Source organism: Methanocalculus chunghsingensis, assembly GCF_018132105.1.
Classification (GTDB): Archaea; Halobacteriota; Methanomicrobia; order Methanomicrobiales; family Methanocorpusculaceae; genus Methanocalculus; species Methanocalculus chunghsingensis.
The window spans coordinates 56428-168083 of sequence record NZ_JWHL01000002.1 but is presented as its reverse complement, the minus strand read 5'-3'; the positions used below and the strand labels follow the sequence as shown (position 1 = coordinate 168083).

The window sequence follows — 111656 nt, the reverse complement described above, 5'->3', positions numbered from 1 at the left end:
CGATATGCGGACCGGGGCGGCCGGGGCTGTGGCGGCGAAGTACCTGGTGGCAAAAAAGCCCCTCACCGTCGGCCTCGTTGGGAGTGGGCGGCAGGCATATGCCCAGCTTGCCGCCATCGCAGCCGAATGCATTATTTCGGAGGTCTTCGTCTGGAGCAGGAGCATGGCACGGGCAGAGGCGTTTGCAGCCGCCCATCCCGAGTATGCGATCACCCCGGTCGCGGAGATTCAGGATGCCTGTGCCTGCGATCTCCTCGTCACCACCACCCCCTCCCGCGAGCCGCTCATCAGATCAGAGTGGGTCGGCCCCGGCACCCATATCAATGCCATCGGTGCCGACGCCCCCGGCAAGCAGGAGCTTGATCCCGCCCTCCTTCGCCGGGCAGAGGTCTTTATCGATGATTATGAGCAGGCAACCCACTCGGGCGAGGTGAACGTTCCTATCAGCCAGGGGGTATATGAAGCCTCGGCGATCACCGGCACCCTCGGCGAGGTGGTGCTCGGAGCGAAGGGGCGGTCCTCGCCGGATGCGATCACCATCTTCGACTCGACCGGACTTGCGGTGCAGGATCTGGCGATTGCGAGGATTGCGGTTCTGCGGGTCGATGGGATGGAGCTTCCGTTTCCGTGAGGAGATGAAAAAAGAAAATCAGGGCTCGGATGCCGGAGCCGGGATCGCCCCACCCTCAGATGGCACCGGAACCTTCACCTCTATTGTATAGGAGCTGATCAGCCGGGTCTCGATGAGCAGGTAGTAGCTCCGCCCGCCTTCGAGGAAGCTCTCCTTCCATGGGCGAGGATCGTTGGTACTCCAGAGCCGTTCGTCGATGATCCCACCCCCGACCGGATCAATTATCCTGACGACCCGGTTTGGATCTTCCGCATCCATCACCGTGATCGTGAACCGGGGATAGCCGACCGACTGTGATGTCCCGGTCGGGAGCATCGATGGGGTGACGGTATACCAAAGCTCCCACCGGGGGAATGGGATCTCAAACACCTGGGATACCCCGCTCCACTGTCCTTCAATCGTTGCGAATGTCTGGAGGGTTACCTCCCGGCCATCCGTCTCGATGGGGCGCCGTGCCGGGATCGAGCCATCCGGCTGCGTCAGATGATAGGTGCCGGGATCGACATACCCAAGCCGGATCGGCTGGCCGTCCCAGACCTGTGCCATTACCCCCCCGGCACTCCCCGCCTGCATCGTCGACGGGTGCGGGATGCTTATCTGCCCAAGCGGCACCGCAGTCGGCGGGGGCGTCACCACCGCCTGCGGGCCACGCTCCCCCGCGCCCGGCATCGGCGGTATGCTGAAATCAGGGCTCTCCCCGGTGACCATCGGGTTAATAACAACCGCAATAATGACCACGAAGACGAGCCCGGCGATGAATGTCATAATATCCTGTTTATCCATGATTGAGCAATCCTCCTGCTGTATACACAGCTTTACAGATCGTACAAAAAGTACTATCGGGTTGAGAAAAGCTATCGTCCCGATTCATGCAATTCCATATGATGAATATCTATATATATTATTGCACCTACAAAGATGAGTAAGAATGTTGGGAAGACCCAGCGTTCATGATTATAAGAAGGTGATTTTTAGATGAAGTTACAAAGAGAAGAGGATGCCTTCACTGGCCTTGAGGCCGCAATCGTCCTGATTGCGTTCATCGTGGTCGCTGCGGTCTTCTCGTATGTGATGCTCGGAGCCGGGTTCTTCACGACACAGAAGAGCCAGGAGACGGTCTATTCTGCGATAGGACAGGCCGCCACGAACCTCGAGGTCTCGGGACCGGTGGTTCTGAAGACTAGTGGTGGGAGTGTGGAACAAGCGAACTTCACATTGATCCTCGCAGCAGGCGGTGTGCCGGTTGATCTGAAGAAGGTGACCTATACACTCTCCACTCAGGACCAAGTTGTTGATTTTGGCTATTATAATGTGTCTATAAGGAAATTCAACGTCGGTGTGGAGAACCAGCTTCTGGAACGGGGAGAGATCGCTGAAGTCGGATTAGTACTTGATGATACGGGTAGGCAGCACATTCAGGCAAACCAGCCATTCACCATCGAGGTGAAGCCCTCAACCGGTGCATCGCTCCCGATCACCCGCTATGCCCCGCTCTCCTTTAAGAGCACTGGAACAGCCTATTATGAGGTCTACTGAAGGTGGTTATCATGAAGAAGAATGAAAATGCATTTACCGGCCTTGAAGCGGCAATCGTCCTGATCGCCTTCGTCGTCGTGGCGGCGGTCTTCTCGTATGTGATGCTCGGAGCCGGGTTCTTCACGGCACAGAAGAGCCAGGAGGTCGTCCACACAGGTATCGGCCAGGCAGCATCCAGTATTGAGGTTGTTGGTGATGTGATTGGGGAAGGCGTACCAGCTCACCTGAACACGACTCGATTCGCCATCCACCTGACATCAGGGATGAACGAGATGAATATCTCGGCGATGCGGGTGACTTATTCGGATCCCGGAACAAGGCAGGATCTGACCTTTGATTCTACAAATTCCGTTGCAACAGGTGGGGCTCCAACAGAGGGTCCAGCAGATCCAAATACATGGATCATCCGCAGGGTCGAGAACCGGGACTTCGCTGTCATTCCAGGTAATGACAGAGTCCTCCGGCCCGGCGAGAAGTTCCTGCTGGAGATGGCTGTACCAACCACATCAACACCGAACACCCGTTTCGTCATCTCCATGCAGCCTGAGGTCGGGGCACTGACAACCGTTGTGCGGACAGTTCCGGCATCGATCTACCCGGTGAACATCCTCCGGTGAACGAAGTATGGCAAGGTGAATCTACTATGAAGGAAAACAGAAGAGAAATGAATGAGAGAGCCTTCACCGGCCTTGAGGCGGCAATCGTTCTGATTGCATTCATCGTGGTCGCTGCGGTCTTCTCATATGTGATGCTCGGAGCCGGGTTCTTCACAACCCAGAAGAGCCAGGAGACGGTCTATTCCGCGATCGGTCAGGCCGCTACGAACATGGAGGTTTCCGGACCGATCATTTTAATGACAGATAATAGTGGAACTATAACAAATGCCACTTTCACCCTGATCCTTGCGGCCGGTGGCTCACCGGTGGATATGAACAAGGTGACCTACACTGTCATGACCCGGCAAGGAATATTTGAGCTTGCAGATTCTGCTAGCGATGTGACACGATCCTGGTATAACGCTGGTGATGAGAACAACCTTCTTGAGCGTGGTGAGATCCTGACGGTGAAGATCGAAGGTGCATCTCATATAGGCACAATCAATGCAAATGAGCCATTTTCAATCGAGGTGAAGCCATCAACCGGTGCCGCTCTCCCGATTGCCCGAACAGCACCGCTGAGTCTGACGAAGAACAGTGTCTATCAGGTGTACTGAGGTGAATGATTATGAAGAAAAATGAAAACGCATTTACCGGTCTCGAAGCGGCAATCGTCCTGATCGCCTTCGTCGTCGTCGCAGCGGTCTTCTCGTATGTGATGCTCGGGGCAGGATTCTTTACCGCCCAGAAGGCACAGGATGTCGTCCATTCCGGTATCGGCCAGGCAGCATCCAGCATCGAGGTTGTCGGTGATGTCTATGGAGAGGCAAGCGAGGATAATGCAGACAACCTGACGCATGTCCGCTTCCGCGTCCAGCTGACATCAGGAATGTCCAATATGAACCTCGGCCATATGCGGGTTACGTATGCGGACAGTGGAGCGATCCAGCAGTTGAGCTTTAACAATACCCATTCATATGGTAACCCGGGGGATCCACACATTGGCGGAGAGCCTAACCGTACGCAGTGGCGTATCATGGAGGTGTACAACAGGGAAGGATATATTCTGAACAATAACACCGTCATCAGACCCGGAGAGCAGTTCCTCCTCCAGCTTGGCGTCCCTGAGTCCGCAACACCGAATACCAGGTTCACCATCTCGATGCAGCCTGAAATGGGTGCTCTCACAACCATAGTCCGATCCGTTCCGGCATCGATCTACAAAGGAAATGTCCTCCGCTGAAGGAAATCGATGTAGGTGATAAATCATGAAGAGAAACAGAAAAGAACAAAGGGAGGAAGCCTTCACCGGCCTCGAGGCAGCGATCGTCCTGATTGCATTCATCGTGGTCGCTGCGGTCTTCTCATATGTAATGCTCGGCGCCGGGTTCTTCACAACCCAGAAGAGCCAGGAGACGGTCTACTCCGCGATTGGTCAGGCCGCCACGAATATGGAGGTCTCCGGGCCGGTTATACTCCAGACCAATGATACAGGATTTGTTAAATGGGCTAACTTTACCCTGATCCTTGCGGCAGGAGGATTGCCAGTGGATGTGAACCGGGTGACATACACCCTCTCAACACAGGAAGCAATCAGACAGCTCAATTCGACCGAAGTGAATTATAACTGGCATAACGCCGGAACCACTCCAAATAACCTGCTTGAACGTGGCGAGATCCTTGAGATTGGGATCAACAATACGTATGGCTCGGCGTTAATCGAGGAGAACAACCCATTTACCATCGAAGTGAAGCCATCAACCGGCGCAACACTCCCGATAAGCCGGTATGCCCCGCTCACGTTTGATTTGAATGCCGTCTATGAGGTCTATTGAAGGTGATGTGGATGAAGAAGAATGAAAATGCATTTACCGGTCTTGAAGCGGCAATCGTCCTGATCGCCTTCGTCGTCGTGGCGGCGGTATTCTCGTACGTCATGCTCGGGGCAGGATTCTTTACCGCCCAGAAGGCACAGGATGTCGTCCACAGCGGCATCGGACAGGCAGCATCCAGCATCGAAGTCATTGGTGATGTGTATGGGTTTGAAAACACCACTAGTGGCAATGGACTTGGCACAGTCCAGTTCACCATCGCACTCACCTCAGGGATGTCCCCGATGAACATCTCTGCAATGCGGGTGACGTATGCGGATGCCACAACGAGGACCACACCCCAGTATCTGGCTGATAGAGCAGCCCTTACTGGAGTTCAATGGAATATCACAGAGATCTTCGATGAGGTCACTGAGGATACCATCCTTGAACCCGGGGAGAAATTCCTCCTGACCGTCAAGGTTCCGGATACACCCCCCAACATGAGGTTCACCATCTCGATGCAACCTGAAGTTGGCGCACTCCTCACCGTTGTGCGGACCGCTCCAGCATCTATCTACCCGGTGAACATTCTCAGGTAAACCAACCAAACACTTTTTTTCTTCTCCTCAGAGCAACTGGGGAGCACGCTCTGCCCACCCCGGCACCCATCGGGATCCATTCAATCCATGCCAATCTTCCGGATGCCGTATGAACAACGCCATCACCCTACTTTTCTGAAAAGGTACGCTATTCTGGAACAATACCAATCCAAATATTTAATTACCCATACGAAACAATGATATATCTATGGCAGTAGATCAGTCTCAGGTCGACAGCATCCTGGCGAGCGCCTCCGCCGATGATCCCGAGGTGAAGCTGCAAAATCTGGAGCGTGAGGTGGAGCTCCTCAAAAAGTCGATCAAGAAGCTGTTGATCGATATCAGGGAGCGGCTGAACGAGGGGGACAACCCCCTGACCGTCCTTGCACAGGGAGGAGGCGAGGTGATCGCCGGCCTCACTCCTGACGATGCCGCCCGCCTTGAAGAGCTTGAGGCGAGGGTGGCTGAGCTCTTTGAGTTCCGCGAGATGGTGGAGCTTGAGGAGGAGGAAGAGGAGGAGAAGCCGAAGCGATCGAAGAAGAAGGCTGAGACCGACAATTATCCTGAGACTGATAATTACCCTGAGGCACAGCCTGCCCCTCCCCTCCCCCAGCTGCCCAATCCAATGGGGCAGATGCCCCCGTCCACCGGACAGAAGAAGAGTGATACCGGTGATGAAAAGCTCTGCCTCCAGAAGGTCTATCACCTCTTCAACTGGACGAAGGCCGCCATCACCAAGTACGGCCATGATCGGCTGGATATCATGCTCGACAGTTACCGCTCCATCGGGTACATCACCAAGGAGGCGGCAGACGAGGTGAAAGAGATCGCACGTATCATGCCCGCCTCCCTCGGCGAGGAGCATGAGGTCGGGGCAGACGAGTTCGTCTCAGAGCTCTATATCCTCAACCGGATCATGGATCCCGACGACACCTCCCTTGATCGCGACATGATCGCCGTGATGATGGAGCGGGACACAAAGAAGGGTTTTTCCAAGAGGTCCGGAATATCGAAGAGAGAAGAGATCGGGGAGGAATGGGCGCACCTGATCGACAAGATATAACCGTGTCCGGGTAACCGGCACCAGAGAGATATGAGACACCATGACCTCGGAGACATTTGTCACTGCGATATTTCTGGTCACCGCAATCATAGCGGCAGGTGTCCTCGTCAATGCAATCTTTCCTTCAATCTACCAGGCATCAGAGACCTTCGTCGCCGGATCACATGAGATGGACGATCGGATGCGGACCGATATCAGAGTTATCAATACTGCCCTCCATTCAAGTGATGATACCGCCTATATCTGGATTAAGAACACCGGCGTCAATCCAATCCAGGAGAACCTCATCTCCGGATTTGATATCTTTCTTGGTGAGACCGGGCAGTACCAGCGGCTGACATATGTGGAAGGGGGAGTACCGGATGCCGGGGAATGGCGATTCATACTATATGACGACAACGGAAACGACCTCTGGGATCGGGGAGAGACGCTTGAGATCATCGCCAAAGCCGGAGTTGTCAGCTCAGGAGACAGGATCGTCTTTCAGGTCGTCCTTCAAAATGGTGTCAGAAGGAGCACTGAATTTACAGCGGTCTGAGGGGCACATATGGCGGTTGCAAATTTGATCGGGGCAGTCGTTGGAGTCTTCCTCCTGCTCCTTGTGGCATATCTCCTCGTCGGGGCGACACTTGTCACTGCCGAGACCGTGATGTCGGCACAGAGGGAGATGACAGATGTACAGGTGACCACCGTTCGGACATCCATCGTCATCGAAGACTATACGCTGACTGAGGATCAGCTCTATCTCCTCATCACAAATGACGGAGCAACCATCATCGATCCGGAGCCCGAAAGTATGGATGTCTATCTCGCAAATGATCTGTTCACACAGATGGTCCGGGCATCATGGACACAGGAGGGGGCAATCACCCCCGACGGCATCAACCCCGGTCTCCTCGATCCCGGGGAGTCCCTGAATATGAGTATAAATATCTCCGGTGTTGCCAACGCCTCATGGGTGAAGGTGGCAACACCCAACGGGATCACAGCATCGAGCTATCTCTGAAGGAGGAAGAATGAAGAATATCTACGACGACGACGAGGAAGAAGAGGTCCTTGATGAGGATCTCCATCTGGATACAGGAAAAGAGATCCTCTCCACCGGGAACCCCGAGATCGACAAGAAGATAGCAGACGGCCTCCCCCTCTACTCGATGACCCTCATCGAAGGGGAGAATGACACCGGCAAGAGCGTCATCACCCAGCAGATCACCTGGGGTGCGATGAAGAACTCCTTCCAGGTCGATCTCTTCACCACCGAGAATACCGTCAAGAGTTTTTTGAACCAGATGGAGTCGATGAGCCTTGACATCTCCCAGTACTATGCCTGGGGGTATCTTCGCGTCTTCCCCCTCCATGTCGTCGGCTTCGACTGGGATGAGAAGGATATGCAGGGGATCCTCGGGAGGCTCATCAGGCATATCGAGCGGAGCAAGGCTGACGTTATCATCATCGACTCCCTCACCCTCTTCTCAGAGTATGCATCGACCGACATGGTCCTCACCTTCTTCACCAACTGCAAGACCCTCGTCGACAACGGCAAGACCATCCTGATCACACTCCACACCTATGCCTTCGACGAAGATTCACTGGTACGGATCCGCTCGACCTGCGATGCCCACCTTGTGATGAAGAAGGCGCTCATCGGCGACAAGTATGTGATGGTGATGGAGGTCGGCAAAGTCCGGGGTGCACGAAAAACGACCGGAAACCTGGTATCATTTGAGGTGCATCCGGGGTACGGCATGAAGATCATTCCGATGTCCTTTGCACGGGTATAACGTATGGTATCATCACTCTCAATCGACGTAACCCTCCCCTTTCAGCCCCAGACAACAGATGTCGAAGGGATCTATGAAGGTGATCTCGAATCATCCGCACTGTATCGGATGCTTCCTGAGAACGCCCGGGAGTACGTCCGCGAGAGTCCGCACCTCCTTGAATATCTCCTCATCTTCCCGGTTGATATCTACGGCATCCCCCTTTTCCTCTCAGAACTGAAAGGGGATCTCAAAGGGATGGAGAGCCCGAATGTCATCTATCCGGTCGGGAAGGGAATCTTCGTCCATATCCTCCCGGATCCCGATGATGTCCGCCAGTACTATATCCCGATTGAACCGTCCTTTCTGCACAGTGTCAACTATCTGATGCCTGCAATCGAATGCAAGCTCATCGACCTCCTTGATGCCCTTGATTATGATCCCGTGACCGAAAAGGAACGGGGTGATATCTTAAAGAAGCTTTTAAAAGAGATAACCTCGGTGAAAAGTTCGGGGGAGAGCACCCTCATCACTGCAAAAGCAGCCGAAGCAGCCACGTCAATCAAAGATAAGATCATGGATTTTCTTCAGAAGGATATCGGGGATGCAAAGAAAGAATCCTCGAAGATGAAGTTCCCTGAAATTCCACAGACGGGTGACGGAAGGGTGATCGTTACCCCGGCGCAGTACACGGCACTTGAGTACCTGCTCATCCGCGACAAGGTCGATATGGGGATCCTCAAGCCATTCCTTTCCGACGGGTACATCGAGGATATCTCCTGCAACGGGGTCGGCCCCATCTTCATCGAACATAAGATCTTCAAAGGGTTGAAGTCGGTCATCGAGTTCAAGAAATCAGATGAACTTGACCTCTTCGTCCTGAAGATGGCTGAGCGAATCAAGCACCCGATCACCTACCGTTCACCCATCGTCGATGCCACACTCCCGGACGGATCCCGTATCAACATCGTCTATGGAACCGAGATCAGCAGGCACGGGAGCAACTTCACCATCCGTAAGGCGATGGGAGAACCCCTCTCGATCTTAAACATCATCGCCGGTGGCGGTTGCGACTATATGGTCGCCGCCTATCTCTGGATTCTGGTTGAGTACGGAATGTCCCTCTTTGTCTCAGGGGAGACGGCATCCGGGAAAACAACCACCCTCAATGCCATCACTGCGTTCCTGCCACCTGAGAATAAGATCGTCACCATCGAGGATACCCCTGAACTGAACATCCCGCACCGGAACTGGACCCGGGAGGTCGCAAAAGGGAAGGGGAAGGGAGAGGGTGAAGGAGCCGAAGTGACGATGTTTGACCTCCTGCGTGCGGCACTCCGTCAGCGCCCGAACCAGATCCTCGTCGGAGAGATTCGTGGTGTCGAAGGTGCTATCGCCTTTGGTGCGATGCAGACCGGCCACCCGGTGATGAGTACCTTCCACGCAGCGACGGTCGAGAAGCTGATACAGCGTCTTACAGGAGATCCGATCCTGATCCCAAAGACCTTCGTCGATAACCTCAATGTCGTTGTTATCCAGAGTGCGGTGAAACGGCCAAGCGGGGAGACCGTCAGGCGTATCCTCTCCGTATCAGAGCTCGTCGGCTATGATCCGGAGACACAGGGCTTCTCATTCATTGAGGCGTTCTCCTGGGAACCGGTGACGGATACCTTCACCTTCAATGCAAAAGGGATCAGCTTCCTTCTTGAGTACAAAATAGCAACGATGCTTGGGATCCCGGAACGTAGGAAGGCCGATATCTATCTTGAGATCGATAAGAGGGCGAAGATCCTTGAGAGACTTCACCAGTCGGGATACGTCAGGTATTATGATCTCTTTCATATGCTGACAAAGGTCCGGAAGCAGGGTCTGCTGAAGATTGAGGTGGGGAAGGATTAGAATGTTTGAGAATGTCGTTGACCGCCTTCGGGAGAGCAATAATGGCAAACTCCCATTCGAGGATCAGTTTGGGAAGGTCTATGACAGGATCAACCGGGTCTTTGAAGAGCGGCGGATGGTCACGGATATCCTCTTCATGGTCACCTACATGAACTCACTTGCCATCGCCCGTGCCTCGCGTCCCGAGATCTTTGCGGCTACCGCCGAGCGGAAGGAGTATGCCCCCGCCAGAGCCATCAGGAAGGTGGAGTTCTTCGTTAAGCGCTGGGGGTACAGCTATGTTCAGTCACTATCGATTGTTGCAGAGAGGACTGAGAACGAGATCCTTCGAACACTCCTCAACAGGTTTGCTAACTCGATGGAGTCGGGAGTACCGGATGAGGACTTCCTTGATGGGGAGATCTCCTCATCGATGGAGATCTTCCGAAACAGCCAGGACAGTGGATTTGAGCTCCTGAAGAAATGGGGGGACGCCTATATCGCGATGCTCCTTTCAGCTGTCGTTATTGCAGTCACCATCATGATCTCGGTTGCGATCTATTCACCGGGCGATGTGAAGGAGACGCTCTCGATCACCTACTGGATCATCATCCTCATCTCCCTCTTCGGAATAGGAACGATGTTTCAGACTGTACCAACTGACGAGCGTGTGTATAAGTCTATGGAATGGCTGTCAAAAGAGCAGGGGATGATCGCCCGGATGGAGAAGATCATCCTCCCGGCAACGGTGGCAGCATGGCTCCTTACATGGGCAGCAGGGGTTCCGGCAGGGATCATCTTCATGCTCGTCGGCATCATGCTCGCTCCGCTTGGTATTCTTGCCTATATCGATAATAAGAATGTTATCGCACGGGATGAGGAGTTCCCAAATTTCATACGCGGAGTTGGATCGATCATGGGGGGAAAAGGTGGAACGATGTCCCAGGCACTTGCAGAGATCGACAAAAAGTCGATGGCACATCTGTCGCCGCATATGCTCTCGGTCTTCTCAAAGCTCAATCTTGGCCTCAACGAGGAGCTCTCATGGAGAAAATTCGTCGGCGAATGTGGGAGCAACTTCATCTACAAGTACTTAAATATCTTCCGCGATACCGTCAATATGGGTGGGGACTCAAAGAAGATCGGGACAGTCGTCGCTGATTCCATGCTTGAGCAGGTGCTGATGAGAAAGAAGCGTGAGATGATCAGCATGGGATTCATCGTTCTGCTGATTCCAATGCATGCGGCGATGGCCGGTATCTTCATCGCACTCTATCATATCCTGGTCACCCTCTCCCGTGCCATCACCGAGGTAATGGGAAACTTTGATGCGGCATCTGCTGCGCTCTCCGAGTCAACGGTTGCACCTCTGGGCGGGGTGGGAGGAGGAGCCCTTGGGATATTCGTCGACTTCCCCGAGGCCGTCGTCGGGGCGTACGTCGTCAATATTCTCATCATCATCTGCATATCAAATGTTATCGTCGCAAAACTTGCTGTCGGAGGAGACAGGAGTATCGCATATCCATTTGCAGCCATAATGGTCTTCGTCACCGGGGTGCTCTTCATGGTGATTCCCCCGGTTATTGAAGTCTTCTTCAGCATGGAAGGACTTGTTTCAACAGGAGGAGGGGTAATATAATGAGAGATTCAGTACGGAGGATAATCCTCTTCTTGGGAACGGTCAGTATCGGAACATTCTTCATCTTTGTCCAGCTTCCGGTCATCTACATCCTTCTTGTCACATTTGTGCTGGGAGTCTTCCTCCTCTTCCTGACAGGGGCTCTCACATTCTCTGATCTTCGCCTGAGGAGGGCGGAGGCAGAAGAAAAGGTGGACGAGCCGGAGGTGCCGGCCGGTCCGGGATGGCGGGAGAAGTTTGAAGAGAAGATGCCATCCTTTTACCGGGGGTTCCAGAAGATCGAGGCGGCACTTGCACCCCTTGGCAGAGCCGCAGGTGGCGTGAAAGCCCGGTTCAGGCGTTCAAAGAAAGAGGAGGCGCCGGTGGCGGCAGCTCCCACCACAGAGAAGAAGCGCCTCTTTGGAGGATTGAGGGATCGCCTCGCCCGGATACGGGCAGGTAGGCAGGGGAATTCGCCGCAAACACCTGAAAATCCCGGATCTGATGGGAGAACAACGAGATCATCCCCTCGTGACGAGGCGATGGCGGCGGCCGGTGCAATCGCCGCATCGGGGGTGACACAGGGATCTGGTGGCAGCACTGACGATGTATTCGGGGATATCTCCCTTGACGGACTTGAGGATGACGTATTTGCCGAACTTGACGGGGAGATGGGGATGGACGGCCCACTCCTCGATCCCGACGGAGGCGAGGAGATATCAGTCGATCTTGATGCGGAATCCGGGTCATTCATGGATGATGCAGCTGCCATTCTCGCCCAGGAAGGCGGACTGGATGATGAGGCATTCGATGCAGATGAACTCTCGTCCGGGATGGATCTCGATACCCTCGAACTCGATGAGGACCTCGATGCTCTTGAGATCGATGAGATCGACGATATCGATGATGAGCCTGAGACAAGCTCTGTTACAACTCCTGATTCTGATGAAGAGGAGGAAGAGGACGCTGAGGAGGAACAACCTTCGACGGTTGTCGCCGCTAACGAGGGATATCAGTTTACGCCTGATCAGGAACAGAAAGTCCCGGACTTTGGAGCACTCGGAGGGGGCAGCGATATGGATATCCTCAGTGCCCTCAAAGGTGACGTCAAGACAATTAAAAAGGAGCTTGATCTCAGCCTCGTCCGGGACCTCAGGAATGTCGATGTACGCGCCGATGAGCTTGAGGACGAGCTTGAGATGGTCTTCAAAAAACTTGGCGGCAGACGGGAAGAGGAATCTGCTCAGGAATCAGAGAGATAACGACGAGGATGGTGAAGGAGAATGGTAGAAGCACCTGTGAAGGTCCGACATAATGAAGGATGGATCAATTGTAAAATATCAATAGAGGATGAACAGATTATTATTCCCGCTCCTGTGAGCCAGACGATCGTTTTAAAGAACATTGTTGATCTCCAGGAGAAGAAGAACACGCTCACCATCTATCTGAAGGATAAAACCGAGATCCGGCTTGTATCTGTTGAGAAGGTCCTCTTTGTCATCAAACACAGGATACTGATGAAGTGCAGTGCCTACCGGCTGATGGCATTCTTCATGTCCCCTGCGATTCGTGGCGGCGTCCTGATAACCAACGCCGCCTGGGAGAAGGGCGCAATCGTGGTTCTGAAGAGCGATATCTGGTTTGTGACCCCGGGTAAACAGATCTGTATCCCGCTCACCGATGTCTCAGGGATCGAGATGACGAAGCGGGAGGTCGACGGGAAGAAACAGGATGTCGTCAGGATCGACCACCTTGAGGATCAGGGGCTTGTATCGAGCTTCGTCCTCACCCAGCTTTCGACACTCCAGATCCTCTATAACTTCCTCTCAGAGATAACCGCCGGCCTCTCGGTTGAAGGAGCAGACCTCGACTCGATGGATCAGCAGATTGCAATGCTCGTCTATTCCGGGATGGATTCATCCACGATTCAGAACATGCTTCAGCTGACATTCAAGGATATCGATCGGATCTATGATAAACTGATCAATCTGAATATGGCGGAGGTTAAAGAGATCCGGCGTGAGATCCACCTGACTGCAAAAGGTGTCAGATACATCACAGATGCCACAAAATCCGGTACGAATTGATTGCGGTGATATAAGAAAGAAGATATCTCTATATATAGTTGAACACAAATAATTGGATGGATGCTGAATGGGTAGAATTTTAATCGTCGATGATACGATGTTTATGAGAACGCTTCTCAAAAACATCCTCTTCTCCGGGGGCCATGAGATCGTCGGAGAGGCCGCAGATGGTACCGAAGCAGTAGCAAAATACCAGGATCTGAAGCCGGATCTCGTTACGATGGACGTTGTTATGCCGAAGATGAACGGTATTGAGGCTCTCAAGGAGATCAAGAAGATGGACCCCGGTGCCAGGGTTGTGATGTGCACCGCAGTCGGCCAGGAGCAGATGGTGAAGCTCGCTATTAAAAGTGGAGCACGGGGCTATGTTGTCAAGCCTTTCCAGGCCCCGAAGGTTCTTGATGAAGTAAAGAATGTGCTTGCGTCGTGAGACATGATATCTCTCCTGATCGTCGATGACTCCGTCTTTATGCGGACGATTCTGAAGGATATCATCGGCAGGGATCCCGAGATCGAGATCGTTGGCACAGCCGTCGATGGGATAGATGCACTGAGCAAGATCGAACGACTCAACCCTGATATTGTCACCCTCGATATTGAGATGCCGCGGATGGACGGGATCGAAGTCCTCAAAAAGTTGAGACGATTCCATCCGGATAAGCAACCAAAGGTGATCATGCTCAGCTCCCTTACATCCGAAGGAGCCGATATGACATTGAAGGCTATCCGGCTTGGTGCTGCAGATTTTCTCTTAAAGCCGACCGATATCCGGAAAGTACGCGAGATCGGCCAGGAGATCAGATCCAAGATCAAACATCTCGCCACCCTCCCACAGGAGATCCCAAAAGCCCAGGCAAAAACAACTCCGGGTGCCACCGGCCGGTCGGAGGGCTCAGACACCCTCGTTCTGATTGGATCATCCGCCGGGGGACCACAGATGCTGGATACTCTCCTCTCGATGTTCCCCGCAGATCTTGGTGCAGGGGTGATCGTCACCCAGCATATGCCGGTGGGGTTCACTGCTGCGCTTGCAGAGAGGTTCAACAGAATCTGCCCATTGCCGGTGAAAGAGACGGAGAACGGGGATCTGATCGATATAAACCGGATCCTCCTCTCAAAAGCAGGGTACCATACCATAGTGACAAGTGCCCCCTCCACTCCTGGAAAGATCACCGGGAAGGTCGTTCATGCAAGCGGCCCGCTGATCCATGGTGTCAAACCGGCTGTGGACAAAACATTTGTCTCTGCAACGCAGGTCTATCGAAAACGTATCGTCGCAGTCATCCTTTCAGGTATGGGGAGTGATGGCGGGGTTGGTATGCTTGCGGTGAAAGAAGCGGGTGGCAGGACATTCGTCGTTCGCGAGGATGAATGCCTCGTCTACGGCATGGCACGCTCAGCACTGGAGCATCACGCGGTGGATGAGACCATTCCCCTGAGGCGGATGGCGGCTGAAATCCACCGTGCGGTCAGGGAGATAGGAGGATAAGATGGTCGAATCAGAGTTTGAACAGTACCGGGGTCTCTTCGTGGCAGAGTCACGGGAAAACCATGAGGTGATTGTACGTAACATCCTCATCCTTGAAGGAGGAGATGATCCCGGTGCGATCGACGAGATATTCCGGGCGGCACATACCCTCAAAGGAGCTTCAGCCTCAATGGGATTTGATACAATGGAGCACCTCTGCCATGCAATGGAGGATGTTTTCCAGGCGATCAGGAACAGGGAGGTCGAAGTCACCCAGGAGTTGATGGATCTCCTCCTGAGAACGGTTGATCTCATTGAGGAGATGATCGATGAAATCGAGGAAGGCGGAGACAGCTCATCGGCTGACGTCGATGAGCTGGTCGATGCACTCAAAGCCTCAGGGATACCGACCGGGAAGAAAGAGGATCCATCCCCACAGATTCAGGAAATACTCTTCTCTGCATCAGCCGGGGAGAGCGAACTTCCCCGGTACAGGATCAGGATCGTTGTTGATGACGCATCCCAGATGAAGGATGTCAGGGCATTGATCGCTATTGGCAACCTTGAGCAGTTCGGCACCATCATCAGGACTCACCCGCCGCTTGCAGATCTTGAAGGGGATGCCGATACATTTGACGGGACGATCATCATCGAGATTGAGAGCGATGCAGGGGGAGAGGCACTCATCTCAGCGGCTGAAGGATCCGAGATCACCTCTGTCACCATCGAAGAAGAAGGGGAGGATCCCGACCTTCCGGTCTACCGTATCCTCATATCGGTAGATGAGGAATCGGCGATGCGTGGTCTCCGTGCCTGCATCGCGATCGAGCGGCTCGAGGAGATGGGGACGATCATCTCCTCTGATCCACCCCGTGAGGCTATCGAGGATGGAAACTTCGACTCGGTCTTCCATCTGAAGATCAAAACGGGGAGTGAACCCGATGCCCTCAGAAGAGCGGCACTGGTTCCTGAGATCAGATCTGTCGAGGTGATCCCCGAGGACGCAGCCACACCCGGAACGCCGGTAAAAAAGAATGCGACCGGACCAGCCCTGGATGAGAAGGCACCAAAGAAGACTGAGACGAAGAACCGCGAGATCAAGAATCTCAGGGTTGATATCCAGCAGCTTGACCGGATGATGAACCTGATCGAGGACCTCGTCATCAACCGTGGCAGGCTGAAACAGATAGCAGAGAAGAACAGGATGAAGGAGATGGAGGAGGCGATCGGGATGATCGACCGATCCGTCTCCGATCTCCAGATCCTGATGATGGATATCAGGATGATCCCCTTAAATCATATATTCAACCGCCTCCCCCGTGTCGTGAGGGATACAGCCCATTACGATGGGAAGGAGGTTGAGTTTGTGATGTATGGAGGAGAGACTGAACTTGACAGAAGTGTCATGGACGGCCTCAATGACCCCCTCCTTCACCTCATCCGGAATGCCGTTAACCATGGTATCGAGCATCCGGAGAAGAGGGTCGCCGCGGGTAAACCTGCCAAGGGGCTCGTCCATCTCTCTGCACGCCGTGACCGCGACAATGTTATCATTGAGCTCCGGGATGATGGCGCCGGCATTAACGTCGAAAAAGTGAAGGCAAAGGCGATCGAGAAGGGGATCCTCACCCAGGATCAGGCTGAACAGCTGACGAAAGAAGAGGCGATCAACCTCCTCTTCCATGCCGGCTTCAGCACAGCAGATGCCATCACCGATATCAGTGGACGGGGTGTCGGCCTCGACGTTGTGAAAGGTGCTATCGAGTCGCTGAAGGGAACGATACGGGTCACATCACATGAAGGGAAGGGATCGACCTTTGAACTCCTCCTTCCTCCGACAATGGCGATCGTCGAGGTGATGATCGTCAGGCTCAACAACAGAAGGATCGCAATTCCGATCAGTGCCATCGTTGAGGTGGCGAGTATGAAAAGAGAGAATATCCACCGTATCGGAACACAGGAATCCATCCTCCTCAGGGATGAGGTTCTCCCCCTCCATATGCTTGAGGATATGTTCGGCTTCTCAGAAGAGACCGAGATCCTTGTCGTGGTGCAGTATGACAACAAAAAGAGCTGCATCGCGGTAGACCTTGTCGAAGGTCAGCAGGAGGTGGTGGTCAAACCACTCAGTTCCATCATCGGGGTAACCCGTGGAATCTCCGGTATTACCATCCTTGGAGATGGATATGTCGTTCCGGTACTAGATGTAAATACAATGGTGTAATAGTATGACAGCCCTGACACCCGCACAGTTGGACGCGCTAAGCGAACTTGGAAACATTGGAGCCTCTCATGCAGCAACATCACTTTCACAGATGTTGATGGGGCAGATTGAGATGACGGTACCATCGGTTGAGATCGTCGATCTTGCAGATATTTACAAACATGTCACCGATGAGGTCTCGGCACTCGCAATCTTTGAGATGCAGGGGGAGATAGAGAAGGGAGGGTATGTCATATTCCTCATGCCTCTCCACTCTGCCATCCGGATGACGAACACAATGCTCGGGATGACCGATGAGGATCGTGAGATCAACGAGATGGATGAGAGTGCCCTCAATGAGATCGGCAATATCATGGTCTCTGCGTTTCTCGATGCCACAGCCGAACTCCTCGGTATCGTGATGCTCCCCTCTCCGCCGGTTCTCGTCGTCGATATGGGGCATGCCGCAATCCAGCAGCTTCTTGTCGAAGTTGCCTGTGATGTCAACGAGGTTGTCTTCTTCCACACCAAACTTGTCTGTGACCAGTATGCGATCAACGGAGATCTCCTGATGCTCCCGGAGATAAACACCCTCTCCCAGATCCTTGAAATGATGGATAAGCTGCTCAATGCTCATTGCTAAAAGCCCTGGGAGCCTCCGAATGGATAGTAACCACCCCCGAACTGATCCCCGAGCGATCGTCATCGGTATTGGAGATTATCATGTTGGAACAGAGCCGATGACCTCAATCGGCCTTGGCTCCTGCATCGGCCTGATTCTCCATGATACCAGGCTTGGCATTGGCGGCATGGCACATATTATGCTCCCTGAGAGCGGAGGCAAACGTGATCGTCCGGGGAAGTATGCCGATACAGCAGTTGAAATCCTTTTAAAGGATCTCTTAAAGAAAGGCTGTACACCAAAGACCCTGCAGGCAAAGCTGGTTGGCGGAGCCCAGATGTTTGCGAACTTCAGTGGAAACCTCTCGATCGGCCTTCGGAACGTCGAAGCAATCAAGGAGCTTCTGAAGAAGAGCGGGATCTCGATTAAAGGAGAGGATATCGGCGGGTCTAAAGGTCGGACGGTCTATTACTGCCCGGCAGAAGGCTTTAAGGTCAGAATCCGGCGTGCGGATGGGAACTGCTTGGACCTATAAAAAAATTATTCATTATCAGGGGTTGAGTAATAATACTCGCCCCGTGATTTCTGATCCCGGTCAAGGAAGGATCCTACTTTATTAATTCTCGGCCTTCCGCTCTTATCTCTTCTGAATGTGATTCCAAGATTGCCAAGGAACCTGTTCATTCCATCCTGCATCCCAAACGGCCCATATGCAGCACCCCGGTTTCCGGGCTCTCCTTCAAAGACGAGAAGACGCTCAGAGAGCATATCGATGATATACATATCATGGTCGATGACCAGAACACCGACCTCTTTTCCTTCCGCAAAGTGCTTGATGACCCGCACGGACTTCATCCTCTGCTCCACATCAAGGTGGGCACTCGGTTCATCAAGGATATAGAGATCCGCATCCTGGGAGAGGCAGAGGGCGATGGCAAGACGTTGAAGCTCTCCTCCCGAGAGTGTGTCAGCAGGAGACTGGAGGATCGGTGCGAGCATCAGCGGCTCAATGATCTCATGCTGATAATACGAGGTATCAAACCGTCTGGTCGCAGCCCGGAGGAGCTCCTCGACGGTGGCATCAGATCCCGCCTTGATGTACTGGGGTTTATAGGCGACCTTCAGTGTCCGCTCCATCTTCCCGGATCCGGCATCCGGCTCATAGACACCTGCAAGGAGGTTTGCAAAGGTACTCTTTCCGATACCATTTGCCCCGACAACACCGAGGACCTCCCCACGCCTGATGTCACCACCGTCGATCGTGAGCGTAAAGCCCGGGAAGCTCTTTGTCATTGAGGGTATGGAGAGGAGCGTCTCGCGTTCAACGGTCTTATTGTGGGATCGCGTCTCAAAGACAACCTGGTGATCGCGGAACCGGACATTCTCTTCATGAAGGAATCCTTCGAGGTATTGATTGATCCCGACACGGACGCCTTTTGGACGGGTGATGATACCAAAGACGGCAGGTTTTCCATACCCGATATGAACGGTATCGGCGAGGAGATCAAGGATCGCAAGATCATGCTCAACGATCATAACCGGCCGGGATGCGGCAAGTTCACGGATCAGCCGGGCAGCCGCCATCCTCTGGTAGATATCGAGAAATGGAGTGACCTCGTCAAGGAAGTAGAAGTCGGCCTCACGGGAGAGGCAGGCAGTGAATGCGATTCGCTGAAGCTCTCCTCCTGAGAGGGTATCAACATTCTTTTCAAGAACATTCTCCAGAGAAAGTTCCCTGACATAATGATCAAGCCGACCTGTCTCATCAGTCCTTCGGAGGAGATCCTCGACCTTTCCTTTGAATACCTTCGGAATACCGTCGATATACTGTGGCTTGACGGCGACTTTGACACCTTTTTCAGAGACCGCTTTGATGTAATCGAAGAGCTCTGTTCCGGCATACTGTCTTAAGATGAGATCCCATGACTCTGCATCCCCGGTCTCCCCGCCAAGGTTGGGCTGAAGCTGACCGGAGAGGATGGCCACAGAAGTACTCTTTCCGATCCCGTTAGGACCAAGGATACCGGAGACCTTCCCTTCAACAGGGATCGGCAATCCATAGAGGGCAAACCCGTTCTTTCCATACCGATGGGTTGGAAACTCCTGCTCTACGGGGAGCGTGATGATATCAATCGCATCAAACGGACATTTCTTGATGCAGATACCACACCCGACACAGAGTTCTTCAGAGATTTCAGCCTTATCATCCTCGCCGATGACGATCGTCTCATCGCCGGTTCGGACGCGCGGGCAATAAATGATACATTCGGTTCCACACTTCTTTGAGTGGCACCGATCCCTATGAACGACTGCAATACGCATGGTAAATCAGAGGATGCTTGTGGTCAGGAGGATCGTCCAGGTGATAAGCCAGAGAGCAAATGTCATGAAACCCTGGTAAAACCAGTCTTTCTTCCCGAGCTCTGTAAGATCAATTCCGATCAGCATGAAAATATGCTTCTGGAAGACGATACCTGCCATCAGAAGCAGCACGGCAAGAAAGGTATTTGGCTGTATACCGGTGGCATCCGGTACTCCGCCAAGAAGAAACGAAAGGCCACCTGCAAAGAAACCCATAATACAGGCGATGAGCGTCCTCTTCACCCGCTTGATATGCTGCTCCTTCTTCTCAAGTCGCTTCTGTTGTGGATCCTTCTTTACTGCCTTCTTTTCTGCAGGTTCTTTCGACTCTGGAAGCTCCTCCTGTGAATCCTCGCTATTGACACGCAGATTCTGAGGATCCTTCATCTCTCCGGGAGTTTCCTTTGGATCCCTCTTTATCTGACGTTTCTCCTTTGGACCTTTACTCATATTGCACCAGTGGAGTATTTTTTAGTCTTCGCATCTTATGTATCTTGGTATTAACATGGCGACAAAACAGGGGATGAGCGGACTTGATCTCACCGCATTGACCGCGGAGATGAAGAGCCTTCTTCCTCTCTGGATCGGAAAGATCTATCAATATGACACCATGAACTTTGGGTTTCGCCTCAATGGCGAAAATAAGGCACGTCATCTCTTCTTTGTGGAGATAGGAAGGCGTGCCCACACGGTTCCCCAGCTTCCACCAGCCCCGAAGAATCCATCCGGGTACTCGATGTACCTCCGGAAGTATATCGAGGGGGGAAAAGTCCTCTCGGTGACGCAGAAGAGCATTGAACGGGTGGTCATCTTTGAGATCGGGAAAGGGGATGGAATTCTGAAGATGATCATCGAGCTCTTCGATGAAGGGAATATCATCCTCACCGATGAGAATAATGTCATCCAGAATGCCCTGAAGAGACGGCGCTTCCGTGAGCGGGAGATCGTTTCTGGCGAGGTATATGAGATGAGCGGGCCGGATCTGGCCGCCCTTTCATTTGAGGCCTTCAGTGAGATCCTCAGAGCATCAGATCGTGATCTCGTCAGAACCATCGCCACAAGCCTGATGTTTGGGGGTGTGATGAGCGAGGAGCTCTGTGCACGTGCAGGTGTTGAGAAAGAATTTCCAACGAAATACCTCGATGATCGGATCCTTCAGAGCCTCTATACAGCATACAGAGGCATCCTGAGCGATGCGGAATCCATAACCGGACCTGTCATCGATGGGCGGGGGTGCTGGCCTTTTCCACTCACCGGATCCGTCCCGGTGTCGGAACATCCGACTTTCTCCGAAGCGCTATCGCAGTTCTATCCGCTCCCAAAGATCGAGGAGAAGGAGGCAGCAAAAAAGGAGGTACTCTCCCGTGAGGAACGTATCCGGCGCCAGCAGGAAGCTGCAATCATAAAGTTCGAGGCGAAGATCAGCGAGTCAGAACGAGCAGCCGAGCTCATTTACGAGCACTATTCGGTTGTTCAGAATGTGATCACCACCCTTGCTGCTGCTGCGGAGAAGATGTCATGGCAGGAGATTGCGGATGTCCTGAAGAATGCTGATCACCCGGCTGCAGAGAAGATCATCTCGGTCAATCCCGCTGAGGCTTCCGTCATTCTGGATCTTGGGATGAAGGTGACCATCTCGATCAAGAAGAGTGTCGAAGGGAATGTAGGGGTCTATTATGATCAGATGAAGAAGTTCCGATCCAAGAAGGAAGGAGCCATCCGGGCGATGAGCCGCCCACCTGCCCCGAAGAAGGAGGCAAAGCCGATCCAGAAGCGGCAGAAGCCGAAATGGTACCACCGGTTCCGCTGGTTTGAGACGAGTGACGGGGTACTTGTCATCGGAGGAAGGGATGCCGATCAGAACGAGGAGCTCGTCAGAAAGTACATGGAGGGGGGCGACACCTTCGTCCATGCCGATGTTCATGGAGGAAGTGTCGTCATTGTAAAAGGAAAAACCGAACGGATGGATGAAGTGACCGCCTTTGCCGCGTCATTCTCAAACTTCTGGAAGAGCGGGTATGGATCCGGCGATGTCTATGCTGTCCGCCCCGATCAGGTCAGCAAGACACCGGAGTCCGGCGAATACATCGCGAAAGGTGCATTTGTGATCAGGGGAGAGCGGAAGTATTACCACTCGGTACCCCTTGGTGTCGCCATCGGGGTCGTGACGGAGCCGACCCTCGCCGTCATCGGAGGTCCGGAGAGTGCCATCGCAGAGAGGGCAAAAGAGATGGTGAGGCTCACTCCGGGCACGTTTGAGCCAAATGATATCGCAAAGAAGGCTGTTCGGATTCTTCGGGAGAGTATCTCGGCGACTGATGCGAAACTGCTCAGGAGCGTCCTCTCAACCGAGGCGGTCGCCGCCTTCGTTCCGGCCGGGGGATCTGATATCCGGGAAGATGCATGAAAGCGGTATACTGTGATCTGAAGCGGAACGTCGGTGAGATCAAGCTTCACCCTGAGTCTCTCGATGATCTCTGGCATCTCTCCCACCTTATCGAGGCAGGGGATCGTGTCTATGCAACAACCCTCAGAACGGTTGAGCAGTCCTCTGATAAGATCCGTCCTGACAAGGTTGAGAAGCGGCCGGTCCGGCTCGGTATTGAGGTCGAGAGAGTTGAGTTCGTCCCTGAATCAAGGAGACTCCGGGTGGCGGGCATCATCCGTGACGGCCCTGATCCCGGACTCCATCACAGCTTCAGTATCGAGACCGGATATGAGATCTCAGTCATCAGGAGATGGAGGGGGACCGATCTCGAGCGGATCGACCGTGCGGTGAAGGCATCGCTGTATGATGCGGTTCATATCATTGCAGTCGAGGAAGGGGAGGCAGAGATCTGCCGGGTCCGCCAGTACGGGCCTGAACGGATCACCACCATCACCGGGGGGAGCGGAAAGACGCGGGGAGAAAACACCCGCCAGACACTTTTCAAGGAGATTTTGCATTTCCTCACCTCGGTGACAGGGCCTATCGTCATAGCAGGCCCCGGCTTCATCAAAGAGGAGTGTGTAGCGTATATCCGATCCAATGCTCCTGACCTGGCATCGAGGATCATGGTCGTCGATACACAGCGGAGCGGATATGGTGCAATCCAGCAGGCGATAGGCGACGGGGTTCTTGAGAAGGTGGCAGAGGATCTCCAGCTCGCCGCTGAAGTTCGGGCGGTTGATGAGATCTTCAAGCGGGTAGCCCGCAGTGATCCCGTCACCTATGGAATTGATGATGTGAAGCGGGCTGTCTCATTTGGAGCGGCTGAACAATTGATCGTTTCTGATACAGCAGTCCGGACTCCCGAAGTAGCCCGTATTATGGAGGAAGCGGAGTCGATGCAGGCATCAATCATCGTCCTCTCGACGGAATTTGAGCCTGGAAAAAGAGTTGAGGGGCTTGGCGGTATCGCCGCACTCCTCAGATATGCGATTGACTGAAGACCGGTTCAGGCCTCTGGTTCTTCTTCTGTCTCAGGTTCGGCTGCCGGTGGCTCGGGCCGTCTGAAGGTCTCCATAAAGACGATCTCAGAGACCGACTCGCTGACCTTGAAGATCTCCTGGACGATGGTGCCACGCCACATAAACCACCGCTGATCATAGTTGATCCCGGGAGGGAGATGCATGGTTACCTTCCCATCTGCGAACTCGATATCGATATCACGACCAGAGAAGAGCCGGATCATGCCCTGCATCTTCTCTACGTCATCTGTCACGATCTCTTCAACGGTGAAGGTATACTCGAGTTCTTTCCCTGCAAGCGGGTGGTTGAAATCGACGAGTGCCCGCTGGCCGATGATATCGACGACGACACCCTCCTTCTTATCCTGGGAGATCCTGGTTCCGATCGTCGGCTTCTTTTCAAATGCCTTGAACGGATATGCCTTCACCTGCTCCCTGTCATGGGGGCCAAAACCCTTCTCCGGGGTGACGGAGACAGTCTGCTCGACACCGATCCCGGCACCAGTAAGAGCCTCATCAAGACCAGGGATGACATGTCCGCTTCCGACACGGATGACCATCGGGCCGTACCGTGATTTCTCATTGAATATACCTGATGCCTTTGCGGTCTCTTCACTGGTCGTATCAAAGGGGATACCTTCGATGGATCCAGTGTAGGAGAGACGGATAAAAACGCCATTCTCGATAGCCATAATGATACCCTGTCTTATTAAATGGTGCTGAATAATACTTAAAGAAGTGGTTTCGCATGCTTGAGATTGAGATAAAGGTCAGGGTCAGTGATCTGGCACCGATACGAGAACGACTCCGTGCATCCGGGGCAGAACTTCTTGGCGAAGGGATGGAGTATGATGCCTACTACCAGGGGCCGCTTCGGAACTTTGCAGAGACTGATGAGGCGCTCCGCCTCAGGGAAGCAGGAGAGACGGCGGTCCTCACCTACAAAGGGCCGAAGGTGGGGTGCGGCACACTGAAGGCACGTGAAGAGTTAAACATCCGTGTCGAGTCACGTGAGACGATGGATGCAATCCTCAACCGGATCGGGTATCAGAAGACGGCTGCTGTGCAGAAATACCGGGAGTCATATCGCGTCGGGAGGGCGACGGTAACCCTCGACCAGGTGGACGGGCTTGGAACCTTCGCAGAGGTTGAGGCGGCAGGGGATCTCACCCCGGAGGAAGCGGAAAAAGAGATAGAGAGGATTGCTACTGAATATGGGATTATCGGGGAACGGTTCTGCCTCAGCTATCTTGAGCTTTATCTTGAGAAAGAGCAATCAGCTCAATCCTGATATCGCCGCTCTCATCACCGATGTAAATGAGGGCACCATAGCCCTCAGATGCGGGCCCCGGGTTGACAACCCAGGTCTCTCCAACTTTTACAACGCCTCTCTGCTCATGAATATGAGCACAACAGACGATATCGAAGGCTTTGAGATACTTCGCTATACTCGTTGAGCCGACATGGACACCGGGGGAGACCTCATCGAGCGCTCCATACGGGGGTGCATGGGAGATGAGGATATTCGTCTGATTCTTCTCCATTCTCTGGACCATCCCGGCCATCGTCTCATCGATCTCCTCTTCTGAACATTCAAACGCGGTATTGAACGGTGTCGGGTTCGATCCCCCGATACCTGCGATGGTGATGGTATTGAAGGATATGGAGGATCCATGCAGGCAGACCGCCCCTGAATCCTCGAGGAAGGAGAGCGAGTCACGGGGATCACAGTTCCCGGGAACAGCAAGGACGGGGAGATCAAGCCGGTCGATGAGTGCCGATATCTCCTCGACGGGTCCGAATTGCGTCAGATCACCTGCGATAAAGAGGCAGTCAGGGTCGGTCGTGAGGAGATCGTCGATATGATCATAGGTGCCATGAAGGTCGGCGAGCAGCAATGCTTTCATCATATCTCTTCTGTATCTCCTGTAGGATTCAAAAACCTTCGTTCCGGTTCCGTCCAGTACCCGGTAAGCCGCCCGCTCAGGGCGAGCGATCCGAAGATCTTCTCCGCTGAAGCGGGAAGTTGTACCGGGGTAGATGATGCAAGCGGAGTACCGGGGAGCGGCATGAAGTAATGGAGATGTACTTTTCCATATCTGGTGATCTGCCGGATGAGATCGATGGTCATCCCGAGATCCTCTTCAGACTCTCCCGGGAACCCGACGATCATATCGACGATGGGGAGGAGCCCATGGGACACTGCCCGATCAACAGCCACCTCCACATCAGAACGGGTATGGCCGCGCCTGATCATGGAGAGGATCCGATCACTCCCGGACTGACCACCGAAATGGATCTTCCGTCCGGCAGTGTACGTGCAGATGAGATCGAGTGCCTCATCAGTCACCCACTCCGGCCGGACCTCGGAGGGGAATGTCCCAAACCAGATCCGGTTCTTTTTGAGGCGGCGGAAGAGTGCCTCGACCTTGTCAAGCCGGGGTCTTCTCCCGTCAGACCCATATGCGAGGGCATTTGGGGTGACGAACCTCGCATCAGAGATATGCGCTGCCGATGCCGCGATCGCATCGATACCCCGGTGCCTCATGCGGTTGCCGAAGAGCCGGGGTGTCTGGCAGTATGCGCAGGCATGCGGACACCCCCGCGAGATCTCAAGATATCCTTTGATCCTGGAGAAGCATGGATACGCATCGAGGAGGACGGTGTGATCAACAGGGGTATAGCCGTCCTTTGTCGCCACACCCGGAATTCTCCCGGATGATCCGGTCCTTATCGCATCAAGGAGGCGGGGGAGAGTGCGCTCACCCTCCCCGACGATGACATAATCTGCATACTCTGCCACCTCGCGATAGCAGGCAGATGCATGAGGCCCCCCGACGATGGTGATACCGGGGGCGTCCCGGATCTCGGATCTGAGGCGGGGTTCATTGATGCTGTTTAGGCTGTAGCAGATGATCCCGCCGGTCGACGAGTCGGATGGGACAAGGTCATACCCCGCCACCTCGCATGCGGCTGAGAGAGCCGCATAGGTGTTCCGTGCAGCCCTGATATCCCGCCAGGTGACCTGCATCACGAATCAGCCGGATCTTCCAGCCGGAGTTCCCCGGCATCCCCATCAACTGTTGCGGCCATACCGGTCTGAAGCTGGGAGAAGCCCCCCTCCAGGTTGTCTATCATCGGGATCCCTGCCATGATTGCACCGACCGCGATGATCACCTCTGCCTCGGCGTTGATGAGGGCGGCGGGAGCGACGTTGTTCCTCCTGAGGGCATAGATGATGTAGGATCCGACGGTCGATCCCTTCCCGAAAGGAAATGCGAGGACAGTATCCTTGATACAGACACCCTGCAGGGGATGACCTTCCTCAATGATGATGCCGCTTGCCGGATCGACACCGGAGAGGAATGAGATGGGGGCTTCCGAGACGAGAAGCCTGCCGCTTCCGGTTCCTTTTGAGATTGATCTTGCTTTGATTATCACGATGACACCTAATAAATGGTGAGAGGATATACTATATTATAGACATGGACGAAACGCTCATCGACAATGTTGGAAAAGACTCAACGCTCCAGTCACAGCAGCTGAAAGAACTGTATGAATCACTCATCGAGCTCCGGGAGAAGGTTGAGACCCAGCAGAGAGATGTGGCAAAACTCCGGGAGGAGAATGCCCAGCTGAAGCGGGAGAACGCCCAGCTCAAACGACTCCCCCTCTTTGTCGCGGTGGTCATCGAGAAGCTGCCTGATGGTGAGGTGTACCTGCGCCAGCAGGGGAACAATCAGGAGTATATCACACAGGTATCTGATGATCTGTATCCACTCCTCAAAGCCGGAAGCAAGGTCGCAGTCAATAACGCGCTCTCAATCATCAAGGTCATCGGAACGACCTATGACGCCCGGGTCCGTGTGATGGAACTTGAAACATCTCCATCTGCGACATTTGAGCAGGTCGGAGGTCTCAAAGAGGAGATTGAAGAGGTGAGGGAAGCGGTCGAGTATCCGATCACCCGTCCTGAGGTCTATGCACGCCTCGGTGTCGAGCCACCAAAGGGCATCCTTCTGTATGGACCACCCGGAACAGGGAAGACCCTGATCGCGAAGGCTGTGGCACATAATGCAAGCGCCACCTTCATCAGGATGTCCGGAAGCGAGCTGGTTCATAAATTCATCGGTGAAGGGGCACAACTCGTACGGGAACTCTTCGAACTTGCCCGCGAAAGGGCGCCATCAATCGTCTTCATCGATGAGATCGATGCAGTCGGGAGTACCCGGACCCATGACGGCACCTCCGGATCTGCCGAGGTGCAGCGCACCCTGATGCAGCTCCTCGCTGAGATGGACGGGTTTGACAACCGTGGTGACATCAGGATCATGGCCGCAACAAACCGGCCAGATATGCTTGATCCGGCACTCCTCCGGCCGGGGCGGTTCGACAGAATCATCGAGATCCCCTTCCCGGATGCGGGATCACGGACCGAGATTCTCAAAATCCACACACGGAACCTCTCCCTCGGAGATATCAGGCTTCCATCGATCGTCTCCCGCACTGAAGGAGCAACCGGGGCCGAACTCGAGGCCATCTGTCGCGAGGCAGGGATGATCGCAGTCCGTGAGAGTGCAACCGCAATCGAAGAAGAACACTTTGATGCAGCCATCCGGAAGGTCAGGCATGAGATGCCTGAACAGGATGTCCGCATGTATCTCTGATATTCGACGGTCATGCTGGTTATCTTTATATCAAAACCCGGCATTGACCTGTACCGTACTTTTTTGGAGTCCGAGACGAGCAGGATGATCCTCCGGTTCTATCCCCCGCAGAGGCGGGCAGGGGGGGTCGTCGAAGTGGCTGTTGCGACACTTGGATCAGGGCTCTCGCTTGCTTCAGAACTCCGGTGGTACATCCGGAGATACACATCAGATCTCCTCTTCCAGACCGGGGATGGGGTACTTCTCTCCCAGAAGCTTGCCCGTGAGATCTATGAACGCCAGCTCGGCTATCCAGGTGCAGAATGGGAGCACAGATATCTCTGCACCATCTCAGATGATGAGACGAGCCATGATCTGACCGTCTTCTGTTCTCAGGATGAAATAAAAAAAGAAGCTTGATCAGGCAAACATCGTTCCGATGGATGCCATCTGTGAGACCTTATTGCGATCGAAGTCTGCAGAGATCTTCCTGATCGCTCTCTCAAAGTCCGACCTGGTAACGGAGGGCCTCTCATCACGAATTGCAAACATTCCGGCCTCCATACAGATTGCAGAGAGATCAGCACCGTTCTTTCCCTCAGTGACACGTGCAAGCGCAAGGAGATCAACGTCATCTGCAAGGGTGATCTTCTTTGTATGGATCCTGAGGATCGCGAGCCGTCCCTCGACATCAGGGAGTGGAATCTCAATGATCCGGTCAAACCTGCCAGGGCGAAGGAGAGCAGGATCCAGAATATCTATCCGGTTCGTTGCCCCGATGATCTTCACATCACCCCGGTTGTCAAACCCGTCCATCTCAGCGAGGAGCTGCATCAGGGTGCGGTGAACCTCACGATCGCCGGATGAGGTCTCCTGACCTCTCGATGCCCCGATTGCATCGATCTCATCGATGAATATGATAGAGGGGGCATTCTTCTTTGCACTCTCAAAGAGTTCACGGACGAGCCGCGCCCCTTCCCCGATATACTTCTGGACGAGTTCGGAGCCGACCACACGGAGGAAGGTAGCTTCCGTCTCATGCGCGACAGCCCGGGCAAGAAGGGTCTTCCCGGTACCCGGCGGGCCGTGGAGAAGAATACCCTTCGGGGGGAGGATCCCAATCTGTTCAAAGAGATGCGGCTTCTTCAAAGGCAGTTCGACTGCCTCCCGGACCTCAATGGTCTGCTCTTTCAGGCCACCGACATCGACATACGTCTCAGTCGGGCGGGTCTCCACCTCCATCCCGTAGATCTGGGAGTCAAAGGCGGAGGGGAGCACCTCGACGATGGCCAGGGTCTGCTGATTCATTGTGCACCGGACACCGGGCTTCAGATCATCGATATTAATGAACTGTGATGTTCGGACAAGGAATTTCGGTCCAGCACTACTCCTGACAACCGCACGGTTTGAGTCGACAACATCGATGATCGTCCCGACGATGAGTGGGGGACTTCTCATCTGCTCAATCTCAGACCTGAGTTTTCGGACTTCCCGTTCGTACCTGACCTTCTGGGTTTCAAGATACTGGCGATCCGTCTTCGACTGGCGAAGCTCCTCCCGCAACTCCTGATTCCGCGCTTCCAGTTCAGAAAGACGCTCAATCACCATCCGATACGTATCTTCAGAATGATGAGTATCCTCAGGTATGCGAGATTTCGTAACCATAATCCTTCAAATAGATATATAGGAGAAAAAAGGTATAAAGTTCTTTGGGATATTACATGAAATCCGAACAATGCGAAGCCTGTGGCCAGATTATTAAAGGACGATCGAAGACGGTGAGAATTGAAGGATCAACGCCGATGAAGGTCTGTGATCGGTGTGCCCGGCTCGGGACGGAGGTGCAGGTCCAGACAGGACCGAGGGGAACACCCGGGAGGATGACGCCAGGAGGATCTCCGAGCGCACCTCCGAGACGGAAACGCGACGTCTTCGACTTCATCGAAGGGGATATTGTTGAAGACTATGCGGATCGGATCCGTGAAGCCCGCCTTGAGCGGGGCATCTCCCAGAAGGAGCTTGCCCTTGAGATTAAGGAGAAGGAGCACCTTATCAGAAAGATTGAGAACGGAGACCTGACACCTGAAGACGCGGTCAGAAAGAAGATAGAAGCCGCCCTTGAGATACGCCTGATCGATTCTGACGGTATAGTCGCAGAGGGCACCGGTACAGAGAAGACCCAGACGACGCTTGGGGATGTCATCAGGGTGAAGAGGAAGTGAGATGACCTCCCCCTTCATCCTCATCAATTTCAAGACCTACCGGGAAGGAACCGGCCATTCCGCAGATCGGATAGCACGGGCGGCACAGGCGGTGATGGAGGATACCGGTGTTGAGATCGGAATCGCACCTTCCTTCACCGAACTTCGCCGTATGGCAAAGCACTATACGATACCGGTATTCGCCCAGCATATTGACGGGGTCGATGCCGGTGCCCACACAGGACGGATCCCTGCGTATATGCTGACGATGGCAGGTGCCTCAGGAACCCTCATCAACCATTCCGAACGGCGCCTCACCCTCGCTGAGATCGAAGCAGGCCTTGCCGCAGCGGAGTCTGCAAAGCTGCAAACGGTCATCTGCACGAATAATATACGGGCAACAGCAGGCGCGGCGGCACTCGGGCCGTCATATGTTGCAATTGAACCCCCGGAACTGATCGGATCAGGTATCTCTGTTGCAACAGCAGATCCCGGGATCATTGAGGGATCCGTCCGAGCCGCTGAAGAAAAGAACCCTTCCGTGAAGGTTCTGGCAGGTGCCGGGATACATTCGGGCAAATGTGTCAGAATTGCACTCGATCTCGGCTGTACCGGAGTGCTTCTGGCATCCGGTGTTGTCAAGGCAGATGATCCTGAGGCAGTTCTCAGGGATCTCGTCTCAAGGTGCTGATCCTACCGGGTAATGAGGGAGATCAGGTCATGTTTCGTGATGACCCCCTCGACCCGGCCTTCTGCCATGACGAGGACGGCATGATGTTGTTCAAGGATAGAGACGACCGTCTCGATCTCGATCTCGGGGGGTACGGTCGGGAAGCTCGCCTCCATAAAATCATGGACCTTCTGATGATGCCCGCGAGGATGCCGTTGTTCACCAATGGCAGTCAGAATCGCTGCTTCTGATATACAGCCGACGGGAACACCATTTTTGAGAACAGGCAGCTGCGAAAACGCCATCTGCTCCATCTTGTCAACGGCCGAGAGGATCGAGTCATCCGGTGAAACACTGACGACAGGGGAGTGCATCACACTTCCAGCGGTAACCGCCGGGATTTCTGCAGCGGTGAGGACATCAACGATGCGCCGGAGGGTGCTGACACGGGGATCGACGGAGCCACGCTCAATCCGTGCGATCATCGACTGACTGATCCCGGCCCTGTGTGCAAGATCGGCCTGTTTCAGCCCAATCCTCCGTCGGGCAGATCTCAGCTCCTCAGGTGATGGAACATGCATACTATTACTAGGAGTTATATGAGAAAAAGATCGTCTTCAACAGACTGATGGTGAGTGGGAGGAGTAAGCCCCCTTCTGTTCATTGCGGCATTCAGCTAAGCGCCGTACCCGGGCGGGATCCAGGCATCCCTTCTGCCCTGTTTGGCTTGCACCCGCAGGGATTCACCGTTCCATCGATCCCTGCCGTTACGCTCAACGAGTTAGGTATCGCACCACCATCAGTGATGGTGGGGCTCGGTCGTTTCATCGCTGGCGGCAGGACGTGTCGTTTCTGTGTCATTGCCATGACTCTCGCCATCCCCGCTTGCACGAGGCTGCGCGCCTGAAAGGTGGGGGGACTTTCCTCAGCGACCAGAACTGGTCACCGTCAGCCGCACTCTCCCTCTCACCGCTGGACCATGGTGCCAAAGCCCCAGGTACAGTATATAGTATATGATCTATCTCTTCATTAATCCTCGTTCATCCGGAGATAGCATCTTCTGCTCCTGCGATGATGATTATATATGCAGCTTCTCAATGAGGGGGACGGCAGGGCCGGGATTGCCCTCGCCCGTGAAGCCATGACGGCGGCCCTGAACCGGGAGGAGTATCAGCCCCCGCCTCTTCCGCCGATCTTTGACGAGAAGAGGGGAGTCTTTGTCACCCTCACACGGAACAGGGAACTTCGGGGCTGTATCGGTATTCCGATGCCGGTGATGCCGCTTGGCGAAGCCATTATCGAAGCAGCAACATCCGCTGCCCTGCAGGATCCCAGATTCCCACCGGTAAGAGTGCAGGAACTCCCCCTCATACGAATTGAGGTGACAGTACTCTCTCTGCCCGAAGAGATCCCCACCTCTCCCGAAGAGAGGGCAGACCAGGTGATCATCGGCCGCCATGGCCTGATCATCCAGGGACGGGGTCGATCCGGACTCCTTCTCCCGCAGGTAGCAACAGAATATGGATGGTCGGGTGCCGAGTTCCTCGATCAGACCTGTATGAAAGCAGGTCTTCCGCCGGGATGCTGGCGGGATGACCAGATAGCCGTCCTCAGATTCGAGGGCCAGATCTTCTCTGAATAACCATGTCAATACAGTTTGAAGTGATGCATAAGGACATCGCCGGACGAGTCGGACGACTCACCGTCGGTGATAAACGAATACGAACCCCGGCACTCCTCCCGGTCGTCAACCCGCATATCCAGATCGTTCCTCCAGGTGAGATGGCGGCAATGGGGATTGAAGGGCTGATCACAAACGCCTACATCTTCTCAAAGAGTGCTGATTTCCGCGAGGAAGCATTATCCCGCGGCCTCCACAACCTCCTCGGCTTTGATGGCCTGATTATGACCGATTCCGGATCGTTTCAGCTCTCGGTCTATGGATCGGTTGATACGACAAATGAGACGACACTGGCATTTCAGCGGGATATCGGAAGCGATATCTGGGTACCACTCGATATTCCAACCCATCCTGATGCACCACGTGAGACCGTCGAATCAGAGCTTGCCATCACGATGGAACGGCTCCGCGAGGCACGAGAGATCTTTGGTGACGATGCACCAATCGCCGGGCCGGTCCAGGGCGGTATCCACGCTGATCTGAGAGAGACAGCCGGGCGGGAGGTGAGCAATCTTGGGTTCTCATTCTGCCCGGTCGGCGCAGTCGTCCCGCTCCTTGAAGGCTACCGGTATCGTGAGCTTGTCCATTCGGTTCTCGCCGCGAAAAAGGGACTCTCCTCAGGGGCATGTGTCCACCTCTTTGGTGCAGGCCACCCCTCGATGTTCGCTCTTGCGGCTGCAATGGGCTGTGACATCTTCGATTCCGCGGCATATGCCCTCTATGCACGGGAGGGGCGCTACATCACCCCGTCCGGCACTCTCAAGCTCGCCGAGATGGCAGAGCTCCCCTGTCCCTGTGCTGTCTGCCGTTCACATACCGCAGATGAACTTCGCGCATCAGATCAGAAAGAACGGCTCCTTGCGACCCATAACCTTGCTGTGACACAGGCCGAGATCTCCCGTGTCCGCCTCTCCATCCAGGAAGGGACCCTCTGGGAGCTTGTGGATGAACGGTGCCGATCACACCCCAGACTCCTCGACGGGTATCGTGAACTCCTGAAAGCCGGCGACCTCCTCGAACGATCAGATCGTGCAACCAAACGGAGATTCTTCTACCGGGGAGACGAGTCCTGCCAGCGGACCGAGGTGATCCGGTTTCAGAGGATGATCCCAAGAATCGCCCTCTCATCAAAGGCGCTCATCCTCTGCGGCGGGCCTGAGCCGCAGGACTTTGAGGAGGTTCTTGAACTCCGCCCGCCATTTGGTGCAGTACCACGGGAACTCTCCGAGACCTTCCCGATAGGCCAGAACGAGGTCCCTGCCTGGGATGATGCGATGCTCGCATCTGCATTTACGGGAGTCGATGCGCTCCTCGCCGCCAACCCGGAGACAGAAGTAACGTTTTCTGCCTCTCCGGATCTTGTCCATCATATAAAAAAGCGGTTCCCTGACGCTGTGGTGATATCATGACGCAGTTTGAGGTCCGTAAGCGAGATGGGCTTGCCAGGCAGGGAATCTTCACCATCAACGATGAGCAGATCCAGACACCCGCCGTTATTAATCCGATAGAACTCTTTCCGGATCTGGCGTCCCGGCCTCTCTCGAATATACCACTCCAGGCAGATGCGGAGTTTGTACAGAGATATGCCGGTGAGGTTCTCGATCAACCGATCCCGGCACATCCACAGATGTCAGGAAATGTATCCTCGGGAGACGCGGCGATCATCGCAGGATGGCATACCGCCCTTGCAAACCCACGAACCTATGCGGACTGGGTAGAGACCTTCCTCAGCGCTCTGCCACCGGATGCCGCACGCTATGCACCGGCATCGGCACTCCCTTCAAATGTAGCGATGCTGATAGCAACCGGTCTCGATCTCTTCGATACCATCGCCGTCGATCTGAAGTCCGCAGAAGGACTCTTCTGCACCCCGGAAGGCATCTATCCCGGCTCATGGCTGGATGAGGGGATCTGCGGCTGCTCCGGGTGCCGGACGGGGGATCTCAGGGAGCATAACCGGCAGGCACTCCTCCACGAGATCCGGTTCGCAACCGCCCTCCTGCAGAGGGGTGAGCTGAGGGAACTGATCGAATCGCGTTGCCGCTCTGATGCATCGCTCGTTTCGATACTCCGTCACCTCGACAGAAAGAGCGATCTGATGGAGAAGGCAGCCCCCATCGCCCGGACAACGCCATTCCGGGCACATACCCAGGAATCGATGTACCGGGCCGAGATTGGGAGGTTTGAAGATCGTGTCATCAGACGATTCACCCAGAATACCTGGGATGTCTGTGTCCTTCTCCCCTGTTCTGCAAAGAAGCCGTATTCTCTCTCCCAAAGCCACCGAAAATTCCAGGATGCGATCGCCGGGAGGGCGCATGAGGTGATCATCACCTCCCCACTCGGTGTCGTCCCACGGGAGCTTGAGCTGATCTACCCGGCCGCCCATTACGATGTGCCGGTGACCGGCCACTGGGATCATGAAGAGCAGGCGATCCTTGCAGAATACCTGACAGAGTACCTCAGGACCCATCCATACAGGCGGGTCATCGCCCACCTGGAGGGGGGGGCGCTTGAGGTCGCCAGAAAGGCAGCAGCCTCTGCGGGAATTTCCCTTGAAGAGACCTGTACAGATGGACGTCCTGTCTCATGGGAATCTACCGGGGCACTACGTGACGCACTCGCCGGGGAGAGGAAGAGAGCCCCTGATATTGTCGGTGGAACGCTTGCCTGGCAGTTTGGGGTGAAGCCGGATACGAGGAAGATGATCATCAAAGGGCGGTTCCCTGAAAGGAAGGTCTTTGCAGGCCGCCAGCAGCTCTTCTCCTTCGATCCCGGAACCGGACTCCTTCGGCCGACGATCGAGGGGTGGGCACTGCTCCCTAACTGTTACCGGGTCACCATCGAGGGGTTCGTCCCCCAGGGTGACATCCTGGCTCCAGGTGTCCAGTCTGCTGATCCCGCCATCCGGGACGGCGATGAGGTCTTTGTCATAGGAGAAGGGGTGCGTGCAACTGGGAGAGCAATGATGTCCGCAGATGAGATGATCCGATCAACGCGCGGTATTGCTGTAAAAGTGCGTAAAGTAAAGAAGTCATAGGAACAATATATACGAGATTATTTCTGGGTATTTCGGAGATGTTAATTTGTACACGATAACAGCAGCATCCGCGCTTGCGGAGAATGTATATGAGGCATGGATATCGGCGCCCCATGTCAGCAGGCATGCAGAAGCAGGCCAGTTTCTTGTGCTCCGAATTGATGAGACAGGAGAGCGAATCCCGCTGACCATCTCCGGGGTGGATGGCGATCTCGTCAGGATCATCTTTATGACCGTCGGGACGACGACACGAAAGCTCGCTGCACTGAAGAAAGGAGATACCATCCTTGATGTCGTCGGCCCTCTCGGCCAGCCGACCGAGGTGAAGCGATATGGAACCTGCGTTCTCGTCGGCGGGGGCGTTGGTATCGCCTGCCTTCCGATCATCGCAAAGGCCCTGAAGACGGCGGGTAATACCGTCATCGGGATCATCGGTGCACGGAACAAGGATCTGCTTATCCTTGAAGATGAGATGCAATCGGTCTGTGACGAGTTGATCATCACAACAGATGATGGATCCTATGGAATCAAGGGGTTTGCAGCCGGTCCACTCAAGGAGATCTGCGAGACGAGGCCACCGGATGCTGTCTGGGTGATCGGCCCTGCCATCATGATGAAGGTCACCTCAGGCGTGACAAAACCATTCGGGATCAGGACATTTGTCTCGTTAAACCCGATTATGGTCGATGGTACCGGGATGTGCGGCTCCTGCCGGGTCGTCGTCGGTGGAGAGACACGGTTTGCCTGTGTTGACGGGCCTGAGTTTGATGCGCATGAGGTTAATTTCGATCTCCTGATGAGCCGCCAGCGGTTCTATACTGATGAAGAGAAGGAGTCCGCTGCCCACCATACAGGGGGTTGCGGCTGTGGGGGGCACCACTGATGTCAGATCGTCCGGCTGATCTCAGGGTACATGACTTTGAAGAGGTCGATAGCGGAATCCCGGCTGAAGAGGCGATAGCTGAGGCTGCACGATGCCTTCAGTGCAAAAAACCGGCATGCGTCGATGGCTGCCCGGTCGGTATCGATATTCCCGGATTCATCCGCTGTATCGAGGATGGAGATTTCCGTTCCGCAATAGGAATCATCAAGGAGAGCAATATGCTTCCCGCCGTCTGCGGCCGTGTCTGTCCTCAGGAGGTCCAGTGTGAAGGGGAATGTATCCTTGGTGTCAAGGATAAACCGATCGCGATCGGGTCGCTTGAGCGGTTCCTTGCGGACTGGGAGCGTGAGAACGGGATCGAGATCCCGGAGCTTGCTGAGAAGAGATCCGAGAGGATTGCGGTCGTCGGATCAGGGCCTGCCGGCCTCACCGCCGCAGCAGAGCTTGCCAGAAACGGCTTTTCGGTGACCATCTTCGAGGCGTTCCATGAGCCTGGCGGCGTCCTCACCTATGGCATCCCGGAGTTCCGGCTTCCAAAGGAGGTTGTCCAGGCTGAGATTTCTGAGGTGAAACGTCTTGGAGTTGAGATCAGGACGAATTATCTCGTCGGCAGAAGCCTGCCTGTGGAAGAACTCCTCAGTTATGACGCGATCATCCTTGCAACTGGCGCAGGCCTCCCTGCATTTATGGGGATCCCGGGGGAGAACCAGATCGGTGTCTACTCAGCCAACGAATTCCTGACACGGGTCAATCTTCTCCATGCAGATGCGTTCCCCCATCATGACACCCCGGTGAAGAAAGGGCGGTCGGTCGTCGTCATAGGTGGCGGAAACGTCGCGATGGATGCCGCCCGCGTCGCAAAGAGGATGGGGGCCGATGTCACCCTCGTCTACCGGCGGCGAAGGGAGGATATGCCGGCACGTCTGGTTGAGGCACACCATGCAGAAGAGGAGGGGATCAGATTCCTCTGCTGCACAAACCCGACCAGGATTCTTGGAGAAGGAACCGTTACCGGTGTTGAGGTCGTATCGATGGATATGTGCGAGCTTGATGACTCCGGGCGGCCTTCAGCAAAGCCGATTCCGGGCAGCGAGTACATCATCCCCGCCGACGTTGTCATCGAGGCCATCGGCCAGAGTCCGAATCCGCTCCTCATCAGGATGATCGAGGGGCTTGTCCGTGAGAAGAAAGGAAACCTGTTGGTTGATGAGTCGGGGAAGACGACTGTTCCGAAGATCTATGCCGCAGGCGATGTTGCAACAGGTGCTGCAACCGTCATTCTCGCAATGGGTGCGGCAAAGACGGCAGCTGATGCCGTCTGCCGGATGCTTACTGAGGAGTAAGCATCCCCTTTTTACGCGTTTTGATCACCCGAAAAGAGCCGGGGAGGGTAAATTCCTGCCTCCTGAAATGCTGTTTTTGTCCTTCGTGATATCTCTGCTTTGCATTCGAACTCATCGCGGAGATCCCAGACATATGCCCGTGCCCGGAGCCGGACACTGTACATTTTGTTTTCAGTAAGGATCGTATAAAAGCAGGCGTCTGTGATATACACATGCCGGGATGTGACGATGGCGTCCTTGAAGATCTCGATCGCCCTGGCGATATCCGCGGTATGATCGATAAAGACATCCACAACAACCTGCATCTCGGTCTTGCCGGCATTGGCACTTGCGACGCTCTGAGTGAAGATCTTGTGGTTTGGTATGGTGACGTAACTGTCATCAGGGGTAATGATCCGGGTATCGATGAGGCCAAGCTCCACCACCTCACCATAATACTCCCCCATTTTGATCCGATCTCCTATCCTGAATGGTTTCTGGAAGGCGATGATCACCCCCCCAATGACATTTGCAAAGGCATCCTTCAGGCCAAAACCGATCGCCGCACCGAAGAGACCGGAGAAGGCGACCAGCTCAATGGTCGAGAGCGTCAACACACGCTGGATCACGATCATGATGGCGACTGTGTAGATGAGGATGTTGAGTATCGGAACGATCATCCGGACACCAATCCGTGCGTGGCCGAAGAACTCCGAGGTACGGATGAGAATAAAACTGATCACTCTGGCAAGCAGATAAGCGATGATGAAGATGACGACGGCATCGATGAGAAGGGGGATGATCTCGTCATAAATCTCAGCAAGCTGTGTATCGACCATCATTCTCACTCCCAGAAGATCCGTAGTTTCAGAAGCATTTCATTCACAAGAAGGAGCGCTTCCGGATAGATCTGGTACCCTCCATTAACCTTCATAATGACCTCAAGAGAGAGGAGACGATAGAGGGTCGGGCAGATTGGATATTCCCCCCCTGCCGCCTCCTCCAGTTCCTCACGTGTAATACTGCCGGTCATAGCGATGATACCAAGGATGAAAGCATCATTTCGAAGGAGTGGATCAGGCATCCGCATGGGTGTATAGTCCTTGAGGTTCACGGTCGGATACTCAAAACTCTTCTTCCAGATGGCTTTTCCAACACCAGGGTTGCCACCTGCCATCTTTGTTATCTTCTGAAATACAAGCTCCTCATCTGAGAGATTCATCTCCTTCTTATGCCGTCTCAACGATACCCGATCGATATTGACCCTGGGAAGAGGCAGCTCGACAGGTTCGCTCTTCCATGGAAGCTTCACCGGATATGGGGTAAATCTGAGCAGGGACGGCAATTCAATATCCACATCTCCGATGAACTGGAGCTCGGCTTCAGTATAGTCTTTCAGAATACACTGCCGCATCTCGGTATCAGAGAGAGGAGGAAGTCTGATGATCTTTGGAAAGAAACGTTCCACCTCCCGAACCCGCCTGATATAGTTCCAGGCATACAGGTTCCAGGTCGTTATAAAGAGAGAGGAGGAGGAGGCGACCTCTTCGAGGAAATCATCGAGGACCGAGAAGCCACCGATCCGACGGGAGAAGAGATACTGGCACCCGTCTATAAAGACGATGGGTTGAGAGTAGCGGGATTCGAGCAGCTTACGTTTCTTTGTGATCCATGAACCGTATTCAACGAAGTACGAGGAGTCCTTATATTCTTCCCTGAGGGTTGTCAGAAGTGTGCTTCTGCCGGAGTATGGGAGACCGAGAATCGCAACATTTTGTTTTGTACCGGACCGGTGCATGCTGATAATCTCCTGAATCTTTTCAAATTCATTATGAAATCCGATACAGGGCGGATGGCTCTTCTCTTCTCTGGCTACGGTTTCATCGCTACTCATCTGATCTCATCTCTCTGTATCAGGGAAGGAGCGGGATAAAGATTCCTCTTCAAATCAGGCTATCCTCAGGGGAAAGAATATCACCGGAGAGTGAGAAGAGATCTACCAACCCTAAATATGGAGAGAGAAGGGAGCTTTCTATGAACAGTGTCTATGTTATCGGACATAAGAACCCGGATACGGATAGTATCTGCAGTGTTATCGGATATGCGGCATATCTGAACGAACTTGAACCTGGGAGATATATCCCTGCACGATGTGGTGATATGAACCCGGAGACGGAGTTTGTCCTCTCACACTTCGGGGTTGAACCACCAGCCTTTATAGAGTCGGTCGAGCCGACGGTGGCGGATATTCCATTCACCTACACATTGAATGCCGGGATGGATGTTCCGACGATCGATGTTGTCGAGATGATGGATGAACATGATCTGAGAAACATCCCGATCATCGATGAGGAGGGGCGCCTTGCCGGACTCGTCTCTGAACACGGCCTTTCCAAGGCGTATGTCAGGCGTACCCGGGTCGAGCATCTCTCTGTATCGCCAATACCTCTCGATACATTGGCACGGATTCTTGATGCAAATATCGTCGTCAGAAAGAAGGAGATCATTGAAGGGAATGTCTATATATCGATCGACGCACTCCATGTCACCCTCTCCCGCCTCACCGAAGATGATATCGCAATCGTCGGAGATAATGAACCCTCCCAGCTGGCACTTATCTCAGCAGGAATTGCAGTTCTGATCATCGCAGATGACGCCCCGCTTGGGGAGCGCGTGATCAATGCGGCGACACAACGGGGGGTATCACTCCTCTCAACGAAACTCGATGCATTCGGTGTTGCCAAGATGATCAATCTCTCTCTCCCTGCATCCCAGGTGATGGCCACCGATGTACCGGTGGTCCATACCGACGACGGTCTCGATTATGTCAAGCAGCTCGTCAGCAATTCACGATATCGTACGGCCTGTATTGTTGATGAGGAGAACAAACTCATCGGGATGATATCCCGCAACACCCTGATGGAGGAGATTCAGAAAGCGGTTATCCTCCTTGATCATAACGAATACAGTCAGGCGGTGGATGGAATCGAGCATGCCGAGATTTTGGAGATTATCGATCATCACCGGCTTGGAGCAATGACCACACTCAAGCCGATTCGTTTTGTGATGGAACCAGTCGGATCAACCTCAACGATCGTCGCATCTATCTATCGGGATTCCGGAATACAAATCCCCGAGAAGATTGCCGGGCTCCTCCTTGCCGGTGTCCTCTCAGACACACTCGGACTGAAGATGTCAACGACAACGACAAAAGATGAGGAGATGGTCTCATATCTCTCTGAGATAACAGGGATAGAACCGATTGATTTTGGGATGAAGCTCTTTCAGGAGGGGATGGAGCTCTCAGAATATTCGATCGAAGAACTTCTCAAGAAAGATACCAAGCGATATACACTCTTCTCCAAGGAGGTTGTCATCTCTCAGGTGATGGTTCCATCAGAGGATTTCTCGTCTATACATGCAGAAGAAATTCAGAAGATCCTCCCGGAGATTCGGGAACAGCTTGATGTGGACATCGTCGCCGTACTGATTACCTGTGTCTTTGAAAATGGGAGTGATCTCTTCGTCGCCGCAGATGATATGACTCTTCAGCGTCTGCATATCGATACACAACCCGTCCGGCTTGAGGGTGTGATGTCACGAAAGAAGGACTTCCTTCCGAGATTCGGGCAGATGATCAGGTCACTCTGATTCGTCCGGGCTTCGCATCATCGGAACCACCCCTGCCCCCTTCAGATTACCAAGGGCAAAGGCATATCTTCTCCTGATCGAGGGGGGTAGTTCTTCTTCCGGAATTTCCACAAACCCATACCGGCGATAGAACGCAACCAGAGCGATAGTTGAGTGCATGTAGAGATAATTATCCCTGCATGCCTCGATCAGGGCCCCGACTGCATGCCGGGCAAACCCATGCCCACGGTACCCCTCCGGGGTGAAGACGGCATCCACTTCATCACCATCAGGATGGCGGCGGCAACGGGCGACCGCAACGAGGATGCCCTCTGCAAAGGTCCCAAAGATGCGATCACTCGCCGGATCTCCGGTCTGTTGGTGATATCTTTTCCAGAGCTCTTCAGCATGAATAAACTCATCTGCATTCAGCTCTCTGGCATCAACCCTGAGATTGATCTCTGGATAACGGATATAGACCGGTATATCAGCTCTGGCTGCAACACCTGCAACAGTCTCTCCAATTATCGCCTTCTTCAGGTAATCGAGATGCCCAAACCGGGCGATGACAATTATGCTCATCGCATGGCTCTCAGCAACCGAGAGGATCGATTCGATCCGGTTGCCACGACGAAGGAGGACGGATACTGATGGTCCGCCCGCGTCACCCTTCAGGAGATCCGCTGCATCGTTGAGGCGATCCCTCGCATCATCAAGGAGAGCGGGATCATCGGATCGGACGACATGGAGAAGAAGGACATGACTGCTGAGACCGAGAGACCTGATGAAGGCGAGGATCTCATAGGATATTGTAGAGAGCTCAATGGGTACAAGGATACGGGAGAAGAGGCCGGGACGATCATCATGCATACGACCCCGGATATAGCGCATGATCAGGAGATCCCGGCTCACATGGAGGAGGAGATCATCTGATACAGAACCGAGGAAGTACTTCTCTATTCTTCCCCGCCCTCGTGCCCCGACGACGATGGTGTTGATCCGCTCCTCCTCGGCAACGGATCTGATCATGTCAGCTATCTTCCCCTGACTCCTCGCCACTATTCTGTATCGGGTGCGTATATCAGTGGATCGAAGGCGCCGACATCGCTCCTCAAGTTTTTCAGTGATAGCGGGCGTTATCTCCTCTTCCGGGATGTGGAGGAGGAGGATATCATCAACACCCGGAATCTCAGAAGCCATATCGAGACCGGCATCTGCATACTCAGAACAATCTGTTGGTATGAGTATCCGCATAGTACGTACTCAATGGAGAAAAGAGACAGGAAGGATGATAAACCTGTACGGTTCGATCCTCAGGCAGGAGGGATCACCTGCACACCCTGGTTATCAACGGCAGCATCAACTGCGATCTCAAGACCGAGGGGGGTGACGATAGAATCCATATCTTTCCTGCTCTTCTCAGTAATGATGGCGATTGCCGGACCAACCGAACTCATTGCAACAAACTCAAGGCCGGCTTCCCGGAGCCGGCTCATGTACTCATAGAGCGCGAAGCTGTGATGCTCCACCTCTGCCCGCTTTGATCCCCGGAACTCAATCTCCCACATGATGTCGCCAATTGTTTTAAGATCGCCCCGCTCAACGGCAGGAATCAGATCCATCATAATCATATAGACCTTTAGTTCACGATCCCGGTAGTCAAGGGTCCGGGCCCTCGTCATCAGGAGATCGAACTCGTGCTCTCCGGCACTTGAGACTCCGGTCGGGGGGATGACGATGAAGACGTTCTTTCCTTCTGCAAATGGATGCTGGTAGACGAGGGAGAGGGCATCACCCATCACCCCGATTCCACCGTGTGTTGATACGGCCGGACCGACACCGGTCTCAAATCCAAAGACGACATCGCCGCCTTCGGTCTCCTCGACATAGTTATTCCCAATAAGCATCCGGATCTGATCGCTTGTAAGTGGAGAGCCGAGTGCGGCATTTGTGGCGTTTCCAACAGCGGTGAGAAGGGTACTCGTTGATCCAAGACCAACATGCTCTTTTCCATGGTCAGTAGCCACGACATGGAAACCACCGGTATAGCCGACAGCCCGGCTCAGTGCAATAAGGAAATGACGGATAATGGATGCTCGCGGATGCTCCACCTCTATGCCTTCCGGTGTGCAGGAGACCTCGGCCTGGCAGTACAGCTGGATGGCAAATCCAAGTCCGCCACCGCCGGGATGGCCGGGGGCGAAACGGTTCATGTCAAAGACGCTCAGATGAATTCGTGCAGGCGCAACTGCAGAGAACGTCCCCTTCTGCGGATCTGCAGTTACTTTTCCAATTAATCCACATGTCCTGATCTCCTCTCCGGGTGAGAAGGCGACGAACTCGTACTCAACGAGATCGAGATCGCCACCACGAATCTTCATCGTCGGCATGGTATATCCCATAGCCATTTTCGATACCCGGTGATAGTCTTTCTGATCTGTATGTGCGGATGCGAAATATCAAAAGAGGCCGGATACAAGACAAACACTTGATATAGTCTATCACCTATCGATTTCCATCAACAGATATCTACCAGAGTGCAGAGTGATACAGTCTGGAAAATACCTTATACAAGAATTCATAGCCACCGGATGAGAAGAGAATAGGATAATATATATAGGTGTAGTGCAGTATTCAGTGTATGCTCTCGCCGGGAGAGATCAGGAAAGAGATCGAAGAGCGCCTCAGAGCGTACCTATCCAGAGACACATCAGGGATACGGAAAGAGTTGCTCAACCTCTTCATTCGTGTCCGTTCACTCACCATTGCAGAGATCCATGCACGGTTAAACGAACACTTCAGCATCGGTATCAAATCGGTTGCATCCATGGTTGGGATCATCGCATCCAAATTCGGCATCCTGCATATCCGTCGGAAAGCCGAAAGTACGACAAGTGTCTATGAGATGAAAGAACAATATCTCGATGTTGTGACAGATATTGTCGCATCAACATAAGACTCCTTTTTTTTTGATCGCCTGCATCAGTCAGAACTATTTTAATCATTCTCTCCCCATTAATCACGTACATGCGTAGACCGTTTGGAGAACCCACAGAGGTGCCGGATATCATCATTAACGAAGACGTACGGGCATATATTCATGAGCGCGGATGCGACTTCAGGGTCTGTACATCATGTGGAGGGCCAATCCTCCTCCCGACCTCAATCAAGCAGCCAAAATCAACTGACATACGCATAACGGTCGGGGACCATGATCTGTATGTCTCACGGTACCAGGTGAAATGGATCCAGACGATCGATATGAAGATGGTTCCACGGTACTTTGGGTATGGTCAATCCGATGAGTATTGAAGAGCTTCCGCATACCGCAGATGTGCGTCGACGAATCCGGGCAGAGAGCAGGGAGGAGCTCTTCTCCCTTGCTGCAAAGGCTATGTTTGCAGTCCTCTATCCCGGAAAATGTGATGTTTGGTCTGAAAAGACAATGACCATCGATGCAGACGATCCGGAGGATCTCCTCTGGGAATTCCTCTCTGATCTCCTCTATATCTCCGAGGTGGAATCATTCGTCGTCTGTGAGACGGTCATCAGATTCACAGGCAGCGGATTGATTGCGACTCTCAGAGGAGAGCCATTTCAAAGAGAGAAGCATGAAGGGGGGAGGGAGATTAAAGGCGTCTCGCTCTCAGGCCTTTCAATTCAGACCACCGGAGATATGATGAGCTGTGATATCATCTTTGATATTTGAGGTGTGATGATGCAGAAACTATTCTCTTCTGTTGGACGTCATGAGTGGGATCTTCCCCTCGGATATATACCGGATATGCGGGTATCCGGCAGGCTCTTCCTCTCGGATTCCCTCTTTGAATCCCTCGAAGAGGGAGCCGTCAGGCAACTTGCCAACGTCGCAACCCTCCCGGGTATCATCGGCCACTCCTTTGGCATGCCTGACATTCACTGGGGCTATGGATTCCCGATCGGGGGTGTCGCTGCCTTCTCCGAAGAGGAAGGGATCATCTCACCCGGGGGCGTCGGGTTTGACATCAATTGTGGAGTCCGGATGATCACAACACCGCTTTCGGTCTCGGATCTGGGGAGCAGGGAGGATATCATCGGCAGGTTGTATCAGCAGGTTCCAACAGGTGTTGGATCAAAAAGTGCATTCCGGCTCTCGGCTTCAGCACTTGACGATCTCCTGGCTCTTGGATCCAAATGGGCGGTATCTGAAGGATATGGTCTTCCTGAGGACTGCATCCGGTGTGAAGAGGGGGGATATATGAAGGAGGCAGCTCCCGAGAACGTCAGTGAGAAAGCGCGCAAGAGGGGGATCCCCCAGTGCGGCACCCTGGGATCAGGGAACCACTTTCTTGAGCTTCAGGTGGTATCCGAGATCCGGGATCACGAGGCGGCAAAGACATTTGGTGTGAAGGAAGGAAACGTCTGTTGTATGATCCATTGTGGATCACGTGGGCTTGGACACCAGGTCTGTACAGATCACCTGAAAACACTTGAGAAAGCCACAAAAAAATACGGCATCACCCTGCCTGACCGTCAGCTCTCCTGTGCCCCTCTCACCTCACCTGAAGGGGAGAGCTACTTTGGTGCGATGGCGGCCGCTGCAAATTATGCCTGGGCCAACCGCCAGATAATCACCCATCAGGTGAGAACCCTCTTTGAATCGGCATTTGGGATTTCCCCTTCTGAGATGCCACTGGTCTATGATGTGGCGCATAATGTCGCCAAATGGGAGATGCATACCATTGATGGCTCAGACAAGCGCGTCTGTGTTCATAGAAAAGGGGCAACCCGGGCATTTGGACCCGGAAGACCTGAGCTCCCCGAGATATACCAGAGAACAGGACAGCCGGTGATCATTCCAGGCAGCATGGGAACGGCATCATATCTCCTCGCAGGAACAGAGACGGCGATGGAGAAGACCTTTGGGAGTACCTGCCATGGTGCCGGACGGGTCAGCAGCAGAAAAGAGGCGAAGAAAGCGGTACGTGGGGCTGCGGTATCGGCTGACCTGAAGAAACAGGGGATCATCGTCCGGGCGCCATCCGGGGATGCAATCGCCGAGGAAGCACCTGAGATGTATAAGTCAAGTGATGAAGTTATCCGTGTTGTTCATGAGGCCGGACTCTCGCGGATCGTCGCACGAATGATGCCCCTTGGAGTGATCAAAGGATGAGGTGTGGAACACCGGCACTCATCTGGGAAGAAAAGCTGATGTTTCTTCGCTTGATCGAGGATTGTGTCGGATCCTGCGAACTGGTCACACCACAGCTTCTTGCAGCTCCCTTCTACCGTGGTTCTTTTGGAACACTCATCATCCCGACAGGGTTTGCAAACAAGGAATATTCCCGTGTCCTTCCCGCACTCAGGGCAACGAAGAGCAGGATGGAACGCTTCATCAGGTCTGGAGGAAATCTGGTGGTTTTTGGAGGAGGTGGTGAGGTGCCGGAATGTTATGACTGGCTCCCGTTCTCTGTCAGATACCAGTTTGCGTACGGCCCGCGTGAGATTCTCATCAGAAGAGAGAGTGATGCCGTCGCCCTGCTTGATGGATACGACCATACTGCCTTTGAATGCGACGGGCATCTCACAGAGTACGAGGGGGAAGCCATTGCGGAAACCAGAGAGGGAGATCCAATTCTCATTGAGGAGTCAATCGGAGAGGGCCGCGTCATCCTGACAACAGCACATGAGTATCCATCCCGGACGTTCATCACGGCATTTTGTTCCTCTAAAAAGGAAACCTTCTTTTAGATGGAATTGGTATGGTTGTTAGTGTTCCATTATGCATCGATATACCATTGCCCGGGATTCATCAGCCGATGATCTCGAATCGGTCCTGATGACGATCCATACGATAGTCTCCAATCTTCCGATAACCGGAAGGTCAGCAGAGAAACCCGGTATCCGGATAGAAGATGGGAAGGTGATCGACAGATCCTATACCGGACCGATCCTCGAAGACGCGATTGCCGGGAACCGCCTTATCAAGACACGTCCGCAAGAGGGGATCTATAAGGGTATTCCTGTCGTCGTCGCACCTATCCGGGACAGTGAGGGAGCGGCGATTGGAGCAATAGGAGTCGTTGACATCACCGGCATCTTTGATCTGGCGACGCTCATGGAACACCAGTCATTCATCCTCCGTCAGGTCTGTGGAACAGATCCCTGTCCATTGGATAGTGAACAGAGCATTGCAAAAAGGTAACAACGATGAATAACGCTGCATTTAACGTCCTGAAGATCCTCGACCGGGAGAGCGGTAAGATTTCTGGAGAGAAGATCAGTGAAGAGCTGGGGATCAGCCGATCAGCGGTCTGGAAACATATCGAAGAGCTTCGCGACCTTGGGTATGAGATAGAAGCCACCCAGAAAGAGGGATATCATGTGACCAAAAGGACGACGCGCCTCCTTCCATACGAGATTAAACGTCATCTCAGAACGAAGAAGATCGGATCTGAGATTCATTATGTCACAACCACCCCCTCAACCATCTGGCTTGGAAAACAGATGATCCGGGAGATAGAAAACGATATATCGGAGGGGCTGGTTATCCTCGCAGAAGAGCAGACCGGCGGACTTGGACGCCTTGGTCGATCATGGGCATCTCCTGCAGGAGGAATCTGGACTACAATCGTTCTCAAGCCATCGATTCCAATCCAGAAGGCGTTCATGATCATGATTGCCGCATCAGTAGCCGTATCCAGGGCTATCAGAAAAGAGTATGATATTGGTGCTCTGATCAAATGGCCAAATGATATCTTCATCGGTGATAAGAAGGTTGGAGGGATGCACCTTGAGTTGTCAGCCGAGGCAGATGTCATTCACTACTGTCTCCTCAGCCTCGGAATTGATGTCAATGTATCAGTCGAGGAGCTGATGCCGGTCCTGAACCGTGAGGTGACATCGATATCAGAAGAACTCGGATACGAAGTTGACCGGACTAAATTCCTTGCACGTGTCCTGACCGAGTTTGAGAGGCGGTACACCCTGGTCGAGCGGAATGAGTATGATGCACTCCTCCGTGAATGGAAGAGCCTCTCCTGCACACTGGAGCGAAGAGTCGAGATCCGTACACTGAAGAAGACCTTCGAAGGAGAAGCCATTGATATCGATGATCACGGGGCATTGATCATCAGAAAGGACAATGGAAAGATCGAGCGTGTTATCGCCGGGGACTGCCATATCCTCTGATCATCCAACAATCACCACATACAATCGATTTTTTCTATCTTATAAATCTCCGGAGGAAGACTTGATCTTTTTTATCGTCAACCAACATACAAGTAGGAGGTTGACGATGTATGGAAATATCGAGTATGCAAAAACCCTGACACGGACTGCAACATTCGCGGCGCTGATAAGTATCGGAGGGTGGATATCCATAGTAGTTCCATTCCTTCCGCTTGTTCCCTTTACCCTTCAGACGCTCTTCGTCCTCCTTGCGGCCCTTGTTATGAAACGGTATGCGATTCTTCCTGCAGCCCTCTATATCATCCTTGGAGTCTGTAACCTCCCGGTCTTTCACAATGGGACAGCGGGGCTTGGTGTCCTCCTTGGACCGACGGGGGGGTATATCATCGGATTCTTACCGGCGGCACTCATAGCAGGACTCCTCTGTGAACAGACGTTCCGGCATGCAGAGATAACCGGGATCGTCTCGGCAGGTATCATTATCTACCTATTTGGATCTGCCTGGCTCTCCCTCTCCACAGGAATGCCGTTTACTGCCGCGGTAATAGTCGGCGTAGCCCCCTTCATTCCCGGAGATATTCTCAAAGGAATAGCTGCTCTTGCTATCGCCCGAAGAGTTACATGATAACGATAACCGACCTCTCCCATGGTATTCTCCGGATCCCGGCCCTCTCGATAGAGCCGGGTATCACTACGGTATTTGGACCAAATGGTGCAGGGAAGACGACGCTCCTCTCAGTAACTGCCGGGGTTATCCTTCCAGAGGCGGGCTTGATCCTGATCGATGGATCTCCCCCGCGATCATGTGAGATAGGATGGGTATCTGAATTTCCTGACAGGAATATACTCTTTGAACGGGTCTTCGATGAGATTGCCGCCCCTCTCAGATTCCGAAGACTCCCGATGGAGATGATCGAAGATCGAACAATGAAGATCGCTGAGAGGCTCTCGATCTCCCGCCTGCTCAATCGAAAGATGCGGACACTCTCTGGTGGGGAGAAGGTACTCGTTGCCCTCGCTACGGCACTTGTCACCTCCCCTCTCCTCCTTGTCATCGATGAGGCAGACTCGCATCTTGATGAGGAGACAGCATGGGAGATGCAGGATGCACTACGATCTAATCAACCCCCCTATGTGCTGCAAAGCAGCCAGTATCAGAATATTGCCGACGTTTCAGACGATCATATCCGGATTCATGAGGGGTTTGTCATCTCAAGGGGTATGAACCAGGATGGTTGATATGGAGCTCATCGCCGACGCTCTCATCTACCGGCAGGGGGATATGACCATCGCCGCCGATCACCGCTTTGTGCCCGGTACCACCCTTATTACCGGGAGAATCGGGAGCGGCAAAAGTACTCTCTCCCTTCTCCTCTCCGGACAGGTGAAGCCGGATACCGGAACAATCCGGAGATCAGGGATAGAATCAGAGATTCTCTCACTTCAGTTTCCGGAGTATCATATCACCAAAACGACGGTTGCAGATGAGATCCGATCATGGGGAGTGGATCCAAATGCTATTCTGACGGTCATTCCGGAAGCGATGTGGCGACGTGATCCCCACACTCTCTCACGAGGTGAGCTGAAACGGCTCAATCTCGCCTGTATCCTTGCACGGGATCCGGATCTTCTCATCCTTGATGAGCCCTTCTCATCCCTTGATGCAGATATGAAGAAATGGTTCTGCCATGAGCTCCAAAAAAGAAAGGAGCGTATAACCATCATCTTCACCCATGAACGCGAGATTATTCCGGATTCTGACGAGCGGTTTGTGATGAGAGACGGGCAGCTGGAGGATGCGGGGGGTTCCATGCAGTCCAGGACAATTGCCTGCCCCCACCCGGAAGAGACGCAGTCGAGATTTGGGGACGGCCGACTCCGACTTCTCTCCGTCATCTGCCTCTCACTTGGAGCCTTTATCTCGATCGGGGGGGCTCTTCTTGCCTTTGTCTGGTGGACAGTTGTGGCACAGAAGGGACGGCGACTTCCTGATAAGCGGCTCCTCGCTGCACTAGGGGTCCTGATCCTTGTTCCGGCTGTCGTTACCGAGATCCTTGTCGGAGGAGGGATTTCGTATGGAATCCGGATGGGAGTCATCCTTCTTATCTCCTTCTGGGCATATGCAGAGTTCCGGGGAGGTGATATGCTGGATATCTTCGTTTGGTTCTTCGGAGAGAGGTTCGGCTTCGATCTCGGCCTTGCTGCTGAGATGACACTGCAGTCCTTTCATCTTGCCGGATCAGATCTTCGGGAGATACAAAGGGCATTTTCTATAAAAGGAATGCAGATAGACTACAAGACCATCATTCCTGCCGCGCTCACCCTTCTTCTCCTTCATATCCGTCGGGCAGATGAGACAGCAAACCTCCTTGCAATCCGGGGGTTCCAGAGTGGCGGAACACATAAACCAAAATTTTCTACATTTCCAAAAGACGTTATTATGACCATTTTTGCAGTATTAATCGCTATTTTAAGCTTAATTTACTTCTGGTGAGTTTTTTATAGTATCAAGGTTAATTGTTGAGAGGCTCGATTTTTACAATTCCTCAGCCCACGAGGTGTTCAGATGACGTTTTCAAAATCTTCCAGAGTACACATCACAGATACCACGCTGAGGGATGCGCATCAATCGCTCATCGCCACACGCCTTCGTACAGAGGATATGATACCAGTTGCTCATGAGATCAACAAGGTTGGTTTCTTCTCTGTGGAGGCATGGGGCGGGGCTACATTTGATAGCTGTATCCGGTTTTTAAACGACGATCCCTGGATGCGTCTTCGTGCACTCAAGGAGGCACTGCCCGACACTCCAATCCAGATGCTCCTTCGCGGACAGAATCTGGTGGGATACCGACACTATCCGGACGATGTAGTTGAGCGGTTCATCACCGCAGCTCACACAAACGGGGTAGATATTTTCAGAATATTCGATGCATTGAATGACATCCGGAATATGGAATCCTCCATGAAGGCAGTCTCCGATCTCGGGGCACACATGCAGGGTGCCATCTCGTATACCACAAGCCCGGTCCATAACATTCCCACATTTATCGATATGGCTGAGGAATTGTACTCCCATGGGTGTGATTCGGTCTGTATCAAAGATATGGCCGGTCTGATCATGCCGGAAACTGCACGGGAGCTGATAACAGGGATTAAGGAGAGGGTGGATATTCTCGTCGATCTCCACAGCCATTCGACGAGCGGGATAGCGCCGATGAGTTACCAGGCAGCGATAGAAGCGGGCGTTGATATACTCGATACCGCAATGTCACCGTTTGCCTTTGGAACATCACAGCCTGCTACCGAGAGTGTCATTGCATCGCTGATCGGCACACCCCGTGATACCGGGATAGATCTCCTTGCACTTCGGAAGGTTCGGAACCTCTGCATGGATATCAGGAGGAAATATGATGCGCTCGTTGATCCCATCTCTGAGCGGATCGACAGTGACGTTCTTGTCTACCAGCTCCCAGGCGGGATGATCTCAAACCTCGTCTCCCAGTTAAAGGAGCAGGATGCACTGGAGCGGTTGTCAGAGGTATTTGAGGAGATACCAAAGGTCCGTGAGGATCTTGGATATCCGCCCCTTGTCACACCGACAAGCCAGATTGTCGGTACGCAGGCGGTCTTAAATGTCCTGATGAACGGTCGCTACCAGAACGTCACTAAAGAGGTGAAAGATTATGTCAGGGGATTATATGGGCGGCCTCCGGCACCCATCTCTGATAGGATTCGAGAGCTGATCATCGATGGAGAAGAGATGATCACAATCCGCCCTGCAGATCTCCTTGAACCGATGTATGAGAGGAGCAGGGAAGAAGCCATCAGTATGGGTCTTGTAAAGAAGGATGAGGATATTCTGACATATATCCTCTATCCAGCTATCGCTCCTGCCTTCCTTCGGGGAGAGAAGACTGCTGAAGTCATTCCACAGGCAAAGAAGACCCATACCGGATCCACAAACGACTTCCCCGACTCGATGGAGGTCGAGGTCGATGGTGAGCTCTTCTCGGTCCGTATCGTTTCTGTCGGGGGAAGTACAGTCTCGTCACCAGTCGGTGCTACCGTCAAGTCCCAGATACCAAGGGGCGATCTCCCAGGTGGGGTGAAGAGCAATATGCAGGGGATGGTCCTTGAGATCAAGGTTCACCGCGATCAGGTTGTGAAGAAGGGTGAGACACTTCTTGTCCTTGAAGCGATGAAGATGGAGAACCCGATCCAGAGTCCGGTCGATGGGAAGGTCTCAGATATCTATGTGGATGTCGGATCAGTAGTACAGAACGGAGACATACTGCTGGTGATCCAATGAGCTTCTTTGATAAGGTACTCATCGCAAACCGTGGTGAGATAGCCATACGTGTCATGCGTGCCTGCAGGGAGCTTGGTATCGAGACGGTCGCCATCTATTCGGAACCGGACAAAAATGCCCTCCATGTCAGGTACGCCGACGAGGCATTCCTCATTGGAGAGGCACACCCCTCAAAGAGTTACCTAAACATTGATAGAATCGTCGAGGTCGCCGAGATGAGCGGATCCGAGGCGATCCATCCCGGTTATGGCTTCCTCGCAGAGAACTACCATTTTGCAGAACGCATCGAGGAGAGCAATCTCACATTCATCGGCCCGTCCTCGGAGACCATCCATATGATGGGGTCAAAGCTGGACTCAAAGGAGGCAATGAGTGCTGCCGGAGTTCCGGTTCTCCCATGGACCAAAGGGGGTGTCACCTCAGCTGAAGCAGGGATCGCCTTTGCAGAAGAGATCGGGTATCCTGTTATCGTCAAGGCCAGTGCTGGTGGTGGCGGTATCGGGATGCAGATCGTCTGGGATGAGTCGGGTATCGCCGAGGCGATCGAGAAGGGTATGCGGATCGCACAGTCCGCATTTGGCGATCCGACGATCTTCATCGAGAAGTACCTGGATAAACCCCGCCATATCGAGGTGCAGATCCTCTCCGACAGAAGTGGCAATGGTATCCACCTGTATGAACGGGAATGTTCCATCCAGAGGCGACACCAAAAACTTGTTGAGGAGGCGCCATGCCCGATCATGACCCCGGAACTACGGGAGCGGATGACGGATTCCGCCCTTACTGTTGCAAAGACCTGTGATTACACAAATGCCGGAACTGTTGAGTTCCTCTATGCTGATGGCGAATATTACTTTATGGAGATGAACACCCGTCTCCAGGTTGAACATACCATCACCGAGATGGTAACCGGCGTGGATATTGTCCGCCAGCAGATAGCCATTGCAGCAGGTGAGGATCTCGCATATGAACAGGAGCAGGTAAGTCTGAGAGGCCATGCAATCGAGTGCCGGATCAATGCAGAGGATCCGATGAATGACTTCGCAGCAGATCCCGGCAAGATTGTCAGGTACCGCTCTCCGGGAGGGCCCGGAATACGGGTTGACTCAGGCATTCATGTCGGGTATGCCATACCGCCCCAGTATGACTCGATGATCTCAAAGCTCTGCTCCTATGGACTCACCCGTATTGAGGCGATCGAACGAATGCGCCGCGCGATCTATGAGTATGTGATCCTTGGGGTGAAGACGACGCTTCCTCTCCATCATGCGCTGATGAACAACCGCCAGTTCATCCAGGGGAACACCCACACCCATTTTCTCGCGGATCAGAACATCAGGCGCAATCTCGAACGTTTCTTCCGCGACGAGGAATCGAGGATGCAGACACTTGCAGAATCTCTCAGGCAGGGGAAGGAGACTGCGGCAATCACCGCTGCGGTCAATGTCTATCTCCACCACATGAAGAAGAGTGAGTAATATCCCCATTTTTTTATAGATTTTATAACCGTGGCCAGAGAGGATTTCAAATGACAATCTATATACGTTTCGGCAACCTCCTTATTATGCACAAGTCGTGCAGACCAACCGTTGCTGCGGTGGCCTAGCTGGTTAGGGCGCCAGACTCATAGGGTTTTGAGCAAGTTCGAGGCGCCATCTCCTGGGATATCTGGAGGTCGGGGGTTCGGATCCCCCTCGCAGCACTTTTCAGTCGGTTGGTAATCCAGAACAACCTGGGCGACGTACGCCAATTCTGTTTTTACAACAAATCCCATACCGCAGGTAGAATAGCAGTTCATTATTCTATGCTTCGCCGAGACTGTATCGCCGTCATCCTGCGAATCTGGTGCGACTATTTCAAGCGAAGGGGTGTACTCCCGGGACCGGGGTGTGGTGCCTTCTGCTCAGATACTGTCAATCATAGTCGACAGATTTATCAGATATCATCCACTATAGTCGATGAATGGATGAGAAGGTAGCGATCGCACTGGAAAGCCAGAACCCCTGGTGGTCGTCAAGGGAGTTTGCTACGGGAATCGATCGTCTCTCCAGCTTCCCACAAATCGAGAGGTATATGAACGCACAGGAGGTTGTCCTCATTGTCGGTGCACGAAGAACCGGAAAATCAACACTGGTCTATCAGATAATCCGCTCTCTCCTTGATCAGGGTGTTGATAAGCAGGCGATCCTCTACATCAATCTTGATGAACCCCTCTTCCTCTCCATGGCAGATGACCCGACGCTGCTTAGCGCTATCGTCGAGGAACATCTCGCCCGCCATGGAAGTGGTGAGCGCCTCTACCTATGCATTGACGAGATTCAGAACTATGCATACTGGGCTCCTGCAATTAAGACATTGTACGATACCAAGAGCAATATCAAGTGTATCCTCACAGGTTCGGTTTCAACACTCCTCAGACAGGAGATGAGTACACGTCTCTCCGGGCGTCACCTCTCCATAAACGTCTACCCCCTCACATTTCCAGAGTGCCTCGGTTTTCAAAAGATACAAGATCCAACCATTATGGAGAAGAGGAAGGTATTTGGTGAATACCTGAAATACGGCGGATTTCCCCGTGTTGTCCTTGAATTCGATGAGACCATGAAGATGGAGATCCTGAAGAACTATTATGAGACGATCTATCTCAAAGATATTATATTTCCTAATAAAATCCGGAAGAACCGGGAGATCATCGATCTTCTCTACTACCTGGTATCACATACCGGCACCCTCCTCTCGTTCAACAAAATCGCTGATACATTACAGATCTCCACGGATACAGTCCAGGAATATATTGAGTATGCTGAAAATGCCTTCCTCCTCTCCACACTGATGAAGTATGACTACTCACTGAAGAAGCAGCGTACAAACCCAAAGAAGATCTACGCAGTCGATCCGGGTCTGATAAATGCGGTTTCATTTGCATTCTCAGAGAACAGGGGACGGCTCATAGAAAATGTCATCCATATGGCTCTCAAACGAGTCTATGAAGAGATCTATTATCATAAAGGCACCTATGAGTGTGATTTTGTTGTTCGTTCAGGCAGACGCATCACCCATGCCTTCCAGGTGACACAGTCCCTGAGAGATCCAAAGAACAGGGAGCGGGAGATCAGGGGCCTTGTAGAGGCGATGGAGACCTTTCACCTCTCAGAAGGAACAATCATTACTGAGTATGAGTCGGAAAAGATCGATCGTGAAGGGAGAGTAATACATGTCGTCCCATCGTATGCATGGCTCAGCCGGAATGATCAACCCCTTTGAGTGGAGAACAGGGTCAGTTAACCGTCGTTTCCCTTTTATCACTACCTAATATCATCAGTTATAGTCGACAGATCCATCTCAAATCGTCGATTATACCTGACAGTTCCATAGAGGGTGCTGCTTCTGAAGCTCCTTTCGATCCCTCAGGATATCGGAATTAAGAGTAGACAGGGAGCTTTCATCAGCACCATTATCATCCAGAAACCCTCAGTCTCTCCTGCATGACAACTGTTCTGATCATCTATTACTCCCTCCATGGCCATGTACACCAGCTCGCCATGGCCGTTGCTGAAGGTGTGCGGGCCGCCGGTGCCGAGGCAGTTCTCCGCCGCGTTCCCGAGACCCTGCCACCCGAGGCCATCGTGAAGATGGGGGCGGCTTCGTTTCAGCAGGAGTTTGAGAAGATCCCGATCTGTAGTCGTGAGGAGATGATGTCAGCAGATGCGATCATCATCGGGACACCGACCCGTTTTGGGAATATGTGCGGCCAGATGCGGCAGTTCCTTGATGGAACCGGCGGACTCTGGCAGCAGAATGCCCTGGTCGGGAAGGTAGGAAGCGTCTTTACCAGTACGGGAACCCAGCATGGGGGCCAGGAGTCGACGATCCTCTCGACACAGATCACCCTTCTCCATCATGGCATGGTCATTGCCGGCCTCCCCTATGGCTTCACCGGTCAGTCGAGGACCGATGAGGTGACGGGATGCTCACCCTATGGTGCATCAACGATTGCCGGAGAGGGAGGTGAGCGATGGCCGTCAGAGAACGAACTGGCAGGAGCCTGCTGGCAGGGGAGGTATGTTGCGATTCTCGCGAGCCGACTCTCAGAGAATTATGAATCTATGAGGGAGGAGCTTGGAATCTGACCCGGAATCCCTGAAGGCATTGTTACCATCAGAAAGTCACAGCATATTCTCCCCGTTGTTCATTTTGACGACTATCACCAATCAGAACGTTTTTTCCTGAAAATGAGATCAATGTTCATGCCTTTTCATTTCCGGATAGCTATTCTCCCAATCCTGATAATGCTCGTAATAGCATCTGCTCTTATCCCCGGATGTACTCACTCTCCAGAACCTGTGTCTGAGGATTATGATAAACTCCTGACATCGCCACCTCCTTCAGTTGAGGTCAGGCTCCAACAAATAGTCTCGGATGGTGTCACCAATGCTGAGATCCCCGGAGCAGTCATCGAGATTGAGACCCCGGACTGGAGATGGCGCCATGCGACAGGATATGCCGCACTCTCCCCTCCGATACCGGCTGAAACCGGGATGCATTTCTTTATTGCAAGCGTGACAAAGCCATTTGTCAGCGTTGCAATCCTTCAGCTTGCCGAAGAGGGGAAGCTTGCCCTCGATGATCCAATCGACTCCTATCTTCCGGTTGATATCATGGAGGCGATTGCAATGAGCGATGAGATAACAATCCGTCAGCTTCTTGACCATACAAGCGGTATTGCGGACTATGATGAAATGTCATTGGTTCTGGAAGAATACGAGAACCCAGGATACACCGTTTCCTACGAACAGGGCATGTGGGATAGCCTTCATGCAGGTCCACTGTATGATCCGGGGATGGGGTATACCTATTCGAATGTCAATTACATCCTCCTCACTCTGATCATCGACAGGGCATCAGGCAGAACGTATGAAGAATATATCCTGGAATATATTCTCAATCCGGTTGGCATGAGGAATACATCAGTCCACCGCACCAACAGACTACCGGATCCACATATGCATGCACTCGAAGAGTTCGAGGAAGATGGCATCATCATGGACTTCAGCAATCTCTATAAGCAGTACGATCGTGGTTCCGGGGATATCGTGAGCACAACAGCTGATCTCAATGCCTTTCACAAGGCGCTTGTGTCAGGCATGCTGATCAGTCCGTCATCCCGTGACGAGATGATGACGATCTCACCACAGTCAAAGAAGAATATTGATATGAGCCCTCTCGGGTCTGGAAACCAGGGGTATGGACCTGGATATATCATCACATCTCTTGATGAACCTGGAAACCTGACCCTCTATGGCCATACCGGGGGATATCCCGGTGCATCGACATTCTGGTACTATCTTGCCGAGGAGGATACGTATCTGACACTCCATGCCAATTCTGCGATGCGGGCAGCAGCAGTCCATGAGGAGATTCTTATACCTCTCCTCCTGTTTCTGACAGATAGGGGGCCTGCGGGCTTCTGATTTGTCAGGAGTTCAAATTTTCTCAGTATTTATCTTCTTCCCGACCGTCGCCGCATAGATGACAAACTCCTCCACACCATGAAGGTTCTGCCGATGGATTACATATCCGTTATAGATTCTTTTGAGATAGATACATGTTCCATCGAGCACGGTATGGGATTAAAAGAACACCAACCATTGATATGAAGTGGAAAAGGCTTTAATTGATCCATATCATACGATATTTTGGATAAGAATATAATTGATGAAAGATGATCAGAAATAAAAAGCTGACAATAATGGTTTCATCCACGGTTTATGGCAATGAAGAACTTTTAGAAAGAATATATACGCTATTAACTGAATTTGGATACGAAGTCTGGATGTCCCACAAGGGGACAATGCCAGTCTTATCTCACCGTTCGGCTTACGAGAACTGCATTACAGGGGTGGAGAAGTGCGATCTTTTCCTTGGATTTATTACTCCTCGTTATGGTAGTAAGATAAATGATACAGGTATTTCAATTACTCATCTGGAACTGAAAACAGCTATTAGCCTTAACAAGGCACGTTGGCTATTAGGACATGCTCATGTAGTTATTGCCAAATCGCTTCTGGATGATCTGGGGTATGAAGGAGAAATTGGTCGAGAAAACCTGTCATTGGAGAAAAATCATGTCCTCGATGATCTCCGTGTTATAAATATGTACGAAGAGGCCATCCTCTCTCAGAAGCCATCAGAGGACCGCCAGGGTGACTGGGTCCAGAAGTTTAGTTCCGATGATGACGCTTCTCTTTTTGCTATGGCACAATTCTCACGCTATCAGGAAGTCGAATCATTTGTTAAAGAGAATTTACAAAACAGCACTATTATATCCACGTTAGTAAGGAAGAGGGATCAGTATGAACCCAGATAGGATTGATGAGGCTTTACTACCGGAGGATGACCGTGCCATCAAATTTCTGCCAAGATACCGGGGTCTTAAGGTTATTGGTCCAATAGTCTGTGGTTTTTTAAATACATCAGGCGGTTCTCTTATTTGTGGTGCAAATAGCAGGGAAGCTATCATGGGCTTAGAGAATGTTCATAGCCTTGTCCACGATGTTGAACAAGGGTTGGCGAATGGCATTTCACCAGGGGCGCTTGTATCTGTCCAAGCCCACGAAGTCGGCACAAAGAATGTATTGATTATTGAAGTTCCAGCCGGCAAAGACCTACCATACGCATTTGAGAATGTGATCTACATCCTTGATAATTATGAGATAAAAAAAGCGGATATCGAAATTATCCGCGACATGGTGCTCCGCAAACAGACTGAACCCGAGCGTTGGGAGCGCCGCTTCTCTTCCATTGACATACAAAAGGATCTGGATATTCATGAAATCAATTCTACCGTGGATGCTGTTGTTGAAAGGGCAAGGCTTACATTTAGGGATCGTAACAGTACAATTCGGATTCTTGAAGATCTTGGGTTATGCCGCTATGGGCGCCTGACAAATGGCGGGGATGTAATTTTTGGAGCCAATCCGGCAATACGTCATCCACAGATAAGAGTTCGTGCCGCCTGTTTTACGAAAAGTAAGGGTGACGATTCATATATCGATATGAAATCCTTCGAGGGGCCATTAGTACCAATTTTAGAGGAGGTTTTCCATTTTATACAACGCAATACACCAACAATATCAACTTTTGAAAAGGGGAGTCTAATCCGGCGGGACGAAAAACTCTACCCAATAGCTGCAATAAGGGAAGGATTGGTCAATGCGTTTGTTCACAGGGATTACAGTAACTTTTCAGGGGGGATTACTATTGAAATCTATCCGGACCACCTGAAAATAGAGAATGCTGGCAGGTTTCCTGAAGGGGTGACAGCAGATAACCTCCTATCCGGACACATCTCAATACTTCGCAACCCGGACATAGCCCATGTGCTCTATCTTCGTGGGTTAATGGAGATGCTCGGTAGAGGCAGTGTGATGATTAAGAAGGCCTGTGAGGAACGTGGACTGCCGGCGCCGACGTGGTCAGAAGAGGAGCATAGTGTCACCCTTACCTTCTTTGCCCGGGAGATCACCCCGGAAGTAACCCCGGAAGTAACCCCGGAAGTAGAGAAGTTACTCGGCGTTCTTAGAGGAGAGATATCAAGGCGAGATCTTCAGGACATACTCGGTTTAAAGGATAATGAACACTTCAGGAAGGCATATCTTCTGCCAGCCCTTCATGAAAACATGATAGAAATGACTCTCCCCGACAAGCCAAAGAGCAGCAGACAAAAATACCGGCTTACAAAAAAGGGAAAAGCCCTGATCGAAGGATTCCACGTCTAAACTCGTATAAATCTCTGAAAGGAGAAAATTGTTGTAACTTCTGTCGAACAACTGGCACCCTGATCCTGATCAGATCCGAAAACAAGGGAACACCCTTATGCCTTCTTTTTCCCGACCGTTGCCGCATAGATGACAAACTCCTCCACTCCATCGGCATGGATGAGTTCTGCCATCGCCTCATCGTCAAATGCACCGATGGCACAGGTCCCACACCCGATCTGCTCACCGGCGAGATAGAGATTCTGGCAGAGATGCCCTGCATCCAGGTGGACGAGCCGGTATGCCCTTTCGCTGTATCGCCAGCTCATCCTGTAGATGATGCAGGACCAGATGAAGGTCACCGCGGATGACCGGACGAAGGGCTGGCCAAGACAGGCGTTCATCACCGAATCGGAAATTCCGGAGCGAATATCAACAGGAGCGAGCCGATGGGAGAATGCCAGGTACCGGTACAGGCCTGGTACAATCCCTTCAACCCTGTTGATCAGGAGATACGTTTCAAACGAGTGGCGTCCACCTGCGGATGGAACATTCCGTTTGGTATAGAAAGGATCAACGATCTCAATGACCCCCTGTGTCGCCCAGAGGAGATAAGCAAGCTCTTCGATGGTGAGCGGATCCCTCGCATAGGTCCGGACTGAGGAGCGCATCTCGATCGCCTCCCTAAGTTCACATGACGGTGGTGCAATTGATTCCGGAGGGGGGAGTGCAATAGCGGTGCCATCATCATGATAGGGCTTCTCAAGAGGGGGCGGGGTGACCCCTCGCTGCTGATCCGACGGTGGGAGGTGGGCATATCTCGTCATCTCCATGAAGGTTCTGCCGATCTTTTGCATAGTCCCCTGATATAGCCCCTCATGATGATGAAATATTCTGAAGAATACCGGGTAGACAGAAAAGAAAAGAGAAAACCTGCATTATGCAGGAGAGATGGTGACCGACCAGATGCCATCTGAGATGATGTTAAAGAGATAATTATCACTATCGTGGATGGTCACTGGAAGTGTTGAGGTATAATTACCGACCTGGAGTTCATAATTTTCATTGCGGAGCTCGTGCATGGCCAGAGGCACCTGCTGATCATTCTCCATCAGGAGCGTGCCATCGTACCTGATAAGATGAGCGCCAATGACAGTTCCTTCTTCCATGGTGATCTTACAGGAGTATTCCCCGGCCGGGATCATGAAGAACGGGGTTGCTGCGTTGCCGACACCGGTAAAGCTCTGCGGGGGAACACCATTTATCATCACCGAGGGAGTGATGGTAAGAGACCAGTCTCCTTTCTGTCTGACCTCAACGGTGGTATCTGCCGTCTCTGTTATCACGAAAATCTGGGACCAGTTGTACCAGATGTCATCCTCTGCAGCCTCATACGCGCCCTCGGTAAAACTTCCTTTGATGAAAAATCCGTCTTGTTCAGTCGTGATCTCTACTGTCGAATCATCGGGATATGATCCAGCAGGTTTTTTGACATGGAATTTCAGGAGATGGAGACCTTCAGAAAGGTGTGTATCAGCAGATGCATTTCCCTGACCACTAAAGTGGAATTCTGTTTCATTCCCGACGTGTGCAGGGGCTGTGGGAGATTGTGATTCAATTGTGCCGGTATCGACACATCCTGCAAGGATACACGCCCCGGCAAGGAGCACTGCAGGCAGGAGAAGAGAGAATGTAGCTTTCTGTGACATATGTACCTGCATTACTCTTGTCTCACCTCATCTATACTTTTCCGGAGGCAAGGATTGATAGTCCCTCACCATCCAGCATAGGTATGGCTAACCGGCTGAGTGATGAGAAGAGTCCCTACCTACGCCAGCATGCAGATAATCCGGTGGACTGGCACCCGTTTTCAGAAGAGGTATTTGAGATTGCGAAAGCCCGGGACATCCCAATCTTCCTCTCTATCGGATACTCCACCTGCCACTGGTGCCATGTGATGAACCGGGAGTCATTCTCGGATCAGAAGGTGGCAGAAGCGCTGAAAGGGAGATTCATTGCGGTAAAAGTTGATCGTGAGGAGCGGCCGGAGGTTGATCGGATCGCGATGCTTGCATGCCAGCTGATGACCGGATCCGGTGGCTGGCCACTCACCCTCGTCCTCACCCCTGAGAAGCGCCCATTCTTTGCCGGAACGTATATCCCGAAATTGCCGAAATATGGGCGTGCGGGTCTTCTTCAGGTACTGGACCGGATATGGGATCTCTGGCAGAAGAACCGTGACGAGGCGGAAGGGCTGTCACTCCGGGTCGAAGAGGCGGTGCAGTCCCATCTCAGAGGGGAGATCCCGGTTCCTGAGAAGCCTGCTTCCTTAAAAGGCGCTCCGGATGAGGCATATATCGCCCTTGCCGGATCCTTTGATCGTGAAAACGGGGGTTTTGGAACGGCACCGAAGTTCCCCACACCTCATATCATCTCGTTCCTTCTCCGGTATGCCGGTGTGACCGGACGAACGGATGCTACGAGGATGGCGATTGAAACACTCCATGCAATGAGAATGGGAGGGATCAACGATCAGATTGGCGGTGGTTTTCATCGTTATGCAACCGACCAGGGGTGGGCGACCCCCCATTATGAGAAGATGGCAACCGATCAGGCCCTCCTCCTCACTGCATTTGCCGAAGGCTATCGTGTCACCCGCGATCCCCTCCTGAAGGGCGAGGCAGAGCGAATAGCCGGGTATGTCAGATTCGATCTCAGATCCGAAGACGGCCTCTTCTTCACCGCTGAAGATGCCGAGAGCGGCGGGGAAGAGGGGGGCTTCTATCTCTGGTCAAAGGAAGAGATCCGATCCGCCCTCGATGCTGAGGACGGACCATGGGCAGCCGATCTCTTCCTCGGTTCTGCCGGGGACCGGATCCGGACGCCACTCTCGCTCACTATATCTGATCCGGATCCTGAGCGGCTCAGAAGGGTGAGGGCGAAGCTCCGTGAGAAGAGAGAAGAACGGGTGCGACCTTTTCGTGACGAGAAGATCCTTCTGGATATCAATGCGATGATGATCGCCGCCTTCGCCCGCGCAGGCCATCTCCTCGGAGATGCCGGGATGATCGCTGATGCGCTGGAGAGCTATCAGCGACTCTCAGTAATCCTCGAGGATTCCGGAGACGAGCTCTTTCACAGTCGCATAAACGGAGTGAACACGACATCGGCAAATCTTACAGACTATGCTGAACTGATAGCAGCAGCAATTATGCTTCACCAGGCAACTGGAGAGCCTGCGCCGCTCCAGGATGCACTACGCCTGACAGAAGAGGTGAACAGAGAGTTTTTCAATCCGGAAAAGGGATGGTTCTGGTTTGAGAGGGAGGGGAGTTCATTCTTCCGGACACGGGATCTCGAGGATGCAGGAGGACCATCAGGAAACGCTGTGATGCTCCATAATCTCCACCTCCTTAACCGGATCACCGGGAATACTGGAGCTGCCTGGACTGCCGGTGTTATGGAGACGAAGCTCTCCGCTGCCTTCCTCCACCATCCGACTGCACATATTCATGGAATCAGTGCATCATTCCACCATTCAGGGGCAGCTGTTGATGTTGTGATCACCGGTGATGCAACACCCTTTAAGGCAGCACTCGGCCAGACGAGAAACATACTATCAACATGGCTTCCTGTCACGCCGGATCTTATATCTGCTCTGCGGGGAAAAGCTCCAAAGCTCGATGTATACGAGACAGGTACTTCAGATTCAGTTGCATACCCCTGCAATGAGGGAACCTGCCTCCCACGGGTCACCGATCCGGTTGAACTGAGAGAGGTTCTGGATATGGCATTTCACTATCATGAGAAATCCGAATAGACCCCATAGAGAAAGATGAGTAATTCCGAAGCATTCTTCATCGATCGTATCATAAATTGCATTATGGCAGAAGACGAGAGGAAAGGACGTTTTGTCAGGGGACGATATGTTATTGAAGAAGAAGAGGCTCCAATGGCCGAAGCATCAAATGAAGAGGAGAAACAACCAACGGTTGAAGATCTGATTAAGAAAACCTCAGCGAACGTCGATATGACGATCGAGAGTGTTGTGATCCTCGGCAAGAAACTCTTCATGACCGAAGAGGGGAGAGATCATATCGAGACGAAGACTCGCGAGATTGGCACTGAGCTTCAGAAGGCGGTCGGAGAGATTGCCGACGCCGCACAGCGCTTTATGAAAAAGAAATGAAACACCTGTGATCTCCCTTAATCCCTTCATACGAAATATTTAGTCAACAAGATAGTATTTTTATATTGGGAGAGTCAATAGTATTTTGCAGAACTCAAACTGCATGAGTAAAACAATGGAAGGAAGAAATTTTGGCGGCCGGGGTAACTTCGGCGGCCCAAGAAGATTTGATGGTCCACGTGAGATGTCAAAGGCAGTCTGTTCCGACTGTGGTGAAGAGTGTGAAGTTCCCTTTAAGCCCACGGAGGGCAGACCAGTATATTGCCGTGACTGCCTCCCAAAGCACCGGAAACCCCGGTTCTAATTCTTTTTTCGTTTATCGTACCCTGAATCGCCATACCTGATAGCGATTCAGAGCGAAAAATTCCTTCAGAACACAGCGATTTTCCCACATAAGAATTATAAATCACATGTACATTATAATCAATTGCTTTTGAATATAAGCGTAACCTTTTAAGCTTGAAGACCATGTATAATAGTGCAGAACTCAAACTGCATGAGTAATACAATGGAAGGAAGAAATTTTGGCGGCCGGGGTAATTTCGGCGGCCCAAGAAGCTTTGACGGTCCTCGTGAGATGACTAAGGCAGTCTGTTCCGACTGTGGTGAAGAGTGTGAAGTACCATTTAAGCCCACGGAGGGCAGACCAGTGTACTGCCGTGACTGCCTCCCAAAGCACCGGAAACCCCGGTTCTAATTCTTTTTTTAAACGCATCGCCCCTGCAATGCGCAGCTGGCATTTACCCAAACATCTTCTGAAGCAGATCCTATCTATCAGTAAATACAAATAAACATCTCTGATAGAAAGATCATAGAGAAGCTATTCTATGAAGGTGTTCTAATTGCTTGATATAAAATTTGTACGTGCAGATCCCGATATTGTCAGAGCTGATCTCAGAAAGCGAAATGATACCACACGCCTTGCATGGGTCGATGATCTCCTCGCCTCGGATCAACGGGTACGTGAACTAAAGGTGGAGATCGATGCGCTTCGTCAGAGGAGAAATTCGATCTCGCGTGAGATTAATGCCGAGCGGAAGGCAGGAAGAGATACAAAAAATCTTCTGGAGGAGGCAAAGTCCCTTCCTGAACGGATCAAGGAGCTTGATGCCGTCAAAGAGGAGGAAGAGGAGAAGGTCAGATATTACCTGATGCGCCTTCCAAATATCCTTGATGAATCGGTTCCTTATGGTGAGGATGACTCCCAGAACCAGGTTATCCGGCGTGAAGGAACACCAAAGACCTTCGGTTTTGAATTAAAAAATCATGGACAGCTCGCTGTTGAGAAGGGATGGGCAGACTTTGAACGGGCGGCACGGACATCGGGATCCGGGTTTTCGTATCTGTTAGGCAATCTTGCTCTTCTTGATATGGCATTGCAGCGGTATGCAATCGATCTCCTGATGAGGAATGGTTTCACCCCTATCATCCCACCATACATGATGAACAGAAAATCGTACGAAGGTGTGACCGATCTCGGCGACTTTGAGGATGTGATGTATAAGATTGACGGGATGGACTCCTACCTGATCGCAACGAGTGAACATCCGCTCTGTTCAATGTTCCAGGATGAAATATTTGAAGAAAAGGATCTGCCTCTCCGCCTTGCCGGCCTCTCTCCCTGCTTCCGAAAGGAGATCGGATCCCATGGCATTGATACAAAAGGGCTTTTTCGCGTTCATCAGTTCCATAAAGTTGAACAGTTCGTCTTCTGCAAACCCGAAGACTCTGCCGGAATCCATGAGGAACTCCTCGCAAATGCTGAAGAACTGTACACCAACCTCGGCCTGCCCTATCAGGTCGTTCTGATTTGCACCGGCGATATCGGGACGGTGGCCGCCAAGAAGTATGATATCGAGGTCTGGATGCCGCGTGAAGAGGCATATCGGGAAGTCGTCTCATGTTCAAACTGCACCTCATACCAGGCAGTGCGGCTTGGGATGCGGATGCGTGATCCATCAAACTTTGAGATGAAGCACCACATCCATACCCTGAACTCGACTGAGGTTGCAACCTCACGAACGATGCGGGCTATCCTTGAAAACTATCAGCAGGAGGATGGATCGGTCATCATCCCTGAGATTCTCCGGCCATATATGAATGATCAGGAATACCTCTGATCCTTTTTTATCTCCCTATCCGATCCGCTGCATACCGTGCAAGAGCGATGATTGCAAGGATCGGTGGAGATCCGGGAGCTTCTGGAAGGACAGAGGCATCTGTCACATAAAGTCCGGGAATTGTAGTCTCAAGATTCGTATCCACCGAGACACCAATCCGTGCCGTTCCGCACGGATGTGATCCCCGAAGCGGTGCAGAGACGAGTGTCCGTGGATCAACACCTGCACCGGTAAGGAGCGCAGTTGCATGGGTGGCACCATCAATGAGCCGTTCTGCATCCCCGACAGTCACCCCTTTTCTGATCACCTCGCCAACCGATCCATCATCGTCATCCCTGATCTTCACCATCATCCCGATGATATCCTCTTCAGCCACGGAGAATCCTGCCTCGTTGAGGAGAGACTGAAACGGACGGGAATAGTGAGGGAGGATAATTCCTCCGTCGTACGGGATATAAAATCCCATCGGAACATCCTTGTTCATCCCAATACCCGGCAAGACCCCTCCGACTGAGACGAACGTGTCCGCAAAGAGCGGGGTTGTCGGGAGAGAGAGCTGCTGAAGGAACCGTGGTGTCTCGAGCGCCCCGGCTGCAAGGATGACGAGATCGTCCTGATATATCCTCGATCCTGACCTGACACCAGCAGCCTCGCCATGACGAACGATAATCTCATCGACAGTCTGCCCTGTGACCACCTCTGCTCCATTCGCCCTGGCATCCAGGATAAAAGAGAGAGCCGACCAACGTGCATCGGTGGGGCAGCCAAATGCACAGAGTCCGTCCATACAGCAACGATCAGGATCGATGAATTTCGGCATTCTGGAGACCGGATATCCGAGATCAATGGCATGCTCCATGAGGCGACGGGTTCCCGGGCCGATGAGGTGATCCGGGAGCGGTTTGACTCCAAGCTCATCCTCAATAGCGGCATAATACGTGGAGAGATCGATACCATACCCCTTCATCTCCTCTTCAAGGCAGCGGAGGGCATTTCCACCTGAGACCATCGTGGTGCCGCCGAGACAGAACGCCCTCATAAGCCGTATTCCTGCATCGACGTTTGCATACTGCAGATATGCATCACTTCCGGAGACGGCAGGTCCCCGCTCGATGATCAGTACGTCATGCCCGGATTCGGAGAGTGCTTTAGCCATAGTTGCACCCCCGGCACCGGATCCGATGACGATCGCCATATTGATCGATTGGACTGCAACCAGATAAGCGTGTTCTCTCCATGATCCATCCCCAAATTATAACACGCAATCCATCCATTCTTTGTAGAGAGAATGGATCTGGGTGTAGGACGAATCGGGGATCGTGATCTTGGGATCAGTGCACAGGAGGTTGTCACCGGCCGGACATGTGTCATCGCCCAGTCCGGAGCCGGGAAGAGCTGGGGGATTGCTGTCCTCTGTGAGCATCTGTGTAAGAGTTATATCGGGTTCTGCCTGATCGATACCGAGGGTGAGTACTTCTCGCTCAAGGACCGGTTCCCGATCATCTGGATTGGATCGGATGAGGACTGCGACTTCGATATCGAGACGGTGGATCTTTACCCGGTTATGCGGGATGCGATTGTATCCTCCCGGCAGGTTATCTTTGATGTATCAGAGGTCGATATGCGGGCGAAGGCAACTGCTCTTGTGAATATCCTCTACGAGCTTGAATCTGAGCTGAGGAAACCGTTTCTTCTCATTGTCGAGGAGGCAGACAAGTTCATCCCCCAGTCGCGGGACTCGATCAAGATGATCGAAGAGATCTCACGACGTGGAAGGAAGCGGGGTCTCGGCCTCCTCGTTGCCACCCAGCGTCCGTCACTCGTCCAGAAGAACGTGCTGAGCCAGTGCAATAACCAGATCATCGGAAAGCTCACCATTGACAACGATTTAAAAGCGGTTGCCCACTTCTTTAACGCCAGAAAAGAGGTCGAGGAGCTGATCACCCTTGAACCTGGCCAGTTCTTTGTCATGGGAGGTCTGGTACGGGAGAAGGTGATGATGAAATTTGGAGGCCGTGAGACGAAACACAGGGGAGTTACCCCTCAGATCTCCACGGTTCGCCCATCACCTCAGATGATACCAGAAGAGAACCCGGTTGAAGCACCAGAGGGTGAGAAGAAGGGGAGGAAAGCGGAGATAGACCTTCTGGAAAGGAATGAAGAAGAGGACGATGCTACCCGGATCCGATCGGGTACTCCTATTGAAGAAGACGATACCGGATCTGCTGTACCGACACTAATTGAGCGGGATGAAGCGCTCCGTATTGCCCAGGGCTTCTGTAAAAGAAGTTTCTGGAGCCGGAGGTATCTTGAGAGAATAACCGTATTTGAGCGGATGTACTGGCCTCTTATCATTGTTGAAGTGAAGTATCTCGGGGGGATCCTGAAGAAGACGACGAGGAAGAGTTCGTTTATCCTTGAGGGGTTCCACGGGGAGAGAGTTGATCCCGGTGACGGACTTCGTATTCATCCCGGATTTCGGGAGCTTATCGGTCTTGATGAAACCGCTGTCTCAATCCTCTCGGTACTTTCGCCAGCCGGTCTGACCGATCTCGAGATCGAGGCAGAGACGGTGCTTGGGCCGGCCCGTGTCAAGAAAGGGATCAAGCTCCTTCTGAAACAGAAACTGATCACCACAATGAAATCGGAGGAAGGCGCAACCGTCTTTGTGCCACTCCTCGCACATCCCATTCCAAAACTCTCAGGACTCCACCAGACATTCCGGCAGAAACTCATTCCCCTCTCAGGTGAGTCACGAAACCCGGTGATAACCGAAGACGAGCTCCGGAAAATCCTCAAAGGACTTGAACCATCGGCGGAGATCACCCGGTTTAAGACAATATTCTATCCGGTCTATGAGGCAACCATTGCCACAGGTGCAGGCAACCGGCGTCTGTTCCTTGATGGGATCACTGGCCGGGAAGTGATCGGCTTCCCTGAATAAGGGGTAAATCCATTTTACACGCATTTTTGCAAGTTTTTTTTACGGGTAGAATTATAAACCAGGGCGTCTCTAAACGAGTATGGATGAATGCTTCTCTTTTCGGTGTATCGTCTGCGGTTTCATCTATGATCCGATGAGAGGAGATCCGATGCGGGGGATCGAGCCAGGGACTCCAATTGAAGATCTCCCGGATGACTATACCTGCCCTGTCTGCGGGGTTCCCGTTGTCACCGGGAACTCGCCATTTGTACTGATCGAACCAGATGATGGGAGATGCGGAATGGACAGGATGTATGGTGGAAGAGAGAAGGACGAAATATGATATACCTGGAGAGAGATGAGACCCGATGATACACCCTGATGAGCAACGTGACCGGACCGAGCGTATCAAAGCCCTCTCCACCAGCACGTACCGGGATGTCCTCATCTACGATGAAAAGACCGGCGGGGGCATCTATAATGGGGAGGAGATTGACCAGAAGAGTGCCGGCCGTTTGCGGAAGAGGGGGCCGTATGTTATCATCAGTGAGATTGATGAGCAGAACGATGAGTAAAATTAATTACTTTTTTTAAGTGCGAGAGGCAGGATTCGAACCTGCGAACGTCTACACGACTGGACCCTAAATCCAGCGCCTTTGACCGACTCGGCTACTCTCGCCCATAAGTTGAGATTTTCTATCAATTACACGAAGGATTTTGAACTGAATCCTAAGCCCAGCGCCTTTAACCTGGCTTGGCAACCCTCGCGCTGATCAGTATAGGCACTCCGATAATAAATAGAGGAATGGTTCTGCCTCTCTCAATGGTCTCAGGATCCCTCATTGGTATCCGGGGCTTCCTGCTTCTTCGCCATCTGCAACTCACGTATCAGGAGCATGTATCCCGAGACGACGAACGCAATGATCAGAGGGCCAAGGATGAAACCGATGATGCCCATGATAGCCAGCCCCCCAAAAAAACCGATCCACATCAGGAGCGGGTTGATACTCGCCCGCATGCCCATGATGAGGGGGCGGAAGACGAGATCAGGGAGGGCGCAGACGACCGGATAGCCGACAAGCCCGATCAGAGCAACACCCCGGTAATCTCCCATCGAGAACGCATAGATGCCAAGGAAGAGCATCAGAAGCGATGGCCCAAGGATGGGTACCAGCTGGAACATAGCCGCGATGGTCGCATAGAAGAGGATATGATCGTAGCCGAGGACATAAAAGAATGGGATTGCAAGCAGGAAGGTGATCAGAGCGGTGACCACATGAACAACATAGATCGCATAGAGGGTGTCAACAACGGTCTTTGATATCTCCCGTAATCCTGAAGAGAGACGGCCGGGAAGGGCACTGATAGTTTCGGTAAAGATCTCCTCACCTTTATACAGGAAGGCCATTAGTGCCATTAAGAAGATGAGAATGTCCAAAACAATCCTTGGCGCACGATAGATGAGAGATACCCCCCATGTTGTCAGACTATTAATCTGGAGCATTATCCAGTCGTTGAGTTCGCTCTCTCCAACCGTCGGCGTTCCTGACGCGCCGAGTGTGGTCAGCCAGAGGAGAATCGTGTCAATAATCTCTTCGATTAACGCAGAATTCGTATAAAAGACGGCTATAGTGAAACTGATCACCGTCGTCACGAAGACGATGACAAGGGTTGCAATAAGGAGAGCGGAGACCCCCGGATGAATGACTCTGGTCAGCTGACGATGGATGGGGAGGAGAATAACGGCAAGTGTTCCTGCAAGGATGATTATTGCAAGCAGCTGCCAGAAAAAAATAGCGGCAGCTACCATTATTGCACCAGTTACCAGCAGCACATTTCGATCAGGATATCCTCCACGAAGCATTTCACAGAGTGATACTCCTCGATACCTTATAAGAATATAGTGATATGTATCCGAAATTTGATGTTAGAATCATAAGGTTTTACTATACCTGCGACGATATATTGAATCAGCTTTGATGCAGAATGCTTGAAGAATACGGACGAATACTAATTGCAGCTGCTCTTACCTGGATACTCTTTGTATCGGTCGATATATTCTGGCGTCTTCCCCAGAAAGGAGGTGTCAGTGGCGCCAAGGCCATCGGAGATCTGATTGCCCGGCGTGGCGGCAATCGAAACGGCGGATGGATGATGGGCAACATCGTCTCATCGCCTGATGCATCCGCCGGCACCCTCCTTGCGGCATGCGGGGTCTTTGTAGCCGGAATTCCGGGTGGAATTGCAGCAGCTCTTCTTGTATTCATCGGAAACAGGATCTGTCATGATCCCGGATTTGCAGGTACAACCGGAGCACTCATCGCGACGGCTGTCATTACCCTCTCGACACAGTTTGGCTTCATCCCATCCGACTTCATCGTTGGAACAGTTATTGCAATTCTTACAATTCAGGGGCTCTCCCTCACGAAAGCAAGCCATCTCCTGGGTCGTCTCTGGAGGTGGAGAGCCTGATTGCAGCATTCATCTGCCTCCTCATCGCCGTCTATGGGGCTATCAGGGCAGTTGCCGAGCAGGAGACGCTCACCCGACTGCCTTTTATTAATGTGATGAACTTCGGGATCGCCGGGACCATCGTCCTGCTCCTTCCCCATCCCCTCACCCTCGTTGCGGCAGCCGCCTACTTCATCGGATCGACCCTGGAGGCAAATGCAATTGCAAGTGCCTATGCAAAGCGGGGTGGCACATGATTGAAGGTCTGATTATCCTCCTGCTGACGGTGCTGATCACGCTTGGAGCTGTCGTTACTGCCCTCTGGAGGGGTCCATTTGACAAGCTGATCGGCCTTTCGATCATTACAGCAGGGATCGTTCCTTTTGTGGTTATGCGGGGATATCTTGATGTAGCAATCATTGTTGCCCTCATTATTCCACTCTCAACGATCATCATCCTGCTTCTGCTTGGGAGGCCGGTCCAATGACCCCGGAGTTTATCATCGGATGCGGACTGATCATCCTTGGAGCGATCAGTACTGCCTGGCCGTCGCCGAGGGATTATATCACAAGGTTGATCAATCTTGAAGTGGCTTCATTTGGCCTCCTCCTTGTAATGCTCTCCTTTGATGAGACGATTGCACTTCTGACATTTGTTGCCGTATCAGGGGTCAGCGTTTTCATCCTTGTACGGGTTATCGGAAAGAAGGAGGCTGTCATTCGATGATTCACAGAATTTCAGGCATCCTCTCGAATTTCGATAACCTCTCCCGGGTCTATGCGGTCCTGATCATCATCGTCATTCTTGGGGGGATCATCAGCATCCCCTCGATGGAGTATCAGGGTGATCGCCTCTACCCAAAGACGATCGATCGTGACAGCCCCCTCGATCCTTATGACCGGGGAGGAGAACCCTTCGAAAGAACCGAAGTCCTCGCTGAATACCCGGAGAACAGCCCTGAACTTGGCTTCACCACCGCATACCTGACACCGCTTGCGATCGCACTTGCCACAACAACTCCACATATGGGAACCACAATCGTCGCACATCCCGGCGGAATAATCGATGAGATCCTCTATGTGACACGGGGACTTGACACCGTCGTCGAGACGGCCATACTCTTCGTCGCCTTCGCAATGGCATCATATCTTTACCGACGGAGGGATGACGAATGATCACGCCATTCCATATCGGGCTCTTTGCAGTATCGCTCTGTATCCTTGTAACCTTCCTCTCGTTCCTCAAAGAGAAGGATGACCTGCATAAGCTTATTCTGACCGATCTCGCCGCGATTATGGCACTCTTCATCATCGCCCTCGTCGGTACGGATCTCGCCGAGGCACTCATCCTTCCGGGACTGGTCGTCGGGATCTCGAAGCTGATGGCCCTTGCCGAGATCTATCTCGTCAAAGAAGGAATCCAGCAGAAGAAGAACAGCACAGTGCTTGATATTGAGGTCCTTGATACCGCACCTGCGATTCTTGCCGCGATTCTGGTGATCTATGGGATCATCCTCTCGGGATTCTCCGGAGGTGCGGTGGCGGGTCTTGGGATCATCTTCTATCTCGCCTTTAAAAAGCATGATGAGAAGTTTGAGCTGATTGAGACGGTCAGCGGATATGCCTGGGTTACATGGATTGCAGCCTTCTTCATCTTCCTCATCTTCCCGTCACAGTGGTTCCTCGCAGTGATGCTGGCAGGAGGAGGTATCCTTCTGAAGGTGATGGCAAAATTCTCACTTATCGGAACGATGCGGGGTGATCCAGGTGTTTGATCTCAATGTCGAGGGGAGAGAGCTCTTCTCCCTCTCATTTGGAGATATTGTTCCATACTTCAGCGTCTATACAGGAGCACTCGCTGCCTTTGTCATCATCTTCATTCTGATTGCTATATTCAGCCTTCCTGAACGACAGATGAATATCGCCTTTGGCGGTGATGCATACTATGCCAAAGAGGTCAATGTACCGGATATGCGGTTCTCCCGGTTCATGGCAATCGCCTGTGGTGCAGCCACCCTCGGTGCCATGGTAACCGGGGATATCTTCAACTTCACCCTCTTTGCCGTTATGGTTGGAATAACGAATATCGGTATCGTGGCTGCCTCAGGGAACAAACATGTTCTCAATGCCGCATTCCAGTACGGTATCGTTGCAATGCTTGCAACAGTTCCTCTCTTCGGCGGAGCTGCACTCATCCTCGCAACGACCGGGAGCCTCTCCATCTGGGTGCTTGCCGGTGCAGGAGTCGTTCCGCTCCTGGCAAAAGCCCTTCTCGTCCTTGGGGTAATGGGGGAAGGTATCGCACCATTGTATATCGGGAAAGCCGAGATCATCAGGGCACAGGGAGCACCATATGTTCTGATGATCCATTTCAGCTCACTCCTGCTCTTCCTGCGGGTTATTGAGATAGTTCTGGTGATATGATGAAGAGATTCTCCATTCAGTTGTTCGCTATCATTTCAGGTGTCATCCTCGTCATCGCGTCTGCCGGGGCACACCTTGGAATAATAGCACCATCCCTCTCTGCAGTGATAGCCATCCTGATTGTGCCGGTTCTGCTCATCTCGGTGGGTCTCCTCTTTGCAGCACGACTGACCGACGGAGATATTCCGTTCATGGGGTACTGATATGATAGAATATATCCTCGCAGCAATCTTTGCGGGCCTTCTCCTCCATGGTATTCACCGGAAGGTGATCGCCCGTGTTCAGGGCAGGCCAGGGCCGCCAATCTGGCAGGAGATACTCCATACACTTAAGTTCCTTGCAAAAGAGACCTGGATACCAAAAACCGCAAGCCAGGGCGTCTATGTCGGGGTGGTTGCCATATCAATCGGTCTCTGGGTGGCCGCATTTGCACTCCTGATGGCAGGAGAGAGCCTTCTGCTCCTCTTCGCACTCTATGTCCTTCATAAGATCGTCGAGCATGGAATAGGGCTTGCATCAGGGTCGCCGTATACCAAGTTTGGTGCGATACGCTCGGTTGTATCAGCGGCATCCGAGCTTCCGCTCCTCTCCAGTGTCGCTCTCATCTACCTGATCACCGGATCACTGATGCTCAGGGATATCGAGGCGTACCAGGTGATCAACGGACCGCTTCTCCTGCCTGCACTTCCTGCGGCAATCGCGTTGTACATGGTGATCCTCTCAAAGATCCACTACGGCCCTTTCTCGATCGTCGAGGCAAAAGAGCTTGTCTCAGGATACTGGACCGAACACTTCGGGGTCTGGCGTGGCGTTATGAATGCGGCGTTCGGTTTAAAGACCTTCGTCCTCCTCTACGCCTTTGTGATGATCTTCATCGGGCCGGTCGGGGTGCCGGTCGCACTCCTCCTCGTCTTTCTCCTGATGATCTCACTCTCTTTCGTCTGTGCAGCCACACCGATGCTCGCACCCTATGACTCAGTGACGGTTCAGACGGTGACAACCGCCCTGGTTGCCTGTTATATCATTTACCTGGGGGTCTTTGCATGAGTCTTATTCGACTCTCGATGGTCGCCGGTGTCGCACTCTATATCGGGCTATTCATAGCCCAGGGTGCATTCATGATATCGATCCTTTATGCTGCGATCATTGGATCCCTGATACTGATCGGTCTTGCCTCACGATTATTCGCCTCAAACGAAGAACAGGCAAAGAAATACGAGATGATCCTGATCTGGTGTTGTCTCCTGACCTTTGCCATCTATGGTCTCCTCTTTGCAGGAGGAGTGATATAATGGAATATCTGTATGAGAAGGATCTCAGGCGGATGAAGCTTTTGATCCTCGAAAGCAGGCGGCATCATGCTGTAACAATCGAGATTGCCGCAATCCTTGGTATAAAACCTCAGGCGGCACGAAAGATACTCATTGAAGAATGTGATATGCTTCTTCTTGAAAACCTGCCAGCACGATGTGATGCCGCACGAAAAAAAGGCAATGAGATTGAACAAAAGCTCGGTATTCACATGCTGACGCAGGCAACACACCTTATTTCACCGGATGCGGGTCAGAAAGCAGTAGCCGATGTTATTGAGAAGATTGAGAGCGGACTGGAGAAAGAGATTGCACTTGAAGAAGGCAGAACTGGAATTCTGGAGCTGATCAGATCATGAGTATCATCCAGAAACTGAAGAATACCATCCGATCACGATCGATTCATGTCTGCTATGTGAATGTCGGATCCTGCAATGGCTGTGATATCGAGATCCTTGCATGCCTCTCCCCGCGCTATGATATCGAGCAGTACGGGATCTATGTACATAATAACCCACGTGAGGCTGATGTTCTCCTTATTACAGGCGCTTTCTCTCCGCAATGGGAAGATAAACTCAAACCCCTCTGGGAGAAGATTCCCCATCCAAAGGTCGCAGTCGCTATCGGAAACTGTCCTATATCAGGCTGTGTCTTTAACCGGCCGGAGACGCTTGTCGATCCTCCGGTCTCAAAACATATCCCGATAGCAGCAGAGATTCCCGGTTGCCCGCCACGTCCAACAGAGATTATCAGCACCATCCTCTCACTGGCACCACTTATCTTCAAGGATTACGAGGAGAAGAAGCAATGAAGAAGACAGTTGACATATCCCTCCCTGTCGGTCCGGTACACCCTCTTTTCAAGGAGCCCTGCCGGATTAAATGTGAGACACGAGGTGAGTATGTCCTCTCGGCAGAAGTCGAGCTCGGATATGTAAAGAAAGGGATCGAACGGATTATGCGTGGCCGCCCCTGGCAGGAGGTGATGTTCCTTGCAGAACGGGTCTGTGGAATCTGCTCGGTCATCCATAATTACACCTTCATCGAGGCGGTAGAAAAGATATCAGGAATCATCCCTCCGGAGCGGGCAGCATACCTGCGTGTCATTGTCAACGAACTCGACCGGATGCAGAGTCATCTCCTCGCAAACTACTCCTACTGCTATACCATCGAACATGAGACACTGGCGATGTATGTCCTCAATCTCCGTGAGACAGTAATGGATCAGCTGGAGCTGATCACCGGCGCACGGGTCACCTGCGCATATATCATTCCCGGTGGTGTCAGATGGGATCTCCCGGATGATAGGGCTGAATCCCTCAAATCTGCTCTTGATCATATTGATTCCGAGCTGACACGTTTTGTGAGGATCTTTGAGACAGGCCCTTTCATCGCCCTTCGATCGAAAGGAATCGGTATCCTCACCAAAGAGGCGGCAGAGGCAGCATATGCTGTCGGTCCGACTGCACGGGCAAGCGGGATATCTGTTGACTGTCGATCTGATCATCCGACCTACCAGGCGCTCGGATTTTCTCCTGTCGTGCGTCATGAAGGAGATAACTATGCGCGGATCATGGCAAGATTTGACGAGGTCTTTCAGAGTGTGAATCTGATCAGATCAGCTCTTTTAAAGATGCAGCCCGGACCGGTCCGCGGCGGCGGCGTCATACAGGCAGGATCGATCCAGTACCGTATGGAGGCCCCGCGTGGCGAACTCCTCTATGATCTCGTCACCGACGAATATGGCCGCATCCTTGAAATTGCAATTCAGACACCATCTATTATGAATATTCAGGTTTGTGCGCATGAGATGCTGACTGATGCAGAGTCGGCAGCTGACATCACGTCGATCTTCATCAGTTCAGATCCCTGCATCGCCTGTACGGAGAGGTAGCGTCGTGACATCGATCATCTGGTATATCAGAGAGTTCCTCCGCCCTGCATGGATCAGCCGGTTTCTGACAGCAAAGACGGAGCCACTGGTGACCCCGCCGTACTTCAGGGACTTCCCCGTAACAACAGAGAATGAATGTACGCAGTGTCTCGCCTGCATGATGATCTGTCCTGCGCCTGAGGCGATCATTGTTGTGAAACGTGAAGGCGTATGGAGACCTGAAATCACAAAAGGGCATTGTATCCGTTGCGGCCTCTGTGTCGAGGCATGCCCGGAGGATGTCCTTGCAAGCGGGAGAATTCTTGCGACAAAGAAAGAGGAGAAACTGCTCCTCTCAGGGACCTATCATATCAGCATTAATCCGAAGACCTGTATGGGATGTGGAAACTGTTCGGTGGTCTGCCCGGTGAATCGTGAGATCGATCCCTCATTGCGATCGAGTGGGACATCACGATCGAACGAAGTGATCATGCGGGTTGATACCGGCCAGAACAAAATCCTTCATGAAGAGAAATGTACAGGATGCAAAACCTGCGAGGAACACTGTCCAAACAATGCCATCCGGGTTGCGCGTGTTGTTGAGGCTACGGAGGGAGGGAAGCTATGACGTACACCCTCAATTCCGGGAGGGTGATCCCTCAGGGAGCATTTGTTGAGCATAAGATCTCACAAGGCTACAGAGAGGCGACGTCGGTCCTCTTCATCCATCCGATGGATCTCTTCCAACTTGGTATCGAGTCGGGCGATAAAGTCCGTGTAACGAGTGCTGCCGGGTCAGTCGTCCTGAGAACCGAAGAGACTGAAACTTTACGGGAGGGATGTGTCTTTATTGCACTTGGACCATATGCAAATGCCATCACCGGCGGGTACAGCCATGGAACAGGGATGCCTGATTATAAGGCAATCCCGGTCGAGATTGAGCCAACAGACGATCCTGTCATGACGGTATGGGATCTTATGGAAGAAATAGGAGGGCTGCGTTATGATAATTGAGGATGTGCCATGCCCGTTCTGCGGTTGTCTCTGTGATGATATCACCCTGACGATTAAGAACAATCGTATTGTCGGTGTTGAGAACTGCTGTGTGCTTGGTAATGCTAAGTACCTTTCAAAACAGCGCCTGAAGCACCCGATTATGAGAAAAGAGGGGAAATGGGTAGAGGTAAGCTTTGATGAGGCAATTGAGGAGACTGCCCGTATTCTTTCGGGAGCGACCCGTCCACTCCTCTATGGTTGGAGCGGAACCTATAATGAGGCACAGGTGACTGCAGTTCATCTTGCCGAAGAGCTTGGCGCCCTCATCGACAGCACCACCTCAGTATGCCATAATCCTTCCATCCTTGCGATCCAGGAGGTGGGCCATCCAGGCTGCACACTTGGTCAGGTCAAGAACCGGGCAGATCTCGTCATCTATTGGGGATGTAATCCGATCGAGGCGCATCCCCGTCATCTGAGTCGCTATACAACCTATGCAGACGGGTACTTCTTTGAAAATACCGTCAGTGACAGAAAAGTCGTCGTCGTCGATGTCAGGGAGTCCGAGACGGCGAAGATTGCCGATGAGTTCATCCAGGTGAAGCCGGGAGGGGATTATCTCATTCTCTCAGCACTCCGTGCGATGGTACGCGGCCGAGGGGATGTAGTGCCGGCAACAGTCGCAGGCGTCAAGAAGGAGCAGTTGCAACGGGTCGTTGATCTCTGCCAGAAAGCCCGCTATGGAGCTGTCTTCTTCGGCCTTGGCGTTTCCATGACCCGGGGGAAGTATAAGAATATCAGAAATGCGATCGAGCTCGTCTCTGAACTGAACCGGAAGACGAAGTTTACGATCAGTGCAATGCGTGGCCATTACAATGTCTATGGCTTCAATGAAGTCCTCACCTGGATGGCAGGATATCCGTTTGCCGTAGACTTCTCACGCGGGATCGCCTTTTATAATCCCGGTGAGACGACCGTCATCGATGTACTGGCCAGAAAAGAGCCTGATGCATGCCTTGTTGTGGCAAGTGATCCTGGTGCACATTTCCCAAAAACCTGTATTGAACATATGGCAGCAATACCGACCATTCAGATCGATCCCTGTGTTAATCCAACGACAGCACTCTGCCAAGTGCAGATCCCCGTTGCGATCACCGGAATTGAGGTTGCTGGAACCGCATATCGGATGGATGGTGTTCCAATCCGGATGAAGAAAGTTGTGGAGACGGAATTTCCAACCGATAAGCAGATTCTCGATAGAATCTGCGAGCGAGTCAGGGAGTTGAATGGAAATGGGTGAGATTCTTCTGAAGAATGCCTGGGTCATCGATCCGATATCAGGCATCAATGGCGAGATGATGGATATTGCAATGGATGGCGGGAGGATCGTGGAGTATGTATCTGATAAGGCAGACGTGATCGATGCAGAAGGGTTTCTCACGCTCCCAGGCGGTATCGATTCTCATACCCACACATCCGGGACGAAGGTAAACTTCGGGAGATACATGAGTCCTGAAGATATGCGTGCAGGGAGGACCCCGAAGAAAGGGGCGATGCACGTCACCTCCGGGTACAGTGTTCCAACGACATATGGAAACAGCTACAAGTATAGTGCTCTTGGCTATACCAGTCTTGTTGAAGGGGCAATGGCACCACTTGAGGCAAGACATACCCATGAGGAGTTTGCCTTCACCCCGCTTCAGGACTCATTTGCAAATGTCCTCTTTGACGGGAACTGGGGGATGCTTGGTGCAATTGAAGAAGGGGATATCAAGCGGGCGGCGGCTATCATCGCCTGGACAATCTCTGCAGTGAAAGGGTTTGCCGTTAAGCTTACCAATCCCGGAGGAACCGAGGCATGGGGCTTTGGAAAGAACGTCTCATGCATCAATCAGACGATGCCACGGTTCGATATCACCCCGACGGAGATCATCAGATCCGCAATCGAGGCGAACGAACTGCTCCACCTCCCCCATTCGGTCCACCTCCATTGTAACAATCTGGGAACACCAGGCAACTACACATGCACTCTCGGTACCTTCGATATCGTTCCTGATCTGAATGATACCCGGCAGACACTGTATGCAACCCATGTCCAGTTCCACTCCTATGGTGGAAGCGGATGGTCTGACTTCTGTTCAAAGAGCGAGCCGATTGCTCAAAAGGTGAATATGCGCCCCCAGATCGTCATCGATATGGGTCAGGTGATGTTTGGCAGGACGACGACGATGACGGCAGACGGGCCGATGGAGTTTAACCTCTACCGACTCCACCATGACAAGTGGAGCAACCATGATGTCGAGCTTGAAACCGGATCCGGGATCATTCCTGTTAATTACCGGAAGAAGAACCTTGTCAATAGCATCATGTGGGCGATCGGCCTTGAACTGGCCCTCCTTGTTGAGAATCCATGGCAATGCCTCCTGGCAACGGATAATCCAAATGGTGCACCGTTCGTCAAATACCCTGAGGTGATAGCACTTCTGATGAGCAAAAAATATCGGGATGCTGAATTTGCAACTGTCCACCAGGACACCGGCAAGAGGGTTCCTCTTCCGGCAATCGACCGTGAACTTACCTGGCATGATATCGCGGTGATGACGCGTGCCGGCCAGGCACGAGCACTGGGGATCACCGGTGTCGGCAAGGGGTATCTTCTTCCAGGTGCTGAAGCCGATATCGCCGTCTACCCGATCAGGGTTGATGATATTGACCCGGCTCAACAATATGAGGAGGTCATCAAAGGCTTTTCACAGACCGAATATACGATCAAGCGGGGCCGGGTTGTCTCCCGCAGGGGTGATGCTTTGGTTCATGGTGAGAATACCACATTCTGGGTGAAGCCAAATGTTCCTTCTGAATATGATATGACACACGATGAGCGGTTCAAAGAACATTTCGAGCGCTACTATAGCATCAGAATGAGTAATTATCCGGTTCAGGAGGAGTACCTGCACAGGAACTACTGCATCAGGACGGAGACGGATCTGTCAACCACCCATGACTAAAGTCAGGGGCTTGCAAACGGCTACGCGAGACTAAACGGTTAGACTAGGAGGCATACTCAGATATGCAGCAGCATTACGGGCTACAAGAACGGCAGAATGTTTCTCTAGTTCTGCCCTCTTCCGGACACGCCGAATCCGATGTATCTTTTCAGATGCTACGCCTGTCTTGCCACTCCGAAGAGACATTTCACCCCGGTTTAACCGGGAGGAGGTAATACCTCATGCGAATCCCTGTATTAGATATCAACAAAACACCTCTCATGCCGACAACACCGACAAGAGCCCGGCTCTTACTGAAACAAGGTAAAGCCAGACCCTATTGGAACAAACTCGGTATATTCTGCATCATCTTAACCTATCAGGTCAATCCAGACAACCAACCTCTCGTCATCGGTATTGATCCGGGTAGTTCCTTTGAAGGTTGGTCTATTGTTGGTACACAAGAAACCGTTCTGAACGGTATGTCTGAAACACCAAAGCATGTCAAAAAGGCGGTTGAAACCCGTCGAACAATGCGAAGATCCAGAAGATTCCGTAATTGTTGGCGACGACCAGCACGATTCAGAAATCGTCTTAAAAACAGATCATTCATCCCACCAAGCACTTTTGCACGATGGAACGCCAAACTTCGTATCCTGACTCAACTTCAGAAGATCATCCCGATAACGAATGTTGTTGTCGAAGATATTGCCGCAGTAACCAAAAAGAACTGCAAACGATGGAACTCCACCTTCTCTCCTTTAGAAGTAGGTAAAAAATGGTTTTACCGTACAATCCGATCTCTCAACCTCGATCTCCATCTTCGTACCGGATACGAAACCAAAGATCTCCGGGATCGATTCAACCTCAGAAAGACCTCTCAGAAGAACAAACCTGTCTTCTCCTCTCATGCAGTAGATGCCTGGGTCATGGCAGCAGACGTTTCCGGAGCCAAACAACCAACAGAACGAGGTTTATTCTATTGGACTCCGATCAGGTTCCATCGTCGTCAACTCCACCGACTCCAACCCGAAACAGGAGGGATCAGAAAACCTTATGGAGGAACGATCTCTCTGAACCTAATCCGTGGAACATTAGTCAACCATTTCAAACACGGTTTATCGTACATTGGAGGAAACCTGAAAGAACGGCTCTCATTACACCATTTCAAAACAGGAAAACGATTAACCCAGTCTGCAAAACCAACAGACTGCACAATCCTGACCAGAATAGCTTGGAGAACAACACACTATGCCGACACTAGGCAATCGGCATTCCTCTCACGACTAAAGTCGTGAGTTTCCTGCCTAATTAGATCATGAAAGTGACGATAACCCTCTGGGACAGGGATAACCCGCTGATCCCGGTCGAAGCCGAGATGATAACACCCGACGCCTTCTTCTCAGGAGAAGAGATCATCATCGCTGTCGGAAACAGACATATGCGTCTTGATGGGATTGCGGATATCCATATTGAAGGAGAGGCCTCCTCGGCTGCGGAGGTTGCTATCGAGATACGGGGTGACTCCGCACGCTTCAAACGGGTCGGTGAGATGATGACCGCCGGTTCGATCACCATCGAGGGTGACATCGGGATGCATTGTGGCAATTTTATGTCAGGTGGGAGTATCGAGATCCTGGGATCTGCTGACGGGTGGCTCGGCCGTGAGATGAAGGGGGGCGAGATCATCTGCCATGGAGATGCGGGAGATTATTGTGGTGCCGGATACCGTGGCGGCCGCAAGGGGATGAGGGGCGGATCGATCGAGGTTGTCGGATCGGTCGGAGACTTTGCATGCGAGCATATCGCCGGTGGTGAGGTGATCATCCGTGGGAATACCGGTGATTACCCGTGTGCTGAGATGAAAGGAGGCACGGTGATCATTCTGGGGGACTGCAGCCGGGTATGCGCGAATATGTCTGCTGGTACATGCTATGTCTATGGATATGCAGATGAGATGATCCCAACCTTCGAGCGGATCGGCTGTGTTGATCGGGACGGACTCCAGCTCCACCATTTCAGAGGAGATGTCGCCAACCGGGGCCATGGCGATCTTTATGTTGCCAGATACGGGTATCTGAGCTGAGTTCAGGTTGGAATGTGCGCCTTCACCCATCGGGCATAGGTGGTGCGAAGGCGGGCGATCTCCTCATCGGTGAGTTCATCCCGGCTCGCCCTTTTCAGGTACTCTTCAAGCCTGCCGATGATATCCTCAGCCTCTTCATAGCTCTCCACCTCAAGATAGACCGGCGCTCGTGCTCCGCTGATGATCTCGCCACAGACCGGGCAGAGCCGCCAACGCTGAAGATGATCAATATAGGTAAATGACCGGCACCCCGGACACCGGATGACATGGTACATGCGTATGCCGTTGTCTGCGGATTTGGTGATAAAGGTATCGGAAAGGGACAAGACCAGCATCTCTAATGATGACTCAGGGTGTTTCCCGAAACTGGAGAAATACCAATACTGCTTTATTTTCAAGGTTTGAGCCACTAAAATTTTCTCTTTTCTTTTCCATGTTGATGGACTCAAGTACAAATCTTAATCTGGATCAACACAGAACAGAAGATCTCAGATGTCAGTCGAAGTCATCGGGGTGGAGGGCCTCCCCATTATCCAGCCGGGGGATAACCTGGCGCAGCTCATCGCCGAAAAGATCCGATTTAAGGATGGGGACATACTCTGTGTTGCAAGTTCTGTCTATTCAAAGTCGGTTGGTAATATACGGCATCTCTCAACCATCACGCCAACAGAAGAGGCCATCAGGATCGCCGGGAATACGCATGAAGATCCTGCATTTGTGCAGGCAGTACTTGATGCATCCGAGGAGATCATCATCGACGCACCATTTATCCTCTCCCTGCTTCGCTCAGGCCATATCGGGGTACGGGCCGGTGTTGACCATAGTAATGTCGAAGATGGGATCATCATCCTTCTGCCAGAGGATCCCATGGCAGCTGCCTCATCACTGAGAGAGGAGATCCTGGCAGATACCGGCATCAATGTACGTGTCATCCTTACCGACACCTGTGGCAGGGCATTCCGACGGGGCCAGACCGGCCATGCCATCGGATGGAGTGGTATGACAGCAATACGTGACTTTCGTGGAGATCATGATCTCTTCGGCCATGAACTGCTCATCACGGAAGAGGCGGTCGTCGATGAGATAGCCGGATTTGCAAACTTCATGATGGGAGAGAGCAATAAGGGAGTACCTGCTGTCATCTTCAGAAATATGGAAGTCTGGAAGGGGCATGATATGCTCTACTTTAAGGAAAAAGAAGATCTCATTCGGGAGGCATTGAGAGAATGCCGGGAAAACAGGTTAGTATAGGAGGTTTAAGATATAAATGAATACTGCAATTCCAATCGTTGCCGCAAAAACGGTCTTTGGATTAATGGTGATGGCTCGTCGGTCTTCGCTGTCATAGTATGTAACAAGACCTGCTGATGAAATCATTCTCCCGCCTTTCTTCTTTGCCATGCTCAATGGTTTCTCATTGCCTATATATAAAAGGGCGGTCAATGGATAGCTATGGAGTCTGAACGCTCCCTTGAAGGGCTTGCATTTCTTGACGATGACCTGCATCCCCTGCATGTTCGCATATATCTTGAACACGGGACCATCCGATCCATCGAAGAGATCAGGGCCGCGCCCTGCAGTTTCATACTGCCGGGCCTCTTCAATGCACACACACATATCGGTGATACCGTCGCAATGGACACACCCATAACCGGTGATCTGGCATCAATCGTCGCACCTCCTGATGGCCTCAAGCACCGTATCCTCCGGGCAACCGATCAGAGAACACTCACAGCAGCTATGCGTTCGACGATGGAATATATGGAGCGAACCGGAACAGCAGGTTTTGCCGACTTCCGTGAGGGAGGTCATCCCGGTGTCAGTGCCCTGAAGGAGGCGGCAGCCGGTCTTGGGATCCGCCCCCTCATACTGGGACGGGATGGAGGAGAGGTGCATGCAGACGGTCTTGGTATAAGCAGTGTCCGTGATATCCGGGATTATGAGAGGCAGATAGACGAGGCGCGGAGAAAGGGGATGCTGATTGCCATCCATGCAGGTGAGCGGGACCATCATGATATTGAAGGGGCGCTCTCCTGCGATCCTGATCTTCTCATCCATTGCACTCATGCAAGGGATCGTGATCTCCGGGAGTGTGCGGACAGAGGGATTCCGATTGCCATCTGTCCACGCTCAAACTGGGTACTTGGTGTGACACATTCTGCCGCCGCACCTCCCGTTGCGAGGATGATTGAGCTTGGATGCACAGTCTTCCTTGGGACGGATAATGCAATGTTTATCCAGCCGGACCTCTGGCGCGAGATGGCATTTCTCTCTGTGATCACCTCAGTTTCTGCGCGGGACATCCTGAAGATGGGGATTGCCGGATCCACGCTATCAGGATCCATGTATCGCATTTCTGAAGGGCAGAAGACCCCGATCATTATGATTGATGCTGAACAATCGAACCTCAGATACTCACATGATCCCTGTCGGACGATCGTTACACGCGGGGGATCTGACCATCCTGAGAGGATTCTTTTTTAATTGATCAGTACCAAATATACAAGAACTTATTTTGGTGATACCATGTTTCACAAGCTACTGGTCGCCATAGATGGCTCAGAGATCAGCATGAACGTCCTTGAGCAGGCCATCGATATGGCCCGCGGATGGAAGGCGGAACTTCATGCTGTGTATATCATAGAGACCGGCCTCATCTCGTCGGTACCGATGGATAACACCTGGGAAGTCATCTATAGCCTCCTTGAACAGGAAGGAGAGAGACTCCTTGATACTGCAGAGAAGAAAGCGCAGGATGCAGGTATATCCCTGAAAAAGCACCTTCTCTCCGGTCATGCAGGCAACGAGATCATAAATACCGCAGAGGCAGAAGGGGTGGATCTGATCATTGTTGGGTCACGTGGCAAATCCCAGATTGATCGCCTCTTAATTGGAAGCGTCTCAGCTCATGTGGTCAAATACAGCACGATTTCCACCATGGTGGTGAGAGTATAAGCGTGATGCTTGTTCGTGACTATATGACCAGGAATGTGGTCACTGCTGACACACCGGCAAATCGGGATGAGATCCTGAAGATCCTCAAGAGGACCGGAATCAGTGGTGTCCCTGTAATGAAGGATGGCAAACTCATCGGGATCATTACCCGGAAAGATCTCCTTAGAAATCCTCATGAATCGCAGATCGCACTCCTGATGAGTCATGATCCAATCACAATCTCACCGGAGGCAACCCTCAGGGAAGCAGCGGATATTATCATAAACAAAAATATCCGCCGTCTTCCTGTCGTTGAGGATGGAAAACTCATTGGCCTCATCAGTGTCGCCGATCTCGTTGGTGCCGTTGCACAGCTCAAAATTACCGATGAGATCCGGCAGCATTTTGTCTCAAAGACATTTGCACTCTGGAATGAGACACCCCTTACGGTTGTCGGCCGGATTATGGAGATCGGGCATGCTGATGCCATCCCGATTCTTGACTCGGAAAATAAGCTTGATGGTATCATCACCGAGCGTGATCTCATCAGATGCTCCTGCATCGAAGATGATATCGAGGTCAGTGACTTCTCGAATGGAACCGATGATGACGAATGGACCTGGGAAAGCATCCGCGATATGCATGTCATCTCCTATGGGATCTCACGTATTCAACTGCCAGATAAACCTGTCAAGCTTGCAATGATAAAGAAGGTGATTGCTGTTCCGGTGAATGCCGGGGTGAGTGAATGTGCACTGAAGATGAAGAGAGGCAGAGTTGACCAGCTCCCTGTCGTCAACGGTGACAAGAGGCTTGTCTCCATGCTCTTTGATCGCGACCTGATCAAGGTCCTGCTCAATAACAAACCACAATAAAAATATTTATCTTAAGTAATCACCAAATAAGGAACAACGCCAAACATTTTTTGCGTTCTGATTTTTGGGGGCATATACATGATGCAACAGCCACAGGAGATTATGCATGGGACGACGACCATAGGGATCGTCTTCTCAGAAGGTGTCGTCCTTGCGACAGAGAAACGAGCGACCATGGGATATATGATCGCTAGTAAAAACGCGAAGAAGATCTATAAGATCACCGATGCCATCGGAATGACAACAGCCGGGGGTGTCGGTGACGCTCAGCAGCTGGCACGACTGATGAGTGTTGAAAGCAACCTCTTTGAGATTCGGAGAGGGCGTGGGATAACTGTCGGAGCATCCGCAACCCTCCTCTCAAACTATCTCAACCAGAACAGGTACTTCCCGTATTATGTTCAGCTCCTCGTCGGCGGAATCGATGAGAGTGGCCCCTCAGTCTACTCGGTTGATGCGATGGGCGGTGCAACCCGCGAAGATGATTTTGTCGCAACAGGGTCAGGATCCCCGATGGCTTTTGGAGTGCTTGAAGACAGATATGCGTCAGGCATGACCGAGAGTGAGGCGATTGAGCTTGCAGTCCGATCCCTTAAATCCGCAATGCGGCGCGATGCCGGATCCGGAGAAGGGTTCCAACTCGCTGTTATTACAAAGGAGAAGTTTGAGGTGCTGGATGATTCACAACTTGATCAGATAGCAGCCTCCCTCCGCAACTGATTTTTTTTTACAAACTTTTTTAGGAAGATTCCATGTTGATTGAGGACAGACTCAAAGAGCTGAAAGAGCTTATCAACCGTAAGGTACCTGCAGGTATAACGGTCTCTGATGTCGAATTTGAAGGGCCTGAACTGGTCATCTATACCGATGATCCCAAACAGTTTGCTGATCAGGCGGATCTCATCCGTGTTCTTGCCCGGGACCTGAGGAAACGGATCGTCGTCCGTCCCACAGTTCTTGAGGATCCGGAACGGGCATATGACGATATCAAGGAGATCGTTCCGGAGAATGCAGGTATTACCGATATCTTTTTTGACCCTGATACCGGGGAGGTCCTGATCGAAGCCGAAAAGCCGGGTGTTGTCATCGGGAAAAACGGTGCGACACTCCGTGATATCACAAAGAGTATCGGATGGACCCCCAAGGTTGTCCGGACACCCCCGATTGAGAGCTCAACGGTAAAACAGATCCGGACATATCTCCGGGCGATACGCGATGAGCGCAAAGAGTTCCTCCGTGCCAGTGGCAGACGTATCCATCGTGATATCCTGGCAAAGGATCAGTGGGTCAGGGTCACAACCCTTGGCTGTTGCAGGGAGGTTGGTAGGGCAGCATTCCTTCTTTCGACCCCGGAGAGCAGAATTCTTATCGACTGCGGAGAAAAACCGGGCGCTACCAATGGGGCAACACCATACCTTGGCGTCCCTGAGATTCACCCCCTCACAAACCTTGATGCCGTCGTTCTGACCCACGCCCACCTTGATCACTGCGCCCTCATCCCCCTCCTCTTCCGGTACGGGTTCACAGGCCCGATCTATGCCACCCCTCCGACACGGGATCTCTCATCGATGCTCCAGCTCGATTATCTTGAGGTCATCAGGAAAGAGGATCGCCCTGCCCCCTACACCTCAAATGAGGTAAAGCAGTACGTCAAACATTCAATAACCCTAAACTATGGCTCGGTAACGGACATCGCCCCCGATATCAAACTGACCTTCCATAATGCAGGCCACATCCTTGGATCAGCCATCGCACACTTCCATGTCGGTGACGGACTGTATAATATCGCCTTTACCGGTGACTTCAATTATGGAAAGAGCCGCCTGTTCAACCCTGCAAACGCTCATTTCCCCAGACTCGAGGCGATCTTCATGGAGAGCACATATGGTGCATCACAGGATGCGACACCATCGAGAAAAGAAGCCGAGTCGCGGCTCTATGATGTGATCAAACGGGCGATTGAACGTGGTGGCAAGGTCATCATCCCGGCATTTGCCGTCGGCAGATCGCAGGAGGTCATGCTTGCACTCGAAGAGGGGATCAGAAAGGGTGATCTTCCGCAGATCAAAGTCTATCTTGACGGGATGATCAAAGAGGCGACGGCCATCCACACGACCTATCCTGAATACCTTAACTCAGATCTCAGAAACCAGATCTTCCGGGAGGGATTGAACCCGTTCCTCTCCGAGTGTTTTGAACAGGTGGATTCAAGCGATAAGCGTGAAGCGGTGATTAATGGTGAACCATCGGTCATCATCACAACATCAGGAATGATGAATGGAGGTCCCGTGATAGAATATCTTCAGAACCTTGCGGCAGACGAGCGTAATACCCTCGTATTCGTCGGATATCAGGCAGATGGGACACTCGGCCGTCGAATCCAGAAGGGATGGCGTGAGATCCCCTATGGTTCAAAGGGGAGTATCACCATCAACCTTGAAGTAACGACGGTGGAAGGGTTCTCAGGCCACTCTGACCGGAGGCAGCTGATGAGTTATGTCAGCCACATGCAGCCGAAGCCTGAGAAGATCTTCTGTATTCATGGCGAGGAGAGTAAGACGCTTGATCTCGCCAGTTCAATCTATAAAAAATTCCATATCCAGACCCACTCACCGATGAACCTCGAGACGTATAGAATGGTATAAAGCATCACGAAGCCCCATTCAGATTAATGAAGAACCGCCTCCCCCCAATCATAGGGATATTCACCATAATGGCACTATCCAATGCGGTGGTGCCGGTACTTCCGTCGTTTGGGGAGGGGTCGGTTTTACAGGGGATCATCTTCTCGGCCTACTTTTTTGGAGCCCTTATTACTGTCTTTCCTGCAGGATATGCAAGTGACAGGATCGGACCGACACCGCTTATTCAGACCGGGATGCTGATCACCCTCCTCTCAGGGATGGTCCTGATCTTTGTCGGTTCCCCCCTGCTGATCATCCTTGCCCGTTTTATCGAGGGAATCGGTGCAGGCCTCTTCATTGCATCGGCGATGTCGCTATTGAATGCCAAGCCCGATCATAGCCGGCTCGCCGGATACTTCATGGCTGCATTGAACGCCGGCCTTCTCGCAGGTCTTGCCGGAACAGGATGGATTGTATCCTTCCTTAGCGACCCCCGGGCCGGTCTCGTAGTCTTCACTATCCTCTCAGGGATCGTCTTCATCCTGGCTATCCGGATGGACAAAGAGGTCGGAAAGAAGGCCGCTCCCTCAAATGTCCCCTTCTATCTGACAGAATACCGGTGGCTCTGGTATTCGGCAATCATCATCGTTGGAACAACAGGCGCACTCACCTCACTCTATCCTGAGTTTGGGGGCCACAATCCATTCCTCACCGGAGTGTATATTGCAAGCATGAATCTGGCAACGATGGTATCGGTCCTGATCGTCTCCCACTTCAGGCTTGAACCGATCATCACAATACGTATTGCTGCAGTTGGTGTCGGGTCTGCAGCTCTCCTCTGCCTCATCACACCCCTGGGATTCCCGATCATGGGGGCGTTTGCTGGATTTGCCATCATCGCGCAGATGACGTTCCTTGCCGGTACAGGAGCGCCCCAGGGGATCATGATGGGGATCCTAAACACCTCGACCTATGGCGGGCTTGCACTCCTCCCCTTCTTTGCAGGGTTTATTGCCGAGTTTGGCACGTTCACCATGGCCTTCTTCTTCCCTGCTATCCTCACCATCACCGTCGCACTCACAATAGGGCAGTGCCGGTGCAGCCTTCCCCCACGAACTCAGTAAACCTTCCGATCCGGCATCTCTTCCCATTCGCGGAGAAGGGCTTGATTTTCTTCAAGGAGATATCCCCCGACGATCTCCATCCGGCTTCCTCCAAGCTTCTGCATGCTGATATTTGAGAGGGTCATCTCAGAAAAGCCGAGAACCCGGACATCCTCTATTGAGGTGCCATAGATGATCCTACTGATCCTTGCCCAGTGGCATGCGGCAAAGCACATCGGACATGGCTCGGTTGTTGCATACATGGTGCAGTTGGAGAGATCGATTCTGCCAAGCTTCTCCTGTGCCTCCCTGATGGCGACAATCTCGGCATGTGCCGTACTGTCGGTTCCTGCGAAGACCAGGTTATGGGCAGAGGCAACGATCCGGCCATTGCATTCGATGCAGGCACCAAAAGGGGTCTGGCCATGGTGGATTCCCTCATGGGCGCAACGTATCGCTTCACGCATACAGTCAGGATTCATTCAGTACTGGTGTGGAAGAAGAAGTAAAAAAGATGGGTGTTATCTGGCTATTGCATACCTGTTTCCGATGGCAAGCAAGCACTGCGGGCATCACGATGATCGCACCGATGAGGGAGAAGCCGACGGTGATGACAGTGACCATCCCGAAGTTGCTGATGATGTCAAAACCTGAGAGAAGGGGGGTTGAAAACCCAGAGACGCTGATCGCCGATCCGATCTGGGAGACACTTGTGTTGATGGCATCATAGAGAGGGCGACCTGTATCCAGCTCCTCATGGAACCGTTCCATGATCAGGATGGTATATTTACAGGCGATCCCGATCGCCTGTGATCCCAGGGTCGCTGTGAGCGGGGTATAGTCGATATGAAGGGTGTACTTGATCAGGCCGTTTGAGCCGACTATCATGATGATGGGACAGGGGGTATGAGTGCAAGCTTCACCTTGCGGTAGATGAAGACGAAGGAGGCCGGTTCCGTAGAAGGCAAGCAGGATCAATGCAACGAAGAGACCTGCGACAAGAGCGGGCCTGGCATTAATGGTATCTGACAGATAGATAAAGAGGGGCTTCACAATCTTACAGGCAGGAAGCCGATGACTTCAGTCGTGGGAGGAATGCCACGATTCCTCGTTAGATGGTAGGGCTCCAATCGGATAGATTATTTGTTGTGATTATGACAACAAAGACATAAAGACCGCAGAGATTGAGCTACATGAGGTGGAAAAATGGGTGGGGAATCAGAATGCAGGAAGCGGGGGGTGCCATGAGCCATATCCCCACCGGTCCCCTGCCGGGAGAAGAATCTCTGCATATCGCTTCTTTGTGTCCCTGAGATCGGTCAGGACGATGCTTGTGTCAGAGACCGTCGCAATGGTGTCGCCTATCGAGAGGGAACGCCTGACAGCGGTTGGCCAGTAGCCGGGTTCCGGGGGTGCATCGCCAGCATACTGGGGGATCGTTCCATGAAGGGTGAACCCGGATTCCGCAGAGATGGTATAGAGATAGGTCCCCTGCCAGACATACTCCCTGCCATACCCATCTGCAACGGTGATTGGAAGAGCCATCAACCCGATCTTTCTGTTGAAGTAGAAGGCCTTGTGATCACGAAGCACCTCTGAGTCGCTCCCCTCTCCACCAAGGGTGATTGAATCCAACAGATCCGGCTTTGTTACATCCGAGACATCAAAGAGGGCGATCTTCACACCGGTGGTGGCAAACCCTCCCCATGCGGTCTCCTTTGTGTCCTTTCCGATTCCGATGATATGATTGGCATCATATGGGTGGAGGTAATCTGAATATCCGGGTATCTTCAGTTCGCCAAGAATTGCCGGGTTCTTCGGGTTTGAGAGATCGATCACGAAGAAGGGATCGATCTGCCGGAAGGTGACAAGATAACAGCGATCACCGATGAACCGTGCGGCAAAGATCCGCTCTGTCGGGGCGATCCCGGTAATCTCGCCGGTGACTATCCCGGAACGATCGAAGATGGTGATCCGGGAGGAGGTCTGTGTGCCTTCCCGGCCATACTCTTCCACAGTGGTTGCAACCCGGAGGTGATCCCTGTACTCATCCATCGAGAACTGGTTGAGCATCATCCCCGGAACACTCATCGTCTGCCGCCAGATTGGATCACCCTTCCTGAGCTCAAACCTGTGGATGATCGTGGATGGGCCTGTCGTCCCATATGGCTGGCCTCCATAATGGGTGTAGGTGATATACAGGTTCTCCTGTGTGGCATAGATTGTGGTCCCATACCCGACAAGATAGCTCTCTGATCTGACTGCGGCAGTCGCGGTTGGCCTCAATGCGGTGATCGTCTGGAAGACGAACGGGCCGGGGAGGTCATCGAACCTCCAGATCTCAGGATCATATATTCGATCCCCATCCCTGACGATCGGAAGTGGGATATCCGGCCCACGCCTCTGCGGGTACTCCTGCGAGACGAGATAGATGACGCCATCGGTCATCCGGGAGGAGGTATATGACCCGGAAGCGGAGACTTCCCGGATGAGGTGTGGCCTGCTCCGGTCTGCACAGTCATAGACTGCAACGGCCGTCACCTGCCTATAGACCGGGACCGGGGCTGCACTCCCTTCAACCGTCACAAAAGACTCCTCGGTAATCTCTGAGATGATCGCAATGGATGATCCGGCAAGGTACATCTCACGAGGGGTGCCGGAGAGTGTCGTGTTTGAGATGATACGCGCATTCTCCGGGGGATATGCATCAACGATGATGAACCTCCCCCCGGCGATGATATAGATGTGGCGGCCATCATTCTTGACAAAGTCTGCCTCATCCACCCCTTCAACCTGGATATTCGTCGTGGAATATTCAGGGCTGGCGCCGGTCCCCCCTATGGATTGGGGAGATGGCATTGGGGGCGCGATGGCTACCGCATCTTTTGTCATTGCTCCTGGAAAGATGCGGAGGCCATCATTCCAGCCAGTCGCAGACTCCCATTCCGCGGTATGCAGAAACTCCCGGACCTCGTCTGCTGAGGCGAATGGGATCGGCCCGTCGGCTGATTCTGATGCAGGATCATTGTACAATCCGGCTCCGATGAACAGGGCGACGATCAGCCCACCGACCAGCAGAGCTCCAATGATATGTCGGTTCATTCTCTTTCTCCTGAGATTGTATTTCAGACACAGAAGAAGATATAGATATGGAAAACTGCGGAAAAAATCGTAGTTTTCAGGATCCAGGATGACTGAGCCGGATATAGGGGGGAAGAAGAGAGCCTGTGGCAATCCGCTCTTCAGAGAGGGTACCTATCATCCGACAGGAGCATAGATCCAGGTGACGAGGAGATCCTCCTCGGTCGTTTCAGGATCGTTCATATAGACTTCCCGGATGGGGCCGTTGACCGAGAGATTGTTTTCGGCAAGCCAATTGTAGAGTTCGGTATAAGTCTCTCCCGAGTCCCGGTATGCCCCCATATGAATGATCCGGACCATCCGTCCACCCGGTAGTTCATAGGCCTGAATATCCCCCATCCCTTCGATCCCATCGTCAACCGGGAATACCACCTCAATATCCGCTGATCCCGTCCCTGCCGCTGCCTGAACCGCTTCCAGTGTCATCTCATGGCAGATGTAGGCAGGCGGTCCAAGGGGAGTTATCCCTTTCTCCTGGATGTAGGAGGCGATCTCTTTGATCATCGGTCCGATCTCGTCGTATGATCCTGTTCTTCGGAGACCCAGAACCTTCTGGGGGGCTCCCTCCACCTCGATTATTAATCGCATGGATGAGGATCTGGACGTGGTAATAAAAAAAGATTCCTTCGTTCCCACAAGCGTGTAATTGAATAACTTTCGATTCCGAATTTTCACGATTCAGGAACACGAACCATAGCATGAGAAGACAAAGAGCCTATCGTAGCAGTTCTAAAAGGTCTTCTTTTGGAATGCCATTCCATTGCGAAACTTTTCCAAGAATATCATTCAAAGTGCCCCTGGCTATTTCATTATGGAGAGGTACCGTTATTGTGTGCTCCCCGGCACCGGTAACCTTCGCCATCTGCACGTGGCTGCCACGCTGCCGCAGGACCACATAACCAAGGGATCCAAGCACCTTCAGGAGATCCTGACCGCTAACAACCGGAGATCTTGGTAACAGAACCAACCTGAAATTCAGTGAGGGAGACAATCGTAATCTGCTCTCCGGCATCGATAGACTCTTCATAATGCAGACCAACTGCTTCACGGATATTCTCCATCAGTTCATCAAGTGTTCTGCCCTGTGTAAATATATCGACCCTGATGCCACGTGCGCACCAGAAATCTCCATCATTGTAGATATCAAACTTGACCAGCATGCAAAAACATCCAACGATATTTGATATATTGGGTGTGGGATAGAATAAATGTCACCTATCCATCCAGATGCAATCGGAATGCAAGCTATCAATACAACCACCTGTGATGAGATAATCAACTGGATCGTATGCAACGAGGAAATGAAGAAGAATCTATCCTGGAATGTAAAAGAAAAGTAATGCGAGGGACCGGATTCGAACCGGCGAACCCCTACGAGAATAGGCCCTCAACCTATCGCCTTTGACCTGGCTCGGCAACCCTCGCACTGTTTGACCTAATAACATATGCTACACCCCTTAAAAACCCTATCGATTCGCCTCTGCCTCACCCCATCGTAAAGAAGATCCTTTTTCTCTCATGGCACCAATCATCTCCTGTCTATGTGGTCTGAGATCGTTGAAATCTTCGCAGATTCGCCTTCACAACGAAGAGTTGTCGGATTTCTCCTTGAAAACGGGTTTGGTGTCAATAGTGCAGGCAGGATCACCGCAAACGGAATTGAGATGCCAGCGACACAGGTCGCGCGAGTAATCGGGGTCGATCGCCGGGTCGTCGATACTACCGCCCACAGCATCCTTGAAAATGAGAACCTTCGCCGCGTCTTCTGTCATATCCGGGTGACACCGGATCTCTCACGGGTCGCCGAGGATCTCGGTCTTGCCGTTATCACCCTCATCCCAAAAAATGCCGCAGACAAGCATATCGTTGCATCAGCCGTCAACGTCCTGGCAGGATATGATATTCCGATACGCCAGCTCTTTGTGACCGATCCGGTCTTTGCAGAAGAGCCGAAGCTTGTGGTGATTATTGACGGAGCGCTTCCACACGGGGTTGCAGAGGACCTGCGAAAACTCCCCCAGGTTATGAAACTGATCCTCTGATCAGGATCGAAAGAGTTCCATCTCAAGTGCGAGACGGTATGTCCTCTTCCGCTTCGTACGAGGAAGATCGGCAATTCTGATCATCCGCTCTTCGATATGGATCTCCGACGCTCCCCTGACACAGTTATCTGCGTGTGCAACGATCTTCTCAGAAAGAGTCTGTGGCATGGCATCCCGGGGGATAAGTCCAAGCTGAAGGCACTCTTCAGCTGTCTGGCCTGCCCCGAGGTGACATGCAACGATCCGGGAGAGCGGTTCGGGGATCCCGCGCTCCCGGCAGATATCCCCGCCAGTCTCTGCATGATCGAGATCATGTGTCATCGATCTGCCGATATCATGGAGTAGCGCCCCGCACCGGACAAGGCAGGGTACAACAGCTTCATCGTCGGTATATGCATCAACCACCCTCCTGACCGCACGGGAGTGGGCGATCACCTTCTTCGTGCACCCGGCACCGAGAAGATGATCGATACAGGCATCCTCGGAGATGCAATCAGGCGTCGCCGAGTGATTCATTGATTGCCGCAAGCCTCCGCCTCAGTGCTGTGACAAGCACCTCGTTATCAAAATGACTGAGTGGAACCTCACAGATGGCACAGGAGAACTCGTGTGGAAACGCCTCGCTGAAAGTATACATTGCACCACAGGTCTTGCAGAGGTAGAAGTCATTCTCCTCCTCATAGCGCCTCCGCGCCTCAAGCCTCTCCCTGACGGTTCCCAGATCCTCAGCAATGACAGGTTCCAGATTATCGAGTCTGAGATGCCAGAGATAGGTGAGCCAGCCGGTCTCATTGTCTTTCACTCTCCGGTACTCAGCCAGCCTGCGTTCATAAAGAGTATAGAGGCTGTGCCTGACAGAGTTGAGGTTGATACCGGTGATCTCGGCAAGAGCTTCATCACTATGCTCACCGGTCTCGGGAAACCGGGCGATGAGCTGGATCCCCTCGTCACCCACTAGACGGAGGAAAAATTCATGAATAGCCGGGTTCTGCAGAAGTTCTTCCACTCGTTCCATTACGCAAGATATGGTGCTATGATACTAATATGGTTATCCAGCATCCGAAGGGCGGCATCCCGTGTACCACCATACCCAAAGATGCTGACAATCGCGTCTCCCTTGGAAAATTCGGTCCCTATAGGGGGAATATCAGCTATAAAGGATCCGAATCGCCGGAGATCACGCAGGACAATACAGTCATCTTCTGCAAAGAGGATGCGCCGCGCCGCATATCGGCGGGGCTCAGGTCTCATTTGTGGAAGGATGCCGGCACATGCCTGCATATGAAGGGAGAAAAGGTTCACCCCGGTCGCCGATTCAACAGTGTCGAGGGTTGCCTGGAACCGTGGATTCACCTCAATCGCAACCGCTTCATCAGAGAGGACGAAATCGACCCCGATGGAGCCGATACAGCCGGTAGCCGCTGCGATCTTTTCGGCACAAACCATCATCTCACCGGCAAGCGGGTGATCACAGGGAGTGATCGACCCGGCAAAACCGAAGCTCGACTCGCCATCACCCCGGAGGATCTGTTCGTTTGCCGCCACTGCTACCGCCCGTCTCCCGTCTGAGAGGCATGAGACGCTGGCAGGCGTACCCTCGATGATCTGCTGGGTCATGTAGGGAAGATCGATCTTCTCAATCCATGCATCCATCTCCTTTCTTGATGAGATGACGGCATTCCTCCACCCACCGGCCCCGGTGATCGGCTTGGCAAAAACAGGAAAGGTATCACGCCCCGCAAGGCAGGGGTGGGGTACAGATATCCCCTCAAAGAACTCCTGTGTCTTCATCTTGTCGATGAAGCGCGATACGATCTCCGGACTGGTCCCGGCACGGGAGATTCCCGGGCAGACAACCTCTTCCGCACCCGAGGTGAGTACCAGGTGATCGATCCTGTTTCGTGATCGTATCTCCTCGATCGCATCCGGGAGATCAGCAAGCTCCTCAAACCGCAGGTAATCATCAACATACCAGCCGGAGTCGAGATCGCAGAAGTGATCGACTGCGACGACGCGGTACCCGGCTCTCCGGGCAGAAGAGACGACATGCCGCGTGGCAAACCCGGCGATGAGGACGATCTCCCTCACAGCTCCACCGTATTCTTTCCCCGTTCGCACGGAATGACACGGATATCGGCATCCGGAAACTCACACTCAAGCTCTTTTCCTTCATACAGCTGATCGAGGAAGACAGCAAGTCCGGCAATCTCGGAATGAGGCTGGTTGGTGACGCCGACATTATAATCTGCAAGTCCGTATATCTCGCCCGGCACCTTCTCTGCCCCAACGATGACAAGAACCTTTGAGGCGGCTCTGATACCCCCGATGACATCCTGGATACGAAGACCGTACATCGTCAGGTGAACAACGGTCCCGCCCGACTCCTGAAATTCGCGGATACACTGCCTCCACTGAACACCATCCTCAATATGATAGTCCCCCCCAAACCGCCTGGCAACACTTTTGATGCTCTCGACGACCCCGCGATCATCTGCTGCAAGGTACATCCCCTTCGCACCCAGTGCCCGGCCGGTCAGGCCGACATGCGTTGTCACACGCTGATCACGATCATGCCTGTGGCCGATTCTCAGAATATATGTTTCAATGATGATGATCACTCCTGCTTTTTTATTTTTATAACACCATTCTCGATTGTCACAGGAAGATCCTCTGTATATCGGATCCTGCAGGAGAGGAGCATCTCTTCAACCCCCATAGGATGGACATTCTCCCCTTCCTGTCTGATGAGAAGGTACCTGACGAGCCGCTGGATCGATGCCCTGATCACCCCTTCATCAAGTCTGGTTATCTCAATAAGTTCCGGGATGGTTCCCGCTTCGCCAAGGGCGATCCGGTGATAGATAGTCCAGTCGAGGTCTTCTTCTCTCACACAGTATTATGGCGTTTAAAGTGAGCATATATCTTATGGAGGAAACGATCTCCCTTTTTGAGATAGCAGATGAGCTCCTCGAATATGCAGATGAAGATGATCATCGGCTCGCCCGGGCCATCAGTCGGCTGGACCCGGAGATACGGGAAGAACTGCTCGTCTCCGACTTCCTCAATGCATACCAGGTCTATCTCTATGCCTTTACCGAGGAGCCGTCGGTTCTGATCATGGATCGACTCCTTCTTCAACCGGCATCCGGTCTGGTACGGGGTGTTTTCCTTGAAACAATTGAGTACTTTGATCTCTACTTCATGATGGAGGGGGAGACACCGCTGGTTGGTATCAGGTGCGATAAAGAGGTGATCACCTCAATGCGGGGGCGTAATGCCCACCATGAAGCGATCCGGTATGCACAGGAGCATGCAGAGTAACCCTACATCCCTTTTTTAAAATGCTTTCCTGAACGAATACCTCGATGCCCACATCTTGAACAGTCTTTTGATGTATAAGCAGGATCGATATAGACGACAGGGATTCCAAACATATTGGCTTTATATCCAATAAATTGTTGAAATTGATAAAAAGACCACCTGTGTAGGGAATATTTAAACGATTATGCTTGTTTTGTTGTATCCTGACGGAGCATTGAGACCTCGCCTGAGGGGAAAGGTGGAATGGAGGTATCACGCATTTATCGCGCAACATCACTCCCGTCCACGGAACCTCCTCCCTGAGCTGGAGCCAAAATATAATGGGTGTCGCGCCGCGATCGACCCTTCCGTTCGATGATGCGCTTCCCGATGAGGTCGTTTAAATCATTCACCGCGGTCCTTGCGGCAACAGCATTGAGCTCCTGGTACCTGCCGCTGGTGATTGTGCCGTGAACACGCAGGAATGAGATAGCAGCAACCTGTCGTTTGTTCAATCCGAGTTCCTGCATATACTCCTCTGTGATGGGTGAGGGTCGCCATGAAGTGCCGACAGATATCAGCATAATCCACAGGATCAATTCCGGCTGAGACCTCTAACCCACCCTATCTCCAGGAAGGGAGGAGTAAGGATCTCACTGGTGAACTGCCGAGAGAGGGGTTTGATGACCTGATCGGGAGAGAAAGTTATTTGAATTAGGTTGAGATATAATATTGATCAGGAAGATCATATCAGGAAGAGTGGAACATGGCAGAACCAATAGAACTTGGACTTTTTCTGGAGGGTGAAGACGCAGAGCGTTTCCAGCACTATCTGGACTATCCCACAGACACCGATGATGGTCGGGAGCTTATCCGCGAAGCGGCCATTCTGGCCCGCGAGATGCGACTTTGAACGGTAAAATACCCTTCGATACTCTATCTTTCTCTTTTCTCTATGATGACATTGATCTTTCATCATTCAGCTGCGTTGAGCAGGATCTGACCGATTTCCTGATCGAAGACGCTAGGAAAAACCAGGACGCAAGGCTATCTGTCACGCGGATTGTCTCATATGAAGAGCAAATCGTCGGTTTTTTCACACTTACGAATGATTGTATCATTAGAAAAGGGATCGGGGATGATGATGGTGAAGATGGATATCCATATCCGCACTATCCGGCATTGAAGATCGCACGACTTGCAACCCACGAAGAGTTTGAAGGACGAGGTATTGGCCGGGCAATGCTAGTGAGGACGATGGCCATCGCTATGCGGCTCTCGCAGTATGTAGGGTGCCGCATGATCACAGTCGACTCCAAACCCAACTCAGAGGGGTTTTATCTGAAATATGGATTCCAGAGAGCTCTCTTGAAAAAGAAGAGGAATATGACACCCCTCTATCGGGATTTTTATCGTCCCTATCAGGAAGCCGAAAAAAGCATGAGTCCAACCCTGTCTGATTTTGATAGACAGCGGTGATGCCTGGTGCGGGTGAGCGTAAGCCCATGGGGGCGGCAGGGCGCGCCAAAAATTGATGTCCTGTATGGGTGGACGGAGATCGGGTATCGGCATAGGATCTGTAAAGAAATAACCTAATCAAATATTGGGCGAGATGGAGTAGTTCCAATCCCCATGAAACGCAACTCGTGACAGGTTGATATTGGCGATCTCATCATCAGAAACTTTGATTCCTCGCAAATAAATATTCTTATCAAGAACTGCCAGCACATTCAATCCCTCTTTTGTCTTGGTTGAATTAATTGTATTCACGATAACTTCATAACTGGTCAGTGGTCGCCCACGCCAATTTATCGATATAAATGAAAAACGATCGTATCTATTTTAAAAATGACATTGTAGAGGTAATCAGATTCCGATCAATATGGGCAGAGACGAGTGCAGGAATTGTCCCCCACCGGATTATCACATCACCAAAGACGGCGATCACTCCGATGACACCAGTCTCCTCAAGAAGGGAGAAGGATGAGAGATCATCAGGTGTGAGGCTGTTGCAGAGAGAGGTTGCCCATGCATCCGCTGCTGAAACATTCCCTGAAAAGACGGTTACCGCATCGGCTGATCCGAGCGATATCGAAGGGCCGACCGATGCCGATGAGGTACAGATACCGGTTGGCTCCGTCTGCGGGGGTATCAGAAAGGCCGAGTTCCGGTTGGATTCTCCGGCATAGATGCCGATCCTGAGATCCCGATCAGAGATGAGGGCGATATCCCCTCCATTGTCGACGACCCCAAAGCCCGCCCCTGCATCAACCATCGCTTCCACACCCGCCCAGGCAATCGTTCCCGCAACCGCAGCCATCGGTCCGACACCCGCCTCTTCTGCTGCTGCGACCATACGGCGGATCACCGGGTGATCAGATCCCGGATCATATGGATCAAAGGTCGAGGCGAAGAAGGGATCGGTCGCACAGACCGCCTCCACTGCCTGCCGTGCATCCAGAATACCCTCCCGAGCCGCCCCGATATGCTCCTCACAGTCTGCAAGGATGGTCGTGATCGTCTGGTGATGCTGAAAATGCCGCCTGATCATTGCCTGATGGAGAGCGCCTGGTGTGGACAGGCAGGGACACACCTGCCGCAGAGGATGCAGCGATCATCCGTGATGACGAGATGATAGTCCTCATCATAGGAGAAGACCTCCTGGGGGCAGATGCTGATACATGCCCCGCACTCGACACATTCGTACTCATCATGGATGACCGCCTTCTCAAGCTTCTTCACATCAACCCCGCGCTCGATGAGGCGGGCCGATATTCGGTCACCCTCGGCATCAGGGATATCAATGAGGATCCAGCCCTCGGTCGAGTCGATATGCGCCCGCTCGACATTGATCAGGACACCGGTCTCAAGGACGACCTGGGCGATGAGCGGCTGCTTGATCACCTCACGCGGAACGGTGATGAAGAGTTTCATGGCTGCCACCTCCGTTGGATGAGTTTTCCAAGATCCACCGCATTGAGTATCCCGATCACATGGCGTGACGAGTCAACAACCGGGAGGGCACTGATATTATTCTGTTCAAGGCGTTGTGCTGCGAGATCGACCGCCTCATCTGCCGAGATGGTAACAACCTTCTTTGTCATGATCTCTGAGACGGTGAGGGCGTCTCCGTCACGAAGAACAGACTTGGAGACATCATACGTTGTAATGATCCCAACAAGCCTCCCCTCCCGGTCGATGACCGGAAGATGATTCGTCTCTCCTTTGAGGAGTTTCTTCGCGGCAGTCTTCACCAGCTCATTCTCGGTGATGGTGACAACCGCCGGATTCATAATCTCCCGTACCCTCGGGGTCCTGGCAGTCTCCCTCATCGGCCTGTTCCTCTTCTGGTTATTGATCCTCATCGTCGGGAGTGCCAGGGTGAAGGCCCCTTCCTCGACCCTCGCCTTGAGATCGCCTGCCACCTGCCGTGCCATGCTGAAGCTTGAGATTGGGGATGTCCGGATCATCTCGCCATCGATCTCGACGCTCCCGCTCTTCAGTTCGGCATAGGTGACCGTCCGGAGGACAGGCCGGTCCCTTCGTGGCACACCGTAATCGACGATCGATGTGACGAGATCTTCATCCCTGACAGCGGTATTCCTGACGATATCAGTATTGAGAACCGGGAGTGGGATCCCAAGGCCGATATAGAGGGTGACACCATAGCCGGTGATGCTTGCCGCACGAAGGTAGTCGGAGTTCATCTCTTTGAGATCTCCGCTCACCATCAGTGTTGCAAATCCATTCGCCGGAGAGCTCTGGGTCCCTTCACCGATAACCATTCCACTTCCACCTCCAAGGAAGATCGGAACGCCCCCTCCGATAAGCGAGAGTGTGGGATCGTTTGCAAGCGGAGAGAGAAGCCCGGCACCCGAGTATGAGATATTCCCTGTGTTGGAGAGGAGGGTCCCCATATAGGTGTTCAGGGTCCGGTCAGACTGGTTCGTCACGGCATTATAACACTGGTATGTGTTTCTTGGATTGACCATGATCGCCTGGTTCAGATCATCGAGGAGGAGATCGGTTGTGAGAGTCCTCCTTGGGTAGCAGTCGGTCCCTTTTGAGATCGCCCGGAGCTCGACCTGCCTGCCGGAGACGAGATCCTCAAGGACATGGGCACCACCATACGTCGCCCCTTCGGTCGTCGACTCCTGGGTCGCCCCGATATAGGCGTCAACTGCAGCTATACCGGCATACGCCTCGACATCATTCAACCAGAGACGTTCCATCCTGATTGGGGGATCAGCATGGCCGAAGTTGAAGAAGGCGCCTGACGAACACATCGCACCGAAGGTACCGGTTGTCACGACATCGATCTCCCTGAGCGCACCCTCCTCGCCCAGTTCCGAGACGATATCCGGCATCTCCTCGGCGGTGACAACAACGGCACTTCCATCGCGAATTCTTGTATTAATCTCATCGATAGACTTTTCCATACCAATTATCTCTATCCTGCATTAATAATGGTGTCGATTATACCTATTGGTAATATGCCACTCCATAACACCTATTGCCACATTGATCAATTAGCTATGTATGAAAATATCGGCGTTTCTCGACGAAATGGAGAGAATTGCCCCTGCGGCTTTAGCAGAGGAGTTCGATACGGGAAAGATCGGGCTCATCGTTGAGGGAACAGATGAGGTGACGACCATCTGTGCCGCACTCGATCCAACCGTACATGTCGTCAATAGAGCCGCCTCTCTTGGTGCAGATATGCTTGTCGTGCATCATACCCCCATCTTCACCCCTGTCACCAGGATCACCGGCACCACCGCGCATATCCTCGGAACACTCCTTGGGAACGGGATCAACCTCTTTGTGATGCATACGAACTTCGATCATGCGGAGGGAGGGATCAATGACAGCCTCGCCGATATGCTTGGACTGACGAACAGAAAGAGGATGAGCCTCGGCATCGTCGGCGACTTTTCGCTCACCCTTCCAGATCTGGTCTCCCGGCTCTCATGCGGGGTTCGAATCTATGGCACCATCGATGTACCCGGCAGGGTTGCAGTTGTCGGGGGATCCGGATTTCAGCCGGACCTGATGGAAGAAGCAAGAGATCTCGGGGCAGATCTCTTCATATCATCAGAGATGAAGCATAGCATTGCTCGCCAGGCGCCGCTGCCATGTATCGAGGCAACACATTATACCCTTGAATCCCCGGGAATGCGAGCCATCGCAGAAAGAATGGGATGGACATATATTGATGATCCACCGGAGAGTTGTCTTTCGCTATGATCAATCCATGGGTTCTTCTGCAATCCGAGAAGCGTCTCACTGGTGAGGGAAGACGTGCGATTATTCATGCTTACCAGGAGCGGGGAGAGAAGGCAATCCTGGCTGCAGAGCATGGCAATGTGAAAAAATATATCGACTTCTGGGTCGTGGTCGGCAGGAGAGATGAGTATATCGTCGAAGACGGATTCTGTACCTGCGACGACTTCCTCTATAGAGGTGGTGAATGCTGGCATAGTATTGCAGTCAGGATTGCCCGATGCTGCTCTCTATTTGAGGAGTTTGATCTCTATTATCATGAGAAGGGCACCGGAGAACAACAAACAATTTATGGTGACGAACAGAACGTATAGCAAGCACGTGGTTTTACATGCTTGAGGAAGAATACGAGCTAGATTATTTTCGATCAAAGGGATTTTCAAGGAAGGTCTGCAGATCCTGTGGCTCCGCCTTCTGGACGCTGAACCCTGATCGGGAATTATGTGGTGACGCACCGTGCGAGCCATATCAGTTTATCGGAGAGCCGGTCTTTTCGCCACATTCAACCAACGAGATGCGCGAGGCATTCCTCTCCTTCTTTGAGACAAACGACCACACCCGGATCGAGCGGTACCCTGTCGCTGCGAGATGGAGGGATGACATCTATCTTACCATCGCATCCATCGCCGACTTCCAGCCGTTTGTCACAGGCGGAGTTGTTCCACCTCCGGCAAACCCGCTTACCATCTCCCAGCCATGTATCAGGCTCAATGATCTCGATGCGGTCGGGAGATCCGGCCGCCATCTCACCTGTTTTGAGATGATGGCACATCATGCCTTCAACACCGATGAAGAGGAGATATACTGGAAGGACGAAACACTTGAGCTCTGTTCAGACTTCATCTCCTCCATCGGGGGAAATCTTGATGCCGTCACCTTCAAGGAGCATCCATGGTATGGTGGAGGGAATGCGGGGCCGAGTGTTGAGGTCCTTATCGGCGGCCTTGAAGTAGCCACTCTCGTCTTCATGAACCTCGGACGGACGAAGACCTCGGACGCCCCGACGATGATCGATGGAAAGGATTACTATCCGATGAAGCTCCGTGTCGTCGATACCGGGTATGGCCTTGAACGCTTCGTCTGGGCATCAAAAGGATCGCCGACGATCTATGATGCGGTCTTCCCCGATATGGTCTCACGGCTGATGACATCGGCAGGCCTTGAGGATCGGCTCGATAATGAAGAGTTTACCGATATTCTCAGCCTGAATGCGAAGTTTGCCGGTCTGATAGACATCAGGGGGGAGAAGCTTGCTGATCTCCGGAAGAAGGTGGCAGCATCTGTCGGTGTGAGCGTACCGAAGCTCGAAGAGATGATCGTTCCGATTGAGGGGATCTATGCACTCTGCGATCATACCCGATGCCTTGGCTATATGCTCGGGGACTGTATCGTTCCATCCAATGTCCGCGAAGGATATCTTGCCCGTCTCGTCCTCAGGCGAAGCCTCAGAATGATGAGCGAACTCAGTCTCGATGAAAACCTCGCAGATCTCGTCCTCTTCCAGATGAATGAGATAGGGATGAATCAGTTCGAACAGAAAGAAGAGATCATCCGCGAGATTATTGAGCGGGAGACGGCCAAGTATGATACGACCATCTCCCGTGGAAAGCGTGTCGTCCAACGGGTAGCCCAGAGCCATAAGAAGAAGAATGAGCCGGTTCCCCTTGGAGAGATGATCACCCTCTATGAGTCGCATGGGATCCCGACAGGGCTGATGCGAGATATTCTGACCGAGGAGGGGGCAGAGTTCGATCTCCCCGATGATCTCGACTCCATCATCGCAGATAAGCATTCCGAGCTCGAGGAGGTGGCTGAAAATTCTGAGGTCACACGATTTACCGATAGAATAGCAAGTCTTCCCCCGACGAAGAAACTCTATTATGAACGGACATGCGAGTTTGAGTTTGAGGGGATCGTTCTCGACTATTTTGACGGCTATGTCGTCCTTGACCAGTCCCTCTTCTATCCTGAGGGGGGTGGTCAGCCCTCAGATACCGGAACCCTGGTGACCGCGAATAATGTCGTCCGGGTCGATGAGGTGATCACGAAGAATGATCGAATCCTCCATCATATCAAGGGGGGTGTCCTGAAACGCGGTGAGCGCGTGAAAGGGATCATCGACGAGGAGCGCCGCTGGTCGCTTATGCGCCACCATACAGGCACCCATCTCCTCCTCAAAGCATGCAAGGAGGTGCTCGGGCCCCATGTTCATCAGGCCGGATCACAGAATGGTATCGAGAGTTCACGGCTTGATATCCGGCATTATAACCACATTACGCCTGACGAGATGAAACGGATCGAGATCGCCGCCAACCATCTGATCATGGAGAATACCCCGGTCTTCATCAAGGTAGAGGAGCGGAACCGCGCTGAGCAGAAGTATGGATTCTGCCTCTACCAGGGTGGCGTTCCTCCCGGGAAAGATCTCCGTATTGTCCAGATGGGTACAGAAGTGCAGGCATGTGGCGGGACCCACTGCAGGAGCAGCGGTGAGGTAGGTATCATCAAGATTCTCAGGATCGAACATATCCAGGATGGTATCGAGAGGATAGAGTTCTCCGCGGGCCTTGCGGCAATGTATGCAATGCAGCATCTCCAGGATATCGTCAATGAATCGGCGGGGATCCTCTCGGTTCAGGTCGAACATCTCCCGCAGACCGTCGATCGATTCTTCACTGAATGGAAGGAACGGGGGAAGATGATCGATGAGATGGAGTCGCGTCTGGCAGAGATGAAGCTGCAGAGCCTCACCGGCGATCTCGTCAATGGCGTCGAAGTGATCATCCAGCAGGTCGATCTCCCCAGAAAAGAGCTTGTCCAGGTAGCAACAGGTATCGCAGATCGTAAGGGGGTAGCCCTTTTCATCTCAACGACTGGTGGTGTCGGTGTCGTGATGGGATCGGGTGATGGGAAAATTCATGCCGGTGAGATCGTGCGGGATATCTGTTCCATGCTCGGTGGAAAAGGGGGCGGTAAGCCAGCCCTTGCACAGGGTGCAGGGCAGGAGGAGGCAAAGATCGCTGAAGCACTCCTGAAGGCCGATGAACTGATCAGGGCCAAACTCCATGACTGACGAGATTGTCTTCCTTGAGCCGGGGGGTGAGCAGGCACAGAAGATCGCCCGTGCAATGGCCAGCCCGACTGCGGGCGATCTCCTCAGGGGACTTGCAGATGCCCCGAAGAGCACAACTGCCCTGTCAGATGAGCTGCATATCCCACTAACGACCGCGAAATATCATCTCGGAAATCTCCTCGATGCAGGGGTGATCGAGGTGGTCGATACCCGCTGGAGTGCAAAAGGGCGTGAGGTGAAGCTCTATGCACTGAAGAATCAGGTCCTGATCGTCGCTCCGCAGAGGAAGAGTGCGATCGGTCTTGTCAAGAAGTATGCTGCCACGCTTGGGATCTTCGTCGCCGGAACCGCACTCCTCTCGCTCTACCTTCCATCCCTCTCTCAAAGGGAGACGGCGAATGATCTGGTATTTATGGCGGCAGGTGATGCGATGCCGCCTGCCACAAGAATAGCCGGAGATGCGGTTGCACTTCCCCCGATGATGCATGAGTTTGTTACTGCCTTCTTCCTTGGCGGCTGCCTCGTCCTGGTCGCCATGATGCTCTATGAAGCTATCAATTGGCGCAAGGAAAGAAATTAGGTAAGATTGATAAAATTCTCAAGGATCTGAAGTCCGGTTGTTCCACTCTTCTCGGGATGGAACTGGACACCATAGATCTGATCTCTTTTGACCGCTGACGCATACCTCACGATATACTCTGTCTCACAGAGTCGGTTGGAAACGGCTGTATCGACGTAATATGAATGAACAAAATAGAGATAACTCCCCTCAGGGACGCCGTCAAGCAGCGGATCATCCGGGAGCATCTGATGGATGGTGTTCCATCCCATATGAGGAACCTTCATGCCGGGTTCCGGATGAAACCGGCGTACCCTCCCGGGTATGAGGGCAAGGCCTTCATGCATCCCATGCTCCTCACTCTCCTCCATCAGCATCTGCATCCCGAGGCAGATCCCGAGCAGAGGAACGGTCTCAGCCGATCTGATGATACTCTCCCGGACAGGGGCGAGCTTCTCCATCCCCTCCCTGAATGCGCCCACCCCGGGGAGGATGATCCCGTCCGCAGAAGCTATCTCTTCTTCATCCTGCGTTATCACCGCAGTCGCCCCGGCACGCTCAATGCCCCGGAGGACCGACCTGAGATTCCCAAGGCCGTAATCAATAATGGCTATCTTCGTCATTCAATTTCCCCCGATTCTTTCTCCATCCACCGGATGGAAACCATTCTTCTTTCAGACCTGCTGCCCGGCCCCACTCCTGCACAGCAGTTCGCCATCTGTACCAGAGATCAGGATACCGCTCCTCGATCATCGTCAGATGGGCAATATCACTGGACGGGCACATATAGCAGCCGATCCGATCAAGCCCTTCTTCATAAAGGGTATTATATGGCGCCTCTTCCTGAAAGAGGTAGAGCCAGACATGCATCGCATTCCAATTCTGGATCGGTGCAGCGGAGAGCTGGTTTGGGACATTTGGATTCCTCCAGACCCGTCGGCTCTGCATTCGCTTTGCAGATTCGTACTTCCTCTGGCCGATGAGTGAGAGGCATTCACCAAAATGCTCATTGATCAGATCCTTCACCGGCGTCAGCTTACATGCTTTACAGCACCAGCGGAGATCCACAGCCGGAGGACCATGTTCTGCAAACCCTTTCCAGAACCCCCCCTCTCCATCACCCGTCAGCACGGTGCAGTTGTATCTCTTCTTCACTTCTTCGATGTTCGCATAGGTCTCGGGAAACTCAAGCCCGGTATCGGCAAAGATGAGGGGGACCTGGCCAAGCGCCTTATTGGCGAGGAGGAGTGTAACAAGGCTGTCTTTCCCACCCGAATAGGAGACGGTGACGGGGAGGGTTTCTGCCTCCGCAACATCCCGGATGAAGGTGATCGAATCGGTCTCCATCCGGAGAAGGATCTCCCGGTTCGCCCGGACCGCATCCTCCCATGTCGCAGGTCCCGGGATGAAGATATGCGGACTGTTCTTCCGGAGCCGGACGATCTGACCGCGAGAGGTGCCCTTCGCCTCCTCTGCCCCCATCTTCGCCCGGCCGACACCGATGCAGGTTCCGTCTGTGGTCATGACGAAGACCTCGTCGCCCGCCATGACATGCTGATCAATACTGATGAGTCCTGGGGCAAGGACACTTGATCCATCCCGGATGAAAGAGGCGGCATCGTCACTCACAACGAGATACCGTTTCTCAGGCGTGAGAAGGGCAGCGGCATGCGGCCTGGGGAGGGCTTCCCACCGGCTCTCGACGGGAAGGTACCGGATCGCGCCGACGACAGCCCCCCCAAGAATGATCTCCTCCATCCGATCATCGTCGGGAACTTTGTTGAGGATAACCAGGTGGCCATCCGGAATCAGCACTGCACCGAAGGTATCCTCAAATATCCTGTTGATGAGCCGGATGTCCGAGGGAAACGCCGGGCGTGCATCTCCGGGAGGAGTGATTCCAACAGCGCGCGTCTTCTCACCACAGGCGCACCGCTTTCCCAGGACCGGTACATGGCAGGCATCGCACCAGTGGAGAGGAATTGCTCCGAGATAGGGTGATTTCATCCTTTACAGGTTGTGCCAGATCGATTAAATAGTCGATTGTGTCCTGTCATGAGGCATATCTACCGGAGATTAATCGGATATATCCGGATAATGCAAAAAAAGACCGTCTTATCTGTGGACGGATGGAAAGCAATATTTTAGTTAAAAGATCACTATTGATCATGATAAACTTCAGGCAGGGGCTTACTCTACAGCCGATGCTGTTTTCTTTTTATCAAAAAACGACACAATGTCGTTGCGCATGGGGGGTTGAACACCCGTGATCCGCCTTCTGGCAACCATGGTCGCCGCATTTGTGGCGTACCTCCTGTTGACAGCAGGTTCAGGTGATATACTGCTCTGGTCCGGGCCCGAACTGGT

The 111656-nt window shown here is 52.5% G+C and carries 129 protein-coding genes, 4 tRNA genes, 1 other RNA gene and 2 pseudogenes (2 of these 136 only partly in view); 94 read left to right on the top strand and 42 right to left on the bottom strand.

Annotated elements, in window-relative coordinates:
* Positions 1–631 carry the 3' portion of an ornithine cyclodeaminase family protein gene (locus RJ53_RS02455; protein WP_211530019.1) on the top strand. Its footprint begins 308 nt before the window's first position, so the window shows 631 of its 939 coding nt (coding positions 309–939); the start codon falls outside the window, past its left edge; the stop codon is at positions 629–631.
* A gap of 18 nt (positions 632–649) precedes the next feature.
* Here the strand turns inward: RJ53_RS02455 and RJ53_RS02450 are convergent, their stop codons facing one another.
* Positions 650–1414: a hypothetical protein gene (locus tag RJ53_RS02450; RefSeq protein ID WP_211530018.1), complete on the bottom strand. Its 765-nt coding sequence runs from the start codon at positions 1412–1414 to the stop codon at positions 650–652.
* Between the two features lie 192 nt (positions 1415–1606).
* On the opposite strand from RJ53_RS02450, the gene RJ53_RS02445 reads away from it, so the two are divergent.
* The 19 genes from RJ53_RS02445 (at position 1607) to RJ53_RS02355 (ending at position 18410) form a co-directional block, all read left to right on the top strand.
* Positions 1607–2167, top strand: coding sequence for a flagellin (locus RJ53_RS02445; protein WP_211530017.1), 561 nt, complete (start codon positions 1607–1609; stop codon positions 2165–2167).
* A gap of 11 nt (positions 2168–2178) precedes the next feature.
* A complete protein-coding gene (locus tag RJ53_RS02440) occupies positions 2179–2784 on the top strand; it encodes an archaellin/type IV pilin N-terminal domain-containing protein (protein WP_211530016.1) in 606 nt (201 codons plus the stop codon).
* A gap of 47 nt (positions 2785–2831) precedes the next feature.
* Complete coding sequence (locus RJ53_RS02435) at positions 2832–3380, top strand: archaellin/type IV pilin N-terminal domain-containing protein (protein WP_246495942.1); 549 nt, start codon at positions 2832–2834, stop codon at positions 3378–3380.
* A gap of 11 nt (positions 3381–3391) precedes the next feature.
* A complete protein-coding gene (locus RJ53_RS02430; RefSeq protein ID WP_211530014.1) occupies positions 3392–4006 on the top strand; it encodes an archaellin/type IV pilin N-terminal domain-containing protein in 615 nt (204 codons plus the stop codon).
* 25 nt (positions 4007–4031) lie between these two features.
* Entirely contained in the window at positions 4032–4598 is a 567-nt protein-coding gene (locus tag RJ53_RS02425) for a flagellin (protein ID WP_211530013.1), read from the top strand.
* An 11-nt stretch (positions 4599–4609) separates the two neighbouring features.
* Entirely contained in the window at positions 4610–5176 is a 567-nt protein-coding gene (locus tag RJ53_RS02420; protein ID WP_211530012.1) for an archaellin/type IV pilin N-terminal domain-containing protein, read from the top strand.
* Between the two features lie 208 nt (positions 5177–5384).
* Positions 5385–6239 carry a FlaD/FlaE family flagellar protein gene (locus RJ53_RS02415; protein ID WP_211530011.1) on the top strand — a complete coding sequence of 285 codons (855 nt, stop codon included), beginning with the start codon at positions 5385–5387 and terminating at the stop codon, positions 6237–6239.
* 40 nt (positions 6240–6279) lie between these two features.
* The gene (locus tag RJ53_RS02410; RefSeq protein WP_211530010.1) at positions 6280–6777 is read left to right on the top strand and encodes a flagellin; all 498 of its coding nucleotides are present in this window, start codon (positions 6280–6282) and stop codon (positions 6775–6777) included.
* A gap of 9 nt (positions 6778–6786) precedes the next feature.
* Entirely contained in the window at positions 6787–7245 is a 459-nt protein-coding gene (locus RJ53_RS02405; RefSeq protein WP_211530009.1) for a hypothetical protein, read from the top strand.
* Positions 7246–7255: 10 nt separating this feature from the next.
* Entirely contained in the window at positions 7256–8020 is a 765-nt protein-coding gene (locus RJ53_RS02400; protein WP_211530008.1) for an ATPase domain-containing protein, read from the top strand.
* 3 nt (positions 8021–8023) lie between these two features.
* Positions 8024–9898 carry a type II/IV secretion system ATPase subunit gene (locus tag RJ53_RS02395; protein WP_211530007.1) on the top strand — a complete coding sequence of 625 codons (1875 nt, stop codon included), beginning with the start codon at positions 8024–8026 and terminating at the stop codon, positions 9896–9898.
* 1 nt (position 9899) lies between these two features.
* Positions 9900–11516: an archaellar assembly protein FlaJ gene (gene flaJ / locus RJ53_RS02390; protein ID WP_211530006.1), complete on the top strand. Its 1617-nt coding sequence runs from the start codon at positions 9900–9902 to the stop codon at positions 11514–11516.
* Entirely contained in the window at positions 11516–12757 is a 1242-nt protein-coding gene (locus RJ53_RS02385) for a LapA family protein (protein ID WP_211530005.1), read from the top strand. Before flaJ ends, RJ53_RS02385 begins: the two co-directional genes overlap by 1 nt.
* 21 nt (positions 12758–12778) lie before the next feature.
* A complete protein-coding gene (locus RJ53_RS02380; protein WP_211530004.1) occupies positions 12779–13582 on the top strand; it encodes a CheF family chemotaxis protein in 804 nt (267 codons plus the stop codon).
* Between the two features lie 67 nt (positions 13583–13649).
* Positions 13650–14012, top strand: a complete 363-nt coding sequence (locus RJ53_RS02375; RefSeq protein ID WP_211530003.1) for a response regulator — start codon at positions 13650–13652, stop codon at positions 14010–14012.
* A gap of 3 nt (positions 14013–14015) precedes the next feature.
* Positions 14016–15071 carry a chemotaxis-specific protein-glutamate methyltransferase CheB gene (gene cheB, locus RJ53_RS02370; protein WP_211530002.1) on the top strand — a complete coding sequence of 352 codons (1056 nt, stop codon included), beginning with the start codon at positions 14016–14018 and terminating at the stop codon, positions 15069–15071.
* Position 15072: 1 nt separating this feature from the next.
* Positions 15073–17274, top strand: coding sequence for a chemotaxis protein CheA (locus RJ53_RS02365; protein WP_211530001.1), 2202 nt, complete (start codon positions 15073–15075; stop codon positions 17272–17274).
* A 4-nt stretch (positions 17275–17278) separates the two neighbouring features.
* On the top strand, positions 17279–17896 hold the full coding sequence (locus RJ53_RS02360; protein ID WP_211530000.1) for a chemotaxis protein CheC: 618 nt from the start codon (positions 17279–17281) through the stop codon (positions 17894–17896).
* A 19-nt stretch (positions 17897–17915) separates the two neighbouring features.
* Positions 17916–18410, top strand: a complete 495-nt coding sequence (locus tag RJ53_RS02355) for a chemotaxis protein CheD (RefSeq protein ID WP_211529999.1) — start codon at positions 17916–17918, stop codon at positions 18408–18410.
* 5 nt (positions 18411–18415) lie between these two features.
* Here the strand turns inward: RJ53_RS02355 and RJ53_RS02350 are convergent, their stop codons facing one another.
* Both RJ53_RS02350 and RJ53_RS02345 read right to left on the bottom strand, forming a co-directional pair.
* Positions 18416–20197 (bottom strand): ribosome biogenesis/translation initiation ATPase RLI, encoded by a 1782-nt coding sequence (locus RJ53_RS02350; protein WP_211529998.1) that lies wholly within the window; start codon positions 20195–20197, stop codon positions 18416–18418.
* Between the two features lie 6 nt (positions 20198–20203).
* Positions 20204–20623, bottom strand: a complete 420-nt coding sequence (locus tag RJ53_RS02345; protein WP_211529997.1) for an EMC6-like membrane protein — start codon at positions 20621–20623, stop codon at positions 20204–20206.
* Between the two features lie 118 nt (positions 20624–20741).
* On the opposite strand from RJ53_RS02345, the gene rqcH reads away from it, so the two are divergent.
* Both rqcH and RJ53_RS02335 read left to right on the top strand, forming a co-directional pair.
* A complete protein-coding gene (gene rqcH, locus RJ53_RS02340) occupies positions 20742–22643 on the top strand; it encodes a ribosome rescue protein RqcH (protein ID WP_211529996.1) in 1902 nt (633 codons plus the stop codon).
* The gene (locus RJ53_RS02335) at positions 22640–23665 is read left to right on the top strand and encodes an mRNA surveillance protein pelota (RefSeq protein WP_211529995.1); all 1026 of its coding nucleotides are present in this window, start codon (positions 22640–22642) and stop codon (positions 23663–23665) included. The genes rqcH and RJ53_RS02335 overlap by 4 nt, the downstream gene beginning before the upstream one ends.
* 8 nt (positions 23666–23673) lie before the next feature.
* Here RJ53_RS02335 and RJ53_RS02330 read toward each other — a convergent pair whose 3' ends face one another.
* On the bottom strand, positions 23674–24378 hold the full coding sequence (locus RJ53_RS02330; RefSeq protein WP_211529994.1) for a peptidylprolyl isomerase: 705 nt from the start codon (positions 24376–24378) through the stop codon (positions 23674–23676).
* A 56-nt stretch (positions 24379–24434) separates the two neighbouring features.
* On the opposite strand from RJ53_RS02330, the gene cyaB reads away from it, so the two are divergent.
* Complete coding sequence (gene cyaB, locus RJ53_RS02325) at positions 24435–24977, top strand: class IV adenylate cyclase (protein WP_211529993.1); 543 nt, start codon at positions 24435–24437, stop codon at positions 24975–24977.
* Here cyaB and RJ53_RS02320 read toward each other — a convergent pair.
* Genes RJ53_RS02320 through RJ53_RS02310 form a run of 3 tightly spaced genes read right to left on the bottom strand, consistent with a single transcriptional unit; the run spans position 24928 to position 27127 of the window.
* The gene (locus tag RJ53_RS02320) at positions 24928–25596 is read right to left on the bottom strand and encodes a metallophosphoesterase family protein (RefSeq protein ID WP_211529992.1); all 669 of its coding nucleotides are present in this window, start codon (positions 25594–25596) and stop codon (positions 24928–24930) included. The two genes, cyaB and RJ53_RS02320, sit on opposite strands and share 50 nt — an antisense overlap.
* Positions 25593–26717: a TIGR04013 family B12-binding domain/radical SAM domain-containing protein gene (locus RJ53_RS02315; protein WP_211529991.1), complete on the bottom strand. Its 1125-nt coding sequence runs from the start codon at positions 26715–26717 to the stop codon at positions 25593–25595. The genes RJ53_RS02320 and RJ53_RS02315 overlap by 4 nt, the downstream gene beginning before the upstream one ends.
* On the bottom strand, positions 26717–27127 hold the full coding sequence (locus RJ53_RS02310) for a DUF126 domain-containing protein (RefSeq protein WP_211529990.1): 411 nt from the start codon (positions 27125–27127) through the stop codon (positions 26717–26719). The genes RJ53_RS02315 and RJ53_RS02310 overlap by 1 nt, the downstream gene beginning before the upstream one ends.
* 44 nt (positions 27128–27171) lie before the next feature.
* Here RJ53_RS02310 and RJ53_RS02305 point away from each other — a divergent pair, with 44 nt between their 5' ends.
* Positions 27172–28353: a proteasome-activating nucleotidase gene (locus RJ53_RS02305; protein WP_211529989.1), complete on the top strand. Its 1182-nt coding sequence runs from the start codon at positions 27172–27174 to the stop codon at positions 28351–28353.
* Positions 28354–28365: 12 nt separating this feature from the next.
* The gene (locus tag RJ53_RS02300; RefSeq protein ID WP_211529988.1) at positions 28366–28752 is read left to right on the top strand and encodes a DUF5804 family protein; all 387 of its coding nucleotides are present in this window, start codon (positions 28366–28368) and stop codon (positions 28750–28752) included.
* Here RJ53_RS02300 and RJ53_RS02295 read toward each other — a convergent pair whose 3' ends face one another.
* Complete coding sequence (locus RJ53_RS02295; RefSeq protein WP_211529987.1) at positions 28753–29997, bottom strand: proteasome-activating nucleotidase; 1245 nt, start codon at positions 29995–29997, stop codon at positions 28753–28755. It abuts the gene before it with no gap.
* Positions 29998–30053: 56 nt separating this feature from the next.
* On the opposite strand from RJ53_RS02295, the gene RJ53_RS02290 reads away from it, so the two are divergent.
* Both RJ53_RS02290 and tpiA read left to right on the top strand, forming a co-directional pair.
* Positions 30054–30554 carry a multiprotein bridging factor aMBF1 gene (locus RJ53_RS02290; protein WP_211529986.1) on the top strand — a complete coding sequence of 167 codons (501 nt, stop codon included), beginning with the start codon at positions 30054–30056 and terminating at the stop codon, positions 30552–30554.
* 1 nt (position 30555) lies between these two features.
* Complete coding sequence (tpiA, locus tag RJ53_RS02285; protein WP_211529985.1) at positions 30556–31224, top strand: triose-phosphate isomerase; 669 nt, start codon at positions 30556–30558, stop codon at positions 31222–31224.
* 2 nt (positions 31225–31226) lie between these two features.
* Here the strand turns inward: tpiA and RJ53_RS02280 are convergent, their stop codons facing one another.
* Together RJ53_RS02280 and rnpB are read right to left on the bottom strand one after the other, a co-directional pair.
* Positions 31227–31784, bottom strand: coding sequence for an XRE family transcriptional regulator (locus tag RJ53_RS02280; RefSeq protein ID WP_211529984.1), 558 nt, complete (start codon positions 31782–31784; stop codon positions 31227–31229).
* Between the two features lie 52 nt (positions 31785–31836).
* Positions 31837–32171, bottom strand: an RNA gene (gene rnpB / locus RJ53_RS02275) — RNase P RNA component.
* A 116-nt stretch (positions 32172–32287) separates the two neighbouring features.
* Here rnpB and RJ53_RS02270 point away from each other — a divergent pair.
* Genes RJ53_RS02270 through gltA form a run of 5 tightly spaced genes read left to right on the top strand, consistent with a single transcriptional unit; the run spans position 32288 to position 38150 of the window.
* On the top strand, positions 32288–32845 hold the full coding sequence (locus RJ53_RS02270) for a TIGR00296 family protein (RefSeq protein WP_211529983.1): 558 nt from the start codon (positions 32288–32290) through the stop codon (positions 32843–32845).
* A 2-nt stretch (positions 32846–32847) separates the two neighbouring features.
* Positions 32848–34293, top strand: a complete 1446-nt coding sequence (gene tgtA, locus RJ53_RS02265; RefSeq protein WP_211529982.1) for a tRNA guanosine(15) transglycosylase TgtA — start codon at positions 32848–32850, stop codon at positions 34291–34293.
* On the top strand, positions 34290–35924 hold the full coding sequence (gene arcS, locus RJ53_RS02260; protein WP_211529981.1) for an archaeosine synthase subunit alpha: 1635 nt from the start codon (positions 34290–34292) through the stop codon (positions 35922–35924). The genes tgtA and arcS overlap by 4 nt, the downstream gene beginning before the upstream one ends.
* Before the next feature lie 46 nt (positions 35925–35970).
* Complete coding sequence (locus tag RJ53_RS02255) at positions 35971–36807, top strand: sulfide/dihydroorotate dehydrogenase-like FAD/NAD-binding protein (RefSeq protein ID WP_211529980.1); 837 nt, start codon at positions 35971–35973, stop codon at positions 36805–36807.
* A complete protein-coding gene (gene gltA, locus RJ53_RS02250) occupies positions 36807–38150 on the top strand; it encodes an NADPH-dependent glutamate synthase (protein ID WP_211529979.1) in 1344 nt (447 codons plus the stop codon). Before RJ53_RS02255 ends, gltA begins: the two co-directional genes overlap by 1 nt.
* 11 nt (positions 38151–38161) lie before the next feature.
* On the opposite strand, the gene RJ53_RS02245 is transcribed toward gltA, so the two are convergent.
* Both RJ53_RS02245 and RJ53_RS02240 read right to left on the bottom strand, forming a co-directional pair.
* A complete protein-coding gene (locus RJ53_RS02245; RefSeq protein ID WP_211529978.1) occupies positions 38162–38971 on the bottom strand; it encodes a mechanosensitive ion channel family protein in 810 nt (269 codons plus the stop codon).
* A gap of 2 nt (positions 38972–38973) precedes the next feature.
* Positions 38974–40023: an ATP-binding protein gene (locus RJ53_RS02240; RefSeq protein ID WP_211529977.1), complete on the bottom strand. Its 1050-nt coding sequence runs from the start codon at positions 40021–40023 to the stop codon at positions 38974–38976.
* A 140-nt stretch (positions 40024–40163) separates the two neighbouring features.
* Between RJ53_RS02240 and RJ53_RS02235 the strand changes: the two genes are divergently transcribed.
* Positions 40164–41780 (top strand): putative manganese-dependent inorganic diphosphatase, encoded by a 1617-nt coding sequence (locus RJ53_RS02235; protein ID WP_211529976.1) that lies wholly within the window; start codon positions 40164–40166, stop codon positions 41778–41780.
* Here the strand turns inward: RJ53_RS02235 and RJ53_RS02230 are convergent.
* Together RJ53_RS02230 and RJ53_RS02225 are read right to left on the bottom strand one after the other, a co-directional pair.
* A complete protein-coding gene (locus RJ53_RS02230) occupies positions 41772–43013 on the bottom strand; it encodes a GNAT family N-acetyltransferase (RefSeq protein ID WP_211529975.1) in 1242 nt (413 codons plus the stop codon). The two genes, RJ53_RS02235 and RJ53_RS02230, sit on opposite strands and share 9 nt — an antisense overlap.
* A gap of 59 nt (positions 43014–43072) precedes the next feature.
* Positions 43073–44149 (bottom strand): GHMP family kinase ATP-binding protein, encoded by a 1077-nt coding sequence (locus tag RJ53_RS02225; RefSeq protein WP_211530096.1) that lies wholly within the window; start codon positions 44147–44149, stop codon positions 43073–43075.
* Positions 44150–44400: 251 nt separating this feature from the next.
* Between RJ53_RS02225 and RJ53_RS02220 the strand changes: the two genes are divergently transcribed.
* The 18 genes from RJ53_RS02220 (at position 44401) to RJ53_RS02135 (ending at position 61019) form a co-directional block, all read left to right on the top strand.
* Positions 44401–44715, top strand: a complete 315-nt coding sequence (locus RJ53_RS02220) for a DUF2551 domain-containing protein (RefSeq protein ID WP_211529974.1) — start codon at positions 44401–44403, stop codon at positions 44713–44715.
* Between the two features lie 71 nt (positions 44716–44786).
* Entirely contained in the window at positions 44787–45071 is a 285-nt protein-coding gene (locus RJ53_RS02215; protein ID WP_211529973.1) for a hypothetical protein, read from the top strand.
* Positions 45049–45468, top strand: coding sequence for an archease (locus RJ53_RS02210; protein ID WP_246495941.1), 420 nt, complete (start codon positions 45049–45051; stop codon positions 45466–45468). Before RJ53_RS02215 ends, RJ53_RS02210 begins: the two co-directional genes overlap by 23 nt.
* A gap of 9 nt (positions 45469–45477) precedes the next feature.
* Positions 45478–46911, top strand: a complete 1434-nt coding sequence (locus RJ53_RS02205; RefSeq protein WP_211530094.1) for an RtcB family protein — start codon at positions 45478–45480, stop codon at positions 46909–46911.
* Positions 46908–47489, top strand: coding sequence for a hypothetical protein (locus RJ53_RS02200; protein WP_246495940.1), 582 nt, complete (start codon positions 46908–46910; stop codon positions 47487–47489). Before RJ53_RS02205 ends, RJ53_RS02200 begins: the two co-directional genes overlap by 4 nt.
* Positions 47490–47520: 31 nt before the next feature.
* On the top strand, positions 47521–47943 hold the full coding sequence (locus RJ53_RS02195; RefSeq protein ID WP_211529972.1) for a DUF2111 domain-containing protein: 423 nt from the start codon (positions 47521–47523) through the stop codon (positions 47941–47943).
* A 5-nt stretch (positions 47944–47948) separates the two neighbouring features.
* Complete coding sequence (locus tag RJ53_RS02190) at positions 47949–48929, top strand: biotin--[acetyl-CoA-carboxylase] ligase (protein ID WP_211529971.1); 981 nt, start codon at positions 47949–47951, stop codon at positions 48927–48929.
* 106 nt (positions 48930–49035) lie between these two features.
* Positions 49036–49554, top strand: coding sequence for a biotin transporter BioY (locus RJ53_RS02185; RefSeq protein ID WP_211529970.1), 519 nt, complete (start codon positions 49036–49038; stop codon positions 49552–49554).
* Positions 49551–50168, top strand: a complete 618-nt coding sequence (locus RJ53_RS02180) for an ATP-binding cassette domain-containing protein (RefSeq protein WP_211529969.1) — start codon at positions 49551–49553, stop codon at positions 50166–50168. Before RJ53_RS02185 ends, RJ53_RS02180 begins: the two co-directional genes overlap by 4 nt.
* Positions 50161–51423 (top strand): ATP-binding cassette domain-containing protein, encoded by a 1263-nt coding sequence (locus tag RJ53_RS02175; protein WP_211529968.1) that lies wholly within the window; start codon positions 50161–50163, stop codon positions 51421–51423. The genes RJ53_RS02180 and RJ53_RS02175 overlap by 8 nt, the downstream gene beginning before the upstream one ends.
* A 72-nt stretch (positions 51424–51495) precedes the next feature.
* Positions 51496–53241 carry a pyruvate/oxaloacetate carboxyltransferase gene (locus RJ53_RS02170; protein WP_211529967.1) on the top strand — a complete coding sequence of 582 codons (1746 nt, stop codon included), beginning with the start codon at positions 51496–51498 and terminating at the stop codon, positions 53239–53241.
* Positions 53238–54719, top strand: coding sequence for an acetyl-CoA carboxylase biotin carboxylase subunit (locus RJ53_RS02165; RefSeq protein WP_211529966.1), 1482 nt, complete (start codon positions 53238–53240; stop codon positions 54717–54719). Before RJ53_RS02170 ends, RJ53_RS02165 begins: the two co-directional genes overlap by 4 nt.
* A gap of 113 nt (positions 54720–54832) precedes the next feature.
* Positions 54833–54943: transfer RNA gene (locus RJ53_RS02160), tRNA-Met, on the top strand.
* 260 nt (positions 54944–55203) lie between these two features.
* On the top strand, positions 55204–56505 hold the full coding sequence (locus RJ53_RS02155; RefSeq protein ID WP_211529965.1) for an ATP-binding protein: 1302 nt from the start codon (positions 55204–55206) through the stop codon (positions 56503–56505).
* A gap of 221 nt (positions 56506–56726) precedes the next feature.
* Positions 56727–57371, top strand: a complete 645-nt coding sequence (gene wrbA / locus RJ53_RS02150) for an NAD(P)H:quinone oxidoreductase (protein WP_211529964.1) — start codon at positions 56727–56729, stop codon at positions 57369–57371.
* A 117-nt stretch (positions 57372–57488) separates the two neighbouring features.
* Positions 57489–58712, top strand: a complete 1224-nt coding sequence (locus tag RJ53_RS02145) for a serine hydrolase domain-containing protein (RefSeq protein ID WP_211529963.1) — start codon at positions 57489–57491, stop codon at positions 58710–58712.
* A gap of 251 nt (positions 58713–58963) precedes the next feature.
* The gene (locus RJ53_RS02140; RefSeq protein ID WP_211529962.1) at positions 58964–59608 is read left to right on the top strand and encodes a DUF4062 domain-containing protein; all 645 of its coding nucleotides are present in this window, start codon (positions 58964–58966) and stop codon (positions 59606–59608) included.
* The gene (locus RJ53_RS02135) at positions 59595–61019 is read left to right on the top strand and encodes a Fic family protein (protein ID WP_211529961.1); all 1425 of its coding nucleotides are present in this window, start codon (positions 59595–59597) and stop codon (positions 61017–61019) included. Before RJ53_RS02140 ends, RJ53_RS02135 begins: the two co-directional genes overlap by 14 nt.
* Before the next feature lie 95 nt (positions 61020–61114).
* Here RJ53_RS02135 and RJ53_RS02130 read toward each other — a convergent pair whose 3' ends face one another.
* Together RJ53_RS02130 and RJ53_RS02125 are read right to left on the bottom strand one after the other, a co-directional pair.
* The gene (locus tag RJ53_RS02130; RefSeq protein ID WP_211529960.1) at positions 61115–61855 is read right to left on the bottom strand and encodes a SagB/ThcOx family dehydrogenase; all 741 of its coding nucleotides are present in this window, start codon (positions 61853–61855) and stop codon (positions 61115–61117) included.
* 81 nt (positions 61856–61936) lie between these two features.
* Positions 61937–62707 (bottom strand): hypothetical protein, encoded by a 771-nt coding sequence (locus tag RJ53_RS02125; protein WP_211529959.1) that lies wholly within the window; start codon positions 62705–62707, stop codon positions 61937–61939.
* Between the two features lie 83 nt (positions 62708–62790).
* Between RJ53_RS02125 and RJ53_RS02120 the strand changes: the two genes are divergently transcribed.
* The 5 genes from RJ53_RS02120 to serS all read left to right on the top strand — a co-directional run bounded on the left by RJ53_RS02120 (position 62791) and on the right by serS (position 67307).
* Positions 62791–64818, top strand: coding sequence for a thioredoxin domain-containing protein (locus tag RJ53_RS02120; protein WP_211529958.1), 2028 nt, complete (start codon positions 62791–62793; stop codon positions 64816–64818).
* 63 nt (positions 64819–64881) lie between these two features.
* Positions 64882–65187 carry a hypothetical protein gene (locus tag RJ53_RS02115; RefSeq protein WP_211529957.1) on the top strand — a complete coding sequence of 102 codons (306 nt, stop codon included), beginning with the start codon at positions 64882–64884 and terminating at the stop codon, positions 65185–65187.
* 115 nt (positions 65188–65302) lie between these two features.
* Positions 65303–65491: a CxxC-x17-CxxC domain-containing protein gene (locus tag RJ53_RS02110; RefSeq protein WP_211529956.1), complete on the top strand. Its 189-nt coding sequence runs from the start codon at positions 65303–65305 to the stop codon at positions 65489–65491.
* A gap of 204 nt (positions 65492–65695) precedes the next feature.
* Positions 65696–65884, top strand: coding sequence for a CxxC-x17-CxxC domain-containing protein (locus tag RJ53_RS02105; RefSeq protein ID WP_394357501.1), 189 nt, complete (start codon positions 65696–65698; stop codon positions 65882–65884).
* Positions 65885–66029: 145 nt separating this feature from the next.
* The gene (gene serS, locus RJ53_RS02100) at positions 66030–67307 is read left to right on the top strand and encodes a serine--tRNA ligase (RefSeq protein WP_211529954.1); all 1278 of its coding nucleotides are present in this window, start codon (positions 66030–66032) and stop codon (positions 67305–67307) included.
* A 7-nt stretch (positions 67308–67314) separates the two neighbouring features.
* Here the strand turns inward: serS and RJ53_RS02095 are convergent, their stop codons facing one another.
* Entirely contained in the window at positions 67315–68502 is a 1188-nt protein-coding gene (locus RJ53_RS02095; protein WP_211529953.1) for an FAD-dependent oxidoreductase, read from the bottom strand.
* Positions 68503–68595: 93 nt separating this feature from the next.
* On the opposite strand from RJ53_RS02095, the gene RJ53_RS02090 reads away from it, so the two are divergent.
* From RJ53_RS02090 to RJ53_RS02080, 3 genes are all read left to right on the top strand, one after another.
* A complete protein-coding gene (locus RJ53_RS02090) occupies positions 68596–70251 on the top strand; it encodes an ATP-binding protein (protein WP_211529952.1) in 1656 nt (551 codons plus the stop codon).
* 79 nt (positions 70252–70330) lie between these two features.
* Positions 70331–70573, top strand: coding sequence for a rubredoxin (locus RJ53_RS02085; RefSeq protein WP_211529951.1), 243 nt, complete (start codon positions 70331–70333; stop codon positions 70571–70573).
* Positions 70574–70598: 25 nt separating this feature from the next.
* On the top strand, positions 70599–70805 hold the full coding sequence (locus tag RJ53_RS02080; RefSeq protein WP_211529950.1) for a hypothetical protein: 207 nt from the start codon (positions 70599–70601) through the stop codon (positions 70803–70805).
* A gap of 20 nt (positions 70806–70825) precedes the next feature.
* Here RJ53_RS02080 and RJ53_RS02075 read toward each other — a convergent pair.
* The 3 genes from RJ53_RS02075 to RJ53_RS02065 form a co-directional block, all read right to left on the bottom strand.
* Positions 70826–70909: transfer RNA gene (locus tag RJ53_RS02075), tRNA-Leu, on the bottom strand.
* A 27-nt stretch (positions 70910–70936) separates the two neighbouring features.
* Positions 70937–70998: transfer RNA gene (locus tag RJ53_RS02070), tRNA-Leu, on the bottom strand.
* Positions 70999–71059: 61 nt separating this feature from the next.
* Positions 71060–72094, bottom strand: a complete 1035-nt coding sequence (locus RJ53_RS02065) for an AI-2E family transporter (RefSeq protein ID WP_211529949.1) — start codon at positions 72092–72094, stop codon at positions 71060–71062.
* 122 nt (positions 72095–72216) lie between these two features.
* On the opposite strand from RJ53_RS02065, the gene RJ53_RS02060 reads away from it, so the two are divergent.
* The 19 genes from RJ53_RS02060 (at position 72217) to RJ53_RS01970 (ending at position 84355) form a co-directional block, all read left to right on the top strand.
* Positions 72217–72702, top strand: a complete 486-nt coding sequence (locus RJ53_RS02060; protein ID WP_211529948.1) for a hypothetical protein — start codon at positions 72217–72219, stop codon at positions 72700–72702.
* Positions 72690–72938 carry a DUF2109 family protein gene (locus RJ53_RS02055; RefSeq protein ID WP_343221810.1) on the top strand — a complete coding sequence of 83 codons (249 nt, stop codon included), beginning with the start codon at positions 72690–72692 and terminating at the stop codon, positions 72936–72938. Before RJ53_RS02060 ends, RJ53_RS02055 begins: the two co-directional genes overlap by 13 nt.
* The gene (locus tag RJ53_RS02050) at positions 72935–73168 is read left to right on the top strand and encodes a DUF2108 domain-containing protein (RefSeq protein WP_211529947.1); all 234 of its coding nucleotides are present in this window, start codon (positions 72935–72937) and stop codon (positions 73166–73168) included. Before RJ53_RS02055 ends, RJ53_RS02050 begins: the two co-directional genes overlap by 4 nt.
* On the top strand, positions 73165–73407 hold the full coding sequence (locus RJ53_RS02045; protein ID WP_211529946.1) for an EhaE family protein: 243 nt from the start codon (positions 73165–73167) through the stop codon (positions 73405–73407). Before RJ53_RS02050 ends, RJ53_RS02045 begins: the two co-directional genes overlap by 4 nt.
* On the top strand, positions 73404–73856 hold the full coding sequence (locus RJ53_RS02040; protein WP_211529945.1) for a DUF2106 family protein: 453 nt from the start codon (positions 73404–73406) through the stop codon (positions 73854–73856). Before RJ53_RS02045 ends, RJ53_RS02040 begins: the two co-directional genes overlap by 4 nt.
* Positions 73853–74455, top strand: coding sequence for an EhaG family protein (locus RJ53_RS02035; RefSeq protein WP_211529944.1), 603 nt, complete (start codon positions 73853–73855; stop codon positions 74453–74455). Before RJ53_RS02040 ends, RJ53_RS02035 begins: the two co-directional genes overlap by 4 nt.
* The gene (locus RJ53_RS02030) at positions 74448–75104 is read left to right on the top strand and encodes a hypothetical protein (protein WP_211529943.1); all 657 of its coding nucleotides are present in this window, start codon (positions 74448–74450) and stop codon (positions 75102–75104) included. Before RJ53_RS02035 ends, RJ53_RS02030 begins: the two co-directional genes overlap by 8 nt.
* The gene (locus tag RJ53_RS02025; protein WP_211529942.1) at positions 75101–75307 is read left to right on the top strand and encodes a hypothetical protein; all 207 of its coding nucleotides are present in this window, start codon (positions 75101–75103) and stop codon (positions 75305–75307) included. Before RJ53_RS02030 ends, RJ53_RS02025 begins: the two co-directional genes overlap by 4 nt.
* A 1-nt stretch (position 75308) precedes the next feature.
* Positions 75309–76151 carry a respiratory chain complex I subunit 1 family protein gene (locus tag RJ53_RS02020; RefSeq protein WP_211529941.1) on the top strand — a complete coding sequence of 281 codons (843 nt, stop codon included), beginning with the start codon at positions 75309–75311 and terminating at the stop codon, positions 76149–76151.
* The gene (locus RJ53_RS02015) at positions 76148–76396 is read left to right on the top strand and encodes a hypothetical protein (RefSeq protein WP_211529940.1); all 249 of its coding nucleotides are present in this window, start codon (positions 76148–76150) and stop codon (positions 76394–76396) included. Before RJ53_RS02020 ends, RJ53_RS02015 begins: the two co-directional genes overlap by 4 nt.
* Positions 76396–76773, top strand: coding sequence for a DUF1959 family protein (locus RJ53_RS02010; protein ID WP_211529939.1), 378 nt, complete (start codon positions 76396–76398; stop codon positions 76771–76773). The genes RJ53_RS02015 and RJ53_RS02010 overlap by 1 nt, the downstream gene beginning before the upstream one ends.
* Entirely contained in the window at positions 76770–77225 is a 456-nt protein-coding gene (locus RJ53_RS02005; RefSeq protein ID WP_211529938.1) for an NADH-quinone oxidoreductase subunit B family protein, read from the top strand. The genes RJ53_RS02010 and RJ53_RS02005 overlap by 4 nt, the downstream gene beginning before the upstream one ends.
* Positions 77222–78307 (top strand): hydrogenase large subunit, encoded by a 1086-nt coding sequence (locus RJ53_RS02000; RefSeq protein WP_211529937.1) that lies wholly within the window; start codon positions 77222–77224, stop codon positions 78305–78307. Before RJ53_RS02005 ends, RJ53_RS02000 begins: the two co-directional genes overlap by 4 nt.
* Before the next feature lie 4 nt (positions 78308–78311).
* The gene (locus RJ53_RS01995; protein WP_343221809.1) at positions 78312–78914 is read left to right on the top strand and encodes a 4Fe-4S binding protein; all 603 of its coding nucleotides are present in this window, start codon (positions 78312–78314) and stop codon (positions 78912–78914) included.
* Entirely contained in the window at positions 78911–79300 is a 390-nt protein-coding gene (locus RJ53_RS01990) for a molybdopterin dinucleotide binding domain-containing protein (protein WP_211529935.1), read from the top strand. The genes RJ53_RS01995 and RJ53_RS01990 overlap by 4 nt, the downstream gene beginning before the upstream one ends.
* Positions 79290–80582, top strand: a complete 1293-nt coding sequence (locus RJ53_RS01985; RefSeq protein WP_211529934.1) for a formylmethanofuran dehydrogenase subunit B — start codon at positions 79290–79292, stop codon at positions 80580–80582. Before RJ53_RS01990 ends, RJ53_RS01985 begins: the two co-directional genes overlap by 11 nt.
* Positions 80575–82290: a formylmethanofuran dehydrogenase subunit A gene (locus RJ53_RS01980; protein WP_211529933.1), complete on the top strand. Its 1716-nt coding sequence runs from the start codon at positions 80575–80577 to the stop codon at positions 82288–82290. Before RJ53_RS01985 ends, RJ53_RS01980 begins: the two co-directional genes overlap by 8 nt.
* Positions 82291–82511: 221 nt before the next feature.
* Positions 82512–83567, top strand: coding sequence for an RRXRR domain-containing protein (locus RJ53_RS01975; protein ID WP_211529932.1), 1056 nt, complete (start codon positions 82512–82514; stop codon positions 83565–83567).
* Positions 83568–83587: 20 nt separating this feature from the next.
* Positions 83588–84355: a formylmethanofuran dehydrogenase subunit C gene (locus RJ53_RS01970; RefSeq protein WP_211529931.1), complete on the top strand. Its 768-nt coding sequence runs from the start codon at positions 83588–83590 to the stop codon at positions 84353–84355.
* Positions 84356–84357: 2 nt separating this feature from the next.
* Here the strand turns inward: RJ53_RS01970 and RJ53_RS01965 are convergent, their stop codons facing one another.
* Positions 84358–84630 (bottom strand): DUF1922 domain-containing protein, encoded by a 273-nt coding sequence (locus RJ53_RS01965; protein ID WP_211529930.1) that lies wholly within the window; start codon positions 84628–84630, stop codon positions 84358–84360.
* A gap of 217 nt (positions 84631–84847) precedes the next feature.
* Between RJ53_RS01965 and RJ53_RS01960 the strand changes: the two genes are divergently transcribed.
* On the top strand, positions 84848–85606 hold the full coding sequence (locus RJ53_RS01960) for a coenzyme F420-0:L-glutamate ligase (protein ID WP_211529929.1): 759 nt from the start codon (positions 84848–84850) through the stop codon (positions 85604–85606).
* Here the strand turns inward: RJ53_RS01960 and RJ53_RS01955 are convergent.
* On the bottom strand, positions 85598–85756 hold the full coding sequence (locus tag RJ53_RS01955) for a preprotein translocase subunit Sec61beta (protein WP_211529928.1): 159 nt from the start codon (positions 85754–85756) through the stop codon (positions 85598–85600). The two genes, RJ53_RS01960 and RJ53_RS01955, sit on opposite strands and share 9 nt — an antisense overlap.
* A 51-nt stretch (positions 85757–85807) precedes the next feature.
* Between RJ53_RS01955 and RJ53_RS01950 the strand changes: the two genes are divergently transcribed.
* The 6 genes from RJ53_RS01950 (at position 85808) to RJ53_RS01925 (ending at position 91912) form a co-directional block, all read left to right on the top strand.
* A complete protein-coding gene (locus RJ53_RS01950) occupies positions 85808–86839 on the top strand; it encodes an amidohydrolase family protein (RefSeq protein WP_211529927.1) in 1032 nt (343 codons plus the stop codon).
* Between the two features lie 42 nt (positions 86840–86881).
* Positions 86882–87310, top strand: a complete 429-nt coding sequence (locus tag RJ53_RS01945; protein WP_211529926.1) for a universal stress protein — start codon at positions 86882–86884, stop codon at positions 87308–87310.
* A gap of 5 nt (positions 87311–87315) precedes the next feature.
* Complete coding sequence (locus tag RJ53_RS01940) at positions 87316–88164, top strand: CBS domain-containing protein (protein ID WP_211530091.1); 849 nt, start codon at positions 87316–87318, stop codon at positions 88162–88164.
* Between the two features lie 78 nt (positions 88165–88242).
* The gene (gene psmB, locus RJ53_RS01935) at positions 88243–88884 is read left to right on the top strand and encodes an archaeal proteasome endopeptidase complex subunit beta (protein ID WP_211529925.1); all 642 of its coding nucleotides are present in this window, start codon (positions 88243–88245) and stop codon (positions 88882–88884) included.
* A gap of 32 nt (positions 88885–88916) precedes the next feature.
* On the top strand, positions 88917–90809 hold the full coding sequence (locus tag RJ53_RS01930; RefSeq protein WP_211529924.1) for a beta-CASP ribonuclease aCPSF1: 1893 nt from the start codon (positions 88917–88919) through the stop codon (positions 90807–90809).
* Positions 90810–90835: 26 nt separating this feature from the next.
* Positions 90836–91912: an MFS transporter gene (locus RJ53_RS01925; protein ID WP_211529923.1), complete on the top strand. Its 1077-nt coding sequence runs from the start codon at positions 90836–90838 to the stop codon at positions 91910–91912.
* On the opposite strand, the gene RJ53_RS01920 is transcribed toward RJ53_RS01925, so the two are convergent.
* The 7 genes from RJ53_RS01920 to RJ53_RS01890 all read right to left on the bottom strand — a co-directional run bounded on the left by RJ53_RS01920 (position 91906) and on the right by RJ53_RS01890 (position 96457).
* Positions 91906–92373, bottom strand: coding sequence for a nucleoside deaminase (locus RJ53_RS01920; protein WP_211529922.1), 468 nt, complete (start codon positions 92371–92373; stop codon positions 91906–91908). The two genes, RJ53_RS01925 and RJ53_RS01920, sit on opposite strands and share 7 nt — an antisense overlap.
* The gene (locus tag RJ53_RS01915; RefSeq protein WP_343221808.1) at positions 92363–92944 is read right to left on the bottom strand and encodes an MMPL family transporter; all 582 of its coding nucleotides are present in this window, start codon (positions 92942–92944) and stop codon (positions 92363–92365) included. The genes RJ53_RS01920 and RJ53_RS01915 overlap by 11 nt, the downstream gene beginning before the upstream one ends.
* A 165-nt stretch (positions 92945–93109) precedes the next feature.
* Positions 93110–94993 carry a beta-propeller domain-containing protein gene (locus RJ53_RS01910; RefSeq protein ID WP_211529921.1) on the bottom strand — a complete coding sequence of 628 codons (1884 nt, stop codon included), beginning with the start codon at positions 94991–94993 and terminating at the stop codon, positions 93110–93112.
* Positions 94994–95149: 156 nt separating this feature from the next.
* Positions 95150–95620: a GyrI-like domain-containing protein gene (locus RJ53_RS01905; protein ID WP_211529920.1), complete on the bottom strand. Its 471-nt coding sequence runs from the start codon at positions 95618–95620 to the stop codon at positions 95150–95152.
* A 127-nt stretch (positions 95621–95747) separates the two neighbouring features.
* Positions 95748–96044 (bottom strand): type II toxin-antitoxin system HicA family toxin, encoded by a 297-nt coding sequence (locus RJ53_RS01900; RefSeq protein WP_211529919.1) that lies wholly within the window; start codon positions 96042–96044, stop codon positions 95748–95750.
* Entirely contained in the window at positions 95968–96192 is a 225-nt protein-coding gene (locus tag RJ53_RS01895; protein WP_211529918.1) for a type II toxin-antitoxin system HicB family antitoxin, read from the bottom strand. The genes RJ53_RS01900 and RJ53_RS01895 overlap by 77 nt, the downstream gene beginning before the upstream one ends.
* A 180-nt stretch (positions 96193–96372) precedes the next feature.
* A tRNA-Leu gene (locus RJ53_RS01890) sits at positions 96373–96457 on the bottom strand.
* 116 nt (positions 96458–96573) lie between these two features.
* Here RJ53_RS01890 and RJ53_RS01885 point away from each other — a divergent pair.
* Positions 96574–97074, top strand: a complete 501-nt coding sequence (locus RJ53_RS01885; protein WP_211529917.1) for a regulator of amino acid metabolism, contains ACT domain protein — start codon at positions 96574–96576, stop codon at positions 97072–97074.
* On the opposite strand, the gene RJ53_RS01880 is transcribed toward RJ53_RS01885, so the two are convergent.
* The 5 genes from RJ53_RS01880 to RJ53_RS01860 are packed head-to-tail and all read right to left on the bottom strand — an operon-like array spanning position 97075 to position 99964.
* The gene (locus RJ53_RS01880; protein ID WP_211529916.1) at positions 97075–97590 is read right to left on the bottom strand and encodes an HD domain-containing protein; all 516 of its coding nucleotides are present in this window, start codon (positions 97588–97590) and stop codon (positions 97075–97077) included.
* The gene (locus RJ53_RS01875; protein ID WP_211529915.1) at positions 97568–98089 is read right to left on the bottom strand and encodes a transcription factor; all 522 of its coding nucleotides are present in this window, start codon (positions 98087–98089) and stop codon (positions 97568–97570) included. The genes RJ53_RS01880 and RJ53_RS01875 overlap by 23 nt, the downstream gene beginning before the upstream one ends.
* Positions 98089–99162, bottom strand: coding sequence for an ATP-grasp domain-containing protein (locus tag RJ53_RS01870; protein WP_211529914.1), 1074 nt, complete (start codon positions 99160–99162; stop codon positions 98089–98091). The genes RJ53_RS01875 and RJ53_RS01870 overlap by 1 nt, the downstream gene beginning before the upstream one ends.
* A complete protein-coding gene (locus RJ53_RS01865; RefSeq protein ID WP_211530089.1) occupies positions 99159–99683 on the bottom strand; it encodes a tRNA (cytidine(56)-2'-O)-methyltransferase in 525 nt (174 codons plus the stop codon). Before RJ53_RS01865 ends, RJ53_RS01870 begins: the two co-directional genes overlap by 4 nt.
* A gap of 5 nt (positions 99684–99688) precedes the next feature.
* Positions 99689–99964, bottom strand: coding sequence for a MarR family transcriptional regulator (locus RJ53_RS01860; protein WP_211529913.1), 276 nt, complete (start codon positions 99962–99964; stop codon positions 99689–99691).
* A 35-nt stretch (positions 99965–99999) separates the two neighbouring features.
* On the opposite strand from RJ53_RS01860, the gene RJ53_RS01855 reads away from it, so the two are divergent.
* Positions 100000–100395 (top strand): hypothetical protein, encoded by a 396-nt coding sequence (locus RJ53_RS01855; RefSeq protein ID WP_211529912.1) that lies wholly within the window; start codon positions 100000–100002, stop codon positions 100393–100395.
* A 2-nt stretch (positions 100396–100397) separates the two neighbouring features.
* On the opposite strand, the pseudogene RJ53_RS11835 reads toward RJ53_RS01855, so the two are convergent.
* Both RJ53_RS11835 and RJ53_RS01845 read right to left on the bottom strand, forming a co-directional pair.
* Positions 100398–100562: pseudogene (locus RJ53_RS11835) on the bottom strand (zinc ribbon domain-containing protein); the annotation flags it as partial.
* A gap of 93 nt (positions 100563–100655) precedes the next feature.
* Complete coding sequence (locus RJ53_RS01845) at positions 100656–100973, bottom strand: hypothetical protein (RefSeq protein ID WP_211529910.1); 318 nt, start codon at positions 100971–100973, stop codon at positions 100656–100658.
* A 167-nt stretch (positions 100974–101140) separates the two neighbouring features.
* Between RJ53_RS01845 and RJ53_RS01840 the strand changes: the two genes are divergently transcribed.
* On the top strand, positions 101141–101287 hold the full coding sequence (locus RJ53_RS01840; protein ID WP_211529909.1) for a hypothetical protein: 147 nt from the start codon (positions 101141–101143) through the stop codon (positions 101285–101287).
* Positions 101284–101853 (top strand): GNAT family N-acetyltransferase, encoded by a 570-nt coding sequence (locus tag RJ53_RS01835; protein WP_211529908.1) that lies wholly within the window; start codon positions 101284–101286, stop codon positions 101851–101853. Before RJ53_RS01840 ends, RJ53_RS01835 begins: the two co-directional genes overlap by 4 nt.
* 117 nt (positions 101854–101970) lie before the next feature.
* Here RJ53_RS01835 and RJ53_RS01830 read toward each other — a convergent pair.
* The 4 genes and pseudogenes from RJ53_RS01830 to RJ53_RS01815 form a co-directional block, all read right to left on the bottom strand.
* Positions 101971–102201 (bottom strand): annotated as a pseudogene (locus tag RJ53_RS01830) (ISAzo13-like element transposase-related protein); the annotation flags it as partial.
* A gap of 10 nt (positions 102202–102211) precedes the next feature.
* A complete protein-coding gene (locus RJ53_RS01825) occupies positions 102212–102925 on the bottom strand; it encodes a UPF0280 family protein (RefSeq protein WP_211529907.1) in 714 nt (237 codons plus the stop codon).
* Positions 102922–103308 (bottom strand): 4Fe-4S dicluster domain-containing protein, encoded by a 387-nt coding sequence (locus RJ53_RS01820; RefSeq protein ID WP_211529906.1) that lies wholly within the window; start codon positions 103306–103308, stop codon positions 102922–102924. The genes RJ53_RS01825 and RJ53_RS01820 overlap by 4 nt, the downstream gene beginning before the upstream one ends.
* Positions 103305–104813 carry a homocysteine biosynthesis protein gene (locus RJ53_RS01815; RefSeq protein ID WP_211529905.1) on the bottom strand — a complete coding sequence of 503 codons (1509 nt, stop codon included), beginning with the start codon at positions 104811–104813 and terminating at the stop codon, positions 103305–103307. The genes RJ53_RS01820 and RJ53_RS01815 overlap by 4 nt, the downstream gene beginning before the upstream one ends.
* Positions 104814–104913: 100 nt before the next feature.
* On the opposite strand from RJ53_RS01815, the gene RJ53_RS01810 reads away from it, so the two are divergent.
* The 4 genes from RJ53_RS01810 to RJ53_RS01795 are packed head-to-tail and all read left to right on the top strand — an operon-like array spanning position 104914 to position 109310.
* Positions 104914–105621 (top strand): Nif3-like dinuclear metal center hexameric protein, encoded by a 708-nt coding sequence (locus RJ53_RS01810; RefSeq protein ID WP_211529904.1) that lies wholly within the window; start codon positions 104914–104916, stop codon positions 105619–105621.
* The gene (locus tag RJ53_RS01805; RefSeq protein ID WP_211529903.1) at positions 105618–105971 is read left to right on the top strand and encodes an SWIM zinc finger family protein; all 354 of its coding nucleotides are present in this window, start codon (positions 105618–105620) and stop codon (positions 105969–105971) included. The genes RJ53_RS01810 and RJ53_RS01805 overlap by 4 nt, the downstream gene beginning before the upstream one ends.
* A gap of 17 nt (positions 105972–105988) precedes the next feature.
* Entirely contained in the window at positions 105989–108730 is a 2742-nt protein-coding gene (gene alaS / locus RJ53_RS01800; RefSeq protein WP_211529902.1) for an alanine--tRNA ligase, read from the top strand.
* On the top strand, positions 108723–109310 hold the full coding sequence (locus RJ53_RS01795; protein WP_211529901.1) for an ArsR/SmtB family transcription factor: 588 nt from the start codon (positions 108723–108725) through the stop codon (positions 109308–109310). The genes alaS and RJ53_RS01795 overlap by 8 nt, the downstream gene beginning before the upstream one ends.
* Here RJ53_RS01795 and hisH read toward each other — a convergent pair.
* A complete protein-coding gene (hisH, locus tag RJ53_RS01790) occupies positions 109307–109912 on the bottom strand; it encodes an imidazole glycerol phosphate synthase subunit HisH (protein WP_211529900.1) in 606 nt (201 codons plus the stop codon). The genes RJ53_RS01795 and hisH overlap by 4 nt on opposite strands.
* Entirely contained in the window at positions 109890–111296 is a 1407-nt protein-coding gene (locus tag RJ53_RS01785; RefSeq protein ID WP_211529899.1) for a phosphoadenosine phosphosulfate reductase domain-containing protein, read from the bottom strand. The genes hisH and RJ53_RS01785 overlap by 23 nt, the downstream gene beginning before the upstream one ends.
* Positions 111297–111555: 259 nt before the next feature.
* Here RJ53_RS01785 and RJ53_RS01780 point away from each other — a divergent pair, with 259 nt between their 5' ends.
* Positions 111556–111656, top strand: partial view of a Na+/H+ antiporter subunit E gene (locus RJ53_RS01780; protein WP_343221807.1) — the 5' portion only. Its footprint extends 427 nt past the window's final position; the window shows 101 of its 528 coding nt (coding positions 1–101); its start codon is at positions 111556–111558; its stop codon lies beyond the right edge, outside the window.

Bases quoted from the DNA above. Each gene is read 5' to 3' on its own strand.
- RJ53_RS02175 (WP_211529968.1), top strand. From the start codon at position 50,161: ATGGTTGATATGGAGCTCATCGCCGACGCTCTCATCTACCGGCAGGGG.
- RJ53_RS02155 (WP_211529965.1), top strand. From the start codon at position 55,204: ATGGATGAGAAGGTAGCGATCGCACTGGAAAGCCAGAACCCCTGGTGG.
- RJ53_RS01820 (WP_211529906.1), bottom strand. From the start codon at position 103,308: ATGAAACTCTTCATCACCGTTCCGCGTGAGGTGATCAAGCAGCCGCTC.
- RJ53_RS02115 (WP_211529957.1), top strand. From the start codon at position 64,882: ATGGCAGAAGACGAGAGGAAAGGACGTTTTGTCAGGGGACGATATGTT.
- RJ53_RS01950 (WP_211529927.1), top strand. From the start codon at position 85,808: ATGGAGTCTGAACGCTCCCTTGAAGGGCTTGCATTTCTTGACGATGAC.
- RJ53_RS02380 (WP_211530004.1), top strand. From the start codon at position 12,779: ATGGTAGAAGCACCTGTGAAGGTCCGACATAATGAAGGATGGATCAAT.
- RJ53_RS02190 (WP_211529971.1), top strand. From the start codon at position 47,949: ATGAATAACGCTGCATTTAACGTCCTGAAGATCCTCGACCGGGAGAGC.
- RJ53_RS01955 (WP_211529928.1), bottom strand. From the start codon at position 85,756: ATGGCAAAGAAGAAAGGCGGGAGAATGATTTCATCAGCAGGTCTTGTT.
- flaJ (WP_211530006.1), top strand. From the start codon at position 9,900: ATGTTTGAGAATGTCGTTGACCGCCTTCGGGAGAGCAATAATGGCAAA.
- RJ53_RS02065 (WP_211529949.1), bottom strand. From the start codon at position 72,094: ATGCTTCGTGGAGGATATCCTGATCGAAATGTGCTGCTGGTAACTGGT.
- RJ53_RS02270 (WP_211529983.1), top strand. From the start codon at position 32,288: ATGCAGCTTCTCAATGAGGGGGACGGCAGGGCCGGGATTGCCCTCGCC.
- RJ53_RS02040 (WP_211529945.1), top strand. From the start codon at position 73,404: ATGATTCACAGAATTTCAGGCATCCTCTCGAATTTCGATAACCTCTCC.
- RJ53_RS02140 (WP_211529962.1), top strand. From the start codon at position 58,964: ATGATCAGAAATAAAAAGCTGACAATAATGGTTTCATCCACGGTTTAT.
- RJ53_RS01815 (WP_211529905.1), bottom strand. From the start codon at position 104,813: ATGGAAAAGTCTATCGATGAGATTAATACAAGAATTCGCGATGGAAGT.
- RJ53_RS01795 (WP_211529901.1), top strand. From the start codon at position 108,723: ATGACTGACGAGATTGTCTTCCTTGAGCCGGGGGGTGAGCAGGCACAG.
- RJ53_RS01905 (WP_211529920.1), bottom strand. From the start codon at position 95,620: ATGCGATTAATAATCGAGGTGGAGGGAGCCCCCCAGAAGGTTCTGGGT.
- RJ53_RS02085 (WP_211529951.1), top strand. From the start codon at position 70,331: ATGGATGAATGCTTCTCTTTTCGGTGTATCGTCTGCGGTTTCATCTAT.
- RJ53_RS02375 (WP_211530003.1), top strand. From the start codon at position 13,650: ATGGGTAGAATTTTAATCGTCGATGATACGATGTTTATGAGAACGCTT.
- RJ53_RS02295 (WP_211529987.1), bottom strand. From the start codon at position 29,997: ATGGTTACGAAATCTCGCATACCTGAGGATACTCATCATTCTGAAGAT.
- RJ53_RS01960 (WP_211529929.1), top strand. From the start codon at position 84,848: ATGTCAGTCGAAGTCATCGGGGTGGAGGGCCTCCCCATTATCCAGCCG.
- RJ53_RS02095 (WP_211529953.1), bottom strand. From the start codon at position 68,502: ATGGCGATCGTCATCGGATCCGGTGCCGGGGGTGCAACTATGGCTAAA.
- RJ53_RS01855 (WP_211529912.1), top strand. From the start codon at position 100,000: ATGGAGGAAACGATCTCCCTTTTTGAGATAGCAGATGAGCTCCTCGAA.
- RJ53_RS02315 (WP_211529991.1), bottom strand. From the start codon at position 26,717: ATGCAGGTCACCTGGCGGGATATCAGGGCTGCACGGAACACCTATGCG.
- RJ53_RS02305 (WP_211529989.1), top strand. From the start codon at position 27,172: ATGGACGAAACGCTCATCGACAATGTTGGAAAAGACTCAACGCTCCAG.
- RJ53_RS01980 (WP_211529933.1), top strand. From the start codon at position 80,575: ATGGGTGAGATTCTTCTGAAGAATGCCTGGGTCATCGATCCGATATCA.
- RJ53_RS02145 (WP_211529963.1), top strand. From the start codon at position 57,489: ATGCCTTTTCATTTCCGGATAGCTATTCTCCCAATCCTGATAATGCTC.
- RJ53_RS01880 (WP_211529916.1), bottom strand. From the start codon at position 97,590: ATGAATCACTCGGCGACGCCTGATTGCATCTCCGAGGATGCCTGTATC.
- RJ53_RS02450 (WP_211530018.1), bottom strand. From the start codon at position 1,414: ATGGATAAACAGGATATTATGACATTCATCGCCGGGCTCGTCTTCGTG.
- arcS (WP_211529981.1), top strand. From the start codon at position 34,290: ATGACGCAGTTTGAGGTCCGTAAGCGAGATGGGCTTGCCAGGCAGGGA.
- RJ53_RS02105 (WP_394357501.1), top strand. From the start codon at position 65,696: ATGGAAGGAAGAAATTTTGGCGGCCGGGGTAATTTCGGCGGCCCAAGA.
- RJ53_RS02120 (WP_211529958.1), top strand. From the start codon at position 62,791: ATGGCTAACCGGCTGAGTGATGAGAAGAGTCCCTACCTACGCCAGCAT.
- RJ53_RS01925 (WP_211529923.1), top strand. From the start codon at position 90,836: ATGAAGAACCGCCTCCCCCCAATCATAGGGATATTCACCATAATGGCA.
- RJ53_RS01970 (WP_211529931.1), top strand. From the start codon at position 83,588: ATGAAAGTGACGATAACCCTCTGGGACAGGGATAACCCGCTGATCCCG.
- RJ53_RS01985 (WP_211529934.1), top strand. From the start codon at position 79,290: ATGATAATTGAGGATGTGCCATGCCCGTTCTGCGGTTGTCTCTGTGAT.
- RJ53_RS02050 (WP_211529947.1), top strand. From the start codon at position 72,935: ATGATTGAAGGTCTGATTATCCTCCTGCTGACGGTGCTGATCACGCTT.
- RJ53_RS02230 (WP_211529975.1), bottom strand. From the start codon at position 43,013: ATGCGGATACTCATACCAACAGATTGTTCTGAGTATGCAGATGCCGGT.
- RJ53_RS02290 (WP_211529986.1), top strand. From the start codon at position 30,054: ATGAAATCCGAACAATGCGAAGCCTGTGGCCAGATTATTAAAGGACGA.
- RJ53_RS02300 (WP_211529988.1), top strand. From the start codon at position 28,366: ATGCTGGTTATCTTTATATCAAAACCCGGCATTGACCTGTACCGTACT.
- cheB (WP_211530002.1), top strand. From the start codon at position 14,016: ATGATATCTCTCCTGATCGTCGATGACTCCGTCTTTATGCGGACGATT.
- RJ53_RS02045 (WP_211529946.1), top strand. From the start codon at position 73,165: ATGACCCCGGAGTTTATCATCGGATGCGGACTGATCATCCTTGGAGCG.
- RJ53_RS02220 (WP_211529974.1), top strand. From the start codon at position 44,401: ATGCTCTCGCCGGGAGAGATCAGGAAAGAGATCGAAGAGCGCCTCAGA.
- RJ53_RS02410 (WP_211530010.1), top strand. From the start codon at position 6,280: ATGACCTCGGAGACATTTGTCACTGCGATATTTCTGGTCACCGCAATC.
- RJ53_RS01920 (WP_211529922.1), bottom strand. From the start codon at position 92,373: ATGAATCCTGACTGTATGCGTGAAGCGATACGTTGCGCCCATGAGGGA.
- RJ53_RS02170 (WP_211529967.1), top strand. From the start codon at position 51,496: ATGACGTTTTCAAAATCTTCCAGAGTACACATCACAGATACCACGCTG.
- RJ53_RS02280 (WP_211529984.1), bottom strand. From the start codon at position 31,784: ATGCATGTTCCATCACCTGAGGAGCTGAGATCTGCCCGACGGAGGATT.
- RJ53_RS02345 (WP_211529997.1), bottom strand. From the start codon at position 20,623: ATGAAGGATCCTCAGAATCTGCGTGTCAATAGCGAGGATTCACAGGAG.
- RJ53_RS02435 (WP_246495942.1), top strand. From the start codon at position 2,832: ATGAATGAGAGAGCCTTCACCGGCCTTGAGGCGGCAATCGTTCTGATT.
- RJ53_RS02425 (WP_211530013.1), top strand. From the start codon at position 4,032: ATGAAGAGAAACAGAAAAGAACAAAGGGAGGAAGCCTTCACCGGCCTC.
- RJ53_RS02020 (WP_211529941.1), top strand. From the start codon at position 75,309: ATGATAGAATATATCCTCGCAGCAATCTTTGCGGGCCTTCTCCTCCAT.
- rqcH (WP_211529996.1), top strand. From the start codon at position 20,742: ATGGCGACAAAACAGGGGATGAGCGGACTTGATCTCACCGCATTGACC.
- RJ53_RS02025 (WP_211529942.1), top strand. From the start codon at position 75,101: ATGATGAAGAGATTCTCCATTCAGTTGTTCGCTATCATTTCAGGTGTC.
- RJ53_RS02355 (WP_211529999.1), top strand. From the start codon at position 17,916: ATGGATAGTAACCACCCCCGAACTGATCCCCGAGCGATCGTCATCGGT.
- RJ53_RS02365 (WP_211530001.1), top strand. From the start codon at position 15,073: ATGGTCGAATCAGAGTTTGAACAGTACCGGGGTCTCTTCGTGGCAGAG.
- RJ53_RS02405 (WP_211530009.1), top strand. From the start codon at position 6,787: ATGGCGGTTGCAAATTTGATCGGGGCAGTCGTTGGAGTCTTCCTCCTG.
- tpiA (WP_211529985.1), top strand. From the start codon at position 30,556: ATGACCTCCCCCTTCATCCTCATCAATTTCAAGACCTACCGGGAAGGA.
- RJ53_RS02110 (WP_211529956.1), top strand. From the start codon at position 65,303: ATGGAAGGAAGAAATTTTGGCGGCCGGGGTAACTTCGGCGGCCCAAGA.
- RJ53_RS02215 (WP_211529973.1), top strand. From the start codon at position 44,787: ATGCGTAGACCGTTTGGAGAACCCACAGAGGTGCCGGATATCATCATT.
- RJ53_RS02195 (WP_211529972.1), top strand. From the start codon at position 47,521: ATGCATCGATATACCATTGCCCGGGATTCATCAGCCGATGATCTCGAA.
- RJ53_RS01990 (WP_211529935.1), top strand. From the start codon at position 78,911: ATGACGTACACCCTCAATTCCGGGAGGGTGATCCCTCAGGGAGCATTT.
- RJ53_RS01965 (WP_211529930.1), bottom strand. From the start codon at position 84,630: ATGTACCATGTCATCCGGTGTCCGGGGTGCCGGTCATTTACCTATATT.
- RJ53_RS02240 (WP_211529977.1), bottom strand. From the start codon at position 40,023: ATGAGTAGCGATGAAACCGTAGCCAGAGAAGAGAAGAGCCATCCGCCC.
- RJ53_RS02210 (WP_246495941.1), top strand. From the start codon at position 45,049: ATGGTCAATCCGATGAGTATTGAAGAGCTTCCGCATACCGCAGATGTG.
- RJ53_RS02320 (WP_211529992.1), bottom strand. From the start codon at position 25,596: ATGATGAAAGCATTGCTGCTCGCCGACCTTCATGGCACCTATGATCAT.
- RJ53_RS01885 (WP_211529917.1), top strand. From the start codon at position 96,574: ATGTGGTCTGAGATCGTTGAAATCTTCGCAGATTCGCCTTCACAACGA.
- psmB (WP_211529925.1), top strand. From the start codon at position 88,243: ATGATGCAACAGCCACAGGAGATTATGCATGGGACGACGACCATAGGG.
- RJ53_RS02330 (WP_211529994.1), bottom strand. From the start codon at position 24,378: ATGGCTATCGAGAATGGCGTTTTTATCCGTCTCTCCTACACTGGATCC.
- RJ53_RS01930 (WP_211529924.1), top strand. From the start codon at position 88,917: ATGTTGATTGAGGACAGACTCAAAGAGCTGAAAGAGCTTATCAACCGT.
- RJ53_RS01940 (WP_211530091.1), top strand. From the start codon at position 87,316: ATGCTTGTTCGTGACTATATGACCAGGAATGTGGTCACTGCTGACACA.
- RJ53_RS02165 (WP_211529966.1), top strand. From the start codon at position 53,238: ATGAGCTTCTTTGATAAGGTACTCATCGCAAACCGTGGTGAGATAGCC.
- RJ53_RS02205 (WP_211530094.1), top strand. From the start codon at position 45,478: ATGCAGAAACTATTCTCTTCTGTTGGACGTCATGAGTGGGATCTTCCC.
- RJ53_RS01895 (WP_211529918.1), bottom strand. From the start codon at position 96,192: ATGCTGGTCAAGTTTGATATCTACAATGATGGAGATTTCTGGTGCGCA.
- RJ53_RS02400 (WP_211530008.1), top strand. From the start codon at position 7,256: ATGAAGAATATCTACGACGACGACGAGGAAGAAGAGGTCCTTGATGAG.
- RJ53_RS02385 (WP_211530005.1), top strand. From the start codon at position 11,516: ATGAGAGATTCAGTACGGAGGATAATCCTCTTCTTGGGAACGGTCAGT.
- cyaB (WP_211529993.1), top strand. From the start codon at position 24,435: ATGCTTGAGATTGAGATAAAGGTCAGGGTCAGTGATCTGGCACCGATA.
- RJ53_RS01945 (WP_211529926.1), top strand. From the start codon at position 86,882: ATGTTTCACAAGCTACTGGTCGCCATAGATGGCTCAGAGATCAGCATG.
- RJ53_RS02445 (WP_211530017.1), top strand. From the start codon at position 1,607: ATGAAGTTACAAAGAGAAGAGGATGCCTTCACTGGCCTTGAGGCCGCA.
- RJ53_RS01825 (WP_211529907.1), bottom strand. From the start codon at position 102,925: ATGATCAGGCGGCATTTTCAGCATCACCAGACGATCACGACCATCCTT.
- RJ53_RS02035 (WP_211529944.1), top strand. From the start codon at position 73,853: ATGATCACGCCATTCCATATCGGGCTCTTTGCAGTATCGCTCTGTATC.
- RJ53_RS02430 (WP_211530014.1), top strand. From the start codon at position 3,392: ATGAAGAAAAATGAAAACGCATTTACCGGTCTCGAAGCGGCAATCGTC.
- RJ53_RS01875 (WP_211529915.1), bottom strand. From the start codon at position 98,089: ATGGAACGAGTGGAAGAACTTCTGCAGAACCCGGCTATTCATGAATTT.
- gltA (WP_211529979.1), top strand. From the start codon at position 36,807: ATGTCAGATCGTCCGGCTGATCTCAGGGTACATGACTTTGAAGAGGTC.
- RJ53_RS01805 (WP_211529903.1), top strand. From the start codon at position 105,618: ATGATCAATCCATGGGTTCTTCTGCAATCCGAGAAGCGTCTCACTGGT.
- RJ53_RS02245 (WP_211529978.1), bottom strand. From the start codon at position 38,971: ATGATGGTCGATACACAGCTTGCTGAGATTTATGACGAGATCATCCCC.
- RJ53_RS02090 (WP_211529952.1), top strand. From the start codon at position 68,596: ATGGATCTGGGTGTAGGACGAATCGGGGATCGTGATCTTGGGATCAGT.
- RJ53_RS02350 (WP_211529998.1), bottom strand. From the start codon at position 20,197: ATGCGTATTGCAGTCGTTCATAGGGATCGGTGCCACTCAAAGAAGTGT.
- RJ53_RS02360 (WP_211530000.1), top strand. From the start codon at position 17,279: ATGACAGCCCTGACACCCGCACAGTTGGACGCGCTAAGCGAACTTGGA.
- RJ53_RS02000 (WP_211529937.1), top strand. From the start codon at position 77,222: ATGAAGAAGACAGTTGACATATCCCTCCCTGTCGGTCCGGTACACCCT.
- RJ53_RS02130 (WP_211529960.1), bottom strand. From the start codon at position 61,855: ATGCAAAAGATCGGCAGAACCTTCATGGAGATGACGAGATATGCCCAC.
- RJ53_RS02080 (WP_211529950.1), top strand. From the start codon at position 70,599: ATGATACACCCTGATGAGCAACGTGACCGGACCGAGCGTATCAAAGCC.
- RJ53_RS01910 (WP_211529921.1), bottom strand. From the start codon at position 94,993: ATGAACCGACATATCATTGGAGCTCTGCTGGTCGGTGGGCTGATCGTC.
- hisH (WP_211529900.1), bottom strand. From the start codon at position 109,912: ATGACGAAGATAGCCATTATTGATTACGGCCTTGGGAATCTCAGGTCG.
- RJ53_RS01900 (WP_211529919.1), bottom strand. From the start codon at position 96,044: ATGCCGGAGAGCAGATTACGATTGTCTCCCTCACTGAATTTCAGGTTG.
- alaS (WP_211529902.1), top strand. From the start codon at position 105,989: ATGCTTGAGGAAGAATACGAGCTAGATTATTTTCGATCAAAGGGATTT.
- RJ53_RS02440 (WP_211530016.1), top strand. From the start codon at position 2,179: ATGAAGAAGAATGAAAATGCATTTACCGGCCTTGAAGCGGCAATCGTC.
- RJ53_RS02415 (WP_211530011.1), top strand. From the start codon at position 5,385: ATGGCAGTAGATCAGTCTCAGGTCGACAGCATCCTGGCGAGCGCCTCC.
- wrbA (WP_211529964.1), top strand. From the start codon at position 56,727: ATGACAACTGTTCTGATCATCTATTACTCCCTCCATGGCCATGTACAC.
- RJ53_RS02200 (WP_246495940.1), top strand. From the start codon at position 46,908: ATGAGGTGTGGAACACCGGCACTCATCTGGGAAGAAAAGCTGATGTTT.
- RJ53_RS02335 (WP_211529995.1), top strand. From the start codon at position 22,640: ATGAAAGCGGTATACTGTGATCTGAAGCGGAACGTCGGTGAGATCAAG.
- RJ53_RS02125 (WP_211529959.1), bottom strand. From the start codon at position 62,707: ATGTCACAGAAAGCTACATTCTCTCTTCTCCTGCCTGCAGTGCTCCTT.
- RJ53_RS01810 (WP_211529904.1), top strand. From the start codon at position 104,914: ATGAAAATATCGGCGTTTCTCGACGAAATGGAGAGAATTGCCCCTGCG.
- RJ53_RS02235 (WP_211529976.1), top strand. From the start codon at position 40,164: ATGAACAGTGTCTATGTTATCGGACATAAGAACCCGGATACGGATAGT.
- RJ53_RS02420 (WP_211530012.1), top strand. From the start codon at position 4,610: ATGAAGAAGAATGAAAATGCATTTACCGGTCTTGAAGCGGCAATCGTC.
- RJ53_RS02135 (WP_211529961.1), top strand. From the start codon at position 59,595: ATGAACCCAGATAGGATTGATGAGGCTTTACTACCGGAGGATGACCGT.
- RJ53_RS02060 (WP_211529948.1), top strand. From the start codon at position 72,217: ATGCTTGAAGAATACGGACGAATACTAATTGCAGCTGCTCTTACCTGG.
- RJ53_RS01840 (WP_211529909.1), top strand. From the start codon at position 101,141: ATGGCAGAACCAATAGAACTTGGACTTTTTCTGGAGGGTGAAGACGCA.
- RJ53_RS02395 (WP_211530007.1), top strand. From the start codon at position 8,024: ATGGTATCATCACTCTCAATCGACGTAACCCTCCCCTTTCAGCCCCAG.
- RJ53_RS02225 (WP_211530096.1), bottom strand. From the start codon at position 44,149: ATGCCGACGATGAAGATTCGTGGTGGCGATCTCGATCTCGTTGAGTAC.
- RJ53_RS02010 (WP_211529939.1), top strand. From the start codon at position 76,396: ATGGAATATCTGTATGAGAAGGATCTCAGGCGGATGAAGCTTTTGATC.
- RJ53_RS02180 (WP_211529969.1), top strand. From the start codon at position 49,551: ATGATAACGATAACCGACCTCTCCCATGGTATTCTCCGGATCCCGGCC.
- RJ53_RS01785 (WP_211529899.1), bottom strand. From the start codon at position 111,296: ATGAAATCACCCTATCTCGGAGCAATTCCTCTCCACTGGTGCGATGCC.
- RJ53_RS01975 (WP_211529932.1), top strand. From the start codon at position 82,512: ATGCGAATCCCTGTATTAGATATCAACAAAACACCTCTCATGCCGACA.
- RJ53_RS02185 (WP_211529970.1), top strand. From the start codon at position 49,036: ATGTATGGAAATATCGAGTATGCAAAAACCCTGACACGGACTGCAACA.
- tgtA (WP_211529982.1), top strand. From the start codon at position 32,848: ATGTCAATACAGTTTGAAGTGATGCATAAGGACATCGCCGGACGAGTC.
- RJ53_RS02015 (WP_211529940.1), top strand. From the start codon at position 76,148: ATGAGTCTTATTCGACTCTCGATGGTCGCCGGTGTCGCACTCTATATC.
- RJ53_RS02005 (WP_211529938.1), top strand. From the start codon at position 76,770: ATGAGTATCATCCAGAAACTGAAGAATACCATCCGATCACGATCGATT.